Source organism: Umezawaea tangerina (assembly GCF_003002815.1).
Classification (GTDB): Bacteria; Actinomycetota; Actinomycetes; order Mycobacteriales; family Pseudonocardiaceae; genus Umezawaea; species Umezawaea tangerina.
The window spans coordinates 1-115,343 of sequence record NZ_PVTF01000009.1 but is presented as its reverse complement, the minus strand read 5'-3'; the positions used below and the strand labels follow the sequence as shown (position 1 = coordinate 115,343).

The window sequence follows — 115,343 nt, the reverse complement described above, 5'->3', positions numbered from 1 at the left end:
CGCGTGCAGCTGGTAGCTGCGCAACACGTCCTCGTCGGCTCCTGAGGTGGTCAGCACCACGACGGGAATGCGTCGGAGGTCCTCGTCGGCCTTGAGCACCGCGAGCAGGTCGTGGCCGCCCATCCGCGGGAGGTTCAGGTCCAGCAGGACCAGGTCGGGTCGGGGCGCGTCGGCGTGGTCGCCCTCGCGGCGCAGGAACGCCAGCGCGTCGACGCCGTCGCGCACCACGTGCAGCCGGTTGACGACCTTGTGCCGCTCGAACGCCTCCACGGTGATGAGCGCGTCGCCTGCGTCGTCCTCGACCAGCAGCACGTCGATGGCGCTGGCTGCGGGCACGGTCACGGCGCGGTCCAATCCAGGGAGGGGGCTGCTCCCTGCGGTCATCGTGCCACGTCCGGGGCGGGGCGACCGGTCAGTCCGGCACGCCGTCGTCCGACCTGGACCGTTTCAGCTCCTCGTTGAGGCGCAGCGCCTCGGTGAGCTGGTCCTCGAGGATGACGATCCGGCACGCCGCGTCCACCGCGGTGCCCTGGTCGACCAGCTCCCGCACCCTGCCCGCGAGGCGGAGCTGGTAGCGGGAGTAGCGGCGGTGGCCGCCCTCGGAGCGCTGCGGGGTGATCAGCTCCGCGCTGTCGAGGCCGCGCAGGAACACCTGCGTCACGCCGAGGATCTCGGCTGCCCTGCCCATGCTGTACGCCGGGTAGTCGTCATCGTCGAACCTATCGGCCGGTGTGCCCTCCGACCTGCGGCTTGGTGGACCCATGAAGCCTCCGGTGGGGTTGGTCCGGCGTGGTCGCCAAACCAAACCTATGCTGCGAGCACATCAATGTCTACTATCGTCGATGCAGATTTCAGGTACTGCGGACCTGAGGTCCCAGAGGGCGAGGAGAGATCGGCATGCGCACGGTCCCAGGGCAGGACTTCGACGCGGAGCGTCCGCGGCTGCGTGTGCACCACCGGGTCCAGGACGGGGCGGTGGTGGTGGAGGCCGCGGGCGACGTCGACATGAACACGGCGGCCGACCTGGAGGAACGGCTCGCCACCGCGCTGGCGTCGGACACGCCGGTGGTCGCGGACCTGACCGGGGTCACGTTCCTCGACTCCTCGGGGCTGAGCACGCTGGTGCGCTGCCACGAGCGCGGGCTCCGCGCGGGCGGCTCGCTGCGGCTCGTCGTGGCGACCCGCGCGGTCTCCCAGCCGCTGCGGCTCACCGCCCTCGACGGCCTGCTGGACGTCTACCCGACCCTGGAGGCCGCGCTGGCCGCCTGAACGGCCTCGCGCTCGGAATTCGTCCCGGCAAACCGTACGGTCGGTGGGCTGTGGAGGATTATACGGGCTCATCGCGAGTGGGATGGCCGTTCATCGGACAGGTCACCTGGCTCGGTTGTCGGAATGCCCGCCGTGCGGAGCAGCCGTCGTTCGGCCGGGTGGTTCCCGGTGGCGGTCGGGAATGGCGGGTCGGGCACCGCCATCGGTGTGCTGACCTGCGGTGCGCGTCCCGCGGGTGCGCCCGCGGGGCTCTTCCGCATTGTCGCAAATCCTGTTGACCAGCTGTCGATCCGATTCGAATCATCGTCGAATCCGGGACGGTCGTTCCGCTGAAAACGCTCTCAGCTCGCCACGGGTAACATGGTTCTCGTTCGTCGGCGCGTGGCGCGGGCGTGGTGTGCGTATTTGATACCGTTTTCTCCGCAAGGTCGGTTTCCGAACTCGGCACATCCGCTTTCGCCCGCGGTGTGCGAACAATTCCCGAGCACACCGCGGTTCTCGTTCGCCGCGTGCGCTGATGGTGGGGCGAGCGGTAAGGAGGGCGGCAGGTGGCAGGGGTGGACCGCGGCGGCGTCCCGCCGGTTCGCTTCTCCGTGCTGGGCCCGGTCCGAGCGTGGCGAGGCGATGTCGAGATCGACCTCGGCGCGCCCCAGCAGCGGCTCGTGCTCGCCTTCCTGCTCGCCGCGGGCGGGCGGCCGGTGGCCCTCGGCGAGCTCGTCGACCTCCTGTGGGACGAGAGCGCCCCGTCCAGCGCCGTCAACGTCGTCCACCGCTCCGTCGGCCTGCTGCGCCGGATGCTGGAACCCGGTCTGCCGCCGAGGGCGTCCGGTCGGTGGCTGCTCCGCAAGGCGGGCGGCTACCAGCTGGAGGTCGACGAGCTGTCGCTCGACCTGCTGGGCTTCCGCGCGCTGGCCGCCGAGGCGGGACGGCTGGCCGCCCAGGGCGCGCACGCCGCCGCCGTGCCGAGGTTCGCCGAGGCGTTCGCGCTGTGGCACGGCCGGTGCGCGGACGGGCTGGACGTCGGTGCGCGCGCCACCGTGCTGTTCGCCGGGATCGACCAGGAACGGCTCGCGCTCGCCAGGGAGGCCGCCGAGTCCGCGCGGCACGCCGGGATGGCCGAGGACCTGCTGCCCGCGTTGCGCGCGGTCGCCGACCAGGCCCGGCTCGACGAGGCGCTGCAGGCCGAGGTCATGCTGCTGCTCGCCGCCGCGGGCCACCAGGCCGAGGCGCTGGGGATCTACCAGGCCGTGCGCGCGCACCTGTCCGGCGAGCTGGGCATCGGTCCGGGACCGGAGCTGCGGGCGGCCCAGCAGCGGGTGCTGGCCCAGCAGGCCTCGTCCGTCCCGCCCGCGACGGGGATGCGCGGGAACGCGGTCAGGGCGGGTCTCCGGCCCGCGCAACTGCCCGCGGACCTGCCCGCGTTCACCGGTCGCCGGGCCGTGCTGGCCAGGCTGGACGCGCTGCTGCCCGCCGACCGCACCTCGTCCGGCTCCACCGTGATCTGCGCGATCGACGGCATGCCCGGCACCGGGAAGACCACGCTCGCCGTGCACCTCGCGCACCGGATGGCGGGGCGCTACCCCGACGGGCAGCTCTACGTGAACCTGCGCGGGTTCGACCTCAGCGGTGCCGCCATGGACCCGGCCGAGGCGCTGCGCGGACTGCTGACCGCCCTCGACGTGCTGCCGACCAGGATGCCGTCCACTGTGGACGAACAGGTCGGGCTCTACCGCAGCCTCACCGCGGGCAAGCGGATGCTCGTCGTGCTGGACAACGCGCGCGACGCGAACCAGGTCCGCCCGCTGCTGCCCGGTTCGGCCACCTGCCTGGTGATCGTGACCAGCCGCGACCGGCTGACCGGGCTGGTGGCGACCGACGGCGCGCACCTGGTGTCGCTCGACGTGCTGTCGCCGGAGGAGGCGAGGGAGAACCTGGTCCGGCGGATCGGGGCCGAGCGGGTCGACGCCGAGCCGCACGCCGTCGACGAGGTGATCAGGTTCTGCGCCGGGCTGCCGCTCGCGCTCAGCCTCGTCGCGGCGCGAGCCGCCGCGCACCCGGACTTCCCGCTGGCCGCGATCGCCGACGAGCTGAAGGACACCGAGGGCAGCCTGGACGCGTTCGACGACGGCAGCAGCGGCGACGTGCGCACGGTGTTCTCCTGGTCCTACCGGATGCTCGGCGACCAGGCCGCGCGGCTGTTCCGGCTGCTGTCGCTGCACCTGGGCCCCGACATCTCGCTCGCCGCGGCCGCCAGCCTGCTCGGCACCGGCACCAGGGAGGTGCGCGCGCTGCTGATCGAGCTGATCCGCGGCCGACTGGTCACCGAGCACTCGCCGCGCCGGTTCGCCGCGCACGACCTGATCGGCGTGTACGCCGCCGAGCTGAGCCGGGAGCTGGACCGCGACGCCGACCGCGAGGCCGCGCTGGACCGGCTGTTCGACCACTACCTGCACACCTCGCACCGCGCCAACCTGATGCTCAAGCCGAGGCTGCGGTTCGACCAGCCGCCGGGGCCCCGTCCCGGCGTGACACCGGAGACCATCGAGGACGACAAGCACGCCTCCCGGTGGTTCGCCGCCGAACGCCAGGTGCTCATGGCCGCCGTCCGGCACGCCGCCGAGAACGGGCGGCCGGTCGACGCCAGGGAGCTCGCCCTGTCGATGCAGCAGTACCTGCAGTACCAGGGTCTGTGGCACGAGTGGGACGCGACGATGTCCGTCGTGGCGGCCGCGGCCGAGACCGACGGGGACAAGAAGGGGCTGGCGTTCGCGCTGCGCAGCCTCGCCGGCGCCCGCCACTACCTGGGCCGCCCCGACGACGCCATCGTCCTGCTCGACCGGACGTGGGAGCTGCTGGGCGACCTCGGCCTGCACTACGAGCAGGCCCACGTGCTGAGCGGCCTCGGCTCCATCCACGGCAGGCAGCACCACTACGCGGAGTCCGCCGCGCACCACGCCCGCGCGTTCAAGCTGTACTCGGCGGCCGAGGACCAACAGGGGCAGGCGAACTCGTTGCAGGGCATCGCGTGGGCGCGCAGCCAGCTGGGGGCGCACACCGAGGCGGTCGCGTTGGCGCGCAAGGCGATGACCCTGTTCCGTGAGGTCGACGACAGCAACGGAGAGGCCAACTGCTGGGTCGTGCTCGCGGACTCGCACCGGCTGCGCGGCCAGTTCGACAAGGCGGTCGCCTACCGGCAGCGGGCGATCGAGCTGTTCCGCCGGGCCAACATCCCGGTGTACGAGGCCGAGGAGCTGATGGAGCTCGGCGACACGTTCCTGGAGGCGGGGGACAGGGTGGGCGCGCGCACGGCGTGGCTGCGCGCGTTGGCGATCCTGGAGGAGCTCAGGCTGCCCGCCGTGCGGTTGGTGGCCGACCGGCTGCTGCGCATCGAGCACGACGCGTACGACGGGGCCGAGGCGCGGGCGGACTACCGGCACAGCGGCTGAGCCGCGCCGGGCCCTAGTCCACCGGGTAGGCCGCCGTGCGGTTGGCGGCGACGTCGTCGAGGGGCACCTCGCGGCCGGAGCCGTCGACGTAGCCGACGTGCACGGGGCGGTCGTCGGTGCGGGTGCGGCGCTCCACCGTGGGGCCCTCGGGGCGCGGGAGGTAGCGGTCGCCCCACTGCTGGAGGGCGCCCAGGGCGATGTCCAGCTCGCGGCCGGCGTCGGTGAGGTGGTAGGCGTCGCGGGGCCTGCTGCCCGGCTCCTGGTAGGGCTCGCGGGTGAGCACGCCGTACTCCACGAGCGTCGCGAGCCTGGCCGTGAGCACGTCCGGCGCGATCCTGAGCGCGTCGCGGAACTGCGCGAACCGGGTCTTGCCCGTCAGCGCCTCGCGCAGGATCAGGAACGTCCACCGCTCGCCCAGCACGCCGAGGCTGCGCGCGATGGAGCAGGTGGAGTCCACGAGCTTCGGAGTGGCCATGCTCTCATCCTAACCTGGGTTGCCCTTTCCTACCCAGGAGGCTAAGTTGCAAATACCAACTCAGACTGGAGAACGTCATGGACCTCGCAGGCCGCACCGCACTCGTCACCGGCGCCAACCGCGGTCTCGGCAGGCACTTCGCCGAGCAGCTGCTCCAGCGCGGCGCCACCGTCTACGCCGGGGCCCGCAACCCGGCGGCCGTCGACCTCCCCGGTGTGATCCCGATCCGGCTGGACGTCACCGACCCGGAGTCGGTGGCCGAGGCCGCGCGCACCGCGTCGGGGGTGTCGATCCTGGTCAACAACGCGGGGTCGTCCACCGGCGCGTCGGTGACCGGGGGCTCGCTCGCCGACATCCGGCTGGAGATGGAGACGCACTACTTCGGCACGCTCGTCGTGACGAGGGCGTTCGCGCCGCAGTTGGCCGAGCAGGGCGGCGGCGCCGTGCTGAACGTGCTGTCGGTGCTGTCCTGGTTGACCGCGCCCGGTGTCAGCGCCTACGCCGCCGCCAAGTCGGCCGCCTGGTCGCTCACCAGCGCCCAGCGCCTGGAGTTGGCCGCCCAGGGCACGCAGGTCACCGCGCTGCACGTCGGGTACATGGACACCGACATGGCCCGTCACGTCAGCTCGCCGAAGATCGACCCGGCCACGGTCGCGAAGCTCGCCCTGGACGGGCTCGCGGCGGGGGAGGCGGAGGTCCTGGCCGACGACCTGAGCCGCACCGTGCGGACGCGCCTCGCGGACGGGGTCGACGGGCTCTACCCGCGTTCCGCCTGACCACCGCTCTGCCGGGTCGCCCCGCGCACTGGATGATGGTGTTCCCGTCGTGCGAGGAGGTCCGGGCTGAACACCGTCGTGTCCGTGGTGCTGCTGGTCGCGGTGCTGGCGTTCGCCGTGATCCGGCCGCGCGGTCTGCCGGAGGCGGTGGCGGCCGTCCCCGCCGCCGCGGTCGTGCTGGCGACGGGCGCCATCCCGTGGTCGCACGCGGTCGCCGAGGTCGAACGGCTCGCGCCGGTCGTCGCCTTCCTGGCGGCGGTGCTGGTGCTGGCGCGGCTGTGCGCGGACGAAGGGCTGTTCGAGGCGGCCGGGTCGTTGATGGCCCGGCTGTGCTCGGGCAGCCCGAAGCGGTTGCTGGGCGCGGTGTTCGGGGTCGCGGCGGCCATCACGGCGGTGCTCAGCCTGGATGCCACGGTGGTGCTGCTGACGCCCGTGGTGTTCGCGACGGCCTCCCGGCTGGGCGCCCGGCCCAAGCCGCACGTGTACGCGTGCACGCACCTGGCGAACTCGGCGTCGCTGCTGCTGCCGGTGTCGAACCTGACGAACCTGCTGGCGTTCACCGCCGCGGGCATCTCCTTCACCGCGTTCGCCGGGCTGATGGCGCTGCCGTGGCTCGCCGCGGTCGCCGTCGAGTACGTCGTGTTCCGGTTCTTCTTCGCCTCCGACCTGGCCGCGGGCGCCGACGGGCCGCCGATGCCGGTGCCGGACCGCAAGGCGCCGACGTTCGTGCTGGTCGTGCTCGGCCTGACCCTGGTCGGGTTCGCGGTCACCTCGCCGCTCGGGATCGACCCGGCGTGGGCCGCCTTCGGCGGCGCCCTGGTGCTGGGCGTGCGCGCGCTGGTGCGCCGCACGACCACCCCCACCGCGCTGGTCGGCGCGACCAGCGTCCCGTTCCTGGTCTTCGTGCTGGCACTGGGGATCGTGGTCCGCGCGGTCGTCGACAACGGGCTGTCCTCGGCGGTCAGCCACCTCATTCCCACGGGCGGCACCCTGCTCGCGCTGCTGGGGCTCGCGGCCGTCGCCGCGGTGCTGGCCAACCTGATCAACAACCTGCCCGCCGTGCTGGTGCTGCTCCCGTTGGCGGCCTCCGGCGGCACGGGCGCGGTGCTGGCGGTCCTCATCGGCGTCAACATAGGCCCGAACCTCACCTACGTGGGCTCGCTGGCGACCCTGCTGTGGCGCCGGATCCTGCACCAGCACGACACCACCGCCGACCTGGCCGAGTTCACCAAGCTCGGCCTGCTCACCGTGCCGGTGTCGCTCGTGCTCTCCGTCCTGGGACTCTGGGCGGGGCTGACCGTGATCGGAGGCTGACATCGTGGACGTCGTCGTCTGGGTGGTCGAAGGGACCTGGCGCGCGTGCGTGCGGGCCGCGCGCACGCTGACCCCGCCCGACGCGAACCTGGTCCTGCTGCACGTCACCGCGTCGGACGTACCCGGCGCCGCGCACGGGGCGTTCGCCGGGCTGCTGGGCCGCGGCCACCCGGAGCACGACCCCGGCCACCAGGTCGAGGAGCTGGCCGAGGCCGCCGCCGAGCACCTGCTGCGGGTCGCGGCCGAGGAGCTGGGCCGACCGGCGACGACGGTGAACCGCCACGGCCGTCCCGAGGGCGAGGTGATCGCCGCGGTGGACGGTGCCGACCTGCTCGTCGTCGCCCGCGACGGCGACCGCTCGCGGCTGGGCCCGAAGAGCCTGGGTCCGGCGACCAGGTTCGTGGTCGACCACGCGCCGTGCCCGGTGCTGCTCGTCTGGCCGGAGCAGGCGCCGGACCTCACGTCGATCCCGCCACCGCCACCGCACCGGTAATCCGGATGCGCGACCGGGCGACCGGTGTGACGATGTCGGTCATGATCACCCACCTGTTCCGGTCATGACCGACGACGCGCTGCGCGGGATCTTCGGCGAGGACGCCGAGCTGTACGACCGGTGCAGACCGGGGTACCCGCCGGAGGTGGTCGCCGACCTCTCGTCCCTCGCGGGCCCTGGCGCACGCGTGCTGGAGATCGGCGCCGGCACCGGCCAGGCGACCCTGCCGATGACCCGCCTCGGCTGGTCGGTCACGGCCGTGGAGCTGAACGCGAACATGGCGGCCCTGGCCCGCCGCAACGTCCCCGAGGCCGACGTGGTCGTCTCGGCGTTCGAGGACTGGGAACCGCCCGCGACGCCGTTCGACCTCGTCGTGTCGGCGACGGCTTTCCACTGGGTCGACCCGGAGGTGCGGGTGGTCAAGTCCGCCGACCTACTGCGGCCCGGCGGCTCGCTCGTCGTGATCTCCACCCACCACGTGCGCGGCGGCACCGTGCCGTTCTTCGAGGCGGCCCAGCGCTGCTACGAGCGCTTCGACCCGGCGACACCGCCGGACCTGCGCCTGGAGCCGTCGTCGGCGATCCCGGAGGACTCCGCCGAGTTCGACGAGTCGGGGCGCTTCGGGCCGGTGTCGTTCCGGCGCCACGAGTGGGAGCTGACCTACACCGCCGCCGGGTACCTGGACCTGCTGTCCACCTACTCCGGCCACCGGGCGCTGCCCGCCGAGGCCCGCGACGGCCTGTACCGGTGCATCGCCGGCCTGATCGACGACCGGCACGGCGGTCGGGTCACCAAGCGGTTCATGACCCAGCTGGCGATCACCGAGCGAGGAAGTCGCTGATCAGCGCGTTCACCTCGGCCGGGTTCTCCAGCCCGGCCAGGTGGGCGGTGCGGTCCAGCACCACGAAGCGGGCGCCGGGGATCGCGTCGGCCATCACCCTGGTCTCGGCCACCGGGAACGTGGCGTCCTCGGCGCCCGCGACCACCAGCACGCGGGCGCGGATCGTGGCGGCGAGGTCCCGCTGGTCGGGCCTGCGGGGCACGACGCTGGTCACCGCCCATGCCGCCGACGCGATGTCGACGCGGCGCAGCGCGGCCCGGATCGCCGCGACGACCTCCGGCCGTTCGCGCCGGGTCGTCCTGCCGACGAACGCGTCGACCACGGGCTTGACCAGTGGTCCACGAATGCCGCCGACGAGCTTCGCCACGGCGGTGAGGAGCGCGAACTCGACCCGCTGCCGGGTCGGGGCGGGGGAGGCGGTGCAGTTCATCAGCACGGCGCTGTCGACCCGTTCAGGGAAGCGGGCGGCGACCGTGGCGCCGATCATGCCGCCCCAGGAGTTGCCCACGAAGTCCGCGGTGGTCGCGCCCAGGTGGTCGAGCACCTGCACGACGCAGCGCGCGCACTCGTCGAAGTCGAACAGCCGGGTCAGCGGCTCGCTGCCGCCGTGACCGGGCGGGTCGACCAGCACCACCCGGTGGTCGACGCCGAAGTGCTCGGCCTGCGCCGCCCACATCGTGCCGTCCATCAGCAGGCTCGGCCAGAACAGCATCGTCGGGCCCTCGCCGCCGACCCGCACCTGGAGGCGGCCCAGCGAGGTCGCGATGTCCTGCTCCACGAGGTCCATCGGCGGAGCATGCCGGCTGGACCGGTCCTGCGCAGGGAGGGGGCGGACCCCTGGGTCCGCCCCCGACCCGCTACTCGACGACGACCTGGAACTCGACACCGCCGATGTCGCCGGTCTCGTCGAACTGCACCACGTGCTGCACGAACTCGCCGCGCTGGCGGCCGGTGAACACCAGCGTCGTCTCGAACCGCTCACCGGGCTCGACGACCAGCCCGGTGATCCGGGCCTGCCGGGCGTCGGTGATCTCCAGCGAGGTCTCGCCGACCTGCTTCACGCCCTCACCGCCACCGCCGGTCTGCCGCCAGCGTTCGAACAGCCGCGGCCCGAGGTCGAGCACCAGCGAGCCGCCCGCCCCCACGAAGGGCTTGCCGGGGCTGGTGACGACGAGGTCGGTCTTGATCGTCCGGTCGGTGCCGTTGCCGACCTGGAACGGCGAACCGGTGGTCTGCCCGGTCTTCACGCGGACGCTGTCCACGTTGCGCCAGGCGATGTTGTTGTTGTTCTTGGCGTTGAGGACGGTGTTGCCGACCTCGGCGAAGGTCATCGGGTCGGTCGCCGACACCCACCGCGCGAGCAGGCAGAAGTGCCCCGGCCCCGGCACGGTGACCCACGGGATCTTCACGACCGTCGCCCCGGCCGGGACCGTGACGCCCTGCTGCCCGATGAACGTCCAGTCGCCGCCCGTCACCGGGTTCCAGACCGCCGCGCCGCCCTGCGCGGTGTAGTAGACCTTCAGCGTGCCGAGACCGGGGCCGCTGCCGTAGGGGCCGGGGTTGTGCAGCTTGACGTGCACGTAGCTGGTCGAGCCGACGACCGGTTGGCCGCCGGGGCAGTCCGCGAGCGTCGGGCACACCTTGATGTCCGGGCTGCTCCACACCGTTCCGTTGGGGTTGGGCTCGATCCCGGTGTCGGTGGACTGGTCGTGCATGAACACGTCGGTCTGCCTGCAGTCGCTCAGGAACCGCTGGATCGCCGTCGCGGTCCCGCTCCCGTCCGCGGCCGCCTGGGTGTAGACGCCACCGGTGGTGGTGGCGTAGTTCTGCATGACCGGCACGATCGTCGAGCTGTACGCCGACGACGTGGGCACGTACACCGCCGAGATCTTGATGCCCGCACCGAGCGCGTCCGTCGCGCGCGCCGCCGCGTTCACGTCGTCCGCGCCCACGACGTAGTTGTCGTCGAACCCGCCCGGCCGCGCGTCGGTGACCAGGACGACGAACTTCGTCGCCGTGGACCGCCACACCCCGGTGAAGTCCCCGACCTGCGGCCGCCCGAGCGCGGGCAACCGGTTCACCGCCGTGTTGACCGCCTCGTCCGACGCCTCCGGCTCACCCCCGCCCCCGCCCGCCGCCAATGTGTTCGTCACGTGGCTCGTGATCGCCGCCGCGTTGCCCGGCGCCAGGTCGTCCACCACGGTCACGGTGTCCTTGAAGGTCACCAGCCCCAGCTGGTAGTCGCCACCGGACGCGGTCACGACGTCGTTCACGATGCTGTTGATCCCGGTCTTCAGGTTCGCGATCGTGCCACCCATGCTGCCGGTGTCGTCCAGCACGAAGGCCACGTCCAGCGGCCCGCACTTTCCGGCCGCCGGCGCGGGCGCGGCGGCCGTGGCAGGGACGAGGGTGATGGTGCTCAAAGCGGCCAGCGCCGCGCAGGCTAACGCGCCAAGCGCGCGCCGTCGTCCACGTTGACGAACGGATTCCATCAGTCGTTCTCTTCTCACTCGTGCGACCGGGTGCAAGGGCCCGATTCGCTGCTCCGAATGCACCGGAAGGGGAGTCCGGGCACGTCAGGCGGATGGGTGAGGGTGTCGGGAAATACCGGGATACGTATTTTCCGTGCTTTTGAGCATTGGTTTCCGGAATGGTATGGCTTGGGAAAACCGATGTTTGGACTGTTCGGTCTATGAGGGGTTGTCGGCTGGCGGTCACGCCCGTGCGGGGCGTGGTTGTTGACCATGTGTCACGGTGTGCGGGTGGAGCCAGTGGAGGACGCCGGGCCGGGGCGGGTTGCGAAGGTGGACGTGGGGCGGGGTGATCCGGTGCTGTCGTTCGCGCGGTTGCGGGAGCGCGGGCGGGACAGGTCGTTGGTGTTGTTGTGGGCCATTGGTCAAGTGGCGGCTGGGCGCGACCGGGTGTTCTCGTGGCCGGAGTTCCGGGTCGACGCGGGGCGGGTGCTGGCGGGGTTCGGGGTGGGGGAGCCCGACGAGCCGTACTGGGGGCTGGGGGCGGAGGTCGAGCTGTGGGAGGCGGGTGAGCGGGCCGGGTTCACGCGGGTGGTGGCGGAGCGGTTGGGGGACCGCGGGTTCCGGGCGCGGGCGGTGGAGGTGCTGCACCGCGAGTACCTGGTGGACGTCGACCTCCGGGCGCTGCTGACCTCCGTCGGCCTCGCCGACCACGACCCGGCGCCGCCGAGTGCCCTGGACGTCCTCCGCTCCCTGGTGGGCAAGCAGCTGTTCACCGTGACCGGGCTGCCCAACCGGATCATCCGCGTCGACCCCGAGGTGGTGCGCGTGGTCACCAAGAGGTCCGAGGCGGGCAAGCCGGTGCCGGTGGCCATGGTCCAGAAGGGGCTGGACCTGTTGCGGGAGAACGGGTCCGTGCGGATCCACCCGGACGAGCTCGGCCACCGCAGCTCGTTCGTCGGCGCCGTCCTGGCCACCGTGCCTGGCGCGGTGGCGTCGACGGGGCCCGCCACGGTCAGCATGGCGGGTCCCGCCGAGATCCCCGTCCGCGAAGGCGCCCGGTTCGCGGTGCTGGACGGCAAGGCGCTGCGGAAGTACCGCAAGGAACAGGGCTACCTGCGCCGGTTCCTCGTCGGGGACCGGTCGCGGGCGGCCTGCGACCTGTGCGGCCAGGACTTCCCGGTGGACTTCCTGGTCGCCGCCCACGTGAAGCCGCGGTCGTTGTGCACCGACGAGGAGCGCAACGACCTGCGCAACGTGGCGATGCTGGCGTGCGGCCTCGGGTGCGACCGGCTCTACGAGGACGGGTACCTGGCCGTCGGTGGTGACGGGCGGGTGCTGGTCACGCCGGACGCGGACGGGCTGGGCGAGGCGGTCGGCGGGTACCTCCGGCGGTTGGCGGGCCTGCGGTGCGGGGCCCACCGGCCGGAGTCCGAGCGCTACTTCGCCTGGCACCGGGACAACGCCTACCGCCGCGGCCCCGCCACGGCGTAGGCGGTGGTGCCGAGGACGGCCAGGGTGATGGCGGTCCAGGTCGCCGCGGTGGTGTCGGGCGGGCGGAGCATCCAGGTGGTGATGCGGAACGGGAGGTCGTCCGACATGGGGATGAAGAACGCGATGGTGGGCCAGGCGACGGGCAGGGTCCAGGCGTACTGGGCGCCGAAGGCGGTGGCGGCCAGTGCGGCCAGGCCCGTGAGGCCCGCGGCGTCGCGGATGACGACGGCCGTGGGGGCCAGGTCGGCGCCGATCCGCTGGAGCACCAGCAGCGTGGCGGCGGCGAAGGCGCCGATGAGCAGCACGTGCGCCGCCCGCCGGGGCAGCCAGCGGATGGCGGCGGTGCGGTCCAGTGCCAGGTCCTGGCCGCTCAGGCCGGCGGCCGTGGCGGCGACGGCCGTGGCGAGCACGATGCTCGCCGTCCGCAAGCCCGGTTGGTCGTCGGCGATCAGCGACCACGCCACCGTGGTGCCGACGAGCACGGCCGCGACGCAGGCCGGGACCTGGCGGGAGCGGGCGTAGAGGGTCAGCCACCTCACGGGGCACCGCCGGTGAGCGCGTCGAGCTGGTCGCCCTGGCAGGACAGCCCGACGGACCGCAGGGCGGACATCCTGGCGAGCTGCTCGCCCGCGGGCAGTGCGCGCAGCGAGTCGTAGGTCCGCTTGGCGAGGGTGTTGTTCTCGGCCGCATCGGGGTAGGAGTCCGACCCCTCCGGGTACGGCGGTGCGTATGAGTCGACGAACCAGGACGCGGCCACCGAGCGGGCGACGGTCTCCCTGATGGACTTGGTGTAGTCCTCGTGGGTGACCATCTTGGAGTAGGAGAAGCACGTCGGCGTCCCCGCGCCCGCGACGAGGCGGCGGGTCAGCTTCTCCTTCTTGGCGAGGTCCAGGTCGTCGAACGTCGCGGTCACCTCGGTCGACGACCGCGGCCGGACGCCCTCGTCCTCCCCGACGAGGACCTCGCGCACCGCGGTCGGGTGGTCGGGCAGCCTCGCCAGCAGCCGCAGCGCCTCCTCGGCCTGCCCGGCCCCCGCGTGCAGCTGCGCCTCGTGCATCCTCGTCACGCAGATCGACCCCTGGCACACGAGCTCGGCGGCCGCGTGGTCGAACACGTAGTCCTGCGCGCGGTCGGCGGGCAGGACGGCCAGCGCCACGGCCGCGGCGACCACGGCGGGCAGCAACGACAGCAGGCGTCGCCGGGCGGTGAGCGCGGTCGCCAGCAGGAGACCGGTGGCCGCCAGCCCCGCCAGCCAGACCGCCTGGCCGGCGCTGACCCGGTCCGACACGATGGCGAACACGTCCCGCACGTTGCCCATGGACGGGGACAGCAGGGAGACCCGTGCGGGCAGCGCACCGCCCACCGAGCTGGCGGGGTCGCCCGCCAGCGTCAAGACCGTCACACCCACCAGCGACGCGAGGGCGAGCAGCGGGGGAGTCAGCGGGGAGGGCAGCGCGCGGCCGACACCGATCCCCAGCCACGCCCCGGCGACCAGACCCAGCACGCCGACCAGCAGGGTCGGCACCCACGCGAGGTGGAAGTAGCCGTCGTTGACCACCACCTGGACCGCCGCCACCGCGAAGACCAGCAGGTAGCCCGCGGTCACCGCGATCGCCGTCGCGCCCAGGGTCTTGAGCGCGCGGTGCAGCACCGGCCGCGGCGTGCTGGCCAGCAGCTCGCCGACCCCCGAGCGGTGGTCGCGAAGCCCTTGCAGCGCACCGGCCCCGATCGCGAGCGGCCACAGGATGTTCAGCAGGGAGCGCACCCAGCCCGCCGCGTTCGTCCACTGCTCGGTCCAGTCCTCGGCGCTCTTGTCCCACGGCCCGCTGAACGAGTAGAGGAAGCCGAGCGCCACCCCCGCGACCAGGAAGCCCGCCCACGGCGCGACCGAGCGGCGCAGCTCGATCCCCAGGATCCGCCGGTTCACCACTGCCCCTGCTCCTTCCCCGGCGTGCCCAGCAGCGCCGAGTAGCCGCGTTCGATCGGGCTGTCGCCCACGTGCTCCGACCCGCCCTCGGCGGCCAACCTGTCCGGGGTGCCCTGGAAGACGAGCTTGCCGTCGGCGAACAGCACGACGTCCGTGCACGCCGCCGCGACGTCCTCGACCAGGTGCGTGGACACGACGACGCAGCTGTCGGTGCCCAGCTCCTGCAGGAGCTCGCGGAACCGCAGCCGCTGCGCCGGGTCGAGGCCCGCCGTGGGCTCGTCGAGCAGCAGGACCCGCGGGTCGTTCACGATCGCCTGCGCGATCCCCGCGCGCCGGACCATGCCGCCGGACAGCGTCTTCATCCGGTGGTCGGCGCGGTCGGCGAGGCCCACCCGCTCGACGGCGCGCTGCACGGCCGCCGGGACGTCCCGCTTGGGCATCTCCTTGAGCCACGCCATGTACTCGACGAACTCGCGGACCGTGAAGCGCTTGTAGTACCCGAACTCCTGCGGCAGGTAGCCGATCCGGCGGCGCAGCGCCCGCAGGTCGACCCGTCCCCCGACGGAGGAGCCGAGCAGTTCGAGCCTGCCCTCCGCGGGCCGCAGCACCGTCGCGAGCGCGCGGATGAGGGTGGTCTTGCCCGCGCCGTTGGGGCCGAGCAGCCCGTGGACGCCGGTGCCGAGCGACAGGTCGAGCCCGTCGACGGCCATCTTGCGCAGTCCCACGCGGACCTTCAGGCCGGTGGCCCTGATCTCGTGGGAGTAGGTGGTCGGTGCGGTCTCGGCCGCGCTCACCACTCGGGTCATGTGCTCCTCTTTCATCGGTGTGCGCCCAGGTGCGTGTAGGCGCCCTTGCGGACGACCACGACGACGAGTCCCAGCGCGACGAGCGCGCCCCACACGGGCAGGCCGCCCGCGTGCAGGGCGAGGGGGGTGCGGTTCAGCGCCACGGTCGGCGCGACGATCACGGCCGCCCACACCACGACCAGCGCCACGGCGGCGCGGGTGACGCCGACGAGGCCGCCGAGGGCGAGCGTCGTGGTGGTGAAGGCCAGGCAGGGCAGCAGCCACAGCGCGGTCGAGGCGTCCCACCCCGCGACCAGCAGCGCGGGGATCACCGCGAGCAGCACCGCGAGCGTGCGCCGCAGCAGCAGCGGCAGTCCGGCGCGGGGCGTGGCGGCGGACATCTCGTAGGTCGGGTCGAGCCCCCGCGACCACGACGCGGCCACGCCCAGCACCGGCAGCACGGGTGCGACGAGCAGCACCAGCGACACCTGGTCGGGATCGGCGGCGATGTGGTCGAACACCACGGCCACGACGGCCACCACCAGCATCATGATCAGCCACGGCACCATGGACGGGGTGACCCAGGCGTGGAACCGCCGCACCCGAGGTCTCCGGTACGGCATCTGCGGGACGCCGTCCAGCATCGGCGCGAGGTCCGTCCACACCGCGTCGACCAACGCGCCGTCGCCCGCGTCCGCGAGCCGCGCCCGGCACGGCGCGCACTTCTCCAGGTGCGACTCCACGGCCCACACCTCGTCGGCCGGGATGTCCGCGTCGCCGCGCGCGTACCGCTCGACCAGTCGTCCGGAGGGGTGTTCCACGGTCATGACAGCGCCTCCCGCATGGCGATCCGGGCCCGACGGGCGCGGGTCTTGACGGTGCCCTCCGGCACCCCGAGCAGGACCGCGGTCTCCCGGACGGTCAGCCCGTCGAGGACCATGGCCTGCAACACCTGCCGCAGCTCCGGTGCCAGCTGCCGCAGCGCGTCGCCGACGTCGTCGCCGACCACGCCCGCGAGGACCTCGTCCTCGACCGGCGGCACCACGGCGTCCGCCGCCGCGGCGGGCGGTGGCTCCGCGTGGTGCGCCCGGCGCCGGAACGCGTCGATCAGCCGCCGGGCCGCGATCGTCCACAGCCACCCGACCGCCGTCCCGTCCACCGAGGCCCCGGCGAACGCGCCCGCGGCGCGCCACACCGACAGGTAGGTCTCCTGCATGACCTCGGCGACGATCTGGTCGTCCGCGCACCGGCGGCGCAGCCGCACGGCGATCCACGGCGACGTGCGCCGGTAGAGCTCCTCGAACGCGGCCCGATCGCCCTTGGCGACCAGGCGCACGAGGTGCGCCTCGTCGCGTTCCGCCGATCTTCCCCGTAGTGGTCCCACACCCCGCAAGACGCCCGGAACGGCCGGAAGGTTCTCAGGTGGGTGTGGCATGGGTCACATGGTGCTGTGAACGGCGCGATCACACCGGAACGCGGTCGAACCGCCCCGGCGGAGCGCTCGGGCGCGTGTGAACGCGCCGCCGGGGCAGACCTCTAGCGGGTGCTTTCGCGGATCTCCAACGAGAACGGCGTCTGCACGTCCTCGGGGTCCAGCTCCTGCCCGCCCTTGATCCGGCGCCGGATCAGGTCGACCGCGCTATGCGCGATGGCCGCCTTGTCCGGTGCGATCGTCGTCAACGAGGGCATGCTGTACGCGCTCTCCTCGTTGTTGTCGAACCCCACGACCGCCACCTGCTGGGGCACCCGCGTCCCGTGCTCGGCCGCGGCCCGCAGCGCGCCGATGGCCAGCAGGTCGTTGAAGCAGAAGACCGCGTCGGGCGGTTCCGGCAGCGACAGCAGGTGCGCCATCGCCTCGGCGCCGTCGCGTCGGTGGTAGTTGAGGGCCTGCACGATGAGGTCGTGGCGGACCGGCAGACCGGCGGCGGTGAGCGCGGAGCGGTAGCCCTCCAGGCGCTGCGTCGCGGTGCCGCGGTAGGGGTGCGCGCCGATGGCGGCGATCCGGCGGCGGCCGAGGTCGATCAGGTGCTGGGTGGCGACCCGCGCGGCGCGCACGTTGTCGATGCCCACGTGGTCGATCGGCACGTCGACCGAGTGCTCGCCGAGCATCACGACCGGGATGCCGGGGTCGAGCTCGTCGAAGTCCCTGGAGTGCAACGCTTCCGGGCTCACTATTGCCGCGTCGATCATGTGCGGGCCGAGCGCGGCGAGCGTGGCGCGTTCCCGTTCCCTGGTGCCGAGGGTCTGCTCGATGAGCACGTTCCACTCGTGCTCCTGCGCCGCTTCCAGCACCAGTCCGGCCATCTCGCCGAAGTAGGGGATGCTCAGCTCGGGCAGGACGAGCGCCAGCGAGCCGGTGCGGCCGCGGCGCAGGTTGCGCGCTCCGATGTTGGGGCGGTAGCCGGTCGTGGCCAGTGCTTCCTCGACCCGGCGGCGGTTGTCCGGTTTCACGAACTCGTAGCCGTTGACCACGTTCGACACCGTCTTGACCGACACACCGGCGAGCCTGGCGACGTCCTTGAGCGTGGCCAACCAAGGCCTCCCATCGGCGTCGGTTCATGGGGAACGGGTGTGATCGTAACCTGTTCACCTGGGTCTTTACAACGTTGTACCAACGATGTAAATCTGTCACCGTCCCGTCTCAGTGACGGGGCTCACGCCGTCCGACCGAGGAGCAACCGATGTCCACGCCGCCCGTGCGCCGCACCAAAGCCGCCCTGTTCGCGGTCACCACGCTCACCGTCGCGCTGACGGCCTGCACCAGCCGCGAGGCCGAGACCACCAGCCAGACCGGCTCCGGCCCCGCGGCCTCCGCCGCGGCGTCCCAGGCCAGTGGTCCCGGCTGCACCCTGGAGAAGACCGGCTACCCGAAGGTCGACGTGAAGAGCGCGATCGTCGGCTTCTCCCAGTCGGAGAAGGAGGCCAACCCGTTCCGCATCGCCGAGACCCAGTCCATCAAGGACGAGGCGGCGAAGCTGGGCATCGCCTCCGACAAGCTGCTGGTCACCAACGCGCAGAGCGACCTGAACAAGCAGATCAGCGACATCAAGTCCATGTTGGACCGGGGCGCGCAGCTGCTGATCGTGGCGCCGCTCAACTCCGACGGCCTGCAGCCCGCGCTCGACGCGGCGAAGGCCAAGAAGGTCCCGGTCGTCACCATCGACCGCAAGGTGACCTCCGCCGCGTGCACCGACTACCTGACGTTCATCGGGTCCAACTTCGTCGAGCAGGGCAAGCGCGCCGCCGCCGAGATGGTCCGGGTGACCGGTGGCACCGGCAAGGTCGCGATCCTGCTCGGCTCGTCGGGCAACAACGTGACCACCGACCGCACCAAGGGTTTCAAGGACGAGCTGGCCAAGACGGCGGGCCTGTCCGTGGTCGCCGAGCAGACCGGTGAGTTCGACCGCTCCAAGGGCCAGGCGGTCATGGAGCAGCTGATCCAGAGCAACCCCGACATCACCGCGGTGTACGCCGAGAACGACGAGATGGGCATCGGCGCGGTCACCGCGCTCAAGGCCGCGGGCAAGAACCCCGGCAAGGACGTCAAGATCGTCTCGATCGACGGCACGAAGAACGCCGTGCAGCTGGTCGCCGACGGCGGCTACAACGCGGTCGTCGAGTCCAACCCGCGCTTCGGCCCGCTGTCCTTCAAGGTGCTGCAGGACTTCGCGGACGGCAAGGAGATCAGCGAGAACGTGGTGATCTCCGACGACCAGTACGACGAGACCAACGCGAGCCAGAAGCTCGGGAACGCGTACTGACGTGGATCCCGTGCTGGAGGTCACCGACGTCGTGAAGGAGTTCGTCGGCGTTCGCGCGCTCGACGGGGTGTCGTTCGCGGTGCGGCCGGGGGAGGTGCACGCCCTGGTCGGGGAGAACGGCGCGGGCAAGTCCACGCTGATCAAAGTGCTCACGGGCGTGCACCGCCCCGACTCCGGCGAGGTCCGGCTGCGGGGCGAGGTGGTGTCCTTCGACCGCCCGGTGCGGGCGCAGGAGGCCGGGATCTCCACGATCTACCAGGAGGTCAACCTCGTCCCGCTGCTCAGCGTGGCGGCCAACGTGTTCCTCGGCCGCGAGCCGAAGACCAGGTTCGGGCTCGTGGACTGGGCGGAGATGAACCGCAGGGCCGCGGAGCTGCTGGGCGGCTACGGCATCGACACCGACGTGAAGCGTCCACTCGGGACGCTCAGCGTCGGCGCCCAGCAGATGGTGGCCCTGGTCCGCGCGGTGTCCACCGACGCCGACGTGGTGATCATGGACGAGCCGACCTCGTCGTTGGAGCCGCGCGAGGTCGAGACGCTGTTCTCGGTCGTCGAACGGCTGCACGAGAAGGGCATCGCGGTCGTCTACGTGAGCCACCGGATGGACGAGCTGTACCGGATCTGCGACCAGGTCACGGTGCTGCGCGACGGCAAGCTCGTCCACACCGGGCCGCTCGGGGACCTGTCCCGCATCGAGCTGGTGTCGATGATGCTGGGTCGCAGCGTCAACGACATCCGCGAGCACGGCGCGACCGCGTTCGGCGAGGACCACCAGGCCGGTCGGGAGCCGATCCTGCAAGCGGACAACCTGTCCAGCGGGGTCCGGCTGTCCGACGTGTCGGTGTCGATCCGGCCCGGTGAGGTCGTCGGCCTCGCCGGGCTGCTCGGCTCGGGCCGCACCGAGACCGCCCGCGCCATCGTCGGCGCCCTGCCGCTGGACGGCGGCACGGTGCTGGTCGGCGGCAAGGCGCTCAAGTCAGGTGACGTCGGCGCGGCGATGGCCGCGGGCGTCAACATGCTGGCGGAGGACCGCAAGGCGGAGGGGATCATCCCCAACCTGTCCGTGCGGGAGAACATCGTGCTCGCCGCGCTGCCCCAGCTGTCCCGCTTCGGCGTGGTCAGCAGGGACAAGCAGGACAAGATCGTCGACACCTTCGTGAAACGCCTGCGCATCAAGGTTTCCAACCCCGACCAGCTCGTGTCGGAGCTGTCCGGCGGCAACCAGCAGAAGGTGCTGCTGGCCCGCTGGCTGTGCACCAAGCCGAAGGTCCTGCTGCTCGACGAGCCCACCCGCGGCATCGACGTCGGCGCCAAGGCCGAGGTGCAGGCGCTGATCGACGAACTCGCCCAGGAAGGCTTGGCCGTGCTGCTGATCTCCTCGGAGATGGAGGAACTGCTCGACGGGGCTGACCGGCTGGTCGTGCTCAAGGACGGAGCGGTGGTGGGTGAGCTGTCCGGGGACGACCTGACCCAGGACAAGGTGCTCGCCGCGATCGCGGGGGAGGCGCCGTGACCGCGGTGACGGCTACGGCGGGCGGGATCGACCGCGCGCGCGTCGCCCGGTGGCTGCAGGAGTACGGCGTGTACGTGGCCGTGGCCGCGCTGCTGCTGTTCAACGTGTTCTTCACCGCGAACTTCCTGACGCTGGGCAACTTCCGCACGCAGCTGGTGCAGGCCGCGCCGGTCTGCATCGTCGCGCTGGGCATGGCGCTGGTGATCGGCACGGAGGGCGTCGACCTGTCGGTCGGCGCCGTCATGGCGCTCGCCGCGTCGCTCATCCCGCTGTACCTGGGCGCCGGTCCGGTCCCCGCCATCGCCATCGCGCTGGTGGTGGGGCTCGCCGCCGGGACGTTCAACGGGTTCCTGGTCGCCCACGTCGGCATCCAGCCGATCGTGGCGACGCTCGCCCTGCTGGTCGGCGGTCGGGGGCTCGCGCTCGTGATCGCCAACGGCCAGCTGGTCCAGCTGCACGACAAGACGTTCCTGGAGCTGGGCACCGGCGACCTCGCGGGCATCCCGATCAGCGTGTGGATCGCGGGCCTGCTGTCGGTCGTGATGGCGCTGCTGGTCGGGCGGACCACGTTCGGCCGCAGGCTGGTCGCGATCGGCGGCAACCGCACCGCGAGCGCGTTGGCGGGCCTGCCGGTGAAGGCCGTGCTGGTCGGCGTGTACGCGATCTGCGGCCTGCTCGCGGCCGTGGCGGGCGTGCTGGCGACCGCGCGGCTCAGCGCCAGCGACCCGGCCGACATCGGGATGCTCATGGAGCTGTCGGCGATCACCGCGGTGGTCGTCGGCGGCACGGCGCTGACCGGCGGCCGGGTGCGGATCCTCGGCACGGTGTTCGGCGTGATCCTCATGCAGCTGGTGCGCGCCACGCTCATCAAGCACAACCTGCCCGACTCGACCGCGCAGATGGTCCAGGCCGCGATCATCGTCGTCGCGGTGTACGTCGCCCGTGAACGGAGCACCCGTTGACCGCCGTGATCACCGATCCTCCGGACACCGCGGCCGCCACCCGCCGCGAGCTGATGACCGGCGTCCTGCAACGGCAGGGCGCGGCCATCGCGCTGGTGATCGTGGTGGCCGTCGCGTGGTTCTCGTTCCCGCGCTTCGGCAGCCTGGACAACCTGCGCGACCTCGCCCTGCAGAGCTCGTTCCTGGCGGTGATCGCGCTCGGCATGACGTTCGTGATCATCACCGGCGGCATCGACCTGTCCGTCGGGTCGCTCTACGCGCTGGGCGGCGTGCTGGCGGCCTACGGCTCCCAGTACGGGTTCCTGGTCGCGCTCGCGCTGCCGCTGGCGGTGTGCGGGCTGATCGGGTTCGTCAACGGCGTGCTGGTGGCCAGGACGAAGATGGCGCCGTTCATCGTGACGCTGGCGTCGCTGCTGTTCGCGCGAGGGCTGCTGCTGGCGATCACCGACGAGGGCTCGAACACCTACCGGGTGCCCGCCGACTCGGCGTTCATCGAGCTGGGCCGCGGCACGATCGGCGGCTTCGGGTACCCGGTGTTCATCGCGCTGGTCCTCTGCGTGATCGGCGCGGTCGTCCTGCGCCGCACCAGGTTCGGCCAGTCGGTGTTCGCCACCGGCGGCGCGGAGCAGTCCGCGCTGCTGATGGGCCTCCCGGTCGCCCGCACCAAGATCACCGTCTACACGATGAGCGGTGTGCTCTCCGGACTGGCCGGCGCCCTGACGGCGGCCTACCTGCAGTCCGGCGTCACCGTGATCGGCGTGGGCACCGAGCTGGACGCCATCTCGGTCGTCGTCATCGGCGGCACCCTGCTCACCGGCGGCGCGGGCACCGTGCTCGGCACGGTCATCGGTGTGGGGCTGCGCAACGTCATCCAGAACATCATCAACCAGATCGGCACGCTCGACAGCAACTACCAGTCGGTGGTCAGCGGGGCGTTCCTGCTCCTGGTGGTGGTCCTGCAACGGTCGCTAGCCCGGACGAAACCCGGGAGATAGGAGGTCCCCGCTCCACCAGCACGGCCCGGCTGCGTTCCCCTGCGAAGTCTTGGAGCCAACGATGTCCTCCTTCCGACGCGTCCTGAGCGTCGTCACCGGTCTCCTACTAGCGACGACGGCCGCGGTCGCCGTCGCACCAACGGCTTCGGCTGCCACCTGGCAGCCGAAGCCGTTCCAGCTCACGACCCCCTGGACCGCCCAGGTCTCACCGACCAACGCGCTGCCCGAGTACCCGCGCCCGCAGCTGGTGCGCTCGGAGTGGCTGAACCTCAACGGGGTGTGGGAGTTCGCCGGAGCCCCCAACCTCGACTCGCCGCCCATCGGCCGCACGCTGTCCGAGGGCGTCCTGGTGCCCTACCCGATCGAGTCCGCGCTGTCGGGGATCAAGCGGCACGAGGACAACATGTACTACCGCCGCACGGTGACGGTCCCGAGCACCTGGAGCGGCAAGCGGGTCAAGCTCAACTTCGGCGCGGTCACCTGGGAGACCCGCGTGTGGGTCAACGGGGTCCGCGTCGGCTCGACGCACACCGGCGGCTACGACGCGTTCTCCCTCGACATCACGTCCGCGCTGAAGTCGGGCGCGAACGAGATCATCGTCGGGGCCCGCTCGACCGTCGACGGCGGCCTGTTCCCGATCGGCAAGCAGCGCAAGGACCCCAGCGGCATCTTCTACACCGCCGCCTCCGGGATCTGGCAGACCGTGTGGCTGGAACCGGTCAACGAGGCCAGCATCACCCGGCTCGACACCACCCCGGACGTCTCCGCGGGTGTGCTCGACCTGGTGGTGCAGGGCACGTCCGGCCTGCAGGCCCGCGCCGAGGTGCTCAGCGGCGGGCAGGTCGTCGGGACCGCCACCGGCCCGACCGGGTCGCACCTGCGGATCCCCGTCCCGAACGCCCGGCTGTGGTCGCCGGACGACCCGTTCCTCTACGACCTGCGGGTGAGCCTCACGGGCATCGGGGGAGGGGACGCCGTCACCGGCTACTTCGGCATGCGGTCGATCGGCAAGGCGATGATCGGCGGTGTGCTGCGGCCGACGTTGAACGGCAAGTTCGTGTACCAGCTCGGCACGCTCGACCAGGGCTACTGGCCGGACGGCATCTACACCGCGCCGACCGACGAGGCGCTCCGGTTCGACCTGGAACGCCAGAAGGCGTTGGGCTTCAACATGGTCCGCAAGCACATCAAGGTCGAACCGGCCCGCTGGTTCTACCACGCGGACCGGCTCGGGCTGATGGTGTGGCAGGACATGCCCGCGCTCGACGCGGTCGACGACACCCCGGTCGCCAGCCACGCGAACTACGAGTCGGAGCTGCGCCGGATCGTCGACCAGCTCAAGGGGATCACGTCGATCGTCCAGTGGGTCCCGTTCAACGAGGGCTGGGGCGAGTACGACAACGGCCGCATCGTCGACCTGGTGCGCTCGATCGACAACACCAGGCTGATCAACCACAACTCCGGCTCGAACTGCTGCGCGTCCGACCCGGAACCCTCCAACGGCGACGTGATCGACGACCACGCCTACCAGATCTCCACCGGCACCAGGCTTCCCACGGCCACGCGGGTCGCGGTGCTGGGCGAGTACGGCGGCCTGGGCAGGCGGGTCACCGGCAGCGAGTGGCAGCCGGGAGCCGGGTTCGCCTACGGCGCGCTGTACCCGGACGAGACGTCGCTGACGAACCGGTACGTGGACATCACCAAGGAGGTCGGCAAGTTCGTGCACTCGCGCGGGCTGTCGGCGTCGGTCTACACCGAGCCCTACGACGTGGAGAACGAGGTCAACGGCTTCTACACCTACGACCGCCGGGTGCTGAAGATGACCGAGGCGCGGGTGCGCGAGGTGAACCAGCGGGTGCTGGCCATCGCGCGCGGCACCGAGGTCGGCCGCGGCGAGCTGGTCTCGTTGCGGGTGACCACGACCGGGTACACCGACCGGTTCCTGCGCCACTCGGACTCCTTGGGGCGCACGGACGTCGTCAACGACGCGAGCTCGGACGTGGCCAAGCAGGACGCCACGTTCTGGGCCCGTCCCGGTCTGGCCGACACGGCGTGCCTGTCGTTCGAGTCCCGCAACTTCCCCGGCAGGTTCCTGCGGCACTCGAACTCCCGGATCCGCACCGACTCCAACGACGGGTCGGCCGGTTTCGCGGGTGACGCGACGTTCTGCGCCCGCGAGGGGACCGGTGGTACCGCGCTGGAGTCCTACAACGTGCGCGGGTCCTTCATCCGGCACTACAACGAGGCCGTCTACATCGCCAGCGCGGGCGGGTCGAACGCGTGGGACGGCGGCGGGAGCTACGCCGCCGACACCACGTGGGCGGCGAGCACCGGGCTCTGGCGCAGCGGCGCGGACCTGCCGCTGGACCAGGCGAGGTCGTTCCGGGTGACCACGCCCGGCTTCACCGACCGGTACCTGCGGCACCAGTCCGGACTGGCCCGCACGGACGTGGTGAACGACGCCAGCGCGGCGTTGACCAAGTCCGACGCCACGTTCGTCGTCCGACGGGGTCTGGCCGACTCCTCGTGCTACTCGTTCGAGTCGCGCAACTTCCCCGGCCAGTTCCTGCGGCACGCGGACTTCCGGGTCCGCCTGGCGACCAACGAGAACACCGACCTCTTCCGGAAGGACGCGACCTTCTGCGCCCAGCCGGGAACGGGCGGTGTGCGGTTCGCCTCGGTCAACGAGCTGGGCACGAACGTGCGGCACTACGCGGAGGAGGTGTGGGTCGCCTCCAGCGGCGGCGCGCACACCTACGACAACGCCTCGTCCTACAACCAGGACGTGAGCTGGGCGGTGTCCAACCCCTGGGCACCCTAGGGGCGTGACCGGTGGTGCCGTCGTCCGCGGCGGCACCACCGGTGCTCCCCTTGTCGCGCAACGGGTCCCGGCGTCAGCCGGCCCAGCCGGTCGGGTGCTGCTCGCGCACCGCCGACCACGCCGACGTGCTCATCCGGCCCGCCTTGCGGCTGAACGCGCGGTCGTTGAGCCGGAACGGCTCGGACAGGTCCACGTAGCTGTCGTGGGTGGCCTTGGGGTCCCAGCCCTTGGTGGGGATCCGCAGGTGGTCCGACCGGTCGCTCTTGTCCTGGCTGGTGATCCGCAGGACGTCCACGCGCCTGCGGTGGGTGCGCAGCACGACGCACGGCCGCACCTTGCCGCCGGTGCCCTCGCGGAACGGCACGTCCGCCCACCAGATGTCGCCCGGCTGCGGCCTGCTCAGCCAGGACTCGTCCGGCGCGGAATCCCGGAGCTCCCCCGGTTTCGGCGTCCGGCGCGCGTAGAGCACGCCGGCCACCACGGCCGCGGCGACGGCGACGAGCACGACTGCGTACAACAGGGTCATGGGCGCTCCGGGGGTGTGGGGGCGCGGCACGTGCTCCGCGCCGCCCCAGTCTGCCCTGTGCGCGGCCTGCCCGCGCTTCAGCGGCGCTGGCCGACCCCGGCCCGGCCGCCGTCCCAGCCGATGACGACCTTCTTCGCCAGCAGCAGCCCCTGCCTGGCGCTGATCCCCGGCAGGTAGGCGCGGCTGACCGCGTTCGCGATCCGGGGGAGCGCGGCGGAGTCCGGGTAGGCCATGAACATCGGGTGGTACACCGGCTGGAACTTGGCCTTGAACGCGAACAGCGAGCGGAACCCGTACACCGGCTCCAGCACCCGCCCGGTGAAGTCCAGCACCCGCTGGAGCCCGCCCGGCTGCTCACCGCGGTCCAGCCGGGCGAGCGGCGCGCCGGACAGGCTCAGGAACCCGGCGCCCTCCTCCTTCAGCGTCGACGCGGCCGAGGCGATCAGGAACTCCATCGACCCGCGGAAGCCGTCGGCCCTGCGCCGCATGAAGTCCAGCGTCCACCCCACGACCTCGCCGTCGCGGTACACCGGGAGCCAGCTGGTGATCCCGTGCACGGTGCGGTCGGCGTCGACCGCGATCAGGCAGCGCACGCCCTCGCCGGACAGCTCCTCGATGCCGCCGAGGGTGAACCCCATCTCCGGCAGCCCCTTGTCCGCCACCCACTCCTCGGAGATCGCCCGGATCTGGTCGGTCAGCGCGTGCGGCGCGGCGCGGTAGTCCCACCACTCCGCGGTCACGCCGTCCTTGGCCGCCTTGTTGAGCGCGGTGCGCACGTCCTGCCACTTCTTGCCGGTGAAGGCCAGCTCCGCCAACGGGATCACGGTGTCCTCGGCGACCTGGACGGTGCTCCACCCGTGGGCGTCCACGGAGTCGCGCAGCTCCTGGCCGATGCTGTAGAGGCACGGCGTCCAGCCGTGGTGCGCGCAGAACTCGGCGAAGCCGCGCACGGCGTCGCGCCGGGCGTCCGGGGCGCCGATCGGGTCGCCGATGGTGAGCGCGATCGTCGCCACCACGCGGTAGGCGATCACCGCGCGGCCGTCCTCGGTGAACCAGTAGTGGTTGCCGCGCCAGGTCGTCATGTAGGACAGGGACGTCCCGCCGTAGCGCAGCACCAGGTCCCGAGCCCGTGTCGCGGCGGTCGCCTCGTCCGACGGGGCGGCCCGCCACGCGGCTTGGAGCACGGCGCCCAGGACGAGGGTCCAGAAGACGACGCCGGTGTACTCGAACAGCAGCGTGGCCACCAGGTCGTCGGCGCTGAACCGCATGGGCAGCAGGTTCAGGTAGCCCGGCGGCAGGAACCGCGCGGGCAGGTCCGCGAGCAGGTCGGCGAACGTCGGCGAGGGCGTGAACTGGTCGCGCACCAGGTAACCGCCGCCGACGTACAGCGCGCTCAGCGCCAGCAGACCGCCACCGGTCGGCGCCCAGAACCTGCGCACCGGCGTGGCCAGCGGGAAGTGCGCCCGCGTCAGCAGCAGGACGACCACGATCACCACCGGCAGCAGGAACGGCAGGCCGTACTCCACGACCATGCCGGGGGTCGCCGCGCCGTCGCTGAGCTGCACGAGCTCGACCACGTACCAGCCGAGCAGGCCCGCCATCGCCAGGTTGACCACCAGGGCGGTCCACCACGCGAACCTCCTGCCCCGGCGCAGGCCCTCGGCCAGCACGAGCAGCAGCAGCGCGGGCAGCACCGACATGACCATCAGCGGCAGCCGGTCGTAGGAGGCCTGCACGGTCATGCTGCGGCAGGCCTCGACCAGGTCGGGCTCCGCGCAGACGGAGGCCACCATGTCGGCGTCGGGCTGCGGGACCGCGAGGACGTCGGCGAACCAGGACAGCGGACCGTTCGCGTACGGCGACAGCAGCGCCACCACCGGGCCGAGCGCCGAGGCGGCCAGCAGCAGCGCCACCAGCACCCGCGTCTCCTCGTGCGACGGCGCGGACGGCGCCGACCGGCGGCGCACCGTCAGGGCGCCGACGACCAGACCGGCGATGCCGCCCGCCAGCCGCAGCACGTCCTCCAGGTAGCCCGAGTACAGCGCCAGCACGAGCAGCCCGACGACCAGCAGCAGCCGCACCCGCCGCCGCCACAGCGCGGGCAGCCGGAAGCTCGCCGCGAGCGCCAGCCCCACCACACCCGCCGACGGCACGACCGCCACGTCGCCGTCCAGGAACGTCAGCCAGTCCCACTCGAACGCCGCGCCCAGCCGCACGACCGCCGCGCCCGCGAAGCAGCCGAGCACCTGGCAGGCCGCGAACAGCAGCGCGGTCGGGCCCGAGCCGAACTCGCGCTCGGCGATCGGGCCGAACACCAGCAGCAACGCGGTCGTGCCGAGGTAGCCCAGCATGTTCATGCACCACAGCGCGGACGTGAGCGACGTCCACAAGGGGGAGGACGCGCCGAAGCCCACAGCGGTCAGCAGGTCGTCCGACGGGCCGGAGACCAGGCTGCCGGTGGCCGCGCCGACGCCCCACAGCGCCAGGACCAGCGCTGAGGTGAACGGCGACCGGCGGATCACCCGCCGAGCCCCGTGCGCTCCCCGAGCCAGGGCAGCGCGTCGACCAGACCGGGACGCCACACCGTCCAGTCGTGCCCGCCCGGCAGCTCCCGCCACCGCACGTCCATCCCCGCGCGCAGACATGCCTCGTACACCTCTCGGTCCTGGTCGTGGTAGGTGGAGTCGTCGCGGCCCGCGACCACCATGCCCTGCGTGTCCGGGAAACGGGTCGACTTCAGCACGTCGAGCGGGTTCACCCGGTGGAAGGCCTGCTCGTCCCCGCCGAACGCGGCCCGCACGGTGTCCGCGCGGTTGCCCAGCGTCGGCTCGCGCTGCCCGGAGACGTCGATGAAGCGGCCGTAGACCGACGGTGCCCGCACGGCGAGCTGGAACGAGCAGGTGCCGCCCTGGGACAGCCCGGCGATCGTCCACGCGCCGCGCGACCCGTCGACCTGGAGCCGGGCGCGGACCCAGTCGGGCACGTCCTTGGCCAGGTAGGTCTCGGTCTTGCCCAGCGGCGAGTCGAGGCACATCGGGTTGGCGGTCGTGGATCCCAGCTGGTCGGGCACGACGACCACGGGCGCGAGCCCCTTGTGCGCGCGGGCGTAGGCGTCCAGGTGGCGGACCAGCTCGCCCGCGTCGATCCAGTCGCGCGGCGTGCCGGGCTGGCCGGACAGCAGCACCAGCACCGGCAGCCTCGGCCGCGGCGTGGCGGCGTAGGCGGGCGGCAGGTAGACCATCGCGTCGCGCGGCCGGTAGTCGGTGCTCGACGGGATCGGTGTCCGGGACAGCGTGCCGCGGGTCGGCAGGTCGGCGGGCGGCGTCCACACGTCGACCAGTCTGGCCCCCTCGGGCACGTGGACCTCGTCGGCGGCGGGCTTCGCGGCGGCGTCCAGCGAGACCGTGTCCGAGGCTCCCAGCGCCGAGCGCAGCGTGGAGTACTGGGCGAAGTACTGGTTCACCCCGGACAGGCCGCCCACCAGCACCAGGACCGCCGAGAACACCGCGAGCGCCCGCGCCGACCAGCCCGCGTGCCGCCACCGGGCGACCGCCAGCACCACCCCGAGCACGGCCAGTCCGAGCCACACCAGCAGGACCGGCGGCAGCGGCTCCGGGAACGGCCGCCAGAGCACGTCCACGGCGACCCCGACCCCGACGGCCAGCAGCGCGCACGCCGCCGCGCTGACCGGTACGACACGGGTCCACCACGTCCGCCGCCGGGTCCACAGCAGGAACGCCCCGGCGGCCGCGGCGGAGGCGGTGACGACCACGGGTACCGGCCCGTTGAGCAGAGGGGCGTCGAGCGGGCTGGGCATCGGGGGAATCCTGTCGAGGTGGGTGCTGGTGCACATGAGCCTGCTCCGAACGGGTGGCCCCGCGCATCGGTCGTTCGGCTGCCCGTCGTCATCCTGCGGTCTGACGCGGGATCGTCGCCAGGGCGGACAACCAGCGCGGCCTGTGCGGCGGACCACGCCCCGGCGCCGTGCGGGAGCCCGCGGGTCGCACTAGTGTTCGGTCCATGGCGACCGAGCAGACCGACCTTGTCGAGACCGAGGGTACCGAGACCATCACGGGTCGTCAGGAAGTCCGCGACGGCGCCGTGCTGCTGACCGTGGCCGGCGAGGTCGACGCGACCACCGCCCCCAAGCTGCGCACCTGGATGGACGAGGCGTTCGCCACCGACGCCTCCCCGGTCGTCCTCGACCTCTCCGGCGTCACCTTCTTCGGCTCCGTCGGCCTGGCCATGCTCGTGGAGTACACCGAGCGCGGCGACCTCCGCACCGTCGCCCCGTCCAGGGCAGTCGCCGCCCCGATCTACCTCACCACCCTCGACCAGGTCCTCAAGCTCTACCCCGACGTCGAGGGCGCGCTCAAGACCTGCTGAAAGGCCCACCCATGAGGTACGCCTTCACCTTCGCCAAGGTCGCACCGGCCCTGCTCGGCATCGCGGGCATCACCCCGGCCGGCGCCTACGTGGACGTCGACACCGACACCCTCGCCATCCACTTCGGCCCCTGGTCCCTCACGACCCCCGTGGCCAACATCGCCGAAGCCACCACCACCGGCCCCTACCACTGGTGGAAGGCCATCGGCGCCCGCCTGTCCCTGTCCGACCGCGGCGTCACCTTCGGCTCCACCACCACAGCCGGCACCTGCATCGCCTTCCACCACCCGGTCCCAGCCCTCGACCCCTTCCACCTCCTCCGCCACCCGTCCGCCACCGTCACCGTGACCGACCCGGCGGCACTGACGGCGCACCTCAACCGGCTGGTGGCGGCGCGTTAGCCCAGTTCCTTGCGCACCACGGGCAGGATTTCGGTGCCGAGGAGCTCGATGGCGGTCATGACCTTGGCGTGGGGGACGCCGGACCAGTCCATCTGCATGGCGTAGCGGTCGGCGCCGACGAGGCGGCCGACGGTGATGAGGCGGTCGGCGATCTCGTCCGGGCTGCCGGTGAAGAGGGCCTGGGAGTTGTGGGTGAAGGTGTCGTACTCGGCGCGGGTGGGGACGGCCCAGCCGCGGGCCCTGGCGCCGTACTTCATGGTTTCGAGCCAGTACGGGTAGAAGGAGTCCTTGGCGTCCTGGCTGTTCTTGGCGATGAGGCCGATGGCGCTCATGGTGACGTGCAGGTCCTCCGGCGCGTGCCCGCCCGCCTCGCCCGCGCGGCGGTAGAGGTCGACCAGCGGCGCGAAGCGTTCGGGTTCGCCGCCGATGACGGCGTAGACGACGGGCAGGCCGAGGACGCCCGCGCGGATGGACGACTCGGGGTTGCCGCCGGTGCCGACGGAGATGCGCAGGTGCTCGCCGTACGGGCGGGGGAGGATCCGGGCGTTCTCCAGCGGTGGGCGGAAGCGGCCGGACCAGGTGACGGGGTCCTCGCGGTCGATCCGGAGCAGGAGGGCGAGCTTCTCCTCGTACAGGTCGTCGTAGTCGCCGAGGTCGGCGCCGAACAGCGGGAACGACTCGGTGAACGAGCCCCGCCCCGCCAACAGCTCGGCCCGCCCGCCGCTGAGCTGGTCGAGGGTGGTGAACTGCTGGTACACCCGGACCGGGTCCTCGGTGCTCAGCACGGTCACCGCGCTGCTCAGGGTGATCCGCTCGGTGATGCTCGCCGCCGCGGCGAGCACCGTGCCGGGGTTGGAGATCGCGTAGTTCTCCAGGTGGTGCTCACCCAGCCCGTAGAAGCCGAGCCCAAGCTCGTCGGCCAGCTTGATCCGCTCGAGGGTGTTGGCGAGCGCCTGGGACACGGACAGCTGCTCGCCGGTGAGCGGGTCGGGGTTGCGGTCGGCGAAGCTGTAGATCCCGAGTTCCATGGTTCCTCCGGCGTGCTCGTCACGGCCCCGGATCGGGTGCCACCTCCGAACCTACGCCTGCCTGGTTGACGCGTCCACGCGGGTGTCGGCGGGTGGGGATTCGAGGGAAATGAGGTCTCCTTCGTGTGGTCCTCGCAGGGGCGGGCAGTAGCTCGCGGTCGGTCCTGCCGGAGGTGGACCGCGTGCACGGTGGTGTGAGGTGCTTCGGGGTTGTGCACTGCGGTCGTGGTGGCGTTGCTGATATCCGGGGGAGTGGGTTGGTGCCGCCGAAATCGCTGAGAGCGTGCTGCCGCTCGGGGCGGCGACCTCGGCGCTCGAACAGGTCGGCGGGTCTGCGGATGGAGGGGCGCACGAGAGTCCGGCGAGTCGACCGCGCCGGCATTGGGCCCGCCCGCCAGGGAGCAAGCCACACGTTCGACAACCCGGATGGCTCGCGCACTCCGCGGGTGCATTCTGGCCGTCCAACGTCCTGGGCTCGGACGGCGGCTGGTGGCTGATCGGCCTCGGCCTGGTGGCTGGGGCGGGTGGGCGCTGGAAGTCGGAAACGCCGGTGGTGGAACCAGTCGCGCGGCGAAGGTGGATGACGGGTCGTTGGTGTGGATGGCTTTCGACGCCCCCCTCGATCTCGCCGCTGCCATAGGGCTCGACGGTCTCCTGCCCGACCCCTGGGTGGCGGCTTACACGGGGTGGAACGGGGGTGGGGTCCAAGGGGTGGTGGGGGAGTAGAGCCTGGCCATGACGGTGAAGGGGCCGGGTGGGGCGGGGAGCCAGTTCGGTTCGTGGGTGGGTGGTGGGGTGGCGCTGATGTAGAGGTCGAGGGAGCCGTCGGGGTTGTGGGTGAGGTCGGGGGTGCGGTCGCCGATGGCGTAGCGGTCGATGGGGTTGTCGACCAGGAACATGTCCTCGCCGTACACGGTGAAGGACCAGAAGCCGCCGGCCGCTGTGGGTGGGAGGTCGGCGGGGGTGGGGAAGGTGAGGCGGTAGGTGGTGGTGCCGGTGAGGGCTTCGCCGTTCACGTCCCCGCGCGAGGTGTAGTACAGCGACTCGGCGGGCAGGTTCGCGGCCAGTGCGCGTTTCGCGGTGGCGGCGCGGAGCAGGTAGTCGGTGCCGTAGGTGCCGAGGTCCAGCGACGTGCCCCACGTGCCCGCGGGCGAGAGCGGTGTCCGGGCCGCCTCGGTGACCAGGGCGTCCCCCTCCGCGACACCCGCGGTCAGTGCGGCGACGTTCGCGGGTGTCCCGGTGCTGGGGGTGGCTCCGGCGACGACGCCGAGGGCCGCCAGTCGGTCGAGCAGCGGTGCGTCGGCGGACGGTGGTGGGTCGGCGGCGAGGATGGCGGCCAGCTCGTCGAAGAAGGTCACCCCGCCGTCGGCCGGGTCCTGCGGGTTCGGTGGGTTCCCCGGTCGCGGGGCGGGCAGTCGGGGCGGGGCGCCGACCGGTGGTGTCGTGCCGGGCAGGGCGGCCAGCCCGTAGGTCCGTTGCACGGCTCTGGCCGCGGCGACGTCGTCCGGCCCGCGCACCAGCGTGCGGCCGATCAGCCAGACGTCCCAGCACGGCACCGGGATCGCGGTGACGTCACTGGGCGACGCGCCCGTCCAGCCGGGCGGCACCACGGCGAACCGGCCCGCGCCCTGGCCCGTGGTGCGGGTGCCGACGTTCGCGATGGTGTTGGTCCACACGTCCAGGAACTGGAACACCCGGAACCGGTCCCCACCGTCCGGAATGGACAGCACGACCGGCCCGTCGCGCAGGTCGAGCCACGCACTGCAGTACAACGTGTCCACGTTCGGCGCGACCACGCGGGTCGACCGCGGCGTGGCGAGCGCGACCTGCCGGGCCAGCTCGTTCACACCGGTCGCCGCCAGCCCGGCGGCTCGGGTGCGCGCCAGCGTCACGGGCGCGTACCCGTAGACGTACCCGTCGGCGGCGGCGCTCGTGGGCGGGCTATCGGCCGCGAGCGCGCGGCCCGTCCCGCCGAGCCCGGCCAGTCCCAGGACCGCTGCCGAGCGCAGCACGGTCCGGCGCGTCGGTTGGCGACTCGTCATCATGTCCTCCCCCAGGAACCGGCGTGGGTTGCCGGACAGGGGAGATCGTCGCGCGGGCGGATGAGGGGGCGGTGAGGATCATGTTCGGGGAACGTCAGAACGCCGGCCGGGACCGTGGTCCCGACCGGCGTCCGGGTGACCGCGGGGTGGCGGTTCAGGGGACCGCCACCCCTCAGTCGGCTGGTCAGCCGACGGGGACCGCCGTCGGGTAGACCGTGATCTTCCACTCGGAGGAGGTGCTCGCCAGGCCGTTGGCCCACAGGCTGTTCACCCGTGCGGCCTCGGTGGCGTTCGGCGAGGCGTTGGTGCAGGACGTGCCGGGACCGCCACCCGACATCAGCTCCGAGCACGGGCCGGAGTAGTGGTCCGGCAGACCGAGCACGTGGCCGGTCTCGTGCGCGGCGATGCGCGTGGAGTTGTACTGCCGGGCCTGGGTGTAGTCGATGAAGACCGTCCCGGTGCCGTGGCCGTTGGAGCTGGCGTAGGAGCCGCGGGAGTCGTTGCCCTCGCGGTACCGCAGGGTGGCGGCCGACGAGTTCTCGACGAGCTTCACGTTGGACACGCGGGCGTTCCAGTTGGCGGCACCCGCCCGGATGACGCTGCGGAACGTCGGCGCGCTCGACGTGTCGTAGTAGACGGTGACCGCGGCGGCCGTGATCGGGCCGGACTCGGTGGACGCCTGGGCGACCGACACCGGGGTGGCGACCACCGCGATGGCGAACGCGGCGGACAGGAATGCACGTTTGAACACTGTTGTCTCCTCGCAAACAGGGAAAATCGCAGGGAAGCCGCGAGGCTCGGTTCTCAAAGTAGGGGTTGTGCGGGATCTATCAACCCGTCGATCGGAGGAATCGGACGGCAAAGCCCTGACCGCATCAGTGGATTGACAGTAATGACCGCGCGTTCAACGGAATAGGCCGATTGGGTTGCCGCGACTCCCTGACCTGCGCGGTTCCAGGTGAGTAGGCCATATATCGCGATCATCGCACGGCGGCGCGGAAAAGAAATACGTTAACGTGAAAAAGGCGGGTGGCCTAATGCGGTCACCTTCGGGACCCCGTTGCCCGCGGTGTCGGTTTGTCGTGTTCGTCCGGATCCCGACCTCCGTGTGGAGATCCGGTGAATCCCCCCGACCGGCGCTACCGGCCCTGGCACACTCGCGGTATGCCCACCCGCAGACCCCATCTGGCCGTCAAGGCCGCGGGCTTCGCGCTGCCCCTGCTGCTCATCGCGCTGCTGGTGGTCGCCTACGACCACGACTGCTTCGGGTCGCTCGGCTGGGACGGCGGCGAGTACCTGTCCGCCATGGCGTGGACCGACGTCGGCGTGCTGTTCGTCGGCGCCGCCCTGCTCGCCGCCCCCGCCGCCTGGCGCTCACTGGGCGTCGGGATGCTCGTCGGCGGCAGCGCGGGGATCCTGCTCGGCATCGCGTTCCTGGCGCTGCTGATGGTCGCGATCGCCCGCACGCCCATCCCGTTCTGACCGGTCAGGTCGTCCCGGCGACCAGCGGCTCCAGCAGGAAGCCCTCGTTGAGCCGCAGCGTCACGTTGAGGGCGGTCTGGTCGGTGAACACGACCAGCTCGGTGCCGTCGGCGCGGGTGAAGTACTCGCCGCGGTTGCCGAGGTTGGTGGTGGCGCGCTGCTTCGGGTCGCCGAGCTTGCGGACCATCTTGTACGGCAGGTGGTCGAGCTTGACCTGGCAGCCGAACTCGGCGAGCAGGCGGTGCACGGCGACCTCGAACTGCATCGGGCCGACGGCGCCGAAGACCGGGGTGCCGTCGCCGCGGCGCTCGGAGCTGAGGACCTGCACGACGCCCTCCTGCGCGAGCTGGTCGACGCCCTTGCGGAACTGCTTGGCGCGGCTCAGGTCGGCCGGGTAGGCGACGGCGAAGTGCTCGGGGGCGAAGCTGGGCAGGCCGGGGAAGCGGACGGCGGGCTTGCCCGCGTGCAGGGTGTCGCCCACGCGCAGCGCGGAGGCGTTGATCAGGCCGATCACGTCACCGGGGTAGGCGACGTCGAGCGTGGTGCGCTCGCGGCCGAACACCTGCTGGGCGTACTTCGTCGCGAACGGCTTGCCGGTCGTCGCGTTGGTGACGACCATGCCGCGCTCGAACACCCCGGAGCACACCCTGGCGAACGCGACCTGGTCGCGGTGCGCCTTGTCCATGCCGGTCTGCACCTTGAACACGAACCCGGAGAACGGGGCGTCGAGGCTGCGCGACGTGCCGTCCACGCCGATGCGCGGGGTCGGGCGCGGGGCGAGGGCGACGATGAGGTCGAGCAGGTGGCGGACGCCGAAGTTGAGCACACCGGACCCGAACAGCACCGGCGTCCCGGTGGCGTCGAAGAACTTCGCCACGTCGAACTCTCCGCCGGAGATGTCGATCAGCTCGGCGCTCTCGACGGCGTGCGTCCAGTCCTCGCCCTCCTCGTCGAGCGCGCGGGCGGGCTCGATGCGCTCCTCGGGGGCGGCCGTGGCGCCACCGGCGGTGCGCGTGTAGCGGATGAAGCTGCCGTCGGCGCGGTCCAGCACCCCGCGGAACCGGCCCGCCTCGCCGACCGGCCAGGTCAGCGGCATCGGCTCCAGGTCGATCCGCTGCTTGATCTCCTCGCACAGGTCGAGCGCGTCCCGACCCGGCCGGTCCCACTTGTTGATGAACGTGATGACCGGGATGCCCCGGTGGCGGCAGACGTCGAACAGCTTCAACGTCTGCGGCTCCAGGCCCTTGGCCGCGTCGAGCAGCATCACGGCGCAGTCGACCGCCGACAGCACCCGGTAGGTGTCCTCGGAGAAGTCCGCGTGACCGGGGGTGTCGAGCAGGTTGATCACGGCGTCGCCGTAGGCGAACTGGAGCGCCGCCGACGTGATCGAGATGCCGCGCGACTGCTCCATCTCCATCCAGTCGGACACGACCCCGCGCCGCCCGGCCTTGCCGTGCACCGCGCCCGCCTCGGAGATCACCTTCGCGTGCAGCGCCAACGCCTCGGTCAACGTCGACTTGCCCGCGTCGGGGTGGCTGATGACCGCGAACGTCCGACGCCGACTCGCCTCGCGGAACGCGGTCGACGACGAGGTGTCCACCGGAGTGGTGGCGGTCATGGCGTGGTCCGTCCGATCTGTCGCGGTCAGGGGGGCACCTGAAATCTACCCTGATCGCCGGGCGCGGTTTCGCAGTGCGGCGCGCTGCGACCGCCGTCACCCGTCCGGGAAAGGCGGATGCCGCCCCCGCGAGGCGGGGACGGCATCCGGGGTGGTGATCAGGGGCTCTAGAGCGCCGGGTAGGCGTTCTTCAGGAGCTCCTGGAACTGGGCGGAGAACCACTGGCCCGAGATGGGCGCGTCCGGCAGCGCGCCGGACATGCTGTTGCCGTTGCGGACGTTGCCGGTGTACGTCGGGTCGCACATCCGGTCGAAGCCCTTGCCCTCGTTGTTCGGGATCTCCTTGCTCGCGCCGTCGGACTCACCCGGCGGCTTCACCCACACGTAGGCGTCGATACCCGACGCGGGAGCGGCCGTCGGTCGCGCGCCGAGGCCCGCGCCCTTCTGGTTGCACCAGTTGCCGAGGTGGATGCGCCGGTCGATGCGACCGCCGTCGACGTAGGCGTCAGCGCTCGTCGTCGGGCCGGGGCCCGTCGGACGGGCGGTGCCGCCCCAGCCGTTGCGGGAGGTGTCGATCAGCATGCCGATGTTCGAGTCGAAGCCCGACTGGATGGCGCGCTGGCGGAACGCCTGGGCGTAGGTCAGCTCGTCGACGTACTTGTTGTAGTCGATCCACTTGGCCTTCTCGCGGATCGGCTGGCCGCCGACGGTGTCGCCGATCTTGAAGTACGGCTCGGTGGTGGCGCCGTAGTTCGCGGTGTTGGCGATGAAGCCCTGCACGTTGGCCTTGGTGCTGCCGGAGGCGTTGGCCGCGGTGAACAGCAGGTCGGCCGACGGGCCGAAGTTGTCGTCCCAGCCGAGCCAGCCGTGGTGGCCGATGTCCAGGTAGTTGTAGACGTTCGGCACGGCGCCGAGCTTCGCCAGGGCGTACCCGACACCGGTCACGTAGTTGCCGTTGGCCTTCATGACGTCGCAGGCGGGGACCGCGGTCGGACGCGGGCTGACGTTGGTCAGCAGGTTCGGCAGCGAGTCGATCTCCACGACCGTCACGATCCGCAGCTTCGAGTACGCGGACCTGCCCAGGATCGCCGCGATCGGGTCGATGTACTGGGATTTGTACTTGTCGATCTCCGTCGGACCGAGCTCACCGTTGGACGCGAGCGCGGAGCAGTCGCGACCCGGCAGGTTGTAGATGACCAGCTGGATCGTCAGCGGCTGGCCCGCTGCCTGCCGCACCGCCTCGTCCAGGTGCGCGACCAGGCCCATGGAGGACGACGAGCCCTCGATCGCGGCGATGCGGTCCAGCCACACGGCGGTCGACACGTTCGACACCTTGGAGCCGCCCGGCTCGGCCGCGGCCTTCGACGACCAGTCCGGGTTCACGTACCCCTTGGCGCCCGCGTACGGGTTGTCCACCCGGCCGTTGCCGTTGCCGGGGTCGTTCGGCGTGGTGGTCGTGGTGGTGGTCGTGGTCGTCGTCGTGCCCGGCGCGCCGGTGCACGTGACGTTGTTCAGCGAGAACGACGTCGGCACCGCGTTGGTGCCGCTGTACGTGCCGTTGAACCCGATGTCCACCGTGCCGCCGGTGGCGATGTTGCCGTTGTAGGACATGCTCGCGGCGGTCACGGCGGTGCCGGACTGCGACCACGTCGCGTTCCAGCCCTGGCTGACCTTCTGGCTGCCGGGGAACGCGAACTTCAGCGTCCACCCGGACACCGCGTCGCCGACGTTGGTGATCTTGACCGATCCGGTGAACCCGCCGCCGCCCCAGTTGGACGTGGAGTAGTCGACCTTGCAGCCCGGTGCGGCTGACGCCTGCGTGCTCGTGGCGATGCCGATCATCGTCACGAACAGCGCGACGGTCGCGCCTATGGCCGCGATGCGCGGACCTCGGCGCGGTGGGCTCGGGTGCCCGCTTGAAGGGGAACTCATCTTTGCGATCTCCTCACGACGCCTTTGTCAGGGATCTCATGCGTTGGGGCGGCCATCCGGTTCTGCGTCTGGGAGCGCTCCCAGACAGGAGGGTAACGGCAGTGTTACGCGGTGTACAGACCGCATTTTCCGGACACGCTCCGCAGTCCACAGTGGATGGTCATCCGGTCGGAACGTCGGCATATGGCGGCATTTTCTGGCAAATAGACTGTTCGGGCACCATCGATCGGAGGGTGGTGCGGCCAGTGGGGGCAATGCCTTTTGGTCCGGTTGGTCCTTGTTGTGATCTTGGAGTGCGACCCAATTCCCTGGGAGCGTTCCCAGAAACGAGCTGACCTGCGGATATCTCGTCAGCGATGGGTTCGGACACCGGGTGATCCGCTCAGCCGACGGGACAAGATCGGGCGCGGCGGGTGCCGGTCAGCGCGGCCAGTCGGACCAGTCGGCGAGCCGGTCCAACGATGTCCGCAGGTCGCGGAGCTGTTCCACCGCGTGCACGTGCGCCCGTTCCCGTTCCGGAGCGCTCACCGGTCGGTGGCCCAGCGCCCGCCACAGCAGCCACGCGGCGGAGGCCAGTCGGCCGCGCAGGAGTCCGTCGAACGCCGTCTCACCCGGTTCGACGGGTCTCCCGCCCGCGGCGTGGTAGCCGCGCAGCACCCGGCGGAACCCGTCCCGGTCGGGCGCGAACGCCAGCGCGGTCCGCGTCACCTCCCACTCGGCGAAGTCCGCGCCCGCCCCGTCCCAGTCGACCAGTACCGGCTGTCCGGCCACGACCAGCACGTTGTCCGGCTTCACGTCCCGGTGCGTCGACACCGGGGTGAGCCCGGACGTGGGCGTCCGGTCGACGACCTCCTTCGCTCGCGCCACGTCGGGGAGGTGCGCGCGGACCGCGGCCAGGAAGTCGGCCGACGTGGGCGCGGGCGCTTCGTCGAGCCACACCCGCCACTCCGAGACCGGGTCCAGCGGGTACCGCAGCGGTCGTGGGGACTCCGGTCCGCTGGGCAGCGCGTGCAGGGTCGCGAGCGTCCCGCCGAGCCAGTCGAGCACGTCCTCGCCCGCCCACGGCGTTCCGGGGCACCACTCGTGCACCAGGAAGCTGACCGGCTCACCGTCGACCACGAGGTCGGCCAGCAGCGGAGCGGCGGGATCCAGCGGGGGCACCGGCCGCGGCATCGACACGCCCGCGCGGAAAGCCGCCTCCTGGACGTGCGCCGACTCCACGTGGTCGCGCATCCACCACGGCTCCCGCGACCGGTTGAGGCGCTTGACCGCCCACGTGCCGCGGGTCGTCGTCAGCCGCCACACCAGGTGCGAACCGCCGCCTGCGACCGGTTGCGGATCGCCGAGCGGCGTCCCGAGGGCGAAGGCGGCGGCCACCGCGTCGGCGTTCACCGGGGACCGGGTGCCCACGCCGTGGTGAACGCCGCCCACACGACCGGGGAGTGCGCCGGGTCGCCGGCCCGCTCCCACAGGTCCGCCCGCTCCCGCTGCCACGCCCCGAGCGCGGCCACCGGGTCCGCCGCCGACTGGGCCGCGTCCACCGCGACGACGGCCGGGCCGAGCACGGCGGTGGGCGGGAAGTCGGGGACGAGGTGGGCCAGACCCGCGTCGGTCGGCAGGGTCCACCTGGTCGACGCCACGTACTCGGCGCCGCCGTGCACCATCGCCGCGACCAGGCCGGTCGGTTCGGCGAACCGCACGTCGCCACCGCTCTCGCACGCCACCAGCGCCACCCGGTTGGGGATCCGCCACGGCTTCGGCGCGCCCGGCCGGTGGCCCAGCACGAGGTCCGCCGCGGTGAGCGGCCGATGCGCCCCGAGCACGGCGGCCCGGCCCTGGGTGTCCGCGCGGCACGACAGGTGCAGCCGCGCGTCCAGGCCGTGGCCGCCGGTCGTGACGTGGCCGACGTAGAGGAAGCGCGAGGCGTCGGCGAGCGCGGCCTCCAGGACGTCCCGGTCCACGTCGTCGCGGCGCGCGCCGCCCAGCGACTTCGCGAGGGCGGCGAGGTCCGAGCCGTCCGGGATCGGGCCGAGCACCGAGCCGAGGGCGGACGCGTCGGCGAAGCCGGGGACGCGCGGGTCGAGCACGCCGACGACCGGGCCGCGCGACGGCGACACCCGGCGTTCGGGGGCGTTGCGCACGGTCGCGGGCGGGAGGACCGACACGTCGGCGGCGTGCACGGTGCGTTCGCCGTCGTCGATCCGCAGCGCCTCCCAGGGCACGAGCGCGGTCGACGGCGAGGGCTGGACGCGCAGGTGCGGGCGCACGCCCTGGCCGATCACGGCGTTCAGCTCGCCCGCGAGCTGGTGGGGGAGCAGGGTGCGCGCGAGCCGCTCGGCCAGGGCGATCTCCTCGACCCGGTCGGTCAACGGCCCGTGGGTGAGCGCGCGGACGAGCGCCTGGTCGCCGGACTCGCCCGGCAGCGGCGAGGGGACGGCCCGCGCGAGGTCGTCGAGGGTCTGCTGGACGAGGGCGCGAGGCAGCACCAGCACGCGCGGCTGGTCGAGGGCGTGCTCCCAGCGCCAGGACACGTAGAGCTCGCCCGCGTCGACGAACCTCAGCTGCACGGCTACCACGACGCCACCGCCTCCGCGGAGCGCACCGGGAACCCGTAGCGCTGTTCGGCGACGTCGATCCACCGGTCCAACGTGGACGGAACGGCCGGGTCGAGGCGGACCCGCGGCGGCAGCGCGAACGCGGCCGCGGTGTCGGAGGCCGGTCCGGCGAGCGCGGACGCGGCGTAGGGGAGGTGCGGCTCCTCCCTGGTGCTCGGGGGAGTCGGCAGGAACAGCAGCTCGTCACGGGCCAGGGGTTGGGCTTCCTCGGCCCGCAACGAGACAGTCGCGGCGAGGTGGTCGATGTACGCGGCGGCCAGCTCCACGTCGCCGAGCGCGGCCACGGCCGTGAACGCCGACCGGGTCGCCGGTGCCGCCGCGAGCGCGACCCAGCGCTCCCGCAGCGGACCGTGCGCGAAGCGCTGCCGGACGGCCTCGGCGGCGAGCGCGGCGGGCAGTGCCAGGTCCAGCGCGCGGGCGCACAGCTCCCGCCGGTCGTCCACAGTGGACGACCAGCGCACCAGCGCGTCCGCCCGCCACCACGCGATGCCGAGCGCCACGTGCCACAGCCCGGCCCGGTCCCCGATCGCGATGGCCTCGCCGTACTCCTCGTCCGCCGCGGCGAAGTCGCCCAAGGCCTCCAGGGCGCCACCGCGCACCTGGTGGATCGCGATCAGCTCGACGGGCGTCACCTGGTCGCCGCGCAGGTCGCGCGCGCGGTCGAGCAGCCGCACCGCCTCCGCGGGCTCGCCCAGGCCGATCCGCACGGCCGCCCGGCCGTGCAGGCACACGGCGAGCACCCGCCGGTCCGTCCCGTGCCGGGCCTCGACCTCGGCGTACAGGGCGTCGGCCCGCTCGTTGTCGGAGTCGAGGTAGGCCAGCCGGGCCAGGCCGAGCAGGGCGGCGGCCTCGCTCGCGGTGTCGCCGGTCGCCGTGGCCAGGTCGCGGACCAGGCCGAACTGCTCGGCGCTGCCCGACGCGTCGCCGGTCGCCCCGGCGATCTCGGCCAGCGTGGCGTGCACGGACGCGGCCAGGTGCGGCGCCGTGCGGTAGGCGAGGTCCAGCGCGCGGTCCGCCTCGGCCGCGGCGTCGGCGAACCGGCCCGCGGCGGCCAGCACGCCCGCCCGCACGCTGCGCGCCCCGACGCCGTCGGGGGCGAGGTCGAGCGCGTTGTCCAGGTCCGCCAGCGCCTCGGTGAGCCGGGACGTGTGCCGGAGGTGCTGTGCTCGTGTGACCAGGGCGTTCACCAGCACGTCCGCGGTGCCGTGGACGTCACCGACCGCGGCCAGCACCGACCGGGCGACGTCGACGGCCTCGGTGCTCCAGCGCAGCACGTCCTCGGTCGTGCCGACGACCCCGGCGAGGTTGCCCGCGATGGCCGCCCGGCACACCAGGGCCTCGACGTCCTGCGCTGCCAACGTTTCCCGGTAGGCGGCCTCGAACACCGGCACGGCCCTCGGGGCGCCGGCGGCGGCCAGTTCGGCGCCTTGGGCGTTGAGGTCCGCGCAGTGCCGCCACCGGGGCCCGAGCCCACCCCGGCCCAGCGCCATCCGGGCCGCGTCGCGCACCGAGTCGTCCTCGGCCAGACCGATCGCCTCGGTGAGCAGAGCAGCCGACTGGTCCGGGGTGACCGCGGCGAGGTTGACCAGGGCCGCGGCGCGCTCGTCCGGCGTCGCGGCCGCGTCGAGCGCCGCGCGGAACGCGGCCGCCGCCCCGGTGTGGTCGTCGGCCTGGACCCGCCGGACGCCCTGGTCGGTGAGCTCCTTCCAGGTCACCGGGCCAGCCGTTCGGTCAACGTGGCGGCGGGCGAGCCGGGGCGGGAGCGGGCGTAGGCGATGATCTCCGCCCGCCGCCGTGGACCGTCGGGGTCGAGGGCCTGGTCGGGGTCGGCGAAGTCCGGCGCGTAGACCGTGAGCACGCGGTCGGCGGGCGGCAGCAGGAGAACGGTGGGCGGGACGGCGATCCGGCCGGTGAGCCTGCCGAGCGCATCGGTGCCGTCGATCGGCACGTCCACCCGGCCGAAGCGCGCCGCGAGCCGAGGGCCCGGCCGTGGACCGGGGCTGACCTCGACCTCCAGGAAGGTCGAGCCCTGGCGGCGGACAAGCGTCCACACCGCATCGGCGGCCGCGTCCACGACTCCCCGCGGCACCAGCGCCCAGTCCACGGCGGACGCTCCACTGAGGACGGTCACGCCGTCGCCGCGATCCCCTCCGCCCGCCGCGAGGGCGTAGGACGACCGGGTCGGCGCGGGAGCCGTCGCGGGCACGACGCCGTGGTCCTCGGCCAGCTCCGCCAGCCTGGCGGCCAGCACGGCCGCCGCGGGGTCGGACGGCAGCGCGCCGACCGCGGCGAGCGCCCGTGCCACCGCGTCCTCGTCGTCCAGCAGGTGTTCGACGTCACCGACCGCGACCGCCAGCTCGGCGGCGAGCAGCACCGGGTCGAGCGCGGGCACCTCGGCGGTCGCGGACGCGGGCCACCAGGCGTCGGCCCAGGCCAGGTGGGCCGCGACCCGTGCGGCGTCGAGGACCCGCCGGTCGCCCTCGACGGGGTCCACCTCGTCGGCGCCCGCGAGCACCGCGGCCGCCGCGTCCGGTCCGTAGACCTCCCACAGCCACTCCGCCGCGCGGTCGGGGTCGTGGATCCGGGCGCTGGGCACGACGTCGTCGGCAGGCACGTCCCACGCCAGCAGCGCGCCCCTGGCCTCCAGCAGCGCCGTCCGCTCGGGGTGCGCGGGCCACTCGCCGACGACGATCCCGTCGTCCGCCCGTCCGATCCTCACCACGGGTCTCCCGCCGACTGCCGTTCCAACGCCGACCGCAGCCGGTCGCGCTGGTCGAGGATCACCGACCGCAGCACGCCGTCGAGCAGGTCCCACAGCCCGTCGGCGGTGACCGCGTCGTGCCGCAGCTCGCGGCCGTGCACCCGCACCCAGAGCCGCCGCAGGTAGGCCTCGCGCACACCGTGCACGTCCGCGCGGACGCCGTCGGGCACGCTGGTGGGCATCCGCAGCGCGCGGTGCACGTACGCCTCGCGGTCCCACCGCAGCCGCAGCCTCGCGGTCGCCCCGCCCGCCGGACCGACCGGCCCGCCGACCAGCGCCGCGGCCGCCTCCCGGCCCAGCACCAGCGCCACCCGGCCCGCCTCGTCGGCCAGCTGCCACGCCCCGGCCGACCGGCTGATCTCGAGCCGCACCAGCTCCGGCACGTCCTCCAGCGCGTCCCGGTGGAACGCCGAGGTCAGCGCGGAGAACAGCCGTTCCACGATCGACCGGTCGAACGGCTTGGGCAGGCTGTTCTTCGACGCGGTCCGCCCCAGCACCGGCGGCTCGGGCACGGTGAGGTCGGTCAGCCCGTGCGCTCGCGCCACACCGGGCCGGTTCAGCTCGACCGCCCCCCAGCTGCCCACGAGGTCCGCGACCAGCGCGTCGAACAGCGCCTCGTCCGGGGCAACCGGGCAGCTCGCCAGGAACTCCGCGGCCCGCACGGCGTCCGGCGCGGGCCCCGGCTCGGTGGTGCCCGCCCACGCGGCGTTCAGCAGCCGGACCAGCTCGCCCACGTGGCCGGGGTCGGTCACGAAGTCGCGCAGTCTCGCCACGGTCGGCCCATCCTGCCCATGCACCTCGGCAAGCACGGCGGCGGCCGTCCGCGCGGCCGCCGGGTCGTCGCGGGGACCGCCGTGTTCGCTCGCGAGCTCGTAGCAGCGCTGGAAGTACAGGTCCTGCGGGTTGCCCTCGGTGATCCCGGCCCGCCGCCGTTCCTTCTTCAGGACCAGGAACCACGCGGCGGTCGCGGCCAGCACCGGTCCGGCCGCGGTGATCCGGTCGCGCAGCGCGTCGACGTGCTCGAAGCCGATCGCCCCGGCGGCGAAGCGCGGGTTGAGCACCGGGCGCAGCACCAGCGGGTCGAGGATCAGCTTCACCGTGCGCGCCAGCGGACGGCCCGCCCCGTTGCTCAGCGGCGCCACCGCCTCGCCGAGCCCGGCCCACGCCTGCGCGATCAGCAGCCCCCGCGGCAGCGCCGCCTCGGCGGCTCGGGCGCTCGTGGTGCTCACCCGCCGGAGCCTAATGCGCCGACCCCGGTCCCGGTGCCGCATTCCCCCGGTTCGCGTCGTCGCAGGTCGCGGACGTGCTCCCGGCATTCCTGTGATCGGTAGGCGGGCAGCGCGCCGGAAGCTTCTCCCACAACGACCGAGACCCGGCAGGGAGCCAGTCCCATGTACCAGACACCGCAGCCCTACACCCCGGTAGCGCCCTACGAGGCGCCGCGCCGCGTCCGCCGTCGGTTCCCGAGGTTCCTCGGGGTGCTGGTGCCGCTGGTGTTCTTCGCCTTCATGTTCTTCGGGTTCTCCTACCTCGCCAGCCCCGAGCCCGACGTCCACGTGCAGCCCGGCATCGCGGCCACCTCCGTCGACGGCCACGACGTCGTCCTGGTGCCCTACGAGCGGCACGGCGCACGGGGCATGTTCCAGCTGATGGCGAAGGACATGTTCCAGGTGCGGCTGGCCGCGGCCGACCCGGCCACCGGCGCGGTCCTGTGGGACACGCAGCTGTCCGACGAGCTCATCTGGAACGCCTCGGTGCTGGCGGCGGGGGCGAAGTACGCCTACCTCGCCACCGACTCCGGGCTCGTGGTCGTCGACCTGCACGGCGGGGCGATCGTGGCCCAGGGGGACAAGGTCACCGGGCTCGGCGGCCAGTTCGTCGCCGCCCCCTCGGCCTACGGCTACGACGCCGCGAGCCACCGGGTGGTGGCCATGAACGCCGACGGCGCGGTGCTGGCGATCCCGTTGGACGACCTCGTCGCGGCACCGGCCGACCAGGCCACCGCGGCGGCGTGGGCGGGCGCCCTGTCCACCAGGACGAGCCTCCCGACCACCCCGTCGACGGCGGCCAAGGCCGCGCTGGGCTCCGACGGGCGGATCGAGCTGCGGGAACGGCCGGGCGCGCCGGGCGGTGTGCTGGTCAGGGTCGCCGCCGACGGCACCGAGACCCCGGCGGGCGTCACCGTGTTCCACGGCGCGGCGATCGTGCTCGACGGCGGGAACGCCGCGGGGAGCGCGTCGGGGCACGTCCTGGTCCGGCACAAGCGGTCCGTGAACGACACCGGCACGGCGCTGAGCGCCGTGTCCCTCGCGACCGGCGTGGTCACCGGCTCGCTGGACGTCACCTCCGCTCCCGACCGGGCGGTCACCCTCCCCGGAGGCTCGACCGCGGTGGCCGCGGGGGACCAGGTCGTCGCACTCGGCGCCGACGGCCGCGTGACCGCACTGCACATCGGGGCCACCGACTTCTTCGGTTCCCCGTCCTGACCGACCGCCAGACCCGACCGACCACCAGACCCGATCAGCACAAGAAGAGGGAAGAGACACCACCATGAAGGCAATCGCCTGGGCCGTCCTCGTCGTCGGACTCGCCTGCACCGCCATGTTCGTCGCCACCGGCCTGTCCGCGGACCGCGAGCTGGCCTGGGTCAACGGCTGGATGGCCGGACCGATGATCCTGCTGTTCGTCGCCCCGATGATGTTCTCCCTGGCGGGCAAGCTCGGCGGAGGCTTCGCCGCGCTCCGCGGCGGTGTGCCCAAGGAGTTCCTCGGCGCCCCGATCGCCATGGGCACGGTCGTCGCGGTCTCCCGGACGGGGCTGAGCGTCAACGACCAGCCGCAGCTGGAGATCCAGCTCGACGTCGACACCCCCGACGGCCGGTCGTTCCGCTCCGCCGCCCGCCAGATCGTGGACCTGACCGAGCTCGGCGCGGTCCGCCCCGGCGCGATCCTGCCGGTCCGCTACCTGCCCGACGGCCGGGTCGCCCTGGCCACCGACGCCTCGCAGCAGGAGCTCCAGGCCTCGCTGGACCGCGTGCAGCTGGCCAAGGGCCACGTGACGCCGAAGCAGCTGCACATCGCCGAGCAGGGCGCCGACGCGCAGGCCGTCGTGCTCGCGATGGCGCCGACCGGGCAGGTCCGCAACGGCCGGTCGGTGGTCCACCTGACCCTGCGCATCACCCGGCTCGACGGCACGATGTTCGACCTGGTGCAGGAGAAGGCGATCCCGCCGACCGCCATCCCGCAGCTCCAGCCGGGATCGGCCGTGCGGGTGAAGTACCTCCCGCACGACGAGTCCGAGGTCGCCATCCTCACCACTCTGGTGCCGTGACCGGTGCCGGGCGCCGTCCGCGAGGACGGCGCTTCGCGCTGTCCGGGGCCGGGGAGGCGGAGCACTCGGCCGGGTGGTGGTCGACCTCCGGTCTGGACGAGTGTCAAGATGTCCAGGTGGAGACCAGATCGCTGCGCGTCTACGGCGGAGTCACCGGCCAGGACCGCCGCTCCGACCGCCGGGCGCAGCTGCTGGCCGCCGGTTACGACCTGCTCGCCGGTGTCGGAGGCGAGTTCAGCGTGCGCGGGGTGTGCAAGCAGGCGGGACTCACCGCGCGCTACTTCTACGAGAACTTCGCCGACCGCGACGCGCTCGCCGTCGCCGTGTACGACGGCGTGATCGAGGACATCGTCACGGCCACCCTCGCGGCCGTGGACGCGGCCCCCGCCAACGCCAGGGCCAAGGTCGGCGCCGGGCTCGCGGTGCTGGTCTCCCGGATCCGCGATGACCCCCGTCGGGGCAGGCTGCTGTTCGCCCACGACCTGGGCGCCACCCCCGTCGTCGCCCGCCGCCGCGTCGAGTCGACCCGGCGGTTCGTCCGGCTGCTGGCCGGGCAGGCCAGGGCGTTCCACGACGACGCCCGGCCGGAGGTGGCCGCGGAACTGCTGGTCGGCGGTCTCGCGCAGGTGCTCACGGCCTGGCTGGACGGCGACCTGGTGATCTCCGAGAGCGACCTGGTCTGCCGGTGCACGGACTACTTCGTCGCCGTCGGCCGCCTGGTGTGAGCCGTCGGCGCCGCGTCAGCCCTGGTCGGCCCGCGCGTTCAGCTCGGCGAGGTGGGCGACGAGGCGGTCGGCGCCGTCGGTGAAGTGGCGGGCCATCGCGGCGCGCGCCTCGTCCGGGTCGCCCGCGGCCAACGCGGTCAGCAGGGTGGCGTGGTCGGCGGCGGTGCGGGTCCGCCAGTCCGGGTCGGAGGAGTAGACGCCCGCCGGGGTGTAGCGGGTGGCGTTGTCGAGGAACCACGAGAGCTTGCGGGCGTCGGCGACGAGGTTGACGGCGCGGTGGAACTCGAACTCCCGGCGCTCGACGGCGGTGGTGTCGGCCGTGCGGGTCGCGGCGACGAAGTCGGCGTCCAGGGCCCGCAGCCGCGCGAGGTCGTCGGGGGTGGCCTTCGCCGCGGCGCGGGCGGCGAGCTCGGCCGCGATCCCGGACTGGAGCCAGAACACGTCGCGGACGTCCTGCTCGGTCAGCGGGTTCACCACGTAGCCGCGGCGGGGCGCCAGGTCGACCAGGTCCTCGCCGCGCAGGGCCACCAGCGCCTCGCGGACGGGGGTGGCGCTGACGCCGAGCTCTCGGGCGACCTCCTCCAGGCGGATGAACCGGCCGGGCCGCAGCCGTCCGGACATGATCGCGCCGCGCAGGTGGGCCGCGACCTCGTCGGCGAGCTGGGGGCGCGCGTCGGCACCGATCGTCATGGTGGTCCGTTCCCGTGCACCGGAGTCTTGACATCATATAAAATATCAAACATATTCGGGGTATGTCCCCGCGTGAGGGCATCGCCGTCGAGGTCGATGCCGACGTCTGCACGATCACCTTCGACCGCCCCCACGCCCGCAACGCGTTGACCGGCCCGATGTTCGAGGCCTACTGCGCGGCGCTGGTCGAGGCCGACGCCGATCCCGCCGTGCGCGCGGTCGTGGTCACCGGCCGGGGCGACTGGTTCTGCACGGGCGCGGCCCCGGAGGCGTTGGGCGCCCTGCTCGACCCGGCGGCCCGCCAGACCGCGACCGCCGCCGCCGTGCACCCGCCGGACCTGCCGTTGAGGCTGCGTAAGCCGCTGATCGCCGCGGTGAACGGCGGGGCCGCCGGGCTCGGCCTGGTGCAGGCGCTGAACGCCGACGTCCGCTTCCTGGCCGCCGAGGCCCGGCTGGCGACCTCGTTCAGCAGGCTCGGCCTGGTCGCCGAGTACGGCAGCGCCTGGCTGCTGCCCCGGCTCGTCGGCCGGGCGACGGCGCTGGACCTGCTGCTGTCCGGCCGCAAGGTCGACGCCGGCGAGGCGCTCAGGATCGGCCTGGTGCAACGGGTCCTGCCCCGCGCGGAGGTGCTCCCCGCGGCGGTGGCCTACGCCCGCGACCTCGCCACGTCCTGCTCGCCCGCCGCCATGGCCACCATCAAGGCCCAGGTGTGGGCGGCGGCCGACAGCGGGTCGGACGAGGCGTTCGCCGAGTCGGTGCGGCTCATGGTCGAGTCGTTCGGCCGCCCCGACTTCACCGAGGGCGTGCTGGCCTCGCGCGACCGCAGGACGCCGAAGTTCCCTCCGCTCGGCTAGCCGGAGGAGTCCGATGGAGCTCAGCGCTTTCCCTTCGTACACGGGCGATCCGCGCCAGGTGGTCGAGGGCGGGCTGTCGTGACCCGCCGCCGCTACGACGTGCTGCGCCGGATCGAGTCGTTGGACCCGGTCGCCGACCACCAGGAGATCCAGCGCCTCTCGGTGGGGTACGAGTTCCCGTGGGACTACCGGCGCGCGCTGGAGTTCGCGCTGTTCCGCACCTACTGCGTGCCGTCGATCTCCGCGCTGCTCGACGCGACCGGCGAGTTCGCCGCCCGGCCGCAGCGCCGCTACGACGACACCTCGCTGCTGATGGCCGAGCTCGTGGAGCACGGCTACGACTCGCCGCGCGGCCGCGAGGCGCTGCGGGTGGTCAACCGGGCGCACGGCCGGTACCGGATCACCAACGGCGACATGCTGTACGTGCTCACGACGTTCGTCTACGACCCGATCGACTGGATCGACGACTACGGCTGGCGGCCGCTGTCGGAGAACGAGCGCCTGGCGTCGTTCCACTTCTACCGCAACGTCGGCAAGCGCATGGGCATCACCGCTATCCCGGAGACCAGCGCCGAGCTGCGCCAGTACAAAGTGGACTACGAGCGGGACAACTTCCGCTACAGCGAGACCAACCGGCGGATCGGTGAGTACACCCGCGAGCTGTTCTGCTCCTGGTACCCGGCGCCGCTGCGGCCGGTGGTCCGCCGCACCGTGCACGCGCTCGTCGACCCGGCCATGACCGCCGCCTTCGGCTTCCCCGTGATGCCCGCGTGGGAGACCCGTGCCGGGCGGGCGGCGTTGCGCGCCCGCGGCGAGGTCGTCCGGCTGCTGCCGCCGCGCCGCCGTTCACGGCTCTCCGCCGACCCGCGCAACCGCACGTATCCGGGCTACCCCAACGGGTACCGGCCCGCCGACCTCGGCGCGCCACCACCGGTGGGACTCGACCCGACGTGGCTCGCGTCCGGTCGGGACGGTCAGCGGTAGAGGTCCTCGATGGCGGGGGCGAACCGGTCGGTGATCACCCGCCTGCGGACCTTCAGCGTCGGGGTCAGCTCGCCGCTGTCCACCGTCCACGGGCGGGGCAGCACGACGAACTTCTTGACCTGCTCGGGGCGGGACAGCTTCTCGTTCGCGGCGGCGACCGCGCGGTCGATCTCGGCCAGCACCAGGGGATCGGCCGCCAGTGCCTCGGGACTGGTGTCGGTCACGCCGTGCGCCCGTGCCCACGCGGGTGCGGCCTCCTCGTCGAGCACGACCAGCGCCGTGACGTAGGGGCGGCGGTCGCCGATCGCCGCGGCGCCACCGACGAGCGGGTGGGCGCGCAGCAGGCTCTCGATCCGCGCGGGCGGGATGTTCTTGCCCGCGGACGTGATGATGAGGTCCTTCTTGCGGTCGGTGATGGTGAGGAACCCGTCGGCGTCCCACACTCCGATGTCACCAGTGGGCAGCCACCCGTCGGCGTCGGTGACCGGCGCGACGGAGCCGTCGGCCTGGAGGTAGCCGAGGCAGTTCAGCCCGCCGCGCACCAGGATCTCGCCGTCGTCGGCGAGCTTGACCTCCATGCCGATGTTCGGTTTGCCCACCGACCCCGGCCGGAAGTGCTCCTCGGTGTTGAGCGTCGCCGTGCCGGTCGTCTCGGTCATGCCCCAGACCTCCAGCACCCGCACGCCCAGCCCACCGAGGTAGCGCAGGACCTCGTACGGGATCGGCGCGGCACCGCTGCCCGCCCAGCCCAGGTTGTCCAGCCCGAGCGCCGCGCGCACCGGCTTCAGCACCGCCGCGTCCGCCTGCTCCACCCGGCGCGCCAGCTCCTCGGGAACGGGTTCGCCCGCGGCGACCAGGTCGTAGGCCTCCAGCCCCACGGCGTGGGCCGCGGCGAACCCGGCGCGCCGGTCCTCCGGCATCGCCCCGGTCATGCCCTGCACGCCCGCGACCAGCTTCTCCCACACCCGCGGGACGCCGAAGAACGATACCGGCCGGACCGAGACCAGCGCGGGCACCAGCTTCGCCGGGTCGGGGCAGATCGTCACGTGCCCGGCCCGGTAGACCGGGATGTAGATGCCCAGCACGCGCTCGGCCACGTGCGCCAACGGCAGGTAGGACACGGTCGCCGCGTGCTCGGGCGACTCCACCAGCACCGACACCGACGCGGCCTGGTGGATCGCGTTGCGGTGGCTGATCACCACGCCCTTCGGGTCACCGGTCGTGCCCGACGTGTACAGCAGCGTGACCGGCTGCTCTGGCGTGATCTCCCGCCAGCGCTTCCCGAACTCCTCGGGCTCGGCCTCGTGCGCCTGACGACCCGCCTCGACCACCTCGCGCGCCGACCGGATGCGGGGGTCGTCCGCGGGCACGGCGTCCTCGTCGAGGACCAGCACGACCTTCAGATCGGGCAGGTCGTCCAGCACCGGCCGCCACCGCGCCAGCTGCTCGGCCCCCTCCAGCACCACCACCGGCGCCTTGCTGTGCCTGCCGAGGAACCCCACCTGGTCCGAGCTCAACGTGTCGTAGGCCGAGCACGGCACCGCCCCCAGGTGCACCGCCGCCAGGTCCGCCACCCAGTGCTCCGGCCGCGCCGACATCATGATGATCATCCGATCACCACCCGCCAACCCCACCGCCCCGAGCCCCCGCGCCCACGCCGCGACCTCGTCCCGCACCCCCAGCCACGTCAACGGCGGCTCGTCGGAACCGAACAGCCCCAGCGCGGGCAGATCGCCGAACTCGGTGGCGTTGCGGTGCAGCAACAGGGGAATGGTCAGCTCCGCAGCGGCCTTCATGCGGTCTTCGCCGGCGCTCATGGTCGTCCTTTGCGTCGTCGCGCGGGTAACCGGACCGGCACGGCCCCGCAACGCGAACGACCACCGTGTCGTGCGTCCAGACTGTAGGAGAACCACCGCGATTTGTGAAGACACCCCACACGTCCTGGCAGCTAGTCGCCCCTGGGGAGGGGGAATCCCGGTTAACTTTTCGCCGGCTCGGCGCAGGTGGGGCGCAGTGGTGTGCCGCTTGCGTTCCCGGAGTTCGGGACCACAGGGCGCGGTGACGGGTCAGTGCCGGCGTCGGCCGCACTCGCTGTCGCCGAACAGGTCGGGATTTCGGCGCGACGGCGGGAACCGCAATTCTGCGTTGTCCCGTCGGGGACGGTGTTCCGCCGCTGGGAAACGCATGGCGGAAAACGGTTTCACGCTCTCCACCGGTCCGGAGTGCGCGAGGGGAGTGCATTCCGCCGTCCCGCCGCGTTCTGGTGGCGACCGCCTGGAATAACGCGCGGCAAGCCTTGTCCACCGGCGATTCCCCTGGTTTTGGGCCGATTCGGGGGATTGACGGCCGGCGATTGGTTGGCTGTGCTGAACGGAGCGATCGCAAGCCGTAACGGTATGGCTGCCGCGGGCGAAGAACTCCCGTGGAAGTCGATCCGGAGGCGGGGCGTTGATGACCGGTGCAGAGGTTCCGACCTCCGATCAGCCCGCGGTCAACCCGTTCCTGCTCCCGGCCTCCGGCGGGGCGCCGCTGCGGCCCCTGTGTCCGTGGGACGAGCCTTCGGACGCCGACTACTACGTGGACATCAACCACACCGGTGAGGCGTTCACCCAGTTCCAGGAGCAGATGGGCGAGCTGGCGAGCCTGCGGGGCGACGGTCGCTTCGTGCTGGTCACCGGCGAGAGCACCTGCGGGAAGACGTCCTTGATCAACCGCTGCGCCGCGTGGCTGCGGGACCGCCTCGGCGTCGCCCTCCTGCGCACCCTGATCGTCGACCTCACCCGCGAAGGCGCCACCGCGGCGCAGAGTGTGCACGAGCGCATGACCGTCATCTGCAGGCGTCTGCTGGACGAACTCGGCCAGGAGCGCGTGCCGGACGCGTCGGTCATCACCGAACTGGCCGAGCGCTGCGAGAGACCGGACCTGTTCTACCCCTACCTGGCCAACAACATCCCCGACGACGTGCGGTTGGTGATCCTGCTTCCGCCGACCGACGAACTCATCGAGGAACTGGTCCGCTACGCGACACTGGCCCGGCGCAAGATGGTCATCTTCGCGGAGTCGGCGTACCTCAACCAGGGGCAGGTGAACGACCTCGTCGCCGGTCGCGGCAACCGAGACTCGACGATCGTGCTCGGCGTGGGCCAGTTGCGCGAAGGCGACGTGCGGCGGTTCGTCCGCGACCGCCTGGAAAGGCATTCGGACTCCGGCGAGTACCCGTGGATGGACGACGAGACGATTGAGAAGGTCGCGGTGCCGCTGCGGTCGATCGGTACGGTGCAGCGCATTCTCTACGAGGTCTACGAGGACCGGCGTCGCAGCGGGCTGACGTATTCGCGCGGGGACGTCGTCACCTACCAGGACATCACGGAGTTCGTGTACGAGAAGCACCAACGACGGCTGGGGGTGAGTCGATGAGCTCGCCCGACTTCCGGGAAAACCCCTTCTCCATGAAAGCCGCCGCGCGGTACAAGGACCGCGAACCGATCACCATCGAGACCACGGCTTTCCGCAAGGCGTTCGCCCAGTTGAGCAGGTACTTGGCGGCCCGGCCGTCGGTCCCCGCTGAGAACGGCCGCAACGGCAAGGTGGTGGCGATCGTCGGGGACTACGGCGCGGGCAAGACCCACCTGGGCGTCGAGCTGCAGTTGCGGGCGGAGACCATCCTGCGGGACAAGACCCAGTCGGTGTACGTCGAGGCGAACGCGGACGGCTTCCTCGGCATCTACCTGGAGTTCATCGGGCGGCTGGGGCTGCCCGGAGTCCGTTCGCGCGTGGAGGACTACTACGCCGACATCGTCGCGGACAAGCTGCACGAGGCGGACTTCGGTGCCGATCTGGTGCGGAGGGTCCGTGCCAAGGAAGACGACGCGGCTACCGCCGTCGCGAACTTCGGGCTGGTGGAGAGCACGCTCCTGATCCAGGCGCAGGACGAGCTGAAGTCCGCCTGCGAGCACACCGGATTCGGCATCGCGCTGCCGTTGCTGCTGCGGAAGGGGTTCGACGAGGCGGTGTGGAGCTGGCTGTGCGGCGCGCCGCCGGGCGAGTCCCTGCGCGATCGCGGCATCCACGCGGTGATCGACAACGAGGTGTCCGCGATGGAGGCCCTTGGCGCTTTCGCCCTGCTCTACGGCCGCAAGCAGCGCAAGTTCGTGCTGGTGGTCGACGAGCTGGAGAAGACCCTGCCGACCGGGGACGCGCGCCAGGACCAGGTGATGAACGCGCTCCGCAAGCTGTTCGAGACCATCGGCGCGGCGGACGCCATGCTCGTGCTGATCGGCCTACCGGAGTTCCTGCAGTCGCTCACCAGAGCCGTGCGGGACCGGTTGGCCGAGGAGATCGGCATGTCGGCGTTGGTGCCGACGGACGTCGCGGACTTCATCATGACCGCGCAGGCGCTGCGCTTCGGGGACCGCAGGCTCGCGCCGTTCACCGCGGAGAGCGTCCAGCAACTGGTCGCCGTCACCGCGGGCAACCCGCGCAAGATCAGGAGGCACTGCCACCAGCTCTACGACGAGATCGGCGGGGAGGGCCGCGCGATCACCGCGGAATCGGTGATCGACCTGGTGCGCGGGCAGACGCAGCGCAGCGGCAGCATCGAGGTGCGGGCCGCCGTGCAGCAGGTGGTCGAGGACATCGGCCTCGACTTCCGCACGCAGACCTACCGCCGGGCGGACTCCGAGGTCGAGCACGACTTCATCATGACCGTGGACGGCCGCAAGTGCGCCGTGCTCACGACCTCGTCGATCCTCGTCGAGCAGGACATCGGCGAGGTGGAGCGCAGAGCCCGCCGGATCCGCTCGGAACTGGGCTTCGCCGAGCTCGTGGTGGTCGTCAACGGCCTGCTCAAGGAGGACGTCGCCCAGACGTTCCGGGACCAGTTGGTCACCGAGCCGCTGGTCTTCGTCGCGGACAACTTCGTCGACGAGCTCAAGACGAGGCTGACCGCGGTGGTCGGCCGCATCCGCGAGTCGGTCGCGGGTGAACCGTGGACACCCGCGTACCGGATGCTCCAGCAGCTCGACAGCCAGATGTTCACCCTCTACGGCCACGTGGGCGCCGTTCAGGACGGCCTCACGTCGGTCGACCACCGGGTCGGCCAGATGCAGCGGTTCATGGCCGTCGAACTCCGGGAGATGCTCCGTGCGCCGGCGGCGGATGCGGAAGGGCAGGCTGTCGCGCTGCCCGCCCGAGTCGAACGGCGGTTCCGCGCGATCCTCGAACTGCTGGAGCCGATGGCGGACCTCGCGGGTCTCGTGCGCGGCGCGTTCGCCGCCGATGCGAACGCCGGTGGCGGGGACTCGAGGTTGGTGACTTGGCTCCGCGACCACCGCGACCAACGTCCGGTGATCACGGCGGTGGTGGTGTTCGAGGTGGTGCGCGTGTTCCACGACGAGGTGCTGGCGTGGTACAGCCAGCAGCCCGCCGAGCGCGGTCTCAGCCGGCTCGAGGAGCTGTGCCGGAGCTTCGACTCCTGCATCGAGTACTTGCCGTTGCCCACGCAGGGCCAGTTGCTGGTCGACGCCCCGAACCCCCGCGTGCAGGACGGGGGGTGGCGGAATCCTGGCCTTGACCAGATGATCAGGAACCTGGCCGAGAACGTCGCGAGGGAACTTGAGGAGGCGGTACGGGAGGACTCCGACCTCGAGGACGGATCGTGACCGCGTCCGGCCCACCCCCGCGGAACCCGTTCCTGCTACCGGGATCGGGCGCGACACCGCTGGCACCGCTGTGCCCGTGGAAGGTCCCTGCGCACCGGGACCACTACGTCCCCATCGGCGACTCCGCCGTCCAGCACGCCAAGTTCACCAAGTGGCTGGCCTCCAAGGTGGAGGGTGGTCTGGTGCTCGTCGCGGGCGGGTCGGGTACGGGGAAGACCGCGGTGCTCAACGCCTGTGTGCGCCTCCTGGTGGAGGAGCCGGTCCGGCCCGGCGCGACCGTGCACGTCGTCGACCTGTCGTCGGCGTTGCGCAGCGTGTCGATGACGGTCAGCCAGCGGCGGACCGCGGTGTGCTGGGAGATCTTGGACGTTGTCCGACGGGAGAAGCTGGTCGCCGACGACGTGCTCGCCTCGCTCGAAGCGATCGTCGCGAAGCCGGACCACTTTCACGTCGCGCTCTCCTCGGCGCTGACCGGACCCGCACTGGTCCTCGCGGTCCTCCTGCCCCCGGTCGAGGACCTGGTCGCCGAAGCCGTCGGGTACGCGGAGTCCGCGCACCCGTGGATCTTCTTCTTCACCGAGTCCGCGTACCTGGCCGGGGAGCAGCTCAACACCGTGGACCGTTTGGGGGCCTCCACCGTCGTGCTGGAGACGCGTGAGCTCGGGCCGGGCGACCTGCGGACGTTCGTCAGCTCCAGGTTGGACCACCCGGTGGAGCCAGGTGCCTTCCCGAAGATCAACGACAGCACCGTCACCAGGCTGTCGACGACGTTCAAGACCATCGGCCAGGCGCAGGGGCGGTTGTACCGGATCTACGAGAACCGGTTGCGCAAGGCGGACAGGTACGGCAACGAGGACTGGGTCACGTTCGACGACGTGATGTCCGACGACGGCGCCCAGTTGATCGAGCCGCTCCCGCCGCCGGTCGAGGCACCCGCCCACGTCAGGTGGCTCACCGACGTGCCCACGAAGGAGGACCTGTTCCGACGTGAGGCCCTCGCCACCGTGCTGTCCCAACGGCTGCGGGAGACCAGGGACACCGAGCCGGACACCTCGCTGCTGATGCATGTGGACGGGGCGTGGGGCTCCGGGAAGAGCACGCTCCTCGAACTGCTGGCGGCCAAGTTGACCACCGACGGCTTCACGGTCGTCAGGTTCGACGCGTGGCAGCAGTCCAGGCTGTCGGTGCCGTGGTGGTCGCTGCTGACCGGTCTGCGGCTCGCGGTGCTCAAGCAGCGGACGTGGACACGCCCCTGGTTGCACGTGTGTGAGGCGTTGGCACGCGCTCGGCACTCCGGCGCCCCGTTCGCTGTCGCCCTTGTTGTCTTGTCGCTGTTGTCGGCAGGGGCGTGGTTCGGCGTCTCCCGGCTGCTGGGCACGGGCGTGGCCGCTCCCGACGCGGTCAAGGTCATCGGGGCGGCCGTGCCCGCCGTGGTGCTGCTGTGGTCGGCTGCCCGGTTGACCAGCAGGGTCCTGATGTGGAGGTCGGCCGGGGGAGCCCGGTTGTTCGAGCAGTCCGACAGCAACCCGGCGGCCAGGATCGTCGGCCACTTCGCCTGGCTGCTGCGCCGGTCGCGCAAGCCCGTCGTGTTCTTCGTCGACGACCTCGACCGCTGCCCCGGCGAGTACGTCGTCGACCTGCTGGACTCTGTGCAGACCCTCGTCCGCGACTACCCCGGTCGCGCCGAGCGCAAGCCCAAAGCGGCTAGCTTCGTCGTCGCCGCGGACGGCGCCTGGCTTCGCTCCGCCTACGCCGCGGCGCACCCGACGGCGGACAGTTCGGCGGGCTCGATCGGCTACCGGTTCGCCGACAAGCTGTTCCAGTTCACGATCCCCATGCCGGGGCTGAGCACGACCGATCGCGAGGTTTTCCTGAGGCACCTGCTGGCCATCGACGCCGCGGAGCCCCGCACGGAGGAGATCGCCGAAGCCAGTTCACGGGTGCGGGCGGCGGCCGGGCACGAGCGCGGCATCCTCCAGGTGATCGACAGCATCTCCGACGCCGGGGTGCGCGACGTCGTGGCGCGCGTCGCCGCGGTGGAGATCTCCAAGGCACCGGCGCGGGCGGACGCCGAGCACGCCCTGGCCAAGTTCGCGTCGCTGCTGAGCGGCAACCCGCGTGAGATCAAGCTCTTCCTGAATACCTACGGCATGCTCCGCGCCATCCGCACCCTGGAGGGCAACACCGTCGAGACCGATGTCCTCGCCCTGTGGAGCATCGTCCGCGTGCGGTGGCCCGCCATAGCGGATCACCTGCAGAGCGTCCCTGAATCGGTGCGCGCGCTGAAGGACCCGCGCTGGTTCGCCGCCGACTTCCCCGAGGACCTGCGCACCGCGATCCACGACGAGCAGTTGCGCACGGTCGTCCTGCACCCGGTCGGCGGCCCTCTGACCCCGATCGCCATCCGCCGCTGCTGCGGCAGCCTCTAGTCCTTGGTGAGCTCCTCACAGCGGTCGGCCAGTGCCGCGAGCCGGATCTCGGTGGCGGATTCCCTGCTCTGGTTGAGGGTCACACCCACCAGGTGCACGCCGACGCCGAGGCGGAGGCTGAAGATCGCGCCGAGTTCCACGTCGAAGACCATCCGCGTCAGCGTGCCGTCCAGAGGGCGGTTCAGGGTGCGGTTGAACGACGCGGCGTGCCGGTTGATGGTCCGGCTGAACTGCTGGTAGAACCGGCGCCGCGCGTGCACCGCCACCTGGGTGAAGAAGGGGCCCAGCAGCGGGTGGTCCAGCTGGTCCGCCCAGGCGACCAGGGTGCCGTCGACACAATACGCCGCGAAGTGCAGGTCGTCCGCCCGCACGGCTTCAGCGCACGCCTCGCGCAGCGCAGCTGCGTGTGCGAACCGCTCGTCCCCGCCCAGGTGCCAGGACCTGGGAACCGGGTGCTCGCCCTCGGGCCACGAAGGAGAAGGCAGCGACTCGAACCCGCCGGGGTTCTGCGACAGCAGGCCGATGCGGTTGCGCAGATCGGTGACCAGTTCGCTCAGCCCCCGGTCGACGACGTCGGAGGCCAGGTACGTCGGCGACGCCTTGTCCTGCAGCACCTCCAACGTGAAGGCGACGAGGTGGACGCTGGGCAGCATCGCGTTGCACACCGTCGTACCGTGCGATGACTCGAGGACCAACCGGATCAGCGCACCGGTCCTCGGCTCGCGCAGCAGCTCGTCGAAGTGCTGCAGGTGCGCGGTGAGCTGGCGTCCTGCCCGGCTGAGCGTGGGCCGGTCGTGCGGTGACAGCGCACCCGAGTCGCCCAGCCGGTCGATCGAGAAGTCGTAGACCCCGTTGCTGTAGTGGGCGAGGTAGTGCAGGTCAGGTGTGGCCTCCAGCATCCGGGCGCAGGTCTCCACCGTCTCGTCGAACTCCACGCCGACGTGCTCGGCCCGGTGCCGGTGCGGCGTCGGGTCGGTGGGGTGGACGTCCTGGTCATCGCGAACCACTCGGCGGCCTTCCTGTCACGTCTGCGGGATGTCGACGTCGATGTCGCGCCAGCCCGTCCTGCCCCCGGAGGCCTCCAGCGCGTTCACCCTGGCCGCCTCGGTGCACGGGTGGTCTCCGCTGAGGTTGTCCAGGCACTGCTCGTACGTCTTGTGCGCCTTCACGGCCGCCGCCGCCACGTCCCCCGCCGCCGCCAGCGCGGCGCAGTGGTCGATCGCGGCGGCCAGCGTCCACGGGTGTGCCGAGCTCAGCCTGTCGTCTAGCGCCCTCCACCCCGCCTCCGCCGCGGTCACCGCGTCGTCGAACCGCCTCGCGGCGCGCAGGCTCTGGCCGAGCGCCGTCCGGCACAGCGCGACGAACGGATGGCTCTCCTTGAAGTTCAGCGACCGGGTGTAGACACGCAGGCAGTCCTGCACCAGCTCCACCGACCTGGTCGGGTTGCTCCTCCGTTCGTCGGCCGCGAGGCTCAGTTGGCACGCCACGGTGATGGGGTGGTCGACCCCCCTTGCCTCCTGGTGTCCGCGCAACGCCCTGCTCGTGCGGTCCCTGGCCTGCCGGAGCCTGCCCATCCGGCGGAGCGTGATCGCGTGGTACCAGACGATCCGCAGTTCGAGGTGGTTGTTGGGCACCGGCGCCCCGCGCACGCCGTCGAGCGCGGTGCGCAGCGCGGTCAACGCCTTGTCGTAGTCGCCGATCTCGCGCGCGTACTGGCCGATGTTGCACAGCGACCACCAGGTCATCGTGTCGTCGGCCCCGACGAGCCGGAGAAGCCTGCGGTGGTTGCCCTCCTCGTATTCCAGCGCTTTGACCTGGTCCCCGGCCAGGTACATCGCGAGTGCGAAGTTGTTCGCGGCGTTGCGGGTGCTCGGGTGGTCGGCGCCCAGTTCGTCGCGGAACCTCCGGAAGGTGGTGTCGTCCTCGGTGAGCGCGTCCGCGAAGTGCCCGAGCCCGCGCAGGTCCGCCGCGCGGCCCCTGGCGGTGACGAGTGTCCGCGGGTGGGTCACGCTCAACGAGCGGCGCTGCACCCGCAGCACGGCCATGTCCAGCTCCAGGGCCACCTGGTGCTGGCCCAGTGCGCGGTGGAGGTTCGCGAGCTGGTTGACCAGCCGCGCCCACAGGGTGTCCGTCTCGCGGTCGAACCGCGCTTCCCACTGCTCGACCAGTGCGGCGATCTGCGGGCGCACCGCCCGCCACGCGGCCGCGTGGCCGTCGGTGTAGTAGAACCTGGCCTGGTTCACCAGCCACCGCCGCACGCCGTCGTTGTCGCTGTCGAGCGCGCCGGAAGAGCCGATGTGCCGCTCCAGCTCCCGGAACCGCCCATGGCGGTCGGGGAGCTTCTCGTTGTCCTCGTTCGGTGCGTAGGCGGCCAGGCACACCAGTGCCTGCGCCCGCCTCCTGGCGGGCTCGCCGTCCGTCATCAGCGCTCGCAGGCGCAATTGCACGGACCGGTGCATCCGGAGCACCGGCCGCGCGCTCCAGTCCACTTGGAACAGCCCGCACCTGGTGCCGTTCCAAAGGATGCGGTCCAGTTCGAGCGAGTCCTTGCGCAGTGCGTCGCCGTCGGGGTTGCCGTCGGCGACCAGCTGGTTGGTCAGGGCGCGGATGCGGAGCAGCCGCAGGTCGACGCCGGTCGGCGACAAGAACGAGCAGAGTTCGGCCAGGCGGATGGCCATCCTGCCGTTGGAGGTCGACATCAGCGTTTCGAGCACGAAGTGCACTACGCGGTTCACGGCGCCCGCGCCCGCGTCCCCCTCGTCGGTGGTGGCGAGGAAGTGCTCGACGGCCTCCCGCACCGCCTCGGACTCGGCCGCGCCCAGCGCCTTCCGCCTGCGGACGTGTTCGGCGAGCCACCGCCCCGCCACCTCCGCCGCGAGTGGCAGCCCGTCGACCGCGGCGGCGATCCGCAAGGTGTCCTCGGTGTCGAGTTGCGGTGCGAACCACTTCACGATCAGCGAGGCGTCCGGCGGTGGGCGCAGCTCGATCCCCGGAGCGGTGGCCACCGTGGTGGTCATCAGCGTATGGCCCGCGCCCGAGGTCGGCAGGAGGTCCGCGACGGCTTCCGGGTCCACGTCGTCGTAGATCAGCAGCCAGCGGTCGAACCGGGTGCCAGTCGTGTCGATGTCCAGCGCGTTCTGCGCGGCCGTGCGGCCGAGTTCGCGCTTGTGCAGGTTGCCCGCCAGGTCGGTGAGGGACGCCAGCACCGACTGGCGGTCGTGCGCGGGAATCCACCACACGACGTCGTAGTCCGCAGCGAACCGGTAGGCGTACTCGGCCACCAGGGCGCTCTTGCCGACGCCGCGCATACCGCTGATGGTGAGCGGAGCGCCGCGACCCGACCCCTGCTCCAGGAGGGTGTCGCGCAGGTTCTCGACGTCCTTGTCCCGACCGATCAGCATCGCCGGGCGCTGCGGGCGTCCGACCAGGGTGGGGCCGTCCGCCGGGAACCGGCTGCGCGGTGGGACGACCACCTCCTGCCGGATCAGTCCGAAGTGCGCCAGCAGCCTCTTGACCGCCACCTCTTCGCCGAGCGCGTCCACGGCGATGACCGCGGTGACCCGTGGTAGTTCGACGCTGTGCCCCGGTGGCAACAACTGCACAACATCCGCCGGGTGCTCACGGCCGCGGAGGGCCCGCACCGCCCGGCCGAACGGTTTGGCGTTCGTCTCCCCACCGGTGACGACGACCAGTTCGGGTGGGTTCTCGTCGGCGATCCACTCGTGTCCGGAGCGCAACGCGGTCACCTCGACCCCCGCGCCGATGAGCCGGTCGCGCAGCCATTCGGCCCACAACCGCACCTCGGGCGCATAGGCGATCCCGATGCGGTCCGCCGCTTCCTGGGTCGACAGGCCGAATCCGCGCCGGTAGCGCGCGCGGATCACGTCCGGTACTGGTGTCGGTCTGATCGGGTTCCCTCCCGCGACCTCGTCGGCGAGTTGTTGGTAGGCCTCCGTGAGCACCAAGGGCTGATCCGGATCCTCCGCGAGCACGGCGATCATCGGGTCGAACATCACGCCGTAGGGGTAGTACGGGATCTCGACTATCCGCGGTGTCGTGGTGGTGCCTAGTCGCGGCTCGGCGAGCATGGTCCCGAAGGCGTCTTGGATCGCCTTCTGGCTCTGGTCGGCCTTCAACGGGTACCGGCGGTCGAACATGGTCACGACCGGCACGATCGCGAGGTGGGTCGGTGCGAGCGTGCGGATCATCTTGGCCAGCGTCGCGGAATCCTGGATCGCCTGGTGGCTCGACCTGAAGCACATGACGGTCGTGTCGCACAGAGCCGCCACGGACCTGGCCAGGGTCTCGTCGGTGCCCGGCGGGGCGTCGATGAGGACGTGGTCGTACCCGCTCGTTCTCAACTGCTCCCGGATCTCCAGGTACGCCCTCATGCCCAGCGCGCGGGGCGTGGTTGGCAGCCCGCCGTTCCCGTCCGGGACGCCGACCACGTCGACCCGGCCCCTGCCGCCGGGCATCTCGTGGCGCTCGACTGTGTAGGGCTTGCCCTCGGCACCCGTCATCAGCGTCGTGTACGCGCGGATCAGCGCTTCGCCCGCGTCCGCCGTCCCGATGTGGTACGGCCTGAGGTACTCGTGGACCGAGGTCGCCTCGGCGCTCCAGTCGACGACCAGGACTCGGCGGCCTGCGGCGCCGAGCAGCCAGGCGACGTTGGCGACGCCGCTGGTGCGGCCGCTACCGCTGCCCGCGGCGAGGAAGGCGACGACTTCGGTGCGGGGCTTGGCCGGATCGAGTGGAGCGTTCATCACTACCTCGAATCGCCGTAGCCCGCCCGATGATTACGGGACTCGCGGAGATTCCACGATATCGGACCAATGGCCCCCTCCGAATCGTCCGGAAAGGCGACTGTTCTTCACAGGCGGTTCTGGAACGCGGCGAAGTAGTCCGGCGGTTCGAGGCGTTCGTCGAGTGCTCGCCGCAAAGATGCGGCCAACACCGTTCCCGGTATCGCTGCGAGCGCGTCGAGGTCGAAACGGGCAACGTCGAGGAGATCGGACTCCACGTTTTCCTCGTTGTCCATGCCGACCTTTCTTGAGCGTTCTCGGCCGGGACCCGTGTCCCGACCGCTGTGCGATCGGGACATCGTAGTCATGGAACCGGCCCGCTCGGCCCCTGGTTCGCACTTTGTCGAACCGATCAGCAGATCGGGTGGCTGTGGGCGTGCCCCCGAAGGTCGCGGGGAAGGTCGTCCACCAGGATTGTGACACCGCGGACGCCACGGGCGATCTTCCGTATGTGGTCCAGGTGTGGTGGAGAACGGGGAGAGAGTGGGATCAGCAGTGGTGAGGGCGCCCCTGTCGTTGCGGCAGTTCATCCTCAAGGTGCACGGCAGGTGCAACCTGGCCTGCGACTACTGCTACGTCTACACGATGGCCGACCAGCGGTGGAGGACACGGCCGAGGGCGATGTCCCGCGTGGTGGTCGACAGCGCCGCGCGCCGCATCGCCGACCACGTCCGCGCGCACGGGATCCCTTCGGTGGAGCTGGTCCTGCACGGTGGTGAGCCGCTGCTCGCGGGGCCGGAGATGATCTCCTACTGCGTCGGGGCGGTGCGCGGGGCGGTGGGGGACGACGCGGTCGTCCAGGTGTCCCTGCAGACCAACGGCACGCTGCTCGACCGCCCGTTCCTGGCGTTGCTGCACGACCTCGGCGTGCGGGTCAGCCTGAGCCTGGACGGCGGTCGGGAGGCGCACGACCGCCACCGCCGTGGTCACGACGGTCGCGGGACGTACGACCGGATCGCCGCGCGGCTGGAGGAGCTGGAGGGCGACGAGTTCCGCGCGGTGTTCGCCGGTTTCCTGTGCACTGTGGACATTCGCAACGACCCGATCGACGTCTACGAGAGCCTGGTGGGATTCCGGCCGCCCGCGGTCGATTTCCTGTTGCCCCATGGGAATTGGCTGGAACCGCCGCCGGGGCGCGATCGCGGTGCGGTGGAAACGCCTTACGCGGAGTGGTTGATCGCCATTTTTGACCGGTGGTACGGAGCGCCGGTCCGGGAGACCGGGGTGCGGGTCTTCGACGAGATGATCAACGTGGCGCTCGGTGGCCGGTCGGGAGTGGAGGGAGTCGGGCTCAGCCCGGCCAGGATGATCGTGGTGGAGACCGACGGGTCGATCGAGGACTCCGACATGTTGGCCTCGACGTTCGAGGGGGCCGCGGCGACCGGGCTGCACGTCCACCGCGACCCGTTCGACGCCGCCCTGCGGCTGCCCGCCGTCGCGGAACGCCAGCTCGGTGCCGCCGGACTGCCGTCGGAGTGCCGCGGGTGCCCGGTGCGGCGGGTGTGCGGGGGCGGGCTGCCGGTGCACCGGTACGACCGCGACGGGTTCGACCACCCGTCGGTGTACTGCAAGGACCTCTTCGCGCTCGTCGGGCACGTGCGCACGCGCCTGGTCACCGACCTCACCCGGTTGAGGAGGTCGTCGTGACGGCGAGCCCGTACCGCGTCCCCCGTCGCCTGCTGGACGACCTGGCGGTCGGCGGTGGCGGTCCCGAGGCGGCGAAGCTGCTGGTGGACGTCCGGCGCAGTCGCACGTCGCAGCTCATCGGCGACCTGGTGGCCGAGACGCGGGCGACCGGCCATCCCGACGCGGACGTCGCCGCCGCCGCGGGGCGCGAGCTGACGAGGATCGCGCGGCTCGCCCCGGAGGCGGTGGACGGGGTGCTCGCCCACCCGTCGGTGGGCGCGTGGGCGCGCCAGGAGTCGCTGCTGCTGCGCCGACCGGGAGGGGGCGCGCTCGCCCGACCCGCGACCCTGGCCACGGTGGTGGTGGCCGCCGCCGTGCACGCCGGTGTGGACGCGGCGGTTCCGGTCGCGGACCAACGCGGTGGTGACTTCCCGCTGCCCTCCCTGGGGGTGGCGCACCTGCCACCGACCGGTGGTGAGGTGGAGGTGGTCGCGGGTGGCGGTGGGACTTCGCTGCGCCGTGGCGGCGGTGAGGTTTTCGTGCCCGAGGACCCCCACCAGGACGTGCCGGGGTGGCGCGGCCTTCGGCGGATCGACCTCGGCGCGGTGGGGTTCCTGCTCGACCCGTGGGCGCACGTCCACCTGCCCGCTGAGCTGCGGGCCGGCGCCGACGCCGCCTGGCCGCTCGATGTCGAGCAGTGGTGCGACCGCCTCGCGGGAGGGTGGGCCGTGCTGACCGAACGGCATCCCGAGGTGGCGGCCGAGGTGGCGGCCGCGGTGGGCGTGCTGACGCCGTTGGGTGCCGCGGGCGGTCCGACCAGCGTGACCCTGGCCGACGGGTTCGGGTGCGTGTTCCTGTCGTTGCCGGTCGACGACCGGGCGGCGGCGGAGACCCTGGCGCACGAGCTGCAGCACGCCAAGCTGACCGTGGTGCTGGACCTGTTCCCCCTGGTCGCCTCCGATCCCGGCAGGCTCTTCTACGCGCCGTGGCGCGATGACGCCCGGCCGCTGTTGGGAGTCCTGCACGGCACCTATGCCCACCTGGGCGTGACGGCCTTCTGGCGGCGTGAGCGCGGCCTGCCGGGTGACCGGGCGGAGGTCGAGTTCATCAGGTGGCGGATCGCCACGCTGTCCGCGGCCGGGACGTTGCTCGCCGAAGCCGATCTCACGCCGATGGGGCGGTTCTTCGTCGAGCGCATCGCGGAGACGTTGCGCGGTTGGGGGACCGATGAGGTCTCGGCGGACGCGGTGGCCGCGGCGGAAGCTATGTCCAGGGAGCACCGGGCGACGTGGCTGGCGGCCAACGCCGGGGTCGCCACGGGTTCGCACGCCTGACGCGGAGGCGGTCGAGGGGTTACGGCGGGTGGTGGGGGTCGGTATGCTGGGTGGTGTTGTCAGGGAATGCCTGACAACGTGGGATGGGGGTGGGTGGTGTCCGGAACGGTGTTCCCGCCGAGTTGTTCGTTCTGCGGCAAGGCCGCGGTCGAGGTGCGGAAGATGATCGCCGGGCCTGGGCTGTACATCTGCGATGAGTGCGTGGGGAAGTGCGAGGAGATCCTGGCGTCGGACGACGGTTCGTCGGACGACCGGGTGCCGGAGTGGTCGGTGATGGCGGACGAGGTGTTGTTGGGGCACCTGCCGCGGATCGCGGCGACCGTCACGCAGGTCGAGGCGGGGTTGCGGGAGCGGGTGTTGGAGCTGCGGGCGCGCGGTGTGACGTGGGTGCGGATCGGGGCGGCGTTGGGGATGACGCGGCAGTCGGCGTGGGAGCGCTTCTCCGGGTGACGGTGGTGTTGCCGGGTCTGGTGTGGACGGACGCTCCCGGTGGTGGGGCAACGGGGTCCCGCGCGCACGGCCGCCGGTCTGCGGGTGGCTGTCCTGGGTGTCGCTCTGGTGTCCCTTGGCGGTAGAGCATTTCCACCCGTGGCGGAATAAATCTATTCCAGCGTCGCCGGGAATGCGCGATGGGACGCTTTGTTCAGCCGTATCGCGGATCGCCTGCAGGTGGCGGTTGTCCGATCATGGTGGAACGACCACGTGCGGGCCGGACCGGCTGACTTCGATCGTGCGCAAAAGGGGACAGGGTGCAAAATGGGGGACAGCGCAACGCTGATGTTCCGTGGTACCGGTTCGATCCGGACGACTACCTGGCGCGCAACTACGCCGAGGTCCGCGGCGAGGACCACCGGGTCGTCGAACTGGTGCGGGACTTCTTCGGGGCCCAGTTCCCCTCCGGGCACGCGCCGGTGGGGCTGCGGGGGATCGACGTGGGCACCGGCGCGAACCTGTACCCGGCGCTGTCGATGCTGCCGTTCTGCGAGTCGATCACCCTCTACGAGCACGCCAAGTCGAACCTGGAGTGGCTGGCCGAGCAGACCGCGGCGGACTGGCCGTCCTGGCCCGACGTGTGGAGCGACTTCTGGTCCGTGCTGGGGGAGAGCCCGCACTACGCCGGGCTGGGTGAGCACCCGCGCGACGCGCTCGCCCGCCGGGTGGAGGTGGTGCCCGGCAGCGTGTTCGCGCTGGACCCGGCCGCGGGGCGGTGGGACATGGGGACGATGTTCTTCGTCGCCGAGTCCATCACCTCGCAGCGCGGCGAGTTCGCCGACGCCGTGCACGGGTTCCTCGGCGTCCTGCGCCCCGGCGCGCCCTTCTGCATCGCGTTCATGGAGAACTCGCTCGGTTACGAGGTGGCCGGGATCGAGTTCCCCGCCGTCGCCGTCGACCACCACGACGTCACCGGCTGCCTTTCCGGACGGGCGACGGATCTGGTCGTCGACCGCATCGGGACCAATGGCGGACCACCGCTGCGGGACGGGTACACGGGCATGATCGTCGCCTGTGGACGGGCGTCGGAAACGCCGTGGACCGGTGCCGAACCGGCCTCTTCGGCGGGTGCGCCGCTGCCGTCGGAAGGCCGATGACCATGATACCGTTCGCCACGCCGCGCGGCGGGTCGCTCGACCGCCGTCATTGCGCGCCGCACTCACCTTTGGGACAGCGATGAGAATTCAACCGAGACGACAGATCCTCGATATCTGGCGGTCGGTGATCAAGTCCTCCTATCGCGACGGCACGTGGGTGTGGGGCGGTCGCGAGGAGTCCAACTCGCTCAGCGACACCGAGCAGCTGATCTGCCTGCTGTACCCGGCGACCGAGGTCCCGGCCCTCGCGCTGGAGCTGCCGGACGTGATGGCGGAGGACGCCGCCAAGGCTTTGGAGCGGTTCGGCGAGCCGCGCACCATCCCGCACCGGCTGGTCGAGGTCATCGAGGACTACGTCGAGCGGCACACCGTGGGCGACGAGCCGAGCTTCGGCGGTGGCGGATACCTCAGCACGGACGACGACTCCACGGCGCCGACCGAGGAGCAGCTGGCCATGGGTCTGGTCGACTCCTACTCGCTGTCGCTCACGCTCTGCCTGGCCGCGCTGGGCTTCCTCAACGTCTACAAGCCCCAGGTGGTCCGCAGGCCCGCGCTGGTCGCCAGGATCGAACGCCTCCAGGCCGCGCTGAGCAGGCGGCTCACCGCCGCCCAGATCGGCCTGCTGCGGTCGTTCGTGGTCAACACCGTCGGCCTGGACGACCGGGCCGACCGCGAGGTCCGCGCGGCGATGCTGGACATGGTCAACCAGGGCGGCCTGCCGGAGCAGGTCGTGGTGTCCCGGCTGCGCGAACGGCTGCAGCGCGTGCGGACCCTGCTGCTGGACGACGTCCGCCTCGGCGTCAGCACCGACCGCAAGCTCGAGGAGGAGAGCAGGCTCTTCGAGATCGGCTGGGGCTGGGGGATCGTGCGCAACGCCCCCGAGGTGGAGCTGGACCTGACCAGGAGCGCGTTCGACCGGCAGCCCGCGATCGGGGCGGAGGCGGGCATCGCCGCCGCCCGGCCCTACCTGTACTCGACCGTGCTCGCGCTCGACGGCATCAACGACCTCCGGTCGCAGCGCACCCGTGAGCTCAACCTGCTCGACGACGAGCAGCGCCGCCTCGCCGAGGCGCTGCAGATCCGCTGGGACCTGACCCAGCGGTACTGGTCCGGCATCGCCCGGTTCGGCAGGACGTGGCCGCTGGAGGACATCCCCTGGCGCACCTCCGACGGCGAGGAGTCCGACTACTTCTCGCTGCTGGTGTCCGCGGTGCTGGTGCAGGACCTCGAGGCCAGGCAGGCCACCGACGACGACCTCAACCGCGCCGTGTCCGTGTTCGAGTCGCTCGCCCAGCGCGGCCGCATCACCCGCCGCGTCACCAAGGACGACCCCGCGGTCGACATGCACGTCCCCGGTGTCCGGATGACCCTGGTCGGGTCGGACGAGATCGGGCCGCAGCTCTACTGGCACGCCCGAGACTTCGCGCCGCTGCTGCTCAAGCGCTGCCTCCAGGCCGCCGCGCTGTCGGCCAACCGGGTCGCCCGCGACCGGCTGATGCGGCTGGCCGAGACGACGATGGACCACCTCGACAAGCGCCGGATCCACGACGGCGACGCGCTGGGCCTATGGGACGACCCCGGCGAGACGCTGTTCTCCGACGCCCGGCTGCCCGCCGAGAAGCTCCCGTCGTGGGCGATGACCGAGCGCGTCATCGAGGCCCTGATCGCCGGGTCGCGCACGTTCCAGCAGCAGCCGCTGCGCAGCCCCGGCATGCGGGCCCGCGCGGAGGAGGCGCTGCACGAGGCCGAGCACCTGCTCAACCGGTTGCTGGTCAACTCAGACTCCGACGACACCTCGGCGCGCAGCGCGGAGATCGTCGTCATCGAACGGCGGCTCAGCCGGGCCCGCGAGGTCATCACCGAGCAGCCCGGTACCGCGAACGCGCTGGCGCTGGCCGCGCTGCTCAGCCTGGACGAGATGAACGTGGCCCACAACGACGCGTCGAGGGGGGCGTAGGTGCTCGTCTTCGCGTCATCCGACAAGGGCGGCACCGGTCGTTCGGTGACCAGCTGCAACATCGCGTTCCACCTCGCCCAGCGGCTGGACGTCGCCTACCTGGACTTCGACTTCGGCTCGCCGACCTCGGGGGCGATCTTCGAGATCCCCAGGGCCGAGCGCGGTGTCGAGCGCGAGGGCCTGCACACCTACTTCACCGACGGGATCACCGATCCGCGCAGGCTGGACGTGTGGCGGCAGACCACCCGCCAGGACCTGCGCGGGTCCAACGTCCGCGCGGGCAGGCTCGCGTTCTTCCCCGGCGACAAGGGCGGCGCCGAGTTCGGCACCACCCGCGAGATCCAGCAGCGCTGCGTCGAGCTGTTCACCCGGCTCGACAGCGAGTTCGACGTGGTCGTCGTCGACCTGAGCGCCGGCCGCTCGGCCGCGTTGACGATGGCGCTGATGGCCACCGCCCAGCCGTCGATGCGCGGTGTCACGGCCCGCTGGCTGGTGTTCCACCGCTGGACCCACCAGCACATCGTGGCGGCGAACGGACTGGTCTACGGCGACCGCGGGCTGCTCGCCGTCGGCAAGAGCGCGGGCCACGACCAGGACACCCTGCTGGACGCCATCCGGTTCGTGCGGGTGGCCGTGCCGAACCTCAGGGAGCACAATCCAGGCCAGACCGCCGCCCAGGCGACCTGGCTGCACGCCTGCGACGAGGAGCTGCGCAAGCTCGCCGTGGACAACCGGCTCGGCCGCAGCCGGATCCTGGGCACAACCCCCGTGGAGCCCGTGCTGCAGTGGCGGGAGCAGATCATCGCCGAGTCGGACGTCTCGGCGAAGATCGCCAACGCCGGTACCGTCAAGTCCTTCCGGGAGCTGTCCGTGCGGCTGACCGACGACGCGGTGTGGGAGGGGATGTGACCACCATCGACACGTCCGCCTACACCGAGGCCACCGCCAAGCCGGAGCCGCGCCACGTCGCGCTGTCGCACCTGTCGGTGGAGGTCGGCCACTTCTACATGGAGGACCTGGCCGACGGCGACGAGCGCATCCGCACCCAGTTCCGCAAGGTGCTGCCCTGGCTGGAGGCGACCCGCACGGCGCTGGCGGCCGACCTCGACGGCGTGGTCAAGCCGCGGCTGAGCACGTGCTTCCTGATCGACGACTACTTCCGGACCGACACCAGTCCCGACGAGATCGTCGACCGGCTGCTGGGCATCGCGGACGAGTTCGGCATCACCATCGACTACCTGGCCCGCGAGGCAGGGTGCTTCGAGGCCGACCGGGTGCCGCTGGCCGAGCTGACGGCCGCGATGCTGCTGCCGGAACCCCCGGTCGGCACGACCGGCGCGCGCCCGCCCGTGCAGGACTCGGGCTGGCTGTGCAACGGCGAGCGCGCCCCCGACACGAACTCCGGCAACCAGGCGATGATGCCGGTGACCGACTGGGAACCGCCGGTGGAGTTCGGCAAGCGCAACCACTCGATCTTCCTCGACGTGGAGCTGTGGAAGGACCGGACCGAACGGGTCGACGGCAGGCTGGTCGAACGCCGCCAGTGGTCCTGCCCGTTCCTGGCCTCGGTGTGGCAGCTGCTGCGCCTCGGCGCCCTGCGCTACGAGGGCGAACCCGTGGCCCAGCCCCAGCGCTGGACCGGTGACAGCTGGCCGAAGCGGTGGAGCGACCTGCCCGCCGTCGTGCAGCTGACCCAGAACCCCGCGCCGTTCGCCGCGTACCGGACCACGTCGATCCTGCCGCAGAGCTACCTCGGCATCGAGCACGCGGTCCGGGTCATCCTCGACCACCTCGACATCGACAAGTCCGTCACCGACAAGACCGTCGAACGCGCGCTCCGCGAAGGCGTCCGCCTGCCCGAGCAGCTCAGCTCCCGCGTCTCCCACATCTTCGTCGAGGCCCCCGTCGCCGGTGCCCGGTGGTGATCATCGGCGAGGTCCGCACCGGACTGCTCCGCAACTCCCTGCCGCTGCCCAGGCAGGCCGTCGTCGACCTGCTCTCCCTGCGCCCCGGCAGGCAGGTCGTCGCCACCGACCGCCCCATCAACCGCACGGTGTCGCCGGACTCGATCGTCGGCGTCGACTGCACCCTCGCCACTGAACCGCAGGCGAAGGCCCGCGGCATCGGCACCGTCGTCACGCACGCCGTCGTCGTCGGCGGCGCCGTCCTCCAGTCGTCCTCCCGCACCAGGCTGGAGTGGGTCGACTACCGCGAACGCAAGGCGTGGACCCACTACACGCACCGCCGCGGCGTCGTCGACGTCCTCGGCAACCCCCCGCCGGTCCAGGTCGTCAACGGCAGCAAGAGGTCCTCCCACCAACGCGACACCCTCGACCTCGGCGCCATGTGCCAACGCATGCTCATGCTCGTCCAGGGCCGCCCCCAGCTCGACTACAAACCCGGCCTCCGCACCCAACCGACCCAACTCCGCTGGAACGCCACCGCCCGCAAGGGCGCCCGCCCCGCCGTCCACCTCCACATCGACGACGAGTCCCGCCGCACCGTCGACGTGGTGGTCCCACCCGAACTACTGGGCGAAGCCAGCCGCTTCTGCGAAGACCTCGCACTCCACGACTGGCTCTACACGGCCCTCGGCAACGTCGTCGAACAAGCCGAACGCGACATGGCCGCGGGCACCGACCCCATGAAACTCCTGGGCTCAGCCCTAACCCTCCTCGTCCGCCTCTGGATGCCCGGCGCCCACGTCGACTCCGCCCTACGCCCCCTCTGGGCCGACCTGGAAGACGTCCCCGGCTTCAGCCAGTCCTGGCACCGCAACGTCGCCTGGATCCGCGACCAGATCTCCATGAGCACCCTCACCGCCTGGCAAGACGCCCGCACCTTCTAAACCAACCGCAACAACCCGCCACCCCCACCGCACCCACCCACCCCGCCCCGTTGGGCGCAGCCCGCCAGCGCGCATCCGGCGCGGAGCGCCTGGGGCCTCGTCGGCGCCAGCCGATGCCTTGTCCGCCGCGAAGCGCGGATGCTCTGTCCAACGGCGAAGCCGAGGATGCCTGGTCCGACGGCGAAGCCGAGGATGCTCGAGTCGAGCGCAGCTCGATGCTGGCGAAGCCAGACTTCCCCTCTGCCCCCGATCCACAGCGCCCTCCTGCCCGATCTTCGTTGTCAAGATGGCTTTATCGTCTTGACAACGAAGATCGGGCATTGAGACAATCGCGCGCCGGGGGCCGGGCTTCCCCACGGGTGGGCACCCCGAAACTCACACCCAGATCCGAACTTCCCCCGTCGGTGCACACAACAGCACCCAAGGCCAACCCCCACATCACCTGAACCACCTCCGCACCAACAACGCGAAGAACACGTTCAACGACAGCGCCCCGAAGTAGCTCTCCACCACCAGCACCGTCTTCACCTTCCCGCCCAGCTCATCCGTCCCCGCCGGGTTGATGAAGTTCACCGCGGCCAGGTACAAGCTGTGCAGCCACGTCCCGTCCGCCACCACCAGCAGCATCACCCAGAACACCAGCAGCTGCACCAGCACCCATCCCAGCAGCCGGTACGGCCGGTACCCGTATCCGCAGGTCACCGCGGACACCGTCTGCATGATCCGCCGCCACCAGGACCGTTCGATCCGGTGCAGCACCTTGGTGCGCAGGTACAGGAACCTGTCCCGTTCCAGGTTGTCGTTGGTCAGCAGGTGGATCTCGGCCGCCCGTTCGAAGGCTTCGGCGGCGTGCATCATCATCTTCTCGGCGACGCAGTCGGTGCCCAGTTGTTCCAGGATCTCGGCGAGGTCCTTGTTCTGCCGCATGGTCAGCCGCAGTGGTCCTTGTGCTTCGACCTCCGCCGCCATCAACGCGACGAGCAGGGTCCGTCGCCGTTCGCTCGGGACGGTTTCCGGTTTGCGTTCGTAGAGGGCGTTGAAGATGAGCTGGTGCGACTTGCGCCGTCGTGACGGGTACTCGTCGAGCACGTTGGAGACGTACTGCTCGAACTCGTCGAGCAGTTCCGCTTCCTCGTCGCGCAGCCCGCCCTGGTTCAGCGCGAGCTCGACTTCGTCTGCGTACCGGCCCGCGCGTTGTTCGACGATCCGGCTGAGCCGTTCGTAGCCGGATTCCCGTGCTTCGGAGAAGGTGGTCGACATGACGCCTACGCCAGGGCGGCCGGGGGCGGGATGCATTCACACGGGGACATGTCCCCATTCTCCCTGGGCTCTCGGATGGGCGCCTGAGCCGTTCGGGTCATCGTTTCGCGGGATTTCCCAATCGCCCATACCATTCTGCTCCGCGATTCCGCAGGAAAACGGCGCAAGATTGGTGATCCGAATTCACGCGTCGCGCCGGTGGAAGACCGCGGTCGCGGTGGCGACGGCGATGAGCGCCCAGCAGGCGGGCACGACGAGCGCCTGCCGCCCGTCCACGGTGTCGGGCAGGAGGTCGAGCCTGCCGCGGATCAACGGCGCTGCGACGACGTAGTAGCCCAGCAGCAGCGTGAGCGCGGGCACCGCCGCCCGCAGGACCGTCGCCACGGCGGCGGCGAGCACCGCCGTGAGCACCAGGTGGGCGATCGCGGTCGCCCCCGGTCCGAACGGCGCGAAAGGACCGTCCGGTCGGGCCGTGCGCGCGGTCGCGAGGCTCAGGACGGCGGTCACTGAGGCGACCACGAGGCAGAGCGCGGCCAAGGTGAGGGACTTGGCGAGCTGGAGCCCGACCCGGTTCGGCACGCAGGTGAGGCTGGTCCGGATCTGCCCGTCGTGCTCGGAGGCGGCCACGAGCGCGCCCAGCAGGACGAACCCGAGCTCCGAGTACCCCAGCGGGGCCAGCCCGACGTCCACCGCGGACGCCGTCGTCGCCGTCCTCGCGTACACGAGGTCGAGCAGCGGCGTCACGACCCACGTCGCCACGACCACCAGCCGCACCGACGGCAGCGTGGCGAGCTTGAGGAGCTCGGCGTGGACGGTGTGCCCGACCGTCCGGGCGGTCACGCGTCCCGCCGGTGCACGACGACCGCGGCGACGGCCAGCAGCGCGACCACCCAGGCCGCCATGACGAGACCACCGGTCACCGGGGCCAGGTCGACCGGGGAGGCGATCCGGTGCAGGAACATGTGCGAGCCCGCCAGGTCCGGGAAGTAGGCCGCCAGCGGTGTGACCTTGCTGAGCAGGAACGTCACCGAGACGACGGACGTGTTGAGGATCAACAGGGTCAGCGGCACGACGCCCGTGCGGGTGAGCAGGGTGATCCCGTGCGCGAGCAGCGCGGTGAACGTCCAGTAGACGACGACCCCGACGACGCGCGGGACGGTGTTGTCGGGCAGCGGCCTGGTCAACGCCAGCGTCAGCGTCGCGGTCACCAGCGCCAGCACCGCCACGACCAGTGTCAACGCGCCCGCCTTGGCGGCGAGGAACAGGGTGCGCGACGCCGTGCCCGTGAGGCTGGTGGTGATCTGCCTGCCGCCCGGCGCGTCGTCGCCCTCGGCGGTGTACTCGCTGCTGGTCGAGACGACCCCGAGCACGATCGCGCCGATCACGCCGAGGGTGAGCTGGACGAACCCGGCGTCCTGACGGGCCTCCTCGGGGACCGCGCTGATCATCATCACGCCCGGCGGCAGCACCAGTCCGATCGCGAGCCCGGCGCGGGCCGACGGCAGGGTCAGGAGCTTGCGCAGCTCCGCGTGGAACAGGGTCACCTGCCGTCTCCCGTCAGGGCGAAGAACGCGTCCTCCAGCGTGCGGTGGGTGCCGGTGACCTCGGCGAGGGTGCCGCGGCTCGCGATCCGGCCGTGGTGGATCACGACGACGTCGTGCACGGTCTCGGCCAGCTCGCCCATGAGGTGGCTCGACAGCAGCACCGTCCGCCCCGACGCGGCCCGCTCGCGCAGCAGCTCGCGCATCCAGCGGATGCCGCCGGGGTCGAGGCCGTTGACCGGTTCGTCCAGCACGAGCACGTCCGGGTCGCCCAGCAGCGCCGCGGCGAGCCCGAGCCGCCTGCCCATGCCGAGCGAGTAGGTGCGGACCCGCTTGCCCGCGGCCTCGGTCAGCCCGACCAGGTCCAGCACCTCGTCGACCCGCCCGCGCGGCAGCCCGTTGCTCGCGGCGACCCACCGCAGGTGCGCCCGGCCCGTCCGCGACCGGTGCGCGCCGCTGCCGTCGAGCAGCGCGCCCACCACCGTCAGCGGGCGGGTCAGCCGGTGGAACGGGAGCCCGCACACCAGCGCGGTGCCCTCCTCGGCGCGGTCGAGCCCGAGCAGGATCCGCAACGTCGACGACTTGCCGGCCCCGTTCGGTCCGAGGAACCCGGTGACCCGGCCCGGTCGGGCCTCGAAACTGATGTCGGACAACACCTTCGTGCGTCCGCGCCGCTTGCCCACGTGTTCGACGGTGATCATGGCGAGCAGTCAACGGGGAGCGCGGCGCGGGCGCATCGGGCCGGGGAACGGGGTCGTGCGGCGGTCTCGGCCCACGGGATGTCAGACCCCGGACCGACGTCCTCGCGGCCGCGGAGAAGTAGAGTCCCGGCCCGTGGACGTGCGTCAGCGGCCCTCGTGGCGGTCAGGGGTCGCCCCGACCACCCTCGGGGTCCTCGCGGCGCTCGTGCTCGTGCTGCTGACGGTGGGCGGCGCGGGGTCGGCCGCCGTGGTCGTGCCTTCGCTGCTCGCGGTCGCCGCGGTCGCGGTCGCGGTCCTCGCGGTCCGGCGGAGCCGGGCGGGCCGGGCGGCCTACGAGGAGCGGCTGACCGAGTGGGCGGCGGCCGAGGCGGCGCAGGCCGAGCGGATGCGCATCGCCAGGGACCTGCACGACATCGTGTCGCACGGCCTCGGCCTGATCACCGTCCGCGCCGCCGCGGCCCGCTACGTGACGGGCGCCGACGTCGCGGAGGCGTTGGCGGACATCGAGAACGCGAGCCGCGAGGCGACCTCCGAGCTGCGGCACATGCTGACCGTGCTGCGCGCCCCGGACGACGACGCCGTGCCGCGCCTGCCCGTCGAAGGGCTCGACCAGCTGCCCGCGATCGTCCGCGGCGCGGAGGTCGCGGGGCTGCGCACCGCGCTGACCGTCGAGCCGGTCGGCGAGGTGTCGCCGGGAGTCCAGGTGGCGGTGTGCAAGGTGGTCCGCGAAGGCCTCAACAACTCCGCGCGGCACGCGGGGCCGACCGACGTCCGGGTGCACGTCCACCGCGACGGCGACAGCGTGGTGGTGACCGTCGCGGACAGCGGGCCGGACGGGCCGCGGCGGTCGGCTCCGGGCGCGGGCCACGGCCTGATCGGGCTCCGGGAACGGGTCGTGGGCCTTGGTGGTGCCTTCGCCGCGGAGCCCGTCGAGGCCGGGTTCCGGGTCGTGGCGCGGATTCCGGACGGGGGAGCGGCGTGATCGTGCGGGTGGCGCTGGTCGACGACCAGCCGTTGCTGCGGCGCAGCCTGGCGATGGTCATCGACAGCGAGCCGGGCCTGGTCGTCGTGGGCGAGGCGGACAACGGGGTCGACGGGGTGGCCGTCACCGCGGCGACCCGGCCGGACGTGGTCCTGATGGACGTGCGGATGCCGAAGCTGGACGGCCTCCAGGCCACCAGGCGGATCTGCGCGAACCCGGACCTCGCGGCGACCCGCGTGCTGGTGCTCAGCATGTTCGAGCTGGACGAGTACGTGTACGAGGCGCTGCGGGCGGGCGCGTCCGGTTTCCTGCTCAAGGACACCAGGCCCGAGGACCTCATCGACGCCATCCGGCGCACCCACGACGGGCAGTCGCTGTTCGCCCCGTCGATCCTCACCCGGCTCGTCGAGCACTACGTGTCCACGCCGCGGCGGGCGACCGCCACCCCGGCGGGACGGCTGACCAGGCGGGAGGTCGAGGTGCTCACCCTCGTCGGCCGCGGGCTGTCCAACGACGGGATCGCCGCCCACCTGACGATCTCGGTCAAGACGGTGAAGACGCACGTGTCGCACCTGCTGGCCAAGCTCGACGCCCGTGACCGCGCGCAGCTCGTGATCGCCGCCTACGACGCCGGGCTGGTCACGCCCCGGCGCGACGCCAGCCGCTGACCCAGGCCAGCAGGTCGTTGTCCCGCAACGACTCCACCACGACGTCGGCCGGGAAGTCCTGGTGCGCCAACGTGGGCACGCCGACCACCCGCAGCCCGGCCGCGCGGGCCGAGCGGAGACCGGTCGCGGAGTCCTCGAACGCCAGCGCCGCACCGGGTTCGACGCCGAGCGCGGCGCACGCGGCCAGGTACATCTCGGGGTGCGGCTTCGGCGCGGACACCTCGTCCGCGGCCACGCTCACCGGGAACACCCCGGCGAACCCGCTCCGTGCCAGCGCCGCCTCCAGCAGCGAGCGCGGCGAGTTGCTGGCGACCGCGAACGGGACGGACGCGGCGACCAGGTCGACGAGCGCGACCGCCCCCGGCATCGCCTCGGCCTCCTCGGCCACCACCTCGGCCACCAGCACCAGCAGCTCGGCGGCGATCTCGGCACCGGCGCCGGGCTCGTCGAACAGCCCGGCGAGGGTGTCGCCCGCGGCCGCGAGGGACTTCCCGATCACCGCGGCCTTCTGCTCCGGCCCGAACGCCAGGCCCCGGCGGGCGAACAACGCGGTCTCGGCCACCGACCAGCACGGTTCGGTGTCCACCAGCAGCCCGTCGCAGTCGAAGACCACGGCGGCGGGGGTCCAGTCGTACAGGCGCGTCACGGGGTCGCTCCGGCCACGAGGTCGTCGACGAAACGGAGCGCCGCGCTCGCGTTGGTGTGCCGCCAGGCCAGCAGCACGGCGTCGAACCCGTCACCGCGGTCGGCGCCGGTCGCGGCCACCACCCGTGCCAGCACGGCGCGCTGGGCGGTCAGCAGGCCGGTCGGGTCGAGCGCGCGCCGGTGCAGCAACGCGAGCTTCACGAGCAGGTGCGACCGCAGCTGCCGGACGTGCTCGGCGGGCTGGTGCAGCCACTCGTCGACACAGGCCCGCCCGGTCTCGGTCAGGTCGTAGACGGTCCTCTGTGGACCCGGTCCCGACTCGACGGTGAGCGGCCTGATCAGCTCGGCCTCCTCCAGCCGTCCGAGCGCGCGGTAGACCATCGGCCTCGGCACGGACCACACCCGGCCGAGCGCTCCTCCGGCGGCGGTGAGGGCGGCGATCGCGAAGCCGTGCCGCGGTTCCTCGCGCAGCAGGGCCAGCACCGTCCACTCCGGCAACGCCAACGCCACGGCTAGCCCTCGGCCCGCGCGGGGCGGAGCGGTCCGCGGGCGTCCGCGGTGTGCTCGTCCACGGTCGAGGCCTCCTGCAGCTGGTCCGCGCGGGTGCGCCGATCAAGCATAACAACCGGCGTCCACGCGCCACCGGTGAAGTTGGGCCGTTCGCGCACGCCTTCGACCCCGTTGGCGCAGCACCCGACCCCCGTCGCCGGGCACCCCGTGAGGACCACCGAACGAGGAGACGCACATGGCTGAGGACGACAGGCGGATCGTCGTGGGTGTGGACGGCACCGAGACCGCGGCCGCGGCGCTGCGCTGGGCGGTCCGGCAGAGCGGGTACACCGGCGCGCGCCTGGAGGCCGTGCTGGCCTGGGAGTCGCCCGCGACCTACGAGTGGGCGCCGGACCTGACCGACCCCGCGGACGTCGAGGCCGCCGCGCGGGAGGTGCTCGACAAGGCCCTCGCCGACGTGGCCGCGCCGGTCACCCGGTCCGTGGTGCGCGGCAACGCGGTCCGGGTGCTGCTGGACGCGGCCCGCGGCGCCGAGCTGCTCGTGCTCGGCAGCCAGGGGACCGACGAGCTGAAGGGCTCGGTCGGCCTGCACTGCCTGCACCACGCGACCTGCCCGGTGCTGGTGGTGCGGGGCTGAGCCCCGGTGGGTGACCACGGCCCGTCCGGGTCGGCGGTCACCCACCTCGCCCGGCGGACCGCGAGGTGGGTCGGGAAGTGGCCACCGAGGACTACGCCCCTGGGTGAGTGCCCGAGGTCACCGCGCTAGGCGAGGGTCTGGTCGACGAAGCACCAGCGCCAGGTCTCGCCGGGCTCGAACGAGCGGATGACCGGGTGCCCGGCCTCGGCGGCGTGCTTGCTGGCGTGCTTCTCCGGCGAGGAGTCGCAGCAGCCCACCTTGCCGCACTCCAGGCACAGCCGCAGGTGCACCCAGCCGGTGTCCTGGGCCAGGCAGTCCTCGCACCCGTCCTGGGTGCTCGCCGTGGGGTCCGGGCCGAGCTCGGCGACGTGCTGGCAGACGGCGGAGGTCACGTTTTCTCCTTGGCTGGGGGTCGTCAGGCGCGAACTTACGTCCCGACGCGGTCGTGTGCCATCCCCACCCGGTGACGGCGGCCGGTTCCGCTGCTTGACTGGTGGCATGACGACACCTCCCGCCGAGGCCACCAGGGTCGCGCGCCCCTCGATCCTCACGGTGGACGACGACCCCAGCGTGTCCAGGGCGGTGGCACGCGACCTGCGCCGGAAGTACGGCGAGAACTACCGGATCGTGCGGGCCGAGTCCGGCCCGCAGGCCCTCGAGGCGCTCCGGGAGATCAAGCTGCGCGGCGAGGAGGTCGCGGCGCTGCTCGCGGACTACCGGATGCCGCAGATGAGCGGCATCGAGTTCCTGGAAGCCGCCATGGACCTGTTCCCGCTGGCCCGCCGCGTGCTGCTGACCGCGTACGCCGACACCGAGGCCGCCATCCAGGCCATCAACGTGGTCGACCTCGACCACTACCTGCTCAAGCCGTGGGACCCGCCGGAGGAGAAGCTCTACCCGGTGCTCGACGACCTGCTGCACGCCTGGACGGTGACCGACCGGCAGCCGGTGCGGCAGGTCAGGGTGGTCGGGCACCGCTGGTCGCCGCGCTCCTACGAGGTCCGCGACTTCCTGGCCCGCAACTCCGTCCCGTTCCGCTGGCACTCGCTGGAGGACGCCGACTGCGAGGCCAAGCGCCTGCTCGACGCGGCGGGCCAGGACGGCACCCGGCTGCCCGTGGTCGTGACGCCCGAGGGCGAGCCGATGGTGCAGCCCACGGACGCCGAGCTGGCCGCGCGGGTCGGCCTGAGCACCGAGCCGTCGACGGACTTCTACGACCTGATCGTGGTCGGCGGCGGCCCGGCCGGGCTGGGAGCCGCGGTGTACGGCGGGTCGGAGGGCCTGCGGACCGTGCTGGTCGAGCGGATGGCCACCGGCGGCCAGGCGGGCACCAGCAGCCGGATCGAGAACTACCTCGGCTTCCCCGACGGCGTGTCCGGCGAGCAGCTCACCGAGCGCGCCCGCAGGCAGGCGCTGAAGTTCGACGTCGAGATGCTCACCACCCGCGACGTCGTCGCGCTGGAGCAGCGCGGCGCGGCCAGGGTCGTGCGGTTCGACGACGGCACCGAGCTGGCCGCGCACACCGTGATCCTGGCGACCGGCGTGTCCTACCGGATGCTCGGCGCGCCCGGACTGGAGAACCTGGCGGGCCGGGGTGTGTTCTACGGCGCGGCCACGACCGAGGGCCCGAGCTGCGCGGGCCAGGACGTGTACCTGGTCGGCGGGGCGAACTCCGCTGGTCAGGCCGCCATGTACTTCTCCCGGCACGCCCGCCGCGTCGTGCTCGTGGTGCGCGGCGACTCGCTGGACCGGTCGATGTCGCGCTACCTGATCGACCAGCTGGCGCGGGTCGACAACATCGAGGTGCGCACCTGCACGGAGGTCGTCGGCGGCACGGGCGAGGACCACCTGGAGACGTTGACGCTGCTGTGCACCGCCACGGGTGAGAAGACCACGGTGGAGGCGTCCTGGCTGTTCGCGTTCATCGGCGCCGCCCCGCGCACGGACTGGCTGGAGGGCACGCTCTCGCGCGACGACCGCGGGTTCCTGCTCGCCGGACCGGACCTGGTCGCCGACGGCGGCTCCCCGGACGGCTGGGGCCTCGACCGGCCGCCCTACCACCTGGAGACCAACCTGCCGGGCGTGTTCGTCGCGGGCGACGTGCGCGCGGACTCGGTCAAGCGGGTCGCCTCGGCCGTCGGCGAGGGCGCGATGGCCGTCACGCTGGTGCACCGCTACCTGGAGAGGTCGTGAACGGCATGGCGGAGCTGACCGCCGACGACTTGCGAGGACTGTTCCTGTTCGAGCACCTGGGCGAGGACCAGCTGGCCTGGCTGCTCGACCACGGCCAGGTCGAGACGCGCGAGGCGGGCACCCAGGTGCTCGTCGAGGGAGACGAGGCGACCTGCTTCTTCCTGCTGCTCGACGGCACCGTGGCGCTGTGCCGCAACATCGGCGGCGAACGGGTGGAGGTGAGCCGCACCGACCACCGCGGCTCATACTTCGGCGCGACCCAGGCGTACCTGAAGGACGACGTGGCGTCGAAGACGACCTACCGGATGACGGTCGAGTCGATCACCGACACCCGGATGTTCCAGCTGCCCGCCGACGAGTTCGGCCCGGTCATCCGCGAGTGGTTCCCGATGGCCATGCACCTGCTGGAGGGCCTGTTCTTCGGGATGCAGAACACCCAGCGGATGGTCAACGAGCGGGAGCGGCTGCTCGCGCTTGGCTCGCTGTCGGCCGGGCTGACCCACGAGCTGAACAACCCGGCGGCCGCGGCCGTGCGGGCGACGGCCGCGCTGCGCGAACGGGTCGCGGGCATGCGGCACAAGCTGGCGATGCTGGCCAGCGGCAAGATCGACCCGGAGACGCTGCCCGCGCTGGTGAAGCTCCAGGAGAACGCGGTCGAGCGGGTCGCCAAGGCGCCCAAGCTGGGGCCGCTGGAGACCAACGACCGCGAGGACGAGGTCGGCGACTGGCTCGACGACCACGGCGTCACCGGCGGCTGGGACCTCGCGCCCACGCTGGTCGCGGGCGGGCTGGACGTCGAGTGGCTCGACGAGGCGGCGGCGCTGTGCCCGAGGTCGTCGACCGAGGCGGCGGTGCGCTGGCTGGCCTACACCGTCGAGACCGAGACGCTGATGAACGAGATCGAGGACGCCACCACCAGGGTGTCGACGCTGGTGGGAGCGGCCAAGCAGTACTCGCAGATGGACCGGGCGCCGTTCCAGGTGGTCGACGTGCACGAGCTCCTCGACTCCACCCTGGTGATGCTCGGCCGCAAGATCGGCGACGTGCGGGTGGTCAAGGAGTACGACCGCTCGCTGCCGCCGCTGCCCGCGTTCGCGGCCGAGCTGAACCAGGTGTGGACGAACCTGGTCGACAACGCCATTGGCGCCATGGGCGGCGACGGCACGCTGACCGTGCGCACGTTCCGCGAGGGCGACCTGGTGGTCGTGGAGGTCGGCGACACCGGGACCGGGATCCCGGCGGAGGTGCAGGGCCGGATCTTCGAGCCGTTCTTCACGACGAAGGCGGTCGGCGAGGGCACGGGGCTCGGGCTGGACATCTCGTGGCGGATCGTGGTGAACAAGCACCACGGGGACATCCGGGTCTCGTCGGTGCCGGGCGACACCCGGTTCCAGGTGCGGCTGCCGCTGTCGGTGTCCGTGCCGACCGAGGGGTTCGCGGACCTGTCGGACTGACGGTCCTGGTGGGTGGTTTGTGCTGGAAGTCCGGTTGGGGCGAGTTCCGGCCGTCGCGCGGGTGACTTGGCGACGACCGGTTTTCCTGGTCGAGCCCCGACCCGGACAGGCCTTCCCGGCTCACTCGCGGATGCCGGTCGTCCTGGTGCGGCAACGGTTTGTCCGGTGGTTCCGCGATAGCGCGGCGCGGGTTTCGACCGGCCTTTCGGTGCCGCTTGTTCGGCAATGTCCTTTACCAACTCGGGCCGTCGCGCGAGGTGCCGCGGCAGGTCCCGGTTCGTCCTTTCGCGGTATTCGGTTACCTCTGGACCAGGTGTGCGGGGTTATGGTTGGTCATGCGCTTTCGACGGCGCACCGGAATCCGCACCGTGGCGGCCGGAACGGGCTTCAGGCTCGATCCCGCCACGGCCGAACTGCTGCGGCTGACCACGTTGCTGGAGATCGTCGTCAGGGCCGTTGCGCTGCAGGATCAGGCGAACGGGGTGATCATCGCGTGCGCCCTGCCCGGTGACACCTCCTACGAGGTCGCCCGGCGCGGCCGAAAGGTCGCGGGGGAGTACGGCAGGCTTTCCGGATGGGCCGACGACCTGTGCGAGCAGTACTCGTCGGACTCGGTGCCCGCGCGCATCGGGGGACTGCTCCGCTACCACCTGGGAATGCTCGACACCGCGGTGAAGCTCGCCTTTCCCCGATATCGCACGGAGAGGCTCGAACGCTGTCGGCTCGCCATGACCGGACTCGGTGAACCGGCCCGCGCACTGCGCGTCCAGGAACTCGAACTGAGGTTGTTGATAGCCGGACTCGACGGTGCCTGACACCCGTTGAGCTGCTCCGATCGGGTTGGTCGGGAAAACGCTTGCCCTTGACAGGGGCCATTGGTCTAGTCCAGTTTTGAGCCGCTGACGTGGTCAGCCGCCTCCGGCCCGACGCCGCCCAGGGCTCGCGAGGTGGGTTCCGTGCACTCCCCACGCTGGAGGACCGAATGAAGATCATGCGGCGGCTTCTCGTCGCCTCGACGGTCGCGCTCTCGACCGTCGGGCTGGTGGCACCCGCGGCCGACGCGGCGGTGGACCCCGTCCTGTCGGCGCCCTACCTGTACCAGTGGGAAAGCCCGCCGAACCCGGTGAGCGTCATGCAGGCGACGGGCGTCAAGTCGTTCACGCTGGCCTTCGTCCTGTCGAACGGCAACTGCAACCCGCAGTGGGACGGCCAGCGCTCGCTCACCGGTGCGGACATCACCCGCGTCAACCAGATCCGCGCCGCGGGCGGGGACGCCCTGCCGTCCATCGGAGGCTGGTCTGGCAACAAGCTCGGCTCCACCTGCTCGTCGGCCACCGCGCTGGCGGGCGCCTACCAGAAAGTGATCAACGCCGGGCAGTTCAAGGCGATCGACCTGGACATCGAGAACACCGACGAGTTCCAGAACGCCACCGTGCAGGACCGCATCCTGGGGGCCGTCAAGATCATCAAGCAGAACAACCCCGGCGTCCGCGTGGTCATCACCATCCCCACCGAGGTCTCCGGCCCCGAGACCTGGGGCCAGCGGCTCATCCAGCGCTCCAAGGACCTCGGCGCGAACGTCGACGTGTGGACCCTCATGCCGTTCGACTTCAGCAGCGGCGGCGACATGCCGGGCAAGACCAAGAGCGCCGTGACCGGCCTGAAGAACAAGCTCAAGTCCGTCTTCGGCCTCGCCGACGACGCCGCCTGGCGCAAGTCCGGCCTGTCGTCCATGAACGGCCACACCGACAACGCCGGTGAGGTCGTGTCCGTCAACGACTACCGCGCCATCCGCGACTGGGCGCGCACCGTGCACCTGGCGCGGCTGTCGTTCTGGGCGCTCAACCGCGACTGCGACGGTTGCGCGGGCGTCTCGCAGGGCCAGTACGAGTTCACCAAGATCACCGCCAACTACACGGGCTGATCGCCCAGGGGCGTGGTGCCTCGGCGCCACGCCCCTTCCCGTGCGCGGTCAGGACGACGTGTCGTAGACGAACGGCGTGCCGGTCTGGGTCCACTCGGCGCTGTCGGCGACCGCGTGCACGTCCAGGGTGTCCTGGACGTAGCCGGCGCCGGTAGCCGTGATGGTCAACAACGGCCACGCCTCGCCGGGGACGACGAGGTCCGGGTTCGTGCAGTCCACGCCGCCCTCGACGGACTCGCACCGCCACCGATCGCCCTGGTAGCCGGTCATCCGGATCACGTCGGGCACCGACACGAAGACGAAGAGGTTCTCGTCGTCGGCCTCCCCCACGTCCGTGACGCTCGCCGTGAACGAGAACGTGCCCCGCACGTACCAGTAGTCGTCCGGTGTCACGACGATCCCCTTGCCCGGCGCGATGTCCACGCGCACCGGCCCGCTCTGCGCGGTGTCCGCGGAGGCCGGGAGAGCGGTTCCCGCCACCGTCATCGCGCAGAGGGTGGTCATCGCGGCCAACCTTGATCGTCGCATCTGCATCGCCTTGTCGTCGGCCGCGCGCAGGGAGGTGCGCGGTGCGGCGGAATGAGCCGATGGTGCCCAGTACCCCGTGCCGCCAAACGGGTTCCGCCGTATCGAGACGCGCGACCCGTCCGGTCGGGGGCGAGGAGTGGCGCGCTACGGCCGGTAGATCACCGCGACGGGCTCCGACACCAGGGCGCCTGGCCAGCGGTTCCGGTGATGGGCTTCCCGAATGGTGCTCTCGCCGCCCACCTGTCGTAGGCGGCCGGGTCGCACGAGATGACGTAGATCAGCCGTGTCGACCCCGGCGTGCTGGGCTTCGACTGCATGGTGAACGTCGTCAGGTCGGGTGGCAGCCGGTCGGGCTGCGCGTACCACTCCGTGCGGTCGAGGTCGTTGCGGTCCACGGGGTACTCGACGACGACCCGGTACTCCTGACCGGTTGCCGGCGGGCAGGCCATGACCGCCGTGTAGTCGAACGGACCCGACACCTCGGGGAGTGCCTCGACGGTCGCCCGGACGCCGCCCTCGCACGTGCTGGGGGTGGTGACGGCCGGCGGCGGCACGAGCGCGGCTGTCGGTGACGCGGCTGTCGGCGGTGGGGCCGCCGATGACGACGAGACCGACGACGAAGCGGCCGCCGAGGCGGAGGACGTGGGCTGCGCGCTGGGAGCCCCGGCCACGGCCGGGCGCTCGCGGGCCTGGACCAGCCAGACGACGGCCACCACCGCGGCCAGGAAGGCCACGAGGGCCGAGAGGAACGCGACCGCGGTCCAGCGGTTGTGGTTGACGGTGACGTCGCCGCCGATGCTGCCGCTCTGCACGGTCGAACCGCTCGACTCCGTCGTCGAGTTCGCCACCTCCGGCGCGTCGTGGTCGCCGTCCTCGTTCACATGAGCACTATCAGTGACCAAGCCCCGGTCGTTACGACGAACGCGAACGGCCCGCCGCGACGTGCGACGGGCCGTTCGGCGGGGGTGGGGGTCAGGCGGGGAGGCGCCAGACCTGGTTGCTGCCCGCGAAGCAGTCCCAGATCTGGAGTCGCGTGCCGTCGGCGGAGGAGTTGCCGGAAGCGTCGAGGCAGCGGCCGGACGCGGGGTTGCGGAGTGTGCCGTCGGACTGGGCCCGCCAGGTCTGGGAGCCGGTGGCGTTGCAGTCCCACAGCTGGATCGGGGTGCCGTTGGCGGTGCCCGCGCTGGTGACGTCGAGGCACTTGCCCAGTGCGCGGATGGTGTTGTCGGAGCCGATGGTCCACGTCTGGGCGTTGCTGCCGTTGCACGTCCACAGCTGGACGGCCGTGCCGTTGGCGGTGCCTGCACTGGCGACGTCGACGCACTTGCCCGCGATGCCGGTGATGGCGCCGACCCTGCCGGTGGGCGGGGGAGTGGTGCCGCCGGTGGCGGTGTCGTAGATGGCGCTGACCAGCGAGGTGCTGCCGGTGGTGTCCTGCGACAGCTCCCAGTTCATGATGCCGCCCGCGTTGGCCATGGCCCACTGGGTCTTGCGCTTGATGGTGGGGATGCCGTTGTAGCACTGCTGGGTGCCGTTGACGGTCGTGCAGTCGCGGTTGGCGTTGGCGGGGTCCATCGCGACGAGCTGGGCGTAGGTGAGGTAGGTGGGCCTGCTGTAGAACGGGACGCCGAAGACGGCCTTGTTGGCGGGCAGGCCGCGGCTCTTCCAGAAGTTGACCGACGCGACCGACCAGTCGTAGTTGGCGTGCGGGCTGCCGCCGTCGTAGGCCATGATGTTCAGCCAGTCCACGTAGCCGAACACCGCGGGCTGCACGCCGTTCGCGGTTCCGCCCTCGGACACGACCGCGGCGGTGAGGATCTTGCCCGCGTTGTGCAGCGCGGTGCTCAGCTGCTGCATCAGCGCGGTGTAGTTGTTGCCCGACGTGCCGGGGTCGGGGTACTCCCAGTCGATGTCGACGCCGTCGAGGTCGTACTGGTCGACCACGCTCATCACGCTGTTGACGAACGTGGTGCGGCTGCCGGAGTTCGCGGCCAGCGACTCGAACGCGGAGTCGTTGCCGTCGTTCCACCCGCCGATCGCGAGCGACACCTTGACCCCGTTGCCGTGCCCCTGGGTCACCAGGCCGGTGAGCTTGCCCGTGTCCGGGATCCCTTGCAGGGTCCCGTTCGCGTTGGGCAGCGCGAACGAGTAGTTGATGTGCGTGAGCTTGCTGTACTGGATCTTGCCGAAGTCCGCCGAGGTCGCCCACGACGGCATGTAGCCGACGCTGCGGAAGCCGTTGGGCAACGCGGCGGCACCGGCCGCCGGGGCGGTGGCCACGACGACCGCGGCTCCGGCCGCGACGGTGGCGAGGGCGAGTGCCGCGGCACCCCACCGGGTCCGGGGGGTTGCTGATGGCAGCATGCAGGGTCCCTTCAGGCACGGAGCCGCGCGGCGTTGCGCGTGCTCGACAGCCCCGCGTCCGGGCGGTGCGGCAGGGATCCGCTGCGTCGGACGCGGGTCGTGAGGTGGTGGCAGCCGCAGCCGAGGTTACTGCACGTCTTTAATTAAGTCACGATGTAAGTGGTGGCCCTTCGGACTTTCCGGAAAGCGGTTGCCTGCGGACGCGAAGCGGCCCGGCCCTGGAGGTCGGGCCGGACCGCTTCCCCGCGGGGTTCCTACTTCCGCGTGCACACCTCGCCGTTCACGCTGAACGCGGGCGGGTCGGCGTCGGCGGTCGTGGACGAGGCGACGTAGCCGAGGTGGGCGGTGGAGCCGGGGGCGAGCCCGGCGTTCCACGACAGGTTGGTCGCGGTGACGTCGCGGCCGTTCTGGGCCCACGTCGCCGACCACCCGTTGGTGATCTTCTGCCCGCCGCCGAAGGAGAAGCCGAGCTTCCACCCGGTCCACGGGGTGGCGCCGGTGTTCGTGACCGTCAGCGTGGCGGTCTGGCCGGTGCCCCACTTGGCGACCTGGTAGTCGACCGCGCAGCCCGCGGCGCGGTCGGACTTCTCCGCCGCCCAGTTCGCCACCCAGGCCAGCGCGGAGTTCCAGTTCACCGTGACCTCGTTGAGCGAGTAGGCCTCGATGTGGTCGACGAAGCACTTCTGCGGCTTGCAGCCGGCCAGCAGCCTGGCCGCGACCGGGTCCTGCAGCCCGCTGTTCGGGCCGCCCGACAGCACGCCGGGCGGAGCGGTGGGCAGTGACGCGTCGAGCTGGTTGGCCCAGAAGCGGTGGTGGACGTTGCGGACGGGCTGGTCGCCGTAGCCGCTGACGTAGGAGTAGCTGTTCGGGTTGCGGCCGAGCAGGTAGCCCATGGTCTCGTACACGCCCGCGCGGTACTTCGGCTGCCCGGTGAAGTCGCTCGCCAGCGCGAGCACCATGGCGTTGTTGGCCACCAGGCCGTTGGAACCCCAGTCGTACGAGCCGTCCGAGGTCTGGTAAGGAGCCGGGTAGCCCTGGGTGGCGATCTGGGCGAGGTGGGCGTCCGCGGTGGTGGTGAACGCGGACCTGGTCTCCGCGATGTCGGCGGGCGGCAGGCCGTTCGGGACGACGGCCAGCGTGACGTCGCCGAGCGGGCCGGTGGAGGCCCAGTCGAAGCCCCTCGTGGTGAGGCTCTTCCCCTTGTACAGAGGGGATCCGGTCACGTCGGCGCGGTAGGCGGCACCGCCGGTCGTCGTGTAGAGCTCGGCGGCGGCCCAGTAGAACTCGTCGGTCACGGTGTCGTCGTTGTACGCGCCGCCACCGGTGCCGTCGTTCGGGTCGGCGAGCCTGTTCGGGTCGGCTTTCGCCGCCGCGTAGGCCTTTTCGGCCGCGGCGAGCGCCCTGGCGGAGAACGCCGGGTCGATGGTGCGCCAGATCCGGGCGGCCTGCGCGCCGACGGCGGCGGTGTTGAGCGTCGCGGCGGTGCTCACCGCGGACAGCCTGCGCGGCTGCGGGTCCTGGCTCGGCAGCGTGGGCAGTCCGGTCCACGCGGCGTCGTGCACCTTGTGGTGCACCATGCCGTTGGGCGCCTGCATGCGCAGCAGGAACTCCACCTCCCAGCGGGCCTCGTCGAGCACGTCCGGCACGCCGTTGTGGTTCTCCGGGATCGACAGCGTCCCGTCGCCCAGCGCGGAGGCGTCGCCGAGCGCGACCGCGCGCTCGTAGGTGTCCAGCACCTGCCACGCGGAGATGCCGCCGTTGACGACGTACTTGCCGTGGTCACCGGCGTCGTACCAGCCGCCGCGCACGTCGAGGGTGTAGCCGCAGGCGAGGTCGGCGCGGCAGGGGACCGCGTCGTCGCCCTTGTTCGGCGCCACGTTCAGGTGGCCCGCGGCGCGGGCGTAGGTGTCGCCGACGTACTGCGCCTCGATGGGGATGCCGCTGCGCTGGTGGTAGAAGAACGCGAGCGAGTCCTTGCGGAGGTCCTTGTACGGCTGGACGCCGATGTCGAACGGGTAGCTCACGTCCTCGCCGACGACGAGCGTGTAACCGGTGCCCGCGGTGTCGTAGGCCGAGAAGTCGATGATCTGCACCGGGTCGCCGGACGCCGCGTCGGTGCCCTTCGGCGTGGCCTTGCCGGTGGCGACGGCGGCGCCCGCGGAGTTCCGCAGCGCCCAGTCCTGCGGGGTGGTGGCGTCGGTGACCAGCGTGGCGTGCTTGGGCAGGCCCGGCACGTAGGCCGTCTGGTTGACCTGCACCTTCTTCGTCACCGGCGCGGGGCCGCCGGGCGGCACCGCCCCGCCGACCAGGGACACGTTGTCGACGCACACGGTGTTGTCGAAGGTCTGCCCGCCGAGGTGGAAGGCGACCTGGCCGTTGCCCGCGTCGGGGAAGTCCAGCGCCGAGGTGAACGTGTAGGTGAAGTGCTGCTTCGCCGCCGTGACGTCGAAGTCCTGCTTGGAGATCTGCCGGTACGGGGACACGCCCTCGCCGGTCACCGCGGAGATCCGCTGCGCGGTGGTCGCGTGCGCGTCGAACTCGAAGGTGTAGGACTCGCCCTCCTCGAACGGCACGCCGTTCTGGCCGATCAGCGCGTCCCACGGGTTCGTGGTGCCCCCGGTGACGGCGACGCAGAACTCGCCGCCGGTGACCTGGCCGGTGGTGCCTGCGCCGGTCCACCACGGGGCCGAGGTGCCGTTGTCGAAGGTGCCGTTGACGACCCGCTCGTGGTCGGCGGCCGAGGCGGTGTAGCCGGTTCCACCGGCCACCACCAGGGCTAACGCGACCGCCACCGCCGGGCCGCGGACACGGCGCCGTCGACGTGCAGGGCTGGACCCCATGGGCGATCTCCTCCCGTCACGGCACCCCGCGAGGTGCCGTCGCCGTCCGCGTTGACGGCCGCGTCCCATTTCTGGGAGCGCTCCCAGAAGAACGTAGAGGCGTCTCGGGGGCTTGTACAGGTGCGGTTGGGGCATGCCGTTCGGCCATCCGCACCGGTCAAGAAGATCGTTACCCCGCCGTGGCTTGACCCTCACTGTGTTATCGCTAACACTTGCTCCCACTTGTCACACGGGTGTGCCTGACCGGGGCTTCTCGTTTGGCTCTGGGGTGAGCTCGGACGTTCCGGTGCACTCCACCGGGAGTTGTTAACGCTAACAATTGATCAACGTTGATCGAGGAGTGACCGTGTTCGGAAAGAAGTGGGCCGCGCTGGCGGTCGGTGTCATGGGCATGACGCTGCTGACCGCCTGCGGCGGCGGCTCCGACAGTGCGGGCGGCGGTGCCGTCACGCTCGGGTTCTCCCAGGTGGGCGCCGAGAGCGGGTGGCGGACGGCGAACACCAAGTCGGTCCAGGAGTCGGCGAAGTCCGCCGGGATCGAGCTGAAGTTCTCCGACGCGCAGCAGAAGCAGGAGAACCAGATCTCCGCGATCCGGTCGTTCATCCAGCAGAAGGTGAAGGTCATCGCGTTCTCGCCGGTGGTGGAGTCCGGCTGGGACACCGTCCTCAAGGAGGCCAAGACCGCGAACATCCCGGTCATCCTCACCGACCGCTCGGTCGACTCGGCCGACAAGACCCTCTACAAGACCTTCCTCGGCTCGGACTTCGTGACCGAGGGCAAGAAGGCGGGCACCTGGCTCACCAAGGAGTTCGCCTCGGCGACCGGTGACGTGAACATCGTGGAGCTCCAGGGCACCACGGGCTCCGCGCCCGCCAACGACCGCAAGAAGGGCTTCGCGGACGCCATCGCGGGCCAGGCGAAGTTCAAGGTCGTCGCCTCGCAGACCGGTGAGTTCACCCGCGCCAAGGGCAAGGAGGTCATGGAGGCCTTCCTCAAGTCGCAGAGCAAGATCGACGTCCTCTACGCGCACAACGACGACATGGCGCTGGGCGCGATCGAGGCCATCGAGGCCGCGGGCAAGAAGCCGGGCACGGACATCAAGATCGTGTCGGTCGACGCGGTCAAGGACGGCATGCAGGCACTGGCCGACGGCAAGATCAACTACATCGTCGAGTGCAACCCGCTGCTCGGACCGCAGCTCATGGACCTGGTGAAGAAGGTCGCCGCAGGGCAGGAGGTCCCCACGCGCATCGAGACCGAGGAGACCGAGTTCGACCAGGCGAAGGCCAAGGAAGCCCTGCCCAAGCGCCAGTACTGACCCGACGCGAGGACGGCACGAGATGACCGAGCCCGAAGCGATCCTGCGGATGACCGGCATCCGGAAGGAGTTCCCCGGCGTCGTGGCGCTCGACGACGTCGACTTCCGGATGTTCCCCGGCGAGGTGCACGCCCTGATGGGCGAGAACGGAGCCGGGAAGTCCACGCTCATCAAGACGTTGACCGGCGTCCACGGGATCGACGCGGGCACGATCGAGCTCGGCGGGTCGGCGGTGTCGTTCGCGGGCCCGCCCGAGGCCCAGCGGGCCGGGGTCAGCACGGTCTACCAGGAGGTGAACCTCTGCCCGAACCTCTCGGTGGCGGAGAACATCTTCATCGGCCGCGAGCCCCGCAGGTTCGGCCGCATCCACTGGGCCGGCATGAGACGTCGGGCGGAGGTCCTGCTGGGAGCACTGGACCTCCGGCTCGACGTCTCGGCCGGGCTCGGCTCCCAGTCGATCGCGGTGCAGCAGATGGTGGCGATCGCGCGGGCGCTCGACGTGTCCGCGCGGGTGCTGGTGCTCGACGAGCCGACGTCGAGCCTGGACGCGGGTGAGGTCGAGCAGCTGCTCAAGGTGCTGCGGTCGCTGCGCGAGGACGGGATGGCGATCCTGTTCGTGTCGCACTTCATCGACCAGGTCTTCGCGATCGCCGACCGGATGACGGTGCTGCGCAACGGGAAGCTCGTCGGCGAGTACCGCACCTCCGACATCACGCCGGTCGAGCTGGTGACCAGGATGATCGGCAAGGAGCTGGAGGTCCTCGACGACCTGGAGGAGTCCGCGCACGACCGGTCCGACCTGGCCGCCGCGCCGGTGTTCCTCCAGGCCGACGGGCTGTCCAGGAAGGGCGCCGTGGCGCCGTTCTCGCTGGAGATCCGCCAGGGCGAGGTGGTCGGACTGGCGGGTCTGCTCGGGTCCGGGCGCACGGAGCTGGCCCGGCTGCTCTTCGGTGCCGACCACTCCGACAGCGGCACGCTCACCGTGGACGGCGCGGTCGTCCCGATGCGCACCCCGCGCGCCGGGATGGACCACCGCATCGCGTTCTCCCCCGAGGACCGCAAGACCGAAGGGCTCGTCGGCGAGCTCACCGTGCGGGAGAACATCGTCCTGGCGCTGCAGGCGGCCCGCGGCTGGTCGCGGCCGCTGTCCCGCAAGCGCCAGGACGAGCTGGCCGCGCGGTACGTCGCCGCGCTCGACATCCGGCCCACCTCGCCGGAGACGCTGGTGCGCAACCTGAGCGGCGGCAACCAGCAGAAGGTGCTGCTGGCCAGGTGGCTCATCACCGAACCGCGGCTGCTGATCCTCGACGAGCCGACGCGCGGCATCGACATCGGTGCCAAGACGGAGATCCAGCGGCTCGTCGCGAAGCTCTCGGGTGACGGCATGGCGGTGCTGTTCATCTCCGCGGAGCTGGAGGAGGTGCTCCGGCTCAGCCACCGGGTGACCGTGCTGCGCGACCGGAAGGTCGTCGCCCAGCTGGACAACGAGTCGCTGACCGCCGACGAGATCATGTCCATCATCGCCGAGGGGAGCAGCGCATGACCGGGCACCGGCTGTTCTGGCCGATCGCCGCGCTGGTGGCGCTGCTGCTGGTCGACCTCGCCGTCAAGCCGTCCTTCTTCTCCGTCGAGCTGCGCGACGGGCACCTCTACGGGAGCCTGGTCGACATCCTGCGGCTGGGCGCGCCGCTGATCCTGGTCGGGATCGGCATGACCCTCGTGGTCGCCACCCGCGGGATCGACCTCTCGGTCGGCTCGGTGGTCGCGATCAGCGGAGCGCTGGCGTGCCTGCACCTGAGCGGGCTCGGCGACCAGAACAGCGTCGGCGGCACGCTCGTCGCGGTGGCCATGGCGCTCGGCCTGTGCCTCGCGCTGGGCGCGTGGAACGGGTTCCTGGTTGCGGTGCTGGGGATCCAGCCGATCATCGCGACGCTGATCCTCATGGTGGCGGGCCGCGGCATCGCGCAGCTGATCACCGACGGGCAGATCATCACCATCACCTCCGGCCCGTTCCGGGCGATCGGCAGCGGGTACCTGCTCACGCTGCCGCTGTCGATCCTGATCGCGCTGGTGGTGTTCGTGCTGACGTCGGTGCTGGTGCGCCGGTCGGCGCTGGGGCTGCTGATCGAGGCGGTCGGCGGCAACCCGGAGGCCAGCAGGCTGTCCGGGCTCCGCTCGGGTCGGCTCATCTGGCTGGTCTACGTGTTCGGCGGGCTGTGCGCGGGCGTGGCCGGGCTGATGATCAGCGCCAACACCTCCGGCGCCGACGCCAACCACGCCGGGCTGTGGATCGAGCTGGACGCGATCCTCGCCCTCACCATCGGCGGCACGCAGCTCACCGGCGGCCGCTTCTCGTTGGGCGGCACGGTGATCGGCGCGCTGCTCATCCAGACGCTGACCACGACCGTCTACACGCTGGGCATCCCGGACACGGCCACCCTGCTCGTCAAGGCGATGGTCGTGCTGCTGGTCTGCCTGGTCCAGTCGCCCGCGTTCCGCGCCAAGGTGCGCCGCCGCCGCAAGAGCCCGCCCCCGGCCCCGGCCGACCGACCGGTGAAGGTCGAGGTGTCCGCGTGAGCACGCTCACCCGCGTCAAGGAGTACCGGCCGCAGCAGCGGCACCTGCCGATGATCGCGACCCTGGTCCTGCTGGTCGCCGCCTACGGCTACGGCGCCTCGCAGTACCCGGCGTTCGGGTCGGGGCAGGTCGTGTTCAACCTGTTCATCAACTACTCGTGGCTGCTCGTCGTCGCGATCGGGATGACCTTCGTCATCCTCACCGGCGGCATCGACCTGTCCGTCGGGTCGGTGGTCGCGCTGTCCACGGTGCTGTCCGCCGAGCTGCTGACCAAGCACGGCTGGTCCGCGCCCGCGGTCATCGTGCTGGTGCTGGCGGTCGGCGCGCTGCTGGGCACCGGCATGGGCGCGCTGATCCACTACTTCGAGATCCAGCCGTTCATCGCGACCCTCGTCGGCCTGTTCTTCGCCAGGGGGCTGTGCCTCACGATCAGCACCGAGGCGCCGTCCATCGACAACGCGGTGTTCACCTCGATCGCGCAGACCCAGATCCCGCTGCCGGGCGACTCGCACGTGTCGATCAGCGTCGTGATCGCGCTCGTGGTGGTGGTGATCGCCGGGTACGTCCTGCACTACACCCGGTTCGGGCGGACCGTGTACGCCGTCGGCGGCAGCGAGCAGTCGGCGGTGCTGATGGGCCTGAAGGTGGCCAGGACCAAGGTGTCGGTGTACGCGCTGAGCGGGTTCTGCTCGGCGCTCGGCGGGCTGCTGCTGGTGTTCTACAAGCTCTCCGGCGACCCGCTGAGCGCGATCGGCACCGAGCTGGACGCGATCGCGGCCGTCGTCATCGGGGGCACGATCCTGTCCGGCGGCTCCGGCTACGTCGTCGGCACGGTGCTCGGCGTGCTGGTGCTGGGCATGATCCAGACGCTGATCGACTTCGACGGCACGCTCAGCTCGTGGTGGACGAAGATCGTGATCGGCGCGCTGCTGTTCGGTTTCATCGTGCTCCAGCGCCTGATCGCGCGCCGGGCCCGGTGAGGGGGTGGTCCGGCCGTCGGGGGGAGGCGGCCGGACCCACCGGTCCGGACAGGGGAGCGGGCGACATCAGCGTTAGCGTTGACAACAACCATGCCTGCATCGGCACATCGGCGTTCTTCCGCGCACACGGGAACGGGCCGTCGGAACCGCTCTCGCGGTAGGCCGACGGCCCGTTCCCGTTCCTCCCGCGGAGCGGTGCCCTAGCGCAATGAGCAGGGCGCGAACCGCTCCAGTCCCTCGGGTTTCGCGGCCAGGCGGCCGATGGCGGTCTCGATGCGGTTGAGGGCGGCGACGCGCTTGTCCTCCAGTGGTCCGAGGATGGCGTTGTCGACGAAGTTGGGGCCTCCCTGTCCGGCGGTGTCGACGAGTCGCTTGTTGGCCTCGGCGATCTGGTTGTCGAGGTTGGCCAGCTCCCTGGTCACCTCGGCCTGCGCGCCCGCCGGGACGGCCGGGATCGCGTCCACCGGGCTCGGGCACGCGATGGCCCCGCCGCCCGCCGCCGGGGGTGCGGCGGATGTCGTGGGCTGCTCGGTCCCGCCGGCGCCGGGTGCCTCGGTGTCGATCGTCGTGCTCGGCGCGGGCGCGGCGTCACCGGGGGCGCCCAGCGCGCACGCCGCGAACCGTTCGAGGCCCTCGGGTTTCGCGGCCAGGCGGCCGATGGCGGTCTCGATCCGGTTGAGGGCGGCGATCCGCTTGTCCTCCAGCGGTCCGAGGATCGCGTTGTCGACGAAGTTCGGGCCTCCCTGTCCGGCGGTGTCGACAAGCCGCTTGTTGGCCTCGGCGATCTGCTTGTCCAGGTTCCCGAGCTCCCTGGTGACCTCGGCCTGCGCGCCCGCGGGGACGGCGGGGATGGCGTCCACCGGGCTGGGGCAGGCGATCACCTGGGACGACTGCTGGGCTCCTTGCGACGTTCCGGACGCGAACGCCGCGGCGGCGAGGCCGGTGCTCAGTGCGGCGATGCTGACGAGTCCGATGAGCGCGACGCGTCGCTTCTTGCGCTCGGGGAAGACGTGGGTCATCGGGACACCTCACGGGGTTCGGCGGGAATGCGTTGCACGACGGAATGGGGTCGTGGTCGCGGTTTCTTGCTCGGTTCCCTCCGGAGTACGGCCTCGATTTCATCCGGGTTCAAAGGCGCGCGAAAGGTACCTTTCGGTCTAGGGGCAACGCCTTTGCCGGATCATCGTCGAGGCGATGTGAACGTTCGACACGCGGTCAGCGGTAGACCTCGGCGAACGAGTCCGCGACCCGGTCGATGCCGAACCGCGTCCGCACGGTCTCCCGGCCCGCCGCGGCCGCCGGAGCCGTCGCGGCGCCCAGCGCCACTACCTCGGCCAGCCCCTCGCCCAACGACTCGGCGGACGACGTGTCGACCAGGAACCCGTTGCGGCCGTGCTCGACGTAGTGGGGCAGCCCGCCCCGCCGCGGGCCGACCACCAGCAGACCGGCCTCCATGGCCTCGAGCACCGCGATGCCGAACTCCTCCTTCAGGCTCCCGCACGCGTACACGTGCGGCGCCGGCGCGGGCAGGTGCTCCGCCAGGGCGTGTTCGAGCTGCCGCACCTCGGTGTTCGGCCACGCGGGCAGCACCGCGAGCCTGCCGCGGGCCCGCGGAACGGCTTCGGCGAGCGCCAGCACCTCGTCGAGCACGGCCTGCTCGTCCGGGGTGCGCCCGGCGACCGACCCGCCGATCAGGACCAGTGCCGTGGAGCGGTAGAGGTGCCGGGACAGCCACGCGCGCACCAGCACGCCCTGCTGCTTGACCGGGTGCAGGCGGCCGACGTTGAGCAGCACCGGCACGCCGCGCGCGGAGTCGTCGAGCCGGGGGAGCGAGCGCGACGGCCGGAACAGCTCGCCCACCAGCGCCTCCGGCCGGTGGGGCAGCGGCCGCAGCGGTGAGATGCCCTCCTCGATGGCGACCGCCGTCCTGGTCTCCAGCTGGGGGAAGTGGTCGCGCAGCTCGTCGCTGCGCCCGCCGATCGACACCACCGTGTCCGCCCGGTCGACGAGCAGGTCGCCGAGGTGGACCCGGTGCAGGTCGAACCGCAGGGCGTCGGTGTCGGCCGTCCCGGCGGCGTACCGCTCGGCCAGGTGCCGGTGCGGGTCCGGGGTCAGCGTGAACACGACCCTGGCGCCCAGGTGCCGGGCGGCCTCCGCCATCGCCAACGAGCCGTCGTCGGAGTACCGCACGTGCACGACGTCCGGCGTCAGCCCGCACCGCCGCAGCAGCCGGACCGTCCACCAGGTGATCGCCGCCCGGTGCCGTCCCATCTCCGCCTGGGTCAGCGCGACCGGCGAGTCGACGGGGACGTGCACGGTCCAGTGCTCGCGGTCGTCCTGCCCGGCCACGGCGATCGCTGTCGGGTCGGTGTCGAGCACGACGGTCACCACGCGGCCGATGTCCGCGCGGTCGGCCAGCGCGTCCCCGAGCGACCGCAGGAACACGCCCAGCCCGCCGCTCGCGCCCTCGCCCGGCCGGGCCGTGCCGCCGATCAGCATCGACTGCGCGACGGTCGGGCCGTCGACCCGAGGGGCGACCGGCAGCGCGACCCCGTCCCGCAGCAGGTCGAGCAGCAGCTTCTCGTAGGGGGACTCGGGGTCCTCGTCGACGGCGACCCCCAGGGCGTCCAGGTACCGCCACAGCGACTGCCGCGCGCCCACGGCCCTGGCCTCGTCGGCGTCGAGCGGGGTGAGGCCGTGCAGCGCCGAGGTGTCCAGCAGCCACGACACCACCTGGGCGTCGCGGGTGGTCAGCAGCGCCCCGCGGAGCGCCGCGGTCACGGGCGGTCGGTTCCCCTCGACCGCGAGCAGGTCCGACACGGCCTCGCAGAACAGCGAGAACACGGCCGGGACGGGATGATCCAGCAGGTCGCCGACCACGTGGTCGGGTGATCGGGAGGGGGCGGGACCGCTCAGGCGGCGCCGACGGTCTTCCAGGCCACGAAGCACTTCCGGATGTGTCCGCACGCACCACGTTCGAACCGGGGACCGCCTCTGGATCGAATTTGAATCGAATTGCTCCGCACGTCGAGGAAATGCGAGACGCCCGTGCCCCGTGTCGTGGTGGTCAGCCCGCCGTTCCGCTCGCACGCCCAGCCGCTGTCGGTGCTGGCCCGCTCGCTCGCCGAGCAGGGCGCGGACGTGATCTTCGCGTCCACGCCGGAGTTCGCCGACCTCGCCGCCGGGGTGGCGTTCACCCCGCTGCGGACCAGCGGAAACGCCAATACCGGCGTCGCGGAGACCACCGCCCAGGACGACGGCTCGACCCGCAGGCTCGCCGAGTTCCTCGACTCGACCCGTCGCGGCGCGGTCCCGGCGCTGCTCACCCAGACCTCGCACCGGCGGGCGGACATGCTGGCGGCGCCCGAGGACGTGCTCGCCGACCTCGCCGTCCTGCACGACCGGCTGCGCCCGGACTGGTACCTGGTCGACCAGCTCAACTACCCGGTCACGCTGGCGCTGCACACGCTCGGCCTGCCGTTCGCGTCGTTCTGCCCCGGCCACCCGACCTACCTGGTCACCCGCGACGACCAGCTGTTCGGCCTGCCCCAGCTGTGGCCGTCGGCGATCCGGCCCGCCGAGGCGGAGCTGGCGGCGCTGCGCGAGGCGACCGCGCTGACCGACGCCTCGTTCACCGCCCTGTTCGCCGACTTCGTGCGCCGCCACGGCATCGGGGTCGACCCGCCGCGGCGGGCGTTCGCCCTGACTTCGTCGCGCGCGGTGGTGCTGAACTACCCGCCGTTCCCGTGGCTGCCACCGTTGCCGGACGGCCCCGAGCGGGTGTTCCTCGGGCACTGCACCGAACCCGAGGCGCTCGACGACCGGTGGCTCGACCGGATCCGCGGTCGCCGGGTGGTCCTGGTCGCGCTGGGCACGTTCCTGTCCGCGCGCGACGACGTGCTCCGGGTGGCGGTCACCGGCGCGCTGCGCGTCCCCGACGTGACCGTGGTCGTCGCCGCGGGCGCCCGCGCGGCCGCGCTCGCCGACCTCGCCGACGACCCGCGGGTGGTGCTCGAACCCGTTGTGCCGCAACGGGCCTTGCTGCCGCACGTCGCCGCGGTGGTGCACCACGGCGGCAACAACAGCTTCACCGAGGCGCTGGTCGCCGGTGTGCCCGCGCTGGTGCTGCCGTTCTCCAGCGACCAGTTCTGCGTCGCCCACGACGTGGAGCGCTCGGGTGCCGGGGCGTGCCTCGACCCGAACGCGCTCACGCCCGCAGGCGTGGAGGCCGCGTTGCGGGACCTGCTCGGCCGGGACCAGGCGGGAATGGCGGCGTTGCGGGACGGTGTTCGTGCGGCCGGACCAGACCGCGGGGCGGCCGCACTACTGCGGTCGATGCAACACGCTCACCCGAATGGCCGCTGAACCGGGGCGCGCTCACGGCCGTAGGTAGGGGAGTGTGCGCGTTTTGTCCGGTAGACCGGTCGTTCCGGTTCGAACCGGCGCCCAGGTGGGTAACCCCTCGACCGTGCAGGGACCAGATGAACTCCAGCGCGTCCGGGTGCGGCCCGCGACCTGCGGGCGGTGCGGGCTGACCTGGTCCGATCCGCCGGAGGGTCCGTGTCTGCCCGGCTCTCGGCACGCCCCCTCTCCCCTCTCCCCATGGCCGTCCAGAAGACGAGGTGAACAATGGCCGATGCCGTAGAGCACTTGATCGACATCTCGGTCTACAACTCCGTGAACGACTGGAACGCCGTGCGCGCCGACGGGATCGTCGGCGCGAGCATCAAAGTGAGCCAGCAGGTCAACTACCTCAACCCGTCCTGCGGCGCGCAGGTCGCGGGTGCCCGCGCGGCGGGCGTCGCCCCCGGTGGGTACCACTTCGGCGACCCCCGCGTGGACGCCGCGCAGCAGGCCCGGTTCTTCGTCGACAACGCCCGGCAGCACGGCCTGTTCGACGACGACGCGCTGGCGCCGATGTACGACGCGGAGAACTGGGAGGGCGGCGGCCTCGTCTGGCCGTCCCCGCAGGTCCTCAACAGCCACATCGCCGAGCACATCCGGGTGGTGCGCCAGGAGACGGGTGTGGCCAGGCACCTCGTGTACGGCTCGCTGTCGTGGTGGCAGAGCCGGTGGATCGACCCGGACGTGTGGGCCGACGAGGACGTGCTGCTCTGGGTCGCCGTGTACAACGGGCAACCGGGTTACCTGCAGGGCTGGTCGCACCCGAACGACGCGCTGCACCAGCACACCTCGGACGGGATCGTCGCGGGGATACCGGGACGGGTGGACAAGAACGTCACGCTCAGGGGCCGTCGGATCGGCGACCTCGTCAACGGAGGGAACGACATGCAGTTGAGCGACCGGATGCTGAACGCCTGGGGCGGGACTCCGACGATGGAGGAGGTCTTCCGCTACATCGACCTCCGCTCCACCGAGGCCGCCCAGGCCGCCGCCGCCGCGAACGCGAAGCTCGACGCCCTGCTCGGGCGCGACGTGGGCACGTTCGCCGAGGCGGATCTGGCGCAGGAACTGCTGACGCAGAGCCTCACCGGCAAGCTGGACACCCTTCCGGACGACCAGTTCGACGCGCTGGTGAAAGCCGTCGCCGCCGACCAGGAGCGCCGCGCGCGCACCCGGTCCGCGTGATGTCGTCCGTGACACCGGCGCACGGGCCGTAGCCGGGACCAGGGGCCCTGCTTCCCTTGCGGGAGCGGGGCCCCTGGTCCGCTTGGAGGTCTACAGCGGGATGTAGACGCCGAAGTCGCGGTTCGCGGTGCGGAAGTCCTGGAACCCGATGCGCGACCCGGCGGTGCGCGTCACCGTGCCCTTGGCGATCACGCCACCGGCCGAGGACGGGCCGTAGACGGGGCCGCCGCTGTCACCGGGCCGCGCGGCGGGCTGGCCGTTCTGCTGCTCGCCCTCCACGAGGTCCTCGCGGTCGGCGTAGAAGAACAGCACCTTGATGTTGCACACCGGGTTCCCGGTCTCCCGAGCACTGGTCACCCCGGACTGGCACAGGAACTCGCCGGTGTAGACGTCGCCCCAGCCGCGCACGATCTCGGTGGAGTTGCTGTCGCCACCGCCCACGTACTGCTGGTTCACCACGTTGCCGGTGGGGATCAGCATGATGTCGTGGTCGGACTGCTCCGCGCTGACGTTGCCGATGAATTCGCCCTGCGGGTCGGTCACCCGGTTGCCGGGGTTGCCGCAGTGCGCCGCGGTCAGCAGGAACCGCGCGTTGTCACCGTTGCGGACCGAGAAGCCCGAGGTGCACGCCGCGGAGTTGTTCAGCACGATCGTCGCGCCGCCCTTCCACGGCGGACCGTCGTTCTGCCGCGACACCGGTACCAGCGGCTCCTCGTTCACCACCTCCACCGGCACGTCCACGCCGAGGCCCGCCGTGAACGACCTCGCGTCGCTCTGCGGGTAGACGCCCAGCACGAGCCTGCTGCCGTCCGCCGGGATCTTGACCGCGTGCACCGGCGACCCGAGCGCCCTGCGCGCCTCGACGGTCTTGGCCGCCTCCCGCAGCTCGGCGTTCGAGTGCGCGGCCTGGGAGATGTGCACCGGCGCCACCTTGGAAGCGCTTGCCACGGCGTCGGTGACGGCGGCGGGCACGTCGCCCTTCCACCAGAGCTCGACGTTCGACTCCTCCAGCACGATCCCGGCGAAGCCCGCCGGTCCGTCGCGGTCGACGACGGCTTGGATGACGTCCGCCGCCTTGATCAGGGGTTGCTGCGCGAGCATCTTCGCCTGCACCGGGTCGGGCGCGGGTTGCGCGGCCACCACCGGGGACTGCACCAGTGCGGTGGCCAACACCGCTGTTCCCAGTGCGGCCCAACACTTCTGTGCTGTGTTCACGGTCGGATCTCCTCGGCTTCGTCCTCCTTGACGTGGCAGCGGAACCCTGAGCGTATGGTCCAGACCTGTTACGTGTCATCGACACAACCGGACAAAAAGCATCAGGAACCGACGGTCCGTCGTTACTCCTGAACCGCCTCGGTGGTGGGGTCGGACGCCGGACCTACCGGCGCTGCCGGATCTTCACCAGGTCCACGTCCGTGACGGTGGCCCGCAGCTCCCGGTAGTCCACCCCGAGCCCGTCGACCGCCCGCCCTGCCATCGCCAGCCCGCGGTCGCGCACGGCCCGTTCGTCGTCGCGCACCTCGGCCCGGAACTGCACCCGGTAGCTGAAGAAGTCCAACGTCCGGTCGTACGCGAGCGCGCCGTCCTCGCTGAAGCCGTTCGTGAGCAGGCTGTGCCGGTCCACCTCGGCCAGCAGGCGCTCGCGTCCGGCGTCGTCCAGGTCGGTGAAGCGTCCCCGGACCAGAACCCGGTACGTGTGCTCGGTCATGCGCTCTCCTCGGTGCGGTGCTCGTCGGATCCTCTCCCGCGCGGGCGTCCGGCGCGAACGATTTCCGCGCGGGCAGACCCATCGGTCCGCCCTATGGTCGCAATGGGAATTCGCGCGGTGAGACGCCCACCCTCCGCTCGCGGGTGCTGCGGGTCGTCCCGATCGCGTAGTTTTCCCCGCATCGCGACTCGGCGGCTCGTTCACGAGAGGACCCGTTCCATGACCGACCGCCACCTCTGGATCAGGGCCGACCGCCTGGCCGACCGCCTCCGGGCACGGGCGCGGCTCGACCTCCCACCGGTCCTCGCCGCCGTGGACGCCCACCGCGGCCTGCGCGGCCCCTACACCGCCGCGGGCGCGCTGGTCCGGACCGTCGCCGCCGACGCGTTCGCGCGGTGCCCCGAGCTGGCCGCCCGGCACAACGTCGAGCTGGCCAGCGTCGCGCCCGAGCTGGTGGCCACCGTGCCCGCGGCCTGGCAGACCCTGGAGTGGACGGTGTGCGAAGGGGAGCGCACGCGGTACTACTCCGGCCTGCACACCCTGAACATCGCCAACGGACTGGCCGACTTCCTGCGCAGCTACCTCGGCGCGCACGACGACGGGCCGAGGACGCTGGTGGTCGAGAACGTGCACGAGGCCGACCCGACCGACGTCGAGCTGCTCACGGTGTTGTTGCGCCGCAACGACATCCCGCAGCTGCGCCTCGTGCTGGGCGCGGCGGCCGGGATCGCGGGACCGTTGAGCGCCGCTCTCGCCGCACGGGCCGGGGTCGTGGACGTCCCGACCTCGGCCCTGCCCGGTACGGGAGGCGACGCGCGGGCGTTCGTCGACAGCGACGGCACGAGCGACGACCCGGCCGACCGGGCGGCCTACGACCGGCTGCCGCGGCCCGAACGCGAGGCGCTGCACGACATCCGGTGCGCGGAGCTGCACGCGCTGGGGGAGCAGTCCTTGGCGTTGGGCGCGATCGTGCACCACGCGGAGCGCGGCTCCCGGCCGCGGGTCGCGGGGGTGCGGGCGATCGAGCACGCCATGGGCCACTGCCGCAAGGTCGGCCTGCACCACGCCGCCGCGGACCTCGGCGCGCGCGGCCGGGCGCTGGTGGACCAGGGCGACCGACCCGCGCTGTGGTGGTACTTCACCGAGGGCGTGGCCGCGTCGCTGACGGCGGTCGGGCGGTTCGACGAGGCCGCCGCCGTGTACGAGGACGCCCGTGCCACGTCGGCGGACCCCGAGGTGCACCTCATGTGCGCGTACGGGATCGCGATGCTGCACGTGGACCACCTCTCCCCGCACCGGCGGGACCTCCGCGCGGCCAGGGCGTGGCTGAACCTCGCCTCCGTGCTCGCCACGCGGCTACCCGACCCGAGGACCCGGCTGTCCCGCACGGTGTCCGGCCGCAACGGCCTGGCGCTGCTGGAGCTGCACGAGGGCAGGCCCGAGGAGGCGGTGCGGCTGTTGGACGACTGCCTCGCCGTGCTGGACGGCGAGCTGGAGGACCACCCGCTGCACCGCCTGCTGTTGCGGCACGACCGCGCGCGGGCCTTGGCCGCCGCGGGCAGGCTCGAGGACGCGTTGGCCGACCACCTCGCCGTGGTCGCCCTCGACCCCGGTTCCGCAGAGCACCACTTCCACGTCGGCACCGCGCTGCGCGCGCTGGGGCGTGACGAGGAGGCGCTCGCCGCGTTCGGACGGGTGCTGCCGCTCTCGCCGCCGTTCCCCGGGGCGCACCACCACATCGGTGACACCCTGATGCGGCTCGGCGACCCGGCGCGGGCGCTGGCGGCGTTCGAACGCGCGCTGGTGCTGGACCCCGGTCACGTCGGCGCTCTCGTCGGCCGGGCCGGCTTGCGCTGCTCCCTCGGCGACGCGGCGGGAGCGTGGTCCGACGTGACGACCGGCCTCGCGCTCGCGCCGGACGACGCGCACCTGTTGTGCCTCAAGGCGAAGCTCCTCGCGGAACGCGGTGAGACCGAGGAGGCGGGTCGGGTGGCGACCGGTGTGCTGGAGCTCGACCCCGACCTCGCGGAGGCGTGGGCGCTGCGCGGGCGGCTCCGCTTCGAGGGCGGGGACGTGCGGGGCGCGCTGGCGGACCTCGACCGCGCGGTGGCGCTCGGCGACCGGCCGGAGCTGCGCTACCACCGCGCGGTGGCCTACGAGGAGGCGGGCCGCTACGGCGAGGCCGCGGCCGACTACCGGCTGGTGCTCGCCGTGTCCGACGACGCGGACACCCGTGCGAGGCTGGACTTCTGCCTGCGTTCGGCGGGGTGAGCCCGCCGGGGTGCGCCGCCCGGCCGGCGGCGCACCCCGCGTCCGTCCACGGTGGACGGACTCAGACGGTGCCGGTGAACCGGTCGTCGAGGTAGGCGGCCAGCGCGGCCTCGTCGCGCGCGGAGTAGAGGAAACGGCTCCACCGCTGCTGCTCGTGCATCACGATGCCCATCTCCCACACGCAGTTGATCGACCGGTGGGGGCCGTCGGTGAAGCGGGCGAGCGGCGCGTCGCCGTCCTTGTAGTACAGCGTCTGCCACATCTCGTTGTTGTTGCGCCAGCTGCTCACGATGAGGAAGTAGAACGACTCGCCGCACAGGTGGTGGATCACGAAGCCGATGTCGTCGGCGACGGCCAGGCCGCCGGAGGCGACCTCGTCGAGCAGGAACGCGTGGGCCTGCTCGCGCGTCGCGTCGGGGATCACGGCTTCGGCTTCCCGCACCTCGTACCACTTCAGGTGGCCCACGGGAAGCACGAGGTCGGACGCGGGGAGCGCGAGCGCTTCCTTGGGGTAGTGCCGGTAGTCGGCCTGCACGCTGGTGTTGGCCGTCGGGTTCGCGGGGATCGTGGTCACGCCACCGATCCTAATCGGCCCGACGTCGGCCCGGAGGTGTTCGGGCACAACGGAAAGCGGCTACTGTCCCGGCTGTGAAGCCGAACCTCGCCGCGTTGCGCGCCGCCGTGCTGGAGTTCGGCGGCTACGCGGGCCCCGACAGGTCGTGGACGGAGCTGGCGCTCGCCACGGCGCCCGCGGCCGACCTCGCCCTCCAGGCCCACCGCCGTGCCCTGCACCGGTGGCTGAACGCCTGGGGCTGCCGCATCCGCTACCCGCGCGAAGGCGAGCCGGAGGTGTTCGACCAGGGCGTGGCGGGCTGGTGGGAGCGGTGGCGCGCCGAGCTGCCCGCCCACGACACGTGGATGGCCGACCTGACCGACGAGCAGGTCGAGGTGATGGGCGAGTGCTTCGCCGACCTCGCCTCGGTGCCCGCCGCGCAGACCAGGAGCGTCCGCGGCCTGGGGTCCACGGCGGCCTCCAAGATGCTGTTCGCCTTGCGCCCCAACACGGTCATGCCGTGGGACGAGATGATCGCGCTGAGGCTGCACGGCGCGCGCGACGGTGCCGCTTACACCCGCCACCTGGTGCTGGGCCGGGCGTGGGCGCGGGACCTGCTGGCCGAGGCCGGGATCGACGAGCCCGCGCTGGCGCGGGAGCTGGGCAGGCCGGGTCGTTCGCTGGCGAAGATGATCGACGAGTACTGCTACCTCGTGGTCACGCGTGACGGGGCGGTCACCGTGGGCTAAGCGGCCGGTTGGCGGCTGTCCGGGATCGCGGGGCGGGGATACGGTCTCCCGGGCTCGCGACTCCGACCGCCCCCGGAGCCGTGCCCTGCCGGTGCCCTCGCGGGCCCGTGCGGATCGGAGTCGGATTCCCCTTGGACGCGGTGCCGGTCGGCGCCGCGTCCCGCAGGCGTGCCCGGAAAACGTGAACCTCCGGTTCCCATTCCTGTCCCGCCTTCCCGTGGGGTGGGACACCGGAAATGCTCCTTGCGCCGGGGAACGACCCTCGGTCAATCTGCTCCGGTTCCTCGTCGATTCGCGGAACGAGGGCCTGTACCACTCCTCGTGCGGAAATCCGCATACCTGGCAGACCTGTGCGCCCGAGGTGTATCCGGAGTCGGCCGTCTTCCTCCTACCAGGGGTGATAGGCGTACCGGCGGTCGAGCGGTTCGGTTCCGAATGCACCTGATCGGCCTCATCAGGCTTCCGGATGGCACGAAGAAGAATATGGATAATGAGTCGTTGACTTGGTCGTTGCTGCGCATACGATCCGGGTAACAACCTGTAGGGAGTTTCGGGGATGTACCACTCGTCTCATGTCGAAGATGTCCGTTTGCGCCATTTACCCGCTCCTCGGTGTCCGATTTTTCCGACCCCGCCGGTCGGAGGGGTCAGCACGTGAGGATCGCGGTGGTCGGCGGGGGTGTCGCGGGCAGCCTCCTCGCCTGGCGGCTGCGCGAGCAGTCCCCCGACGTGCTGGTGGACGTCCTGGTCGGGGATCCGTCCACACCGGACGCCTCGGGGGCGTCCGGTGGCCTGGTGCGGGCGTTCGAGACCGCGCCGGACGCGTGCCGGATCGCGGCGGAGAGCCTGGCGGAGGTCAGGGGCAGCCCGATGCTGCGGGAGTGGACCGGCTACCGCGAGGTGGGTGCGGTCTACCTGCTGCCGGAAGGCGTGGACCCGAGCGCGTCCCTGCGCGAGGTCGACGACGTCCTGCCGGGGTCGGCGCGGGTCGGGACCGCGGCGCGGTTGGCCGAGGACTTCGGCTTCCGCGGCCTGGCACCCGACGCGATCGGCGTCGTCGAGCGGTGCGCGGGCTACATCTCACCCGCGTTGCTGCGCGCCCACGCGCTGGTGTGGTTGGCGCACAACGGGTGTGAGGTCCGCCGGACGGTCGTGTCGGAGGTGACGCCGGAGGGCGGCCTGCGACTGGCCGACGGCACCGAGCACGAGTACGACGTGGTCGTCGTCGCGGCGGGGGCGTGGACACCCGCGCTCGTCCCGCACGGCAGGACCTTGCGCACCAAGCAGATCCAGTACGGCGTGTACCGGATGCGCGTGCCGGGGCTCGGCGCGTTCGTGGACGAGCCGACCGGCCTCTACGGGCGGCCGCACGGCGAGGGCACGTTCCTGCTGGGGCTCGGCTGCGACCGCTGGGACGTCGACCCCGCCGCGGTGCGACCGGACGCGGCGCTGGCCGACCGCGTCGTGAGCAGTGCCCGCGCCCGCTTCGGCGTGGACGTCCGGCACAGCTCGCCCCGCGAGGTGGTCGCGTCCTTCGACTGCTACCGCGAACCCTCGGGGCTCGCGCTGCTGCCGATCCCTGGCTCGTCGTCGGTGTTCACCTTCACCGGGGGCAGCGGGGGAGCGGCCAAGACCGTGGTCGGCGTCAGCAGGCACGCCGCGCGGATGCTGGTGCGCGGACTGGCCGGGGTCGCGGGCTGACCCCGTTTCCCCGTAAGCGCGTCCGCGGATGTGAGCACGCGGTGCGCCCATGGTCATGTGGATTTCCGGAGTAGTGGGTTCGGCGCATTCCGCTGTGCGCTGCTCTGCGGGTCCTGTGGTTGTTTTCCGGATGATGACCGACGCTGTGTCGCCGTGAGGAGGCGTATCAGGGCTGCGCTGTGAAAGGGGATTCGATTCCGGCCGGGGCGGTCGGAAACGGCGGCTCGTCGTCCCTCGTAGATGCAGGTCAAACGGCATGCGGCAGCTCCGGGGGCGGAGGTGTCGCCCATTTCGGGAACCCGTGATCGCGACGGGTGTGGTTTTCGGTGAATGGCTCCATGCGATTCACCTATTGGGTAGAAGTAGGTGGATCCATTTCCTGGTCCACCGGTGCTCCGGTCGATTAGCGTCCGCACGGCGCCGCAGGACATCCACGACGGCACCGCACCAGAGGTGTGTCGTCACCACCACGAGTTTGGGAGAGTGTGTTGGACCACCAAGAAGTAGAGCTGCTGGCCATCGGCGCGGGGCCCGCGAACCTGGCCCTCGCCGTCGCGCTGGAGGAGCTGGCGCCCGACGAGCTCTCCACCAGGACGCTCATCGTCGAGCAGTACGACGACGTGGCGTGGCAGCGCGGGATGCTCCTGCCGTGGTCGCAGAGCCAGGTGTCCTTCCTCAAGGACCTGGTGACCCTGCGCAACCCGCGCAGCAGGTACTCGTTCGTGAACTACCTGCACTCCATCGACCGGCTCGACGAGTTCATCAACCTGGGCAGCGCGACGCCCTACCGGCTCGAGATCTCCGACTACCTGCAGTGGGTGGCGCGGTCGTTGACGAAGGTCCGCGTCGAGCACGGCCGCCGCGTGGTGGCGATCGAGCCCAGCGGCGTCGTCGCGGGTGAGGTCACCGAATGGCTCGTGCGCTTCTCGAACGGTGGCACCGTCCGTTGCCGCGACCTCGTCATCGGCGCGGGCCGCGACCCGTTCGTGCCGGAGGAGTTCGCCGCGATCCCGCGCGAGAAGGTCGTCCACAGCACGGAGTTCTCCTCGCGGACCGCGGAGATGGACCCGGCGGCGGCGCACCGGATCGTCGTGGTCGGCGGCGCGCAGAGCGCGGCGGAGATGCTGTGGTCCTCGCACCAGGGCTTCCCGAACTCGCAGTGCACCATAGTGATGCGCTCGATCGGCCTGAACGGCTACGAGAGCAGCAAGTTCACCAACGAGCTCTTCTACCCGTCCTTCGTGGACAAGTTCAACTCGGCCCGCCCCGAGGCGCGCGAGCAGCTGCTGCGGGAGATGCACCGCACCAACTACTCCGGCCTCGCCCCGGCGATGCTCGACAACCTTTACCGCACGATGTACCTGGAGAAGCTGACCGGCGCCGAGCGGCTGTCGATGATCACCATGGCGGAGATCTCGGCCGCGCGGATGGACGGCGACGAGGTCGTGCTCACGCTGACCGACCGCAAGACGGCGCTGCAGGAGGAGATCCGCTGCGACGTCGTCATGCTCGGCACCGGCTTCGCCAAGGAGATGCCGAGGATGACCCGCAACCTCGCGGCCTCCGTCGGCGTGGACAACTTCTCCGTCGACCGCAACTACCGCATGACCCTGCCGCCCACCGTCAGCGCGGGCGTCTACCTGCAGGGCGTGAACGAGGCCACGCACGGGATCGCCGACTCCCTGATCAGCGTGCTGGCGATCCGCTCCGGCGAGATCGTCGCCGACCTGCTGGCGCACCGCCGGACGCCGCTCGCGGAGTCGTCGGTGCTGCCGCGCCAGTCCACCGAGGCCCTCGCGGGCGTCACCACCGCCCTCTGACCGGGAGACGAGAAGACCGATGATGGAGATCCGCAAGCTCGACCGCGAGAACCTCAAGCCCGACAACGGGCTCAACGCGCAGCGGCTGATGCCGTGGGCCGCGGTGAACGCGCCGTTCGAGGGCTCGTGGTGCGTCGTCCCGCCCGGCAAGGAGTCCGGCGCGCACGGCCACCACGAGTACGAGATCTGGGTGGCCGTGTCCGGCGACGCCGAGATCGTCACCAACGCGGGCACGACCCCGTTCGCGGCGGGCGACGTCGTGCACTTCACCCCGCACGAGCGGCACCAGGTCGTGAACAACGGCGACGCCGACTTCCAGTTCTACGCCGTCTGGTGGGACGCCGAGCTGGCGGAGAAGTTCACCGCCCGCCACGAGGAGTCGGCGGTATGACGCCCCCGCCCCGTCCCGCGATCGTCATCGCGGCGACCCCGACGCCCAACGGCGACCTGCACGTCGGCCACATGGCCGGGCCCTACCTCGCCGGCGACGTGTACTCCCGCTACCTGAGGGCGACGGGCAGACCGGTGGTGTACACGACGTGCACCGACGACAGCCAGACCTACGTCGTCGCCACGGCGCACCGCCAGGGCATTACGCCGGAGGAGCTCGTCTCCCGTTCCACGGCGCAGATCGAGCGCTCGCTGGCGGCGATGGGCACGCTGATGGCCGGGCTGCCGCCCATCGACGACCGGTACCGCGGGACCGTGCTCGACTACGTGGCCGAGCTGCACGCCGCGGGCCGGTTCAAGCTGCGCACGGTCCGGCTGCCCTACGCGCGCAACGCGGGCGTCTTCCTGTTCGACGGGCTCGTCTCGGGCACCTGCCCGGTGTGCATGGCGGGCAGCTGCGGCGGTGCCTGCGAGACCTGCGGGCACCCCAACAACTTCGACGAGCTGCTGGACCCCAAGTACACGGTGGACCCGACGGACGTGGTCGTCTACCGCGAGCAGACCATCCTGGTGCTGGCCATGGAGGACTACCGCGAGCGGCTCACCGCGTACTACGCGTCGCGCACGCCGCGCTGGCGCCCGCACGCCAAGCAGCTGATCGGCGAGCTGCTCGCCCGCCCGCTGCCGGAGATCCCGGTGACCTTCCCCGGCACGTGGGGCATCGCGGCACCGTTCCCCGAGACGCCGGGGCAGGTCCTGTACCCGTGGATCGAGGCGATGCCCGCCTCCATCTACGCCACCTGGTGGGCCAACGCCCAGCAGGGCAAGGAGACGGCCGCGACCGACGAGGCGTGGCTCGCGGCCGGTGACGCGGAGCTGGTGTACTTCCACGGCTTCGACAACGTCTACCACTGGGGTCTGGTCGACCTGGTGATGCTGCTGGCCCACGGCGAGCGCTACACCACGCCGGACGCCAACGTGTGCAACGAGTTCTACGACCTCGACGGCGAGAAGTTCTCCACCAGCCGCAACCACCTCATCTGGAGCGCGGACCTGCTGGCGGAGGTCCCGCGCGACCTGGTCAGGTTCTTCCTGGCACTCACCGCCCCCGAGTACCAGCGGACCAACTTCAGCCGGGACGCCATGCACGGCGTCACGACGCGGCGACTGGTGGAGCCGTGGAACGCTCTGTCCGAGGCGCTGACGCTCGGCCTGGTGGCGCTGGACACCGCGGCGCCGCTGCCCACCACCGAGGTCGGACGGCGGCGGGCCGCGGCGATGCTGGAGCGCTTCCGGCTCTGCTACGAGCTGCCGAACTTCAGCCTCGGCCGTGCCGCGGAGACCGTGCTCACCCAGCTCGACCGGCTGCGCAGGTCGGCCGACTCGCTGGACCTGAGCGCCAACGGCAGCGCGCCGGTGCGGCCGGGCGACCTGCTGTTGGAGATCCGCACGCTGCTCTCCTGCGTCGCGCCGATCATGGTCGAGGTCACCGACGCGCTCGTCGCCGAGGGCGTCGACCTCCGCATCACCGGCGACCAGCCGCACGAGATCGCCCCCTTCCGGTTCCCCCGTCTGCCGAACACGGCGGACACCCCCGAGCGGACCCCCGCTCTCGACGGCGCGAGGTAGACGGCAGGCCATGAAACTGCTCACGATCGAGACCCGTCAGTACTTGAACTACTACACCTCCCGCTACGAGCAGGTGCGGGCGCTGGGCGTCGACCTGTTCGTGCTCAACGGCGAGGGCACCGAGGACTTCTGGCCCGCCGACCGCTACCGCCTGGTGGGCAACAGGAACCTCGACGAGCTGATCGCCGCGGCCAAGGAGTGGCACGCCACCGAGCACTTCGACGGCGTGCTCACCTTCTCCGAGGCCGCGGTCATCGCGGTCGCCGCCGTGGCGGAAGCCCTCGGCCTGCCGGGGATCGGCGTCGAGGCGGCGCTCAACAGCCGCAACAAGCTGCTGATGCGCCAGGCCCACGAGCGCGCGGCGGCACCGCACCCCGGTTTCCGCTACGCCACCGAGCTCCCGCAGGCGCTGGCCGCCGCCGAGGAGTTCGGCTACCCGGTCATCCTCAAGCCCACCATGGGCGCGGGCAGCAACTTCGTGTTCAAGTGCGACGACGCCGCCGAGCTGACCGAGCACTTCGCGCAGGCGATCGACGGCATCCGCGGGATGTTCTGGGCCAACTCGGAGGCCGACGGCATCGACCTCGGTCCGCAGGGCCTGCTCGTCGAGTCCTTCCTGGACGGTCGCGAGTACCTGATGGAAGCCGTTGCCTGGGACGACGAGGTCTACCTCGGCTCGGTGGTCGACCGGATCACCGCCGAGGGCGGCACGTTCGACGACGACGTGCACCACGCGCCGACGTCGATGAGCGCCGAGGACCTGGCCGCCGTGCACGCGGTGGTCAAGGCGGGCGCGCACGCGCAGGGCCTGCGGCGCAGCGCGATGCACGCCGAGGTCCGCTTCCACGAGGGCAAGCCCTACCTGCTGGAGATCGCGGCCAGGGTCGGCGGCGGCGGGCTCGACCTGATCGCCCGCACCACCGCCGACTACGACCCCATCGCGGCCGTCGTCGACATCGCGGCGGGTCGCAGGCCCGCCGTGCGGCACTTCGAGCCGACCGGCGTGCACGTCACCGCGATGTGCCTGATCTCCGAGGCGGGCGTGGTCGAGCACGTCGACGTGCCCGCGGAGGTGAGCGAGTCCGACCGGGTGTTCCTACTCAAGATCACCGCCCGACCCGGCGACACGATCCGCAGGCCCCCGGAGGGCAACACGATCCTCGGTTTCCTCGGCACCACCGGTACTTCCGAGCAGGACGCCTTCGCCAGGATGACCGACTTCGCCGCGAAGATCAAGGTCACGTTCGCCCCGTAGCGACGACTCCCCGACACCTCCGGCGCCGCGCCACCCGCGGCGCCGGGGGAGCGGTCCGACCAGTCCACCACGAGAGGACTCCCGTGCTGCCCCAGACATCGCCGAGACCGGTCCGCGTCGCCGGACCGCGCCGGTACCTGATGTGCCGACCGGAGCACTTCGACGTCACCTATTCCATCAACCCGTGGATGCGGCCCGACAAGCCCACCGACACCGCCATCGCCCTGGTGCAGTGGGAACGGCTGCGCGGCCTGTTCCTGGGGCTGGGCCACCGGGTCGACCTGGTCGACCCCGTGCCGGGCCTGCCGGACATGGTGTTCGCGGCCAACGGCGCGACCGTCGTCGACGGCCGGGTGCTCTCCGCCCGCTTCCGCCACGCCGAGCGGGCGCCCGAGGCACCCGCCTACCTGGAGTGGTTCCGCGCCAACGGGTTCCGCACCCGCGAGGCGGAGTTCGTCAACGAGGGCGAGGGCGACTACCTCGTCGTCGGCGACCGGATCCTGGCGGGCACCGGGTTCCGCACGGACCCCCGTTCGCACGCCGAGGCGGCCGCGTTCCTCGGCCGCGAGGTCGTCGCGCTGACCCTCGTCGACCCGCGCTTCTACCACCTCGACACCGCGTTGTCGGTGCTCGACGACGACGAGGTCATGTACTACCCGCCCGCGTTCTCCACGCAGAGCCAGGCGGTCCTGCTCGACCTGTACCCCGAAGCGGTGCTGGCCACCGACGCCGACGCCGAGGTGTTCGGCCTCAACACCGTGTCGGACGGCAGGCACGTGCTGCTCGCCCAGGAGGCCGCGCACCTGCACGACGTGCTCGCCGACCGCGGGTTCGTCCCGATCGGGGTCGACCTGTCCGAGCTCCTGAAGTCCGGTGGCAGCGCCAAGTGCTGCACGCTAGAGATCCGCGAGGAGAAGCAGAAGTGATCAACTACGACGGCAAGAGGTTCAGCCCGGTCGCCGACGGCGCCCCGGAGGAGTCCCGTGTCGCGGTCTACCGGCAGGAGGGCGACCTGCTGTGGGGCGAGTTCCTCGGCGGCAAGGCCCGCCGCGGCGCCCTCACCGGGACGTGCGCGCCCGACGGGAAGCTGGACTTCGCCTACTGCATGGTCCTCGACGACGGCGAGGTGGTCTCCGGGCACTGCGCCAGCACGCCGGTCGTCCTGGAGGACGGCCGCATCCGCCTGGACGAGGTGTGGGAGCGGTTCGGCAGCAACGGGAGCACCGGGATCTCGGTCATCGAGGAGATCCGCTGACGGTGGCCTGACGGCACGCGTCCTGGGCGCCGAAACCGTTCCGCCACCGGGAAGAACGGACCTTCCACACCTCTTCGCCACCGCGGGTCCGCGCCTCGGCGTCCCGACCACCGAGACCCGCACGATCACCATCCTGGTCGCCGTCGTCACCTCGTCGACGGCACCGCCCACCCTCCGCCACGCGGTCGGCAGGACCGCCGGGACGTCGGAGGAGCGGGACCGGGAGCAAGCCTTCAGCGCCTAGCTGTTGTGACTAGTGAGGTTGTGAACGGCGTGTCGAGTTGAACAAGCGAGGACCTCTGGGCGAAGTGGATGTGTCTGACGCATCCGATCCGCACAC

General features: G+C 71.7%; 99 protein-coding genes (1 of these 99 running past the window's edge). 53 read left to right on the top strand and 46 right to left on the bottom strand.

Features of this window, described 5'->3' with window-relative positions; all coding sequences use genetic code 11:
* Both CLV43_RS28655 and CLV43_RS28650 read right to left on the bottom strand, forming a co-directional pair.
* Positions 1-342, bottom strand: the 5' portion of a protein-coding gene (locus tag CLV43_RS28655) for a response regulator (RefSeq protein ID WP_245887065.1). It extends 99 nt beyond the left edge of the window; 342 of the gene's 441 nt are visible here — the first part of the coding sequence; it begins with the start codon at positions 340-342; the stop codon falls past the left edge of the window.
* Between the two features lie 70 nt (positions 343-412).
* Entirely contained in the window at positions 413-763 is a 351-nt protein-coding gene (locus tag CLV43_RS28650) for a MerR family transcriptional regulator (protein WP_106190813.1), read from the bottom strand.
* 134 nt (positions 764-897) lie between these two features.
* Between CLV43_RS28650 and CLV43_RS28645 the strand changes: the two genes are divergently transcribed.
* Both CLV43_RS28645 and CLV43_RS28640 read left to right on the top strand, forming a co-directional pair.
* Positions 898-1,269 carry an STAS domain-containing protein gene (locus tag CLV43_RS28645; RefSeq protein WP_106190812.1) on the top strand — a complete coding sequence of 124 codons (372 nt, stop codon included), beginning with the start codon at positions 898-900 and terminating at the stop codon, positions 1,267-1,269.
* 548 nt (positions 1,270-1,817) lie between these two features.
* The gene (locus CLV43_RS28640) at positions 1,818-4,715 is read left to right on the top strand and encodes an AfsR/SARP family transcriptional regulator (protein ID WP_146174948.1); all 2,898 of its coding nucleotides are present in this window, start codon (positions 1,818-1,820) and stop codon (positions 4,713-4,715) included.
* Between the two features lie 13 nt (positions 4,716-4,728).
* On the opposite strand, the gene CLV43_RS28635 is transcribed toward CLV43_RS28640, so the two are convergent.
* Complete coding sequence (locus CLV43_RS28635; RefSeq protein WP_106190809.1) at positions 4,729-5,190, bottom strand: winged helix-turn-helix transcriptional regulator; 462 nt, start codon at positions 5,188-5,190, stop codon at positions 4,729-4,731.
* A gap of 77 nt (positions 5,191-5,267) precedes the next feature.
* On the opposite strand from CLV43_RS28635, the gene CLV43_RS28630 reads away from it, so the two are divergent.
* The 4 genes from CLV43_RS28630 to CLV43_RS28615 all read left to right on the top strand — a co-directional run bounded on the left by CLV43_RS28630 (position 5,268) and on the right by CLV43_RS28615 (position 8,614).
* Positions 5,268-5,966 (top strand): SDR family oxidoreductase, encoded by a 699-nt coding sequence (locus CLV43_RS28630; protein WP_106190807.1) that lies wholly within the window; start codon positions 5,268-5,270, stop codon positions 5,964-5,966.
* A gap of 78 nt (positions 5,967-6,044) precedes the next feature.
* Positions 6,045-7,280, top strand: a complete 1,236-nt coding sequence (locus tag CLV43_RS28625; protein ID WP_106190805.1) for an SLC13 family permease — start codon at positions 6,045-6,047, stop codon at positions 7,278-7,280.
* Positions 7,281-7,284: 4 nt separating this feature from the next.
* Positions 7,285-7,773 carry a universal stress protein gene (locus tag CLV43_RS28620; protein WP_106190804.1) on the top strand — a complete coding sequence of 163 codons (489 nt, stop codon included), beginning with the start codon at positions 7,285-7,287 and terminating at the stop codon, positions 7,771-7,773.
* Between the two features lie 64 nt (positions 7,774-7,837).
* Positions 7,838-8,614, top strand: a complete 777-nt coding sequence (locus tag CLV43_RS28615; protein ID WP_106190802.1) for a class I SAM-dependent methyltransferase — start codon at positions 7,838-7,840, stop codon at positions 8,612-8,614.
* Here CLV43_RS28615 and CLV43_RS28610 read toward each other — a convergent pair.
* Both CLV43_RS28610 and CLV43_RS28605 read right to left on the bottom strand, forming a co-directional pair.
* Entirely contained in the window at positions 8,592-9,401 is an 810-nt protein-coding gene (locus CLV43_RS28610) for an alpha/beta fold hydrolase (protein WP_106190800.1), read from the bottom strand. The genes CLV43_RS28615 and CLV43_RS28610 overlap by 23 nt on opposite strands.
* Positions 9,402-9,471: 70 nt before the next feature.
* On the bottom strand, positions 9,472-11,037 hold the full coding sequence (locus tag CLV43_RS28605) for a vWA domain-containing protein (protein WP_245887064.1): 1,566 nt from the start codon (positions 11,035-11,037) through the stop codon (positions 9,472-9,474).
* Positions 11,038-11,376: 339 nt separating this feature from the next.
* Between CLV43_RS28605 and CLV43_RS47965 the strand changes: the two genes are divergently transcribed.
* Positions 11,377-12,579 carry an HNH endonuclease signature motif containing protein gene (locus CLV43_RS47965; protein ID WP_170156055.1) on the top strand — a complete coding sequence of 401 codons (1,203 nt, stop codon included), beginning with the start codon at positions 11,377-11,379 and terminating at the stop codon, positions 12,577-12,579.
* Here CLV43_RS47965 and CLV43_RS28595 read toward each other — a convergent pair.
* The 6 genes from CLV43_RS28595 to CLV43_RS28570 form a co-directional block, all read right to left on the bottom strand.
* Positions 12,552-13,118, bottom strand: coding sequence for a hypothetical protein (locus CLV43_RS28595; protein ID WP_106190797.1), 567 nt, complete (start codon positions 13,116-13,118; stop codon positions 12,552-12,554). The two genes, CLV43_RS47965 and CLV43_RS28595, sit on opposite strands and share 28 nt — an antisense overlap.
* Positions 13,115-14,506, bottom strand: a complete 1,392-nt coding sequence (locus CLV43_RS28590; protein ID WP_146174947.1) for a hypothetical protein — start codon at positions 14,504-14,506, stop codon at positions 13,115-13,117. The genes CLV43_RS28595 and CLV43_RS28590 overlap by 4 nt, the downstream gene beginning before the upstream one ends.
* The gene (locus CLV43_RS28585; RefSeq protein ID WP_211304603.1) at positions 14,503-15,312 is read right to left on the bottom strand and encodes an ABC transporter ATP-binding protein; all 810 of its coding nucleotides are present in this window, start codon (positions 15,310-15,312) and stop codon (positions 14,503-14,505) included. The genes CLV43_RS28590 and CLV43_RS28585 overlap by 4 nt, the downstream gene beginning before the upstream one ends.
* 11 nt (positions 15,313-15,323) lie before the next feature.
* Positions 15,324-16,118 (bottom strand): cupin domain-containing protein, encoded by a 795-nt coding sequence (locus tag CLV43_RS28580; protein WP_106190792.1) that lies wholly within the window; start codon positions 16,116-16,118, stop codon positions 15,324-15,326.
* Positions 16,115-16,627, bottom strand: a complete 513-nt coding sequence (locus tag CLV43_RS28575) for an RNA polymerase sigma factor (RefSeq protein WP_245887063.1) — start codon at positions 16,625-16,627, stop codon at positions 16,115-16,117. The genes CLV43_RS28580 and CLV43_RS28575 overlap by 4 nt, the downstream gene beginning before the upstream one ends.
* Before the next feature lie 200 nt (positions 16,628-16,827).
* Positions 16,828-17,823, bottom strand: coding sequence for a LacI family DNA-binding transcriptional regulator (locus CLV43_RS28570; protein ID WP_106190789.1), 996 nt, complete (start codon positions 17,821-17,823; stop codon positions 16,828-16,830).
* Positions 17,824-17,972: 149 nt separating this feature from the next.
* On the opposite strand from CLV43_RS28570, the gene CLV43_RS28565 reads away from it, so the two are divergent.
* The 5 genes from CLV43_RS28565 to CLV43_RS28545 all read left to right on the top strand — a co-directional run bounded on the left by CLV43_RS28565 (position 17,973) and on the right by CLV43_RS28545 (position 25,343).
* Positions 17,973-19,052: an ABC transporter substrate-binding protein gene (locus CLV43_RS28565; protein WP_106190787.1), complete on the top strand. Its 1,080-nt coding sequence runs from the start codon at positions 17,973-17,975 to the stop codon at positions 19,050-19,052.
* 1 nt (position 19,053) lies between these two features.
* A complete protein-coding gene (locus tag CLV43_RS28560; RefSeq protein ID WP_106190786.1) occupies positions 19,054-20,565 on the top strand; it encodes a sugar ABC transporter ATP-binding protein in 1,512 nt (503 codons plus the stop codon).
* 5 nt (positions 20,566-20,570) lie between these two features.
* Complete coding sequence (locus tag CLV43_RS28555; protein WP_106191374.1) at positions 20,571-21,527, top strand: ABC transporter permease subunit; 957 nt, start codon at positions 20,571-20,573, stop codon at positions 21,525-21,527.
* Positions 21,528-21,580: 53 nt separating this feature from the next.
* A complete protein-coding gene (locus CLV43_RS28550; protein ID WP_106191372.1) occupies positions 21,581-22,522 on the top strand; it encodes an ABC transporter permease in 942 nt (313 codons plus the stop codon).
* Positions 22,523-22,583: 61 nt separating this feature from the next.
* Positions 22,584-25,343, top strand: a complete 2,760-nt coding sequence (locus CLV43_RS28545) for an AbfB domain-containing protein (RefSeq protein WP_106190784.1) — start codon at positions 22,584-22,586, stop codon at positions 25,341-25,343.
* A 73-nt stretch (positions 25,344-25,416) separates the two neighbouring features.
* Here CLV43_RS28545 and CLV43_RS28540 read toward each other — a convergent pair whose 3' ends face one another.
* The 3 genes from CLV43_RS28540 to CLV43_RS48640 form a co-directional block, all read right to left on the bottom strand.
* The gene (locus tag CLV43_RS28540) at positions 25,417-25,869 is read right to left on the bottom strand and encodes a type II toxin-antitoxin system PemK/MazF family toxin (protein ID WP_106190782.1); all 453 of its coding nucleotides are present in this window, start codon (positions 25,867-25,869) and stop codon (positions 25,417-25,419) included.
* A 77-nt stretch (positions 25,870-25,946) separates the two neighbouring features.
* Positions 25,947-28,391, bottom strand: coding sequence for a bifunctional lysylphosphatidylglycerol flippase/synthetase MprF (locus CLV43_RS28535; protein ID WP_211304602.1), 2,445 nt, complete (start codon positions 28,389-28,391; stop codon positions 25,947-25,949).
* The gene (locus tag CLV43_RS48640; RefSeq protein ID WP_106190779.1) at positions 28,388-29,686 is read right to left on the bottom strand and encodes an alpha/beta hydrolase; all 1,299 of its coding nucleotides are present in this window, start codon (positions 29,684-29,686) and stop codon (positions 28,388-28,390) included. The genes CLV43_RS28535 and CLV43_RS48640 overlap by 4 nt, the downstream gene beginning before the upstream one ends.
* Positions 29,687-29,889: 203 nt before the next feature.
* On the opposite strand from CLV43_RS48640, the gene CLV43_RS28525 reads away from it, so the two are divergent.
* Together CLV43_RS28525 and CLV43_RS28520 are read left to right on the top strand one after the other, a co-directional pair.
* A complete protein-coding gene (locus CLV43_RS28525) occupies positions 29,890-30,255 on the top strand; it encodes an anti-sigma factor antagonist (protein ID WP_106190777.1) in 366 nt (121 codons plus the stop codon).
* 11 nt (positions 30,256-30,266) lie between these two features.
* Complete coding sequence (locus CLV43_RS28520; RefSeq protein ID WP_106190775.1) at positions 30,267-30,656, top strand: hypothetical protein; 390 nt, start codon at positions 30,267-30,269, stop codon at positions 30,654-30,656.
* On the opposite strand, the gene CLV43_RS28515 is transcribed toward CLV43_RS28520, so the two are convergent.
* The 3 genes from CLV43_RS28515 to CLV43_RS28505 all read right to left on the bottom strand — a co-directional run bounded on the left by CLV43_RS28515 (position 30,653) and on the right by CLV43_RS28505 (position 34,477).
* The gene (locus CLV43_RS28515; protein ID WP_106190774.1) at positions 30,653-31,684 is read right to left on the bottom strand and encodes an LLM class flavin-dependent oxidoreductase; all 1,032 of its coding nucleotides are present in this window, start codon (positions 31,682-31,684) and stop codon (positions 30,653-30,655) included. The two genes, CLV43_RS28520 and CLV43_RS28515, sit on opposite strands and share 4 nt — an antisense overlap.
* Before the next feature lie 677 nt (positions 31,685-32,361).
* Complete coding sequence (locus CLV43_RS28510; protein ID WP_106191371.1) at positions 32,362-33,726, bottom strand: DUF1254 domain-containing protein; 1,365 nt, start codon at positions 33,724-33,726, stop codon at positions 32,362-32,364.
* 184 nt (positions 33,727-33,910) lie between these two features.
* A complete protein-coding gene (locus tag CLV43_RS28505; protein WP_106190772.1) occupies positions 33,911-34,477 on the bottom strand; it encodes a snapalysin family zinc-dependent metalloprotease in 567 nt (188 codons plus the stop codon).
* A gap of 413 nt (positions 34,478-34,890) precedes the next feature.
* On the opposite strand from CLV43_RS28505, the gene CLV43_RS28500 reads away from it, so the two are divergent.
* Positions 34,891-35,208 carry a hypothetical protein gene (locus tag CLV43_RS28500; protein WP_106190770.1) on the top strand — a complete coding sequence of 106 codons (318 nt, stop codon included), beginning with the start codon at positions 34,891-34,893 and terminating at the stop codon, positions 35,206-35,208.
* Between the two features lie 4 nt (positions 35,209-35,212).
* On the opposite strand, the gene CLV43_RS28495 is transcribed toward CLV43_RS28500, so the two are convergent.
* The 7 genes from CLV43_RS28495 to CLV43_RS28465 form a co-directional block, all read right to left on the bottom strand.
* Positions 35,213-36,826, bottom strand: a complete 1,614-nt coding sequence (locus tag CLV43_RS28495) for a peptide chain release factor 3 (RefSeq protein ID WP_106190769.1) — start codon at positions 36,824-36,826, stop codon at positions 35,213-35,215.
* 167 nt (positions 36,827-36,993) lie between these two features.
* Positions 36,994-38,757, bottom strand: a complete 1,764-nt coding sequence (locus CLV43_RS28490; protein WP_106190767.1) for a glycoside hydrolase family 6 protein — start codon at positions 38,755-38,757, stop codon at positions 36,994-36,996.
* Positions 38,758-39,177: 420 nt separating this feature from the next.
* Positions 39,178-40,149, bottom strand: a complete 972-nt coding sequence (locus CLV43_RS28485; RefSeq protein WP_146174945.1) for a phosphotransferase enzyme family protein — start codon at positions 40,147-40,149, stop codon at positions 39,178-39,180.
* Positions 40,146-41,333: a CHAT domain-containing protein gene (locus CLV43_RS28480; RefSeq protein ID WP_106190764.1), complete on the bottom strand. Its 1,188-nt coding sequence runs from the start codon at positions 41,331-41,333 to the stop codon at positions 40,146-40,148. Before CLV43_RS28480 ends, CLV43_RS28485 begins: the two co-directional genes overlap by 4 nt.
* Complete coding sequence (locus CLV43_RS28475; RefSeq protein ID WP_106190763.1) at positions 41,327-43,087, bottom strand: hypothetical protein; 1,761 nt, start codon at positions 43,085-43,087, stop codon at positions 41,327-41,329. Before CLV43_RS28475 ends, CLV43_RS28480 begins: the two co-directional genes overlap by 7 nt.
* Positions 43,084-44,091, bottom strand: coding sequence for a hypothetical protein (locus CLV43_RS28470; RefSeq protein WP_146174944.1), 1,008 nt, complete (start codon positions 44,089-44,091; stop codon positions 43,084-43,086). Before CLV43_RS28470 ends, CLV43_RS28475 begins: the two co-directional genes overlap by 4 nt.
* Positions 44,088-45,362, bottom strand: coding sequence for a hypothetical protein (locus tag CLV43_RS28465; RefSeq protein WP_106190759.1), 1,275 nt, complete (start codon positions 45,360-45,362; stop codon positions 44,088-44,090). Before CLV43_RS28465 ends, CLV43_RS28470 begins: the two co-directional genes overlap by 4 nt.
* A gap of 162 nt (positions 45,363-45,524) precedes the next feature.
* On the opposite strand from CLV43_RS28465, the gene CLV43_RS28460 reads away from it, so the two are divergent.
* The 3 genes from CLV43_RS28460 (at position 45,525) to CLV43_RS28450 (ending at position 48,188) form a co-directional block, all read left to right on the top strand.
* The gene (locus CLV43_RS28460) at positions 45,525-46,619 is read left to right on the top strand and encodes a PA2928 family protein (protein WP_106190757.1); all 1,095 of its coding nucleotides are present in this window, start codon (positions 45,525-45,527) and stop codon (positions 46,617-46,619) included.
* A 64-nt stretch (positions 46,620-46,683) separates the two neighbouring features.
* Positions 46,684-47,463, top strand: a complete 780-nt coding sequence (locus CLV43_RS28455) for a hypothetical protein (RefSeq protein ID WP_106190755.1) — start codon at positions 46,684-46,686, stop codon at positions 47,461-47,463.
* A 116-nt stretch (positions 47,464-47,579) separates the two neighbouring features.
* The gene (locus tag CLV43_RS28450) at positions 47,580-48,188 is read left to right on the top strand and encodes a TetR/AcrR family transcriptional regulator (RefSeq protein ID WP_106190753.1); all 609 of its coding nucleotides are present in this window, start codon (positions 47,580-47,582) and stop codon (positions 48,186-48,188) included.
* A gap of 15 nt (positions 48,189-48,203) precedes the next feature.
* Here CLV43_RS28450 and CLV43_RS28445 read toward each other — a convergent pair whose 3' ends face one another.
* The gene (locus CLV43_RS28445) at positions 48,204-48,878 is read right to left on the bottom strand and encodes a GntR family transcriptional regulator (protein ID WP_106190752.1); all 675 of its coding nucleotides are present in this window, start codon (positions 48,876-48,878) and stop codon (positions 48,204-48,206) included.
* 62 nt (positions 48,879-48,940) lie between these two features.
* Here CLV43_RS28445 and CLV43_RS28440 point away from each other — a divergent pair, with 62 nt between their 5' ends.
* Together CLV43_RS28440 and CLV43_RS28435 are read left to right on the top strand one after the other, a co-directional pair.
* A complete protein-coding gene (locus CLV43_RS28440) occupies positions 48,941-49,732 on the top strand; it encodes an enoyl-CoA hydratase-related protein (RefSeq protein ID WP_106190750.1) in 792 nt (263 codons plus the stop codon).
* 78 nt (positions 49,733-49,810) lie between these two features.
* Positions 49,811-50,716 carry an oxygenase MpaB family protein gene (locus tag CLV43_RS28435; protein ID WP_106190748.1) on the top strand — a complete coding sequence of 302 codons (906 nt, stop codon included), beginning with the start codon at positions 49,811-49,813 and terminating at the stop codon, positions 50,714-50,716.
* Here CLV43_RS28435 and CLV43_RS28430 read toward each other — a convergent pair.
* The gene (locus CLV43_RS28430) at positions 50,707-52,533 is read right to left on the bottom strand and encodes an AMP-dependent synthetase/ligase (protein WP_106190747.1); all 1,827 of its coding nucleotides are present in this window, start codon (positions 52,531-52,533) and stop codon (positions 50,707-50,709) included. The genes CLV43_RS28435 and CLV43_RS28430 overlap by 10 nt on opposite strands.
* Positions 52,534-53,167: 634 nt before the next feature.
* On the opposite strand from CLV43_RS28430, the gene CLV43_RS28425 reads away from it, so the two are divergent.
* The 3 genes from CLV43_RS28425 to CLV43_RS28415 are packed head-to-tail and all read left to right on the top strand — an operon-like array spanning position 53,168 to position 58,805.
* Positions 53,168-54,133, top strand: a complete 966-nt coding sequence (locus CLV43_RS28425) for a P-loop NTPase family protein (protein ID WP_106190745.1) — start codon at positions 53,168-53,170, stop codon at positions 54,131-54,133.
* A complete protein-coding gene (locus tag CLV43_RS28420; RefSeq protein ID WP_106190744.1) occupies positions 54,130-56,376 on the top strand; it encodes a hypothetical protein in 2,247 nt (748 codons plus the stop codon). The genes CLV43_RS28425 and CLV43_RS28420 overlap by 4 nt, the downstream gene beginning before the upstream one ends.
* A complete protein-coding gene (locus CLV43_RS28415; RefSeq protein WP_106190742.1) occupies positions 56,373-58,805 on the top strand; it encodes a KAP family P-loop NTPase fold protein in 2,433 nt (810 codons plus the stop codon). The genes CLV43_RS28420 and CLV43_RS28415 overlap by 4 nt, the downstream gene beginning before the upstream one ends.
* Here the strand turns inward: CLV43_RS28415 and CLV43_RS28410 are convergent.
* The 3 genes from CLV43_RS28410 to fxsA all read right to left on the bottom strand — a co-directional run bounded on the left by CLV43_RS28410 (position 58,802) and on the right by fxsA (position 63,843).
* Positions 58,802-59,812: a hypothetical protein gene (locus CLV43_RS28410; protein ID WP_106190740.1), complete on the bottom strand. Its 1,011-nt coding sequence runs from the start codon at positions 59,810-59,812 to the stop codon at positions 58,802-58,804. The two genes, CLV43_RS28415 and CLV43_RS28410, sit on opposite strands and share 4 nt — an antisense overlap.
* Before the next feature lie 15 nt (positions 59,813-59,827).
* Positions 59,828-63,568, bottom strand: a complete 3,741-nt coding sequence (fxsT, locus tag CLV43_RS28405) for an FxSxx-COOH system tetratricopeptide repeat protein (protein ID WP_106190739.1) — start codon at positions 63,566-63,568, stop codon at positions 59,828-59,830.
* A gap of 107 nt (positions 63,569-63,675) precedes the next feature.
* Positions 63,676-63,843: an FxSxx-COOH cyclophane-containing RiPP peptide gene (gene fxsA / locus CLV43_RS47960; RefSeq protein ID WP_106190737.1), complete on the bottom strand. Its 168-nt coding sequence runs from the start codon at positions 63,841-63,843 to the stop codon at positions 63,676-63,678.
* Positions 63,844-64,105: 262 nt separating this feature from the next.
* Between fxsA and CLV43_RS28395 the strand changes: the two genes are divergently transcribed.
* From CLV43_RS28395 to CLV43_RS28360, 8 genes are all read left to right on the top strand, one after another.
* Positions 64,106-65,254: an FxsB family cyclophane-forming radical SAM/SPASM peptide maturase gene (locus CLV43_RS28395; protein WP_245887061.1), complete on the top strand. Its 1,149-nt coding sequence runs from the start codon at positions 64,106-64,108 to the stop codon at positions 65,252-65,254.
* Positions 65,251-66,567 (top strand): aKG-HExxH-type peptide beta-hydroxylase, encoded by a 1,317-nt coding sequence (locus tag CLV43_RS28390; protein ID WP_170156054.1) that lies wholly within the window; start codon positions 65,251-65,253, stop codon positions 66,565-66,567. Before CLV43_RS28395 ends, CLV43_RS28390 begins: the two co-directional genes overlap by 4 nt.
* A gap of 96 nt (positions 66,568-66,663) precedes the next feature.
* Positions 66,664-67,017, top strand: a complete 354-nt coding sequence (locus tag CLV43_RS50135; RefSeq protein WP_281262184.1) for a ClpX C4-type zinc finger protein — start codon at positions 66,664-66,666, stop codon at positions 67,015-67,017.
* Positions 67,018-67,316: 299 nt separating this feature from the next.
* Positions 67,317-68,156: an SCO2525 family SAM-dependent methyltransferase gene (locus CLV43_RS28380; protein WP_106190730.1), complete on the top strand. Its 840-nt coding sequence runs from the start codon at positions 67,317-67,319 to the stop codon at positions 68,154-68,156.
* Positions 68,157-68,235: 79 nt separating this feature from the next.
* The gene (locus CLV43_RS28375) at positions 68,236-70,113 is read left to right on the top strand and encodes an SCO2524 family protein (protein WP_146174942.1); all 1,878 of its coding nucleotides are present in this window, start codon (positions 68,236-68,238) and stop codon (positions 70,111-70,113) included.
* On the top strand, positions 70,114-71,022 hold the full coding sequence (locus tag CLV43_RS28370) for an SCO2523 family variant P-loop protein (protein WP_106190727.1): 909 nt from the start codon (positions 70,114-70,116) through the stop codon (positions 71,020-71,022).
* The gene (locus CLV43_RS28365; RefSeq protein WP_245887060.1) at positions 71,019-72,038 is read left to right on the top strand and encodes an SCO2522 family protein; all 1,020 of its coding nucleotides are present in this window, start codon (positions 71,019-71,021) and stop codon (positions 72,036-72,038) included. The genes CLV43_RS28370 and CLV43_RS28365 overlap by 4 nt, the downstream gene beginning before the upstream one ends.
* Positions 72,035-72,961, top strand: coding sequence for an SCO2521 family protein (locus CLV43_RS28360; RefSeq protein ID WP_146174941.1), 927 nt, complete (start codon positions 72,035-72,037; stop codon positions 72,959-72,961). Before CLV43_RS28365 ends, CLV43_RS28360 begins: the two co-directional genes overlap by 4 nt.
* Positions 72,962-73,399: 438 nt before the next feature.
* Here CLV43_RS28360 and CLV43_RS28355 read toward each other — a convergent pair whose 3' ends face one another.
* From CLV43_RS28355 to CLV43_RS28340, 4 genes are all read right to left on the bottom strand, one after another.
* A complete protein-coding gene (locus CLV43_RS28355; RefSeq protein WP_106190723.1) occupies positions 73,400-74,221 on the bottom strand; it encodes a hypothetical protein in 822 nt (273 codons plus the stop codon).
* Between the two features lie 183 nt (positions 74,222-74,404).
* On the bottom strand, positions 74,405-75,061 hold the full coding sequence (locus CLV43_RS28350) for a hypothetical protein (RefSeq protein ID WP_106190722.1): 657 nt from the start codon (positions 75,059-75,061) through the stop codon (positions 74,405-74,407).
* A complete protein-coding gene (locus tag CLV43_RS28345) occupies positions 75,058-75,765 on the bottom strand; it encodes an ABC transporter permease (protein ID WP_106190720.1) in 708 nt (235 codons plus the stop codon). The genes CLV43_RS28350 and CLV43_RS28345 overlap by 4 nt, the downstream gene beginning before the upstream one ends.
* Entirely contained in the window at positions 75,762-76,463 is a 702-nt protein-coding gene (locus CLV43_RS28340; RefSeq protein WP_106190718.1) for an ABC transporter ATP-binding protein, read from the bottom strand. The genes CLV43_RS28345 and CLV43_RS28340 overlap by 4 nt, the downstream gene beginning before the upstream one ends.
* Before the next feature lie 133 nt (positions 76,464-76,596).
* On the opposite strand from CLV43_RS28340, the gene CLV43_RS48635 reads away from it, so the two are divergent.
* Both CLV43_RS48635 and CLV43_RS48630 read left to right on the top strand, forming a co-directional pair.
* Complete coding sequence (locus CLV43_RS48635) at positions 76,597-77,445, top strand: sensor histidine kinase (protein ID WP_245887059.1); 849 nt, start codon at positions 76,597-76,599, stop codon at positions 77,443-77,445.
* A complete protein-coding gene (locus CLV43_RS48630; RefSeq protein WP_211304621.1) occupies positions 77,445-78,113 on the top strand; it encodes a response regulator in 669 nt (222 codons plus the stop codon). Before CLV43_RS48635 ends, CLV43_RS48630 begins: the two co-directional genes overlap by 1 nt.
* Here CLV43_RS48630 and CLV43_RS28330 read toward each other — a convergent pair.
* Genes CLV43_RS28330 through CLV43_RS47240 form a run of 3 tightly spaced genes read right to left on the bottom strand, consistent with a single transcriptional unit; the run spans position 78,085 to position 79,486 of the window.
* A complete protein-coding gene (locus tag CLV43_RS28330; RefSeq protein WP_106190717.1) occupies positions 78,085-78,759 on the bottom strand; it encodes an HAD family hydrolase in 675 nt (224 codons plus the stop codon). The genes CLV43_RS48630 and CLV43_RS28330 overlap by 29 nt on opposite strands.
* Positions 78,756-79,268 (bottom strand): PadR family transcriptional regulator, encoded by a 513-nt coding sequence (locus CLV43_RS28325; protein ID WP_106190715.1) that lies wholly within the window; start codon positions 79,266-79,268, stop codon positions 78,756-78,758. The genes CLV43_RS28330 and CLV43_RS28325 overlap by 4 nt, the downstream gene beginning before the upstream one ends.
* Before the next feature lie 2 nt (positions 79,269-79,270).
* Complete coding sequence (locus CLV43_RS47240; RefSeq protein WP_146174940.1) at positions 79,271-79,486, bottom strand: hypothetical protein; 216 nt, start codon at positions 79,484-79,486, stop codon at positions 79,271-79,273.
* Between the two features lie 17 nt (positions 79,487-79,503).
* Here CLV43_RS47240 and CLV43_RS28320 point away from each other — a divergent pair, with 17 nt between their 5' ends.
* On the top strand, positions 79,504-79,905 hold the full coding sequence (locus CLV43_RS28320; protein ID WP_106190714.1) for a universal stress protein: 402 nt from the start codon (positions 79,504-79,506) through the stop codon (positions 79,903-79,905).
* 125 nt (positions 79,906-80,030) lie between these two features.
* Here the strand turns inward: CLV43_RS28320 and CLV43_RS28315 are convergent, their stop codons facing one another.
* Positions 80,031-80,297: a UBP-type zinc finger domain-containing protein gene (locus CLV43_RS28315; RefSeq protein ID WP_245887058.1), complete on the bottom strand. Its 267-nt coding sequence runs from the start codon at positions 80,295-80,297 to the stop codon at positions 80,031-80,033.
* A gap of 106 nt (positions 80,298-80,403) precedes the next feature.
* Here CLV43_RS28315 and CLV43_RS28310 point away from each other — a divergent pair, with 106 nt between their 5' ends.
* The 4 genes from CLV43_RS28310 (at position 80,404) to CLV43_RS28295 (ending at position 85,476) form a co-directional block, all read left to right on the top strand.
* Entirely contained in the window at positions 80,404-82,098 is a 1,695-nt protein-coding gene (locus CLV43_RS28310; RefSeq protein WP_106190712.1) for an NAD(P)/FAD-dependent oxidoreductase, read from the top strand.
* 5 nt (positions 82,099-82,103) lie between these two features.
* Positions 82,104-83,552 (top strand): ATP-binding protein, encoded by a 1,449-nt coding sequence (locus CLV43_RS28305; protein WP_106191363.1) that lies wholly within the window; start codon positions 82,104-82,106, stop codon positions 83,550-83,552.
* Positions 83,553-83,887: 335 nt separating this feature from the next.
* Positions 83,888-84,367 carry a hypothetical protein gene (locus tag CLV43_RS28300; protein WP_146174939.1) on the top strand — a complete coding sequence of 160 codons (480 nt, stop codon included), beginning with the start codon at positions 83,888-83,890 and terminating at the stop codon, positions 84,365-84,367.
* A 167-nt stretch (positions 84,368-84,534) separates the two neighbouring features.
* The gene (locus tag CLV43_RS28295; RefSeq protein ID WP_106190709.1) at positions 84,535-85,476 is read left to right on the top strand and encodes a chitinase; all 942 of its coding nucleotides are present in this window, start codon (positions 84,535-84,537) and stop codon (positions 85,474-85,476) included.
* Positions 85,477-85,524: 48 nt separating this feature from the next.
* Here CLV43_RS28295 and CLV43_RS28290 read toward each other — a convergent pair whose 3' ends face one another.
* The 4 genes from CLV43_RS28290 to CLV43_RS28275 all read right to left on the bottom strand — a co-directional run bounded on the left by CLV43_RS28290 (position 85,525) and on the right by CLV43_RS28275 (position 91,208).
* Entirely contained in the window at positions 85,525-85,980 is a 456-nt protein-coding gene (locus CLV43_RS28290; protein WP_106190707.1) for a hypothetical protein, read from the bottom strand.
* A 182-nt stretch (positions 85,981-86,162) separates the two neighbouring features.
* Positions 86,163-86,885 carry a hypothetical protein gene (locus tag CLV43_RS28285; RefSeq protein WP_106190705.1) on the bottom strand — a complete coding sequence of 241 codons (723 nt, stop codon included), beginning with the start codon at positions 86,883-86,885 and terminating at the stop codon, positions 86,163-86,165.
* A 91-nt stretch (positions 86,886-86,976) separates the two neighbouring features.
* Positions 86,977-88,368: a glycosyl hydrolase family 18 protein gene (locus CLV43_RS49500; protein ID WP_106190704.1), complete on the bottom strand. Its 1,392-nt coding sequence runs from the start codon at positions 88,366-88,368 to the stop codon at positions 86,977-86,979.
* Between the two features lie 254 nt (positions 88,369-88,622).
* A complete protein-coding gene (locus tag CLV43_RS28275; protein ID WP_106190702.1) occupies positions 88,623-91,208 on the bottom strand; it encodes a glycoside hydrolase family 9 protein in 2,586 nt (861 codons plus the stop codon).
* Positions 91,209-91,593: 385 nt separating this feature from the next.
* Between CLV43_RS28275 and CLV43_RS28270 the strand changes: the two genes are divergently transcribed.
* From CLV43_RS28270 to yjfF, 4 genes are read left to right on the top strand one after another with little or no spacing between them, the layout of a single operon-like run.
* Complete coding sequence (locus CLV43_RS28270; RefSeq protein WP_170156079.1) at positions 91,594-92,526, top strand: ABC transporter substrate-binding protein; 933 nt, start codon at positions 91,594-91,596, stop codon at positions 92,524-92,526.
* 22 nt (positions 92,527-92,548) lie between these two features.
* A complete protein-coding gene (locus CLV43_RS28265; protein ID WP_106190699.1) occupies positions 92,549-94,069 on the top strand; it encodes a sugar ABC transporter ATP-binding protein in 1,521 nt (506 codons plus the stop codon).
* The gene (locus tag CLV43_RS28260; protein WP_106190697.1) at positions 94,066-95,103 is read left to right on the top strand and encodes an ABC transporter permease; all 1,038 of its coding nucleotides are present in this window, start codon (positions 94,066-94,068) and stop codon (positions 95,101-95,103) included. Before CLV43_RS28265 ends, CLV43_RS28260 begins: the two co-directional genes overlap by 4 nt.
* Positions 95,100-96,083, top strand: a complete 984-nt coding sequence (gene yjfF, locus CLV43_RS28255; RefSeq protein WP_106190695.1) for a galactofuranose ABC transporter, permease protein YjfF — start codon at positions 95,100-95,102, stop codon at positions 96,081-96,083. The genes CLV43_RS28260 and yjfF overlap by 4 nt, the downstream gene beginning before the upstream one ends.
* A gap of 200 nt (positions 96,084-96,283) precedes the next feature.
* Here the strand turns inward: yjfF and CLV43_RS28250 are convergent, their stop codons facing one another.
* Together CLV43_RS28250 and CLV43_RS28245 are read right to left on the bottom strand one after the other, a co-directional pair.
* Complete coding sequence (locus tag CLV43_RS28250) at positions 96,284-97,102, bottom strand: hypothetical protein (RefSeq protein ID WP_106190694.1); 819 nt, start codon at positions 97,100-97,102, stop codon at positions 96,284-96,286.
* A gap of 196 nt (positions 97,103-97,298) precedes the next feature.
* Positions 97,299-98,963: a glycosyltransferase family 4 protein gene (locus CLV43_RS28245; RefSeq protein WP_106190692.1), complete on the bottom strand. Its 1,665-nt coding sequence runs from the start codon at positions 98,961-98,963 to the stop codon at positions 97,299-97,301.
* A gap of 168 nt (positions 98,964-99,131) precedes the next feature.
* Here CLV43_RS28245 and CLV43_RS28240 point away from each other — a divergent pair, with 168 nt between their 5' ends.
* Together CLV43_RS28240 and CLV43_RS28235 are read left to right on the top strand one after the other, a co-directional pair.
* On the top strand, positions 99,132-100,448 hold the full coding sequence (locus CLV43_RS28240) for a glycosyltransferase (RefSeq protein ID WP_106190691.1): 1,317 nt from the start codon (positions 99,132-99,134) through the stop codon (positions 100,446-100,448).
* A 264-nt stretch (positions 100,449-100,712) separates the two neighbouring features.
* Positions 100,713-101,672 (top strand): glycoside hydrolase family 25 protein, encoded by a 960-nt coding sequence (locus tag CLV43_RS28235; protein ID WP_106190689.1) that lies wholly within the window; start codon positions 100,713-100,715, stop codon positions 101,670-101,672.
* 90 nt (positions 101,673-101,762) lie between these two features.
* On the opposite strand, the gene CLV43_RS28230 is transcribed toward CLV43_RS28235, so the two are convergent.
* Complete coding sequence (locus CLV43_RS28230) at positions 101,763-102,887, bottom strand: trypsin-like serine protease (protein ID WP_106190687.1); 1,125 nt, start codon at positions 102,885-102,887, stop codon at positions 101,763-101,765.
* Positions 102,888-103,050: 163 nt separating this feature from the next.
* The gene (locus tag CLV43_RS28225) at positions 103,051-103,380 is read right to left on the bottom strand and encodes a DUF6204 family protein (protein WP_106190686.1); all 330 of its coding nucleotides are present in this window, start codon (positions 103,378-103,380) and stop codon (positions 103,051-103,053) included.
* A gap of 219 nt (positions 103,381-103,599) precedes the next feature.
* On the opposite strand from CLV43_RS28225, the gene CLV43_RS28220 reads away from it, so the two are divergent.
* On the top strand, positions 103,600-105,651 hold the full coding sequence (locus tag CLV43_RS28220) for a tetratricopeptide repeat protein (protein ID WP_106190684.1): 2,052 nt from the start codon (positions 103,600-103,602) through the stop codon (positions 105,649-105,651).
* 61 nt (positions 105,652-105,712) lie between these two features.
* Here the strand turns inward: CLV43_RS28220 and CLV43_RS28215 are convergent, their stop codons facing one another.
* Positions 105,713-106,225, bottom strand: coding sequence for a hypothetical protein (locus CLV43_RS28215; RefSeq protein ID WP_106190682.1), 513 nt, complete (start codon positions 106,223-106,225; stop codon positions 105,713-105,715).
* 74 nt (positions 106,226-106,299) lie between these two features.
* On the opposite strand from CLV43_RS28215, the gene CLV43_RS28210 reads away from it, so the two are divergent.
* The 8 genes from CLV43_RS28210 to CLV43_RS28175 all read left to right on the top strand — a co-directional run bounded on the left by CLV43_RS28210 (position 106,300) and on the right by CLV43_RS28175 (position 115,003).
* Positions 106,300-106,953: a hypothetical protein gene (locus CLV43_RS28210; protein ID WP_106190680.1), complete on the top strand. Its 654-nt coding sequence runs from the start codon at positions 106,300-106,302 to the stop codon at positions 106,951-106,953.
* A 654-nt stretch (positions 106,954-107,607) separates the two neighbouring features.
* Positions 107,608-108,654 carry an NAD(P)/FAD-dependent oxidoreductase gene (locus CLV43_RS28205; protein WP_106190679.1) on the top strand — a complete coding sequence of 349 codons (1,047 nt, stop codon included), beginning with the start codon at positions 107,608-107,610 and terminating at the stop codon, positions 108,652-108,654.
* A gap of 488 nt (positions 108,655-109,142) precedes the next feature.
* Complete coding sequence (locus CLV43_RS28200) at positions 109,143-110,474, top strand: lysine N(6)-hydroxylase/L-ornithine N(5)-oxygenase family protein (protein WP_106191361.1); 1,332 nt, start codon at positions 109,143-109,145, stop codon at positions 110,472-110,474.
* Between the two features lie 19 nt (positions 110,475-110,493).
* A complete protein-coding gene (locus CLV43_RS28195; RefSeq protein ID WP_211304600.1) occupies positions 110,494-110,865 on the top strand; it encodes a cupin domain-containing protein in 372 nt (123 codons plus the stop codon).
* Positions 110,862-112,493: a class I tRNA ligase family protein gene (locus tag CLV43_RS28190; protein WP_106190677.1), complete on the top strand. Its 1,632-nt coding sequence runs from the start codon at positions 110,862-110,864 to the stop codon at positions 112,491-112,493. The genes CLV43_RS28195 and CLV43_RS28190 overlap by 4 nt, the downstream gene beginning before the upstream one ends.
* Before the next feature lie 10 nt (positions 112,494-112,503).
* Entirely contained in the window at positions 112,504-113,748 is a 1,245-nt protein-coding gene (locus tag CLV43_RS28185; protein ID WP_106190676.1) for an ATP-grasp domain-containing protein, read from the top strand.
* A gap of 83 nt (positions 113,749-113,831) precedes the next feature.
* Entirely contained in the window at positions 113,832-114,674 is an 843-nt protein-coding gene (gene ddaH, locus CLV43_RS28180; RefSeq protein WP_342749816.1) for a dimethylargininase, read from the top strand.
* The gene (locus tag CLV43_RS28175) at positions 114,671-115,003 is read left to right on the top strand and encodes an avidin-fold protein (RefSeq protein WP_106190674.1); all 333 of its coding nucleotides are present in this window, start codon (positions 114,671-114,673) and stop codon (positions 115,001-115,003) included. The genes ddaH and CLV43_RS28175 overlap by 4 nt, the downstream gene beginning before the upstream one ends.
* Positions 115,004-115,343: the final 340 nt, after the last annotated feature.

What these genes read in the sequence shown, in the direction of transcription:
- fxsT (WP_106190739.1), bottom strand. Translation starts at nt 63,568, where the DNA reads ATGAACGCTCCACTCGATCCGGCCAAGCCCCGCACCGAAGTCGTCGCC.
- CLV43_RS28430 (WP_106190747.1), bottom strand. Translation starts at nt 52,533, where the DNA reads ATGAGCGCCGGCGAAGACCGCATGAAGGCCGCTGCGGAGCTGACCATT.
- CLV43_RS28540 (WP_106190782.1), bottom strand. Translation starts at nt 25,869, where the DNA reads ATGACCCTGTTGTACGCAGTCGTGCTCGTCGCCGTCGCCGCGGCCGTG.
- CLV43_RS28650 (WP_106190813.1), bottom strand. Translation starts at nt 763, where the DNA reads ATGGGTCCACCAAGCCGCAGGTCGGAGGGCACACCGGCCGATAGGTTC.
- CLV43_RS28340 (WP_106190718.1), bottom strand. Translation starts at nt 76,463, where the DNA reads ATGATCACCGTCGAACACGTGGGCAAGCGGCGCGGACGCACGAAGGTG.
- CLV43_RS28185 (WP_106190676.1), top strand. Translation starts at nt 112,504, where the DNA reads ATGAAACTGCTCACGATCGAGACCCGTCAGTACTTGAACTACTACACC.
- CLV43_RS28220 (WP_106190684.1), top strand. Translation starts at nt 103,600, where the DNA reads ATGACCGACCGCCACCTCTGGATCAGGGCCGACCGCCTGGCCGACCGC.
- CLV43_RS28630 (WP_106190807.1), top strand. Translation starts at nt 5,268, where the DNA reads ATGGACCTCGCAGGCCGCACCGCACTCGTCACCGGCGCCAACCGCGGT.
- CLV43_RS28460 (WP_106190757.1), top strand. Translation starts at nt 45,525, where the DNA reads ATGTACCAGACACCGCAGCCCTACACCCCGGTAGCGCCCTACGAGGCG.
- CLV43_RS28260 (WP_106190697.1), top strand. Translation starts at nt 94,066, where the DNA reads ATGACCGGGCACCGGCTGTTCTGGCCGATCGCCGCGCTGGTGGCGCTG.
- CLV43_RS28585 (WP_211304603.1), bottom strand. Translation starts at nt 15,312, where the DNA reads ATGACCCGAGTGGTGAGCGCGGCCGAGACCGCACCGACCACCTACTCC.
- CLV43_RS28455 (WP_106190755.1), top strand. Translation starts at nt 46,684, where the DNA reads ATGAAGGCAATCGCCTGGGCCGTCCTCGTCGTCGGACTCGCCTGCACC.
- fxsA (WP_106190737.1), bottom strand. Translation starts at nt 63,843, where the DNA reads ATGGACAACGAGGAAAACGTGGAGTCCGATCTCCTCGACGTTGCCCGT.
- CLV43_RS28265 (WP_106190699.1), top strand. Translation starts at nt 92,549, where the DNA reads ATGACCGAGCCCGAAGCGATCCTGCGGATGACCGGCATCCGGAAGGAG.
- CLV43_RS28440 (WP_106190750.1), top strand. Translation starts at nt 48,941, where the DNA reads ATGTCCCCGCGTGAGGGCATCGCCGTCGAGGTCGATGCCGACGTCTGC.
- CLV43_RS28490 (WP_106190767.1), bottom strand. Translation starts at nt 38,757, where the DNA reads ATGAGTTCCCCTTCAAGCGGGCACCCGAGCCCACCGCGCCGAGGTCCG.
- CLV43_RS28305 (WP_106191363.1), top strand. Translation starts at nt 82,104, where the DNA reads ATGGCGGAGCTGACCGCCGACGACTTGCGAGGACTGTTCCTGTTCGAG.
- CLV43_RS28355 (WP_106190723.1), bottom strand. Translation starts at nt 74,221, where the DNA reads ATGTCGACCACCTTCTCCGAAGCACGGGAATCCGGCTACGAACGGCTC.
- CLV43_RS28580 (WP_106190792.1), bottom strand. Translation starts at nt 16,118, where the DNA reads ATGACCGTGGAACACCCCTCCGGACGACTGGTCGAGCGGTACGCGCGC.
- CLV43_RS28445 (WP_106190752.1), bottom strand. Translation starts at nt 48,878, where the DNA reads ATGACGATCGGTGCCGACGCGCGCCCCCAGCTCGCCGACGAGGTCGCG.
- CLV43_RS28520 (WP_106190775.1), top strand. Translation starts at nt 30,267, where the DNA reads ATGAGGTACGCCTTCACCTTCGCCAAGGTCGCACCGGCCCTGCTCGGC.
- CLV43_RS28295 (WP_106190709.1), top strand. Translation starts at nt 84,535, where the DNA reads ATGAAGATCATGCGGCGGCTTCTCGTCGCCTCGACGGTCGCGCTCTCG.
- CLV43_RS28565 (WP_106190787.1), top strand. Translation starts at nt 17,973, where the DNA reads ATGTCCACGCCGCCCGTGCGCCGCACCAAAGCCGCCCTGTTCGCGGTC.
- CLV43_RS28235 (WP_106190689.1), top strand. Translation starts at nt 100,713, where the DNA reads ATGGCCGATGCCGTAGAGCACTTGATCGACATCTCGGTCTACAACTCC.
- CLV43_RS28645 (WP_106190812.1), top strand. Translation starts at nt 898, where the DNA reads ATGCGCACGGTCCCAGGGCAGGACTTCGACGCGGAGCGTCCGCGGCTG.
- CLV43_RS28610 (WP_106190800.1), bottom strand. Translation starts at nt 9,401, where the DNA reads ATGGACCTCGTGGAGCAGGACATCGCGACCTCGCTGGGCCGCCTCCAG.
- CLV43_RS28495 (WP_106190769.1), bottom strand. Translation starts at nt 36,826, where the DNA reads ATGACCGCCACCACTCCGGTGGACACCTCGTCGTCGACCGCGTTCCGC.
- CLV43_RS28270 (WP_170156079.1), top strand. Translation starts at nt 91,594, where the DNA reads ATGGGCATGACGCTGCTGACCGCCTGCGGCGGCGGCTCCGACAGTGCG.
- CLV43_RS28290 (WP_106190707.1), bottom strand. Translation starts at nt 85,980, where the DNA reads ATGACCACCCTCTGCGCGATGACGGTGGCGGGAACCGCTCTCCCGGCC.
- CLV43_RS28420 (WP_106190744.1), top strand. Translation starts at nt 54,130, where the DNA reads ATGAGCTCGCCCGACTTCCGGGAAAACCCCTTCTCCATGAAAGCCGCC.
- CLV43_RS28320 (WP_106190714.1), top strand. Translation starts at nt 79,504, where the DNA reads ATGGCTGAGGACGACAGGCGGATCGTCGTGGGTGTGGACGGCACCGAG.
- CLV43_RS28300 (WP_146174939.1), top strand. Translation starts at nt 83,888, where the DNA reads ATGCGCTTTCGACGGCGCACCGGAATCCGCACCGTGGCGGCCGGAACG.
- CLV43_RS28550 (WP_106191372.1), top strand. Translation starts at nt 21,581, where the DNA reads ATGACCGGCGTCCTGCAACGGCAGGGCGCGGCCATCGCGCTGGTGATC.
- CLV43_RS28250 (WP_106190694.1), bottom strand. Translation starts at nt 97,102, where the DNA reads ATGACCCACGTCTTCCCCGAGCGCAAGAAGCGACGCGTCGCGCTCATC.
- CLV43_RS28310 (WP_106190712.1), top strand. Translation starts at nt 80,404, where the DNA reads ATGACGACACCTCCCGCCGAGGCCACCAGGGTCGCGCGCCCCTCGATC.
- CLV43_RS28515 (WP_106190774.1), bottom strand. Translation starts at nt 31,684, where the DNA reads ATGGAACTCGGGATCTACAGCTTCGCCGACCGCAACCCCGACCCGCTC.
- CLV43_RS28525 (WP_106190777.1), top strand. Translation starts at nt 29,890, where the DNA reads ATGGCGACCGAGCAGACCGACCTTGTCGAGACCGAGGGTACCGAGACC.
- CLV43_RS28425 (WP_106190745.1), top strand. Translation starts at nt 53,168, where the DNA reads ATGACCGGTGCAGAGGTTCCGACCTCCGATCAGCCCGCGGTCAACCCG.
- CLV43_RS28275 (WP_106190702.1), bottom strand. Translation starts at nt 91,208, where the DNA reads ATGGGGTCCAGCCCTGCACGTCGACGGCGCCGTGTCCGCGGCCCGGCG.
- CLV43_RS28615 (WP_106190802.1), top strand. Translation starts at nt 7,838, where the DNA reads ATGACCGACGACGCGCTGCGCGGGATCTTCGGCGAGGACGCCGAGCTG.
- CLV43_RS28375 (WP_146174942.1), top strand. Translation starts at nt 68,236, where the DNA reads ATGAGAATTCAACCGAGACGACAGATCCTCGATATCTGGCGGTCGGTG.
- CLV43_RS28225 (WP_106190686.1), bottom strand. Translation starts at nt 103,380, where the DNA reads ATGACCGAGCACACGTACCGGGTTCTGGTCCGGGGACGCTTCACCGAC.
- CLV43_RS28635 (WP_106190809.1), bottom strand. Translation starts at nt 5,190, where the DNA reads ATGGCCACTCCGAAGCTCGTGGACTCCACCTGCTCCATCGCGCGCAGC.
- CLV43_RS28500 (WP_106190770.1), top strand. Translation starts at nt 34,891, where the DNA reads ATGCCCACCCGCAGACCCCATCTGGCCGTCAAGGCCGCGGGCTTCGCG.
- CLV43_RS48640 (WP_106190779.1), bottom strand. Translation starts at nt 29,686, where the DNA reads ATGCCCAGCCCGCTCGACGCCCCTCTGCTCAACGGGCCGGTACCCGTG.
- CLV43_RS28545 (WP_106190784.1), top strand. Translation starts at nt 22,584, where the DNA reads ATGTCCTCCTTCCGACGCGTCCTGAGCGTCGTCACCGGTCTCCTACTA.
- CLV43_RS28195 (WP_211304600.1), top strand. Translation starts at nt 110,494, where the DNA reads ATGATGGAGATCCGCAAGCTCGACCGCGAGAACCTCAAGCCCGACAAC.
- CLV43_RS28510 (WP_106191371.1), bottom strand. Translation starts at nt 33,726, where the DNA reads ATGACGAGTCGCCAACCGACGCGCCGGACCGTGCTGCGCTCGGCAGCG.
- CLV43_RS28190 (WP_106190677.1), top strand. Translation starts at nt 110,862, where the DNA reads ATGACGCCCCCGCCCCGTCCCGCGATCGTCATCGCGGCGACCCCGACG.
- CLV43_RS49500 (WP_106190704.1), bottom strand. Translation starts at nt 88,368, where the DNA reads ATGCTGCCATCAGCAACCCCCCGGACCCGGTGGGGTGCCGCGGCACTC.